117 protein-coding genes (2 of these 117 cut by a window edge) are annotated in these 115343 nt (G+C 29.7%); 22 read left to right on the top strand and 95 right to left on the bottom strand.

Going from position 1 to position 115343, the window contains the following annotated elements:
* The 18 genes from B3J31_RS16330 to B3J31_RS16245 form a co-directional block, all read right to left on the bottom strand.
* Nucleotides 1–800, bottom strand: partial view of a glycosyltransferase family 2 protein gene (locus tag B3J31_RS16330; RefSeq protein ID WP_346867985.1) — the 5' portion only. It extends 184 nt beyond the left edge of the window; only the first 800 of its 984 coding nucleotides appear in the window; it begins with the start codon at nucleotides 798–800; its stop codon lies off the left edge, out of view.
* Nucleotides 797–1747 carry a ChbG/HpnK family deacetylase gene (locus tag B3J31_RS16325; RefSeq protein WP_346867986.1) on the bottom strand — a complete coding sequence of 317 codons (951 nt, stop codon included), beginning with the start codon at nucleotides 1745–1747 and terminating at the stop codon, nucleotides 797–799. The genes B3J31_RS16330 and B3J31_RS16325 overlap by 4 nt, the downstream gene beginning before the upstream one ends.
* Nucleotides 1748–1757: 10 nt before the next feature.
* On the bottom strand, nucleotides 1758–2708 hold the full coding sequence (locus B3J31_RS16320) for a glycosyltransferase family 2 protein (RefSeq protein ID WP_346867987.1): 951 nt from the start codon (nucleotides 2706–2708) through the stop codon (nucleotides 1758–1760).
* A gap of 13 nt (nucleotides 2709–2721) precedes the next feature.
* Nucleotides 2722–3144 (bottom strand): adenylyltransferase/cytidyltransferase family protein, encoded by a 423-nt coding sequence (locus tag B3J31_RS16315; protein WP_346867988.1) that lies wholly within the window; start codon nucleotides 3142–3144, stop codon nucleotides 2722–2724.
* On the bottom strand, nucleotides 3128–4312 hold the full coding sequence (locus B3J31_RS16310; RefSeq protein WP_346867989.1) for a CDP-glycerol glycerophosphotransferase family protein: 1185 nt from the start codon (nucleotides 4310–4312) through the stop codon (nucleotides 3128–3130). Before B3J31_RS16310 ends, B3J31_RS16315 begins: the two co-directional genes overlap by 17 nt.
* Before the next feature lie 16 nt (nucleotides 4313–4328).
* Nucleotides 4329–5348, bottom strand: a complete 1020-nt coding sequence (locus tag B3J31_RS16305) for a glycosyltransferase family 2 protein (RefSeq protein ID WP_346867990.1) — start codon at nucleotides 5346–5348, stop codon at nucleotides 4329–4331.
* 14 nt (nucleotides 5349–5362) lie between these two features.
* On the bottom strand, nucleotides 5363–6553 hold the full coding sequence (locus tag B3J31_RS16300; protein ID WP_346867991.1) for a glycosyltransferase: 1191 nt from the start codon (nucleotides 6551–6553) through the stop codon (nucleotides 5363–5365).
* Entirely contained in the window at nucleotides 6525–7685 is a 1161-nt protein-coding gene (locus B3J31_RS16295) for a glycosyltransferase family 1 protein (protein WP_346867992.1), read from the bottom strand. Before B3J31_RS16295 ends, B3J31_RS16300 begins: the two co-directional genes overlap by 29 nt.
* 23 nt (nucleotides 7686–7708) lie before the next feature.
* Nucleotides 7709–8794: an EpsG family protein gene (locus tag B3J31_RS16290; protein WP_346867993.1), complete on the bottom strand. Its 1086-nt coding sequence runs from the start codon at nucleotides 8792–8794 to the stop codon at nucleotides 7709–7711.
* Nucleotides 8795–8807: 13 nt separating this feature from the next.
* A complete protein-coding gene (locus tag B3J31_RS16285; RefSeq protein ID WP_150842434.1) occupies nucleotides 8808–9704 on the bottom strand; it encodes a glycosyltransferase in 897 nt (298 codons plus the stop codon).
* A 57-nt stretch (nucleotides 9705–9761) separates the two neighbouring features.
* A complete protein-coding gene (locus tag B3J31_RS16280) occupies nucleotides 9762–10868 on the bottom strand; it encodes a glycosyltransferase (RefSeq protein ID WP_150842433.1) in 1107 nt (368 codons plus the stop codon).
* 64 nt (nucleotides 10869–10932) lie between these two features.
* Nucleotides 10933–12081 (bottom strand): glycosyltransferase, encoded by a 1149-nt coding sequence (locus tag B3J31_RS16275; protein WP_150842432.1) that lies wholly within the window; start codon nucleotides 12079–12081, stop codon nucleotides 10933–10935.
* The gene (locus tag B3J31_RS16270; RefSeq protein WP_150842431.1) at nucleotides 12047–12724 is read right to left on the bottom strand and encodes a NeuD/PglB/VioB family sugar acetyltransferase; all 678 of its coding nucleotides are present in this window, start codon (nucleotides 12722–12724) and stop codon (nucleotides 12047–12049) included. The genes B3J31_RS16275 and B3J31_RS16270 overlap by 35 nt, the downstream gene beginning before the upstream one ends.
* A gap of 87 nt (nucleotides 12725–12811) precedes the next feature.
* Nucleotides 12812–13540, bottom strand: a complete 729-nt coding sequence (locus tag B3J31_RS16265) for a polysaccharide biosynthesis tyrosine autokinase (protein ID WP_150842430.1) — start codon at nucleotides 13538–13540, stop codon at nucleotides 12812–12814.
* Entirely contained in the window at nucleotides 13540–14226 is a 687-nt protein-coding gene (locus B3J31_RS16260; protein ID WP_346867994.1) for a YveK family protein, read from the bottom strand. The genes B3J31_RS16265 and B3J31_RS16260 overlap by 1 nt, the downstream gene beginning before the upstream one ends.
* A 15-nt stretch (nucleotides 14227–14241) precedes the next feature.
* Complete coding sequence (locus B3J31_RS16255; RefSeq protein ID WP_150842428.1) at nucleotides 14242–14838, bottom strand: sugar transferase; 597 nt, start codon at nucleotides 14836–14838, stop codon at nucleotides 14242–14244.
* Nucleotides 14839–14941: 103 nt separating this feature from the next.
* The gene (locus B3J31_RS16250; protein WP_346868145.1) at nucleotides 14942–16048 is read right to left on the bottom strand and encodes a DegT/DnrJ/EryC1/StrS family aminotransferase; all 1107 of its coding nucleotides are present in this window, start codon (nucleotides 16046–16048) and stop codon (nucleotides 14942–14944) included.
* A 558-nt stretch (nucleotides 16049–16606) separates the two neighbouring features.
* Nucleotides 16607–18280, bottom strand: coding sequence for a DUF11 domain-containing protein (locus B3J31_RS16245; RefSeq protein ID WP_346867995.1), 1674 nt, complete (start codon nucleotides 18278–18280; stop codon nucleotides 16607–16609).
* Between the two features lie 458 nt (nucleotides 18281–18738).
* Here B3J31_RS16245 and rbr point away from each other — a divergent pair, with 458 nt between their 5' ends.
* Nucleotides 18739–19278, top strand: coding sequence for a rubrerythrin (rbr, locus tag B3J31_RS16240; RefSeq protein ID WP_150842426.1), 540 nt, complete (start codon nucleotides 18739–18741; stop codon nucleotides 19276–19278).
* 84 nt (nucleotides 19279–19362) lie between these two features.
* Here the strand turns inward: rbr and B3J31_RS16235 are convergent, their stop codons facing one another.
* The 19 genes from B3J31_RS16235 to ygeW form a co-directional block, all read right to left on the bottom strand.
* Nucleotides 19363–21681, bottom strand: coding sequence for an ATP-dependent DNA helicase (locus B3J31_RS16235; protein WP_346867996.1), 2319 nt, complete (start codon nucleotides 21679–21681; stop codon nucleotides 19363–19365).
* 41 nt (nucleotides 21682–21722) lie between these two features.
* Nucleotides 21723–23648 (bottom strand): ABC-F family ATP-binding cassette domain-containing protein, encoded by a 1926-nt coding sequence (locus B3J31_RS16230; RefSeq protein ID WP_346867997.1) that lies wholly within the window; start codon nucleotides 23646–23648, stop codon nucleotides 21723–21725.
* 242 nt (nucleotides 23649–23890) lie between these two features.
* The gene (locus tag B3J31_RS16225) at nucleotides 23891–24433 is read right to left on the bottom strand and encodes an ECF transporter S component (protein ID WP_150842423.1); all 543 of its coding nucleotides are present in this window, start codon (nucleotides 24431–24433) and stop codon (nucleotides 23891–23893) included.
* A 107-nt stretch (nucleotides 24434–24540) separates the two neighbouring features.
* Nucleotides 24541–25491 carry a xanthine dehydrogenase family protein molybdopterin-binding subunit gene (locus B3J31_RS16220; RefSeq protein WP_346867998.1) on the bottom strand — a complete coding sequence of 317 codons (951 nt, stop codon included), beginning with the start codon at nucleotides 25489–25491 and terminating at the stop codon, nucleotides 24541–24543.
* Between the two features lie 19 nt (nucleotides 25492–25510).
* Nucleotides 25511–26758 (bottom strand): xanthine dehydrogenase family protein molybdopterin-binding subunit, encoded by a 1248-nt coding sequence (locus tag B3J31_RS16215; RefSeq protein WP_346867999.1) that lies wholly within the window; start codon nucleotides 26756–26758, stop codon nucleotides 25511–25513.
* 13 nt (nucleotides 26759–26771) lie between these two features.
* Complete coding sequence (locus B3J31_RS16210; RefSeq protein WP_414632076.1) at nucleotides 26772–27239, bottom strand: (2Fe-2S)-binding protein; 468 nt, start codon at nucleotides 27237–27239, stop codon at nucleotides 26772–26774.
* A gap of 33 nt (nucleotides 27240–27272) precedes the next feature.
* Nucleotides 27273–28112: an FAD binding domain-containing protein gene (locus B3J31_RS16205; protein WP_150842420.1), complete on the bottom strand. Its 840-nt coding sequence runs from the start codon at nucleotides 28110–28112 to the stop codon at nucleotides 27273–27275.
* Nucleotides 28113–28254: 142 nt separating this feature from the next.
* Nucleotides 28255–28839 (bottom strand): TetR/AcrR family transcriptional regulator, encoded by a 585-nt coding sequence (locus tag B3J31_RS16200; RefSeq protein WP_346868000.1) that lies wholly within the window; start codon nucleotides 28837–28839, stop codon nucleotides 28255–28257.
* A 57-nt stretch (nucleotides 28840–28896) separates the two neighbouring features.
* Entirely contained in the window at nucleotides 28897–30177 is a 1281-nt protein-coding gene (gene guaD / locus B3J31_RS16195) for a guanine deaminase (protein WP_346868001.1), read from the bottom strand.
* A gap of 74 nt (nucleotides 30178–30251) precedes the next feature.
* Nucleotides 30252–32891 carry a selenium-dependent xanthine dehydrogenase gene (xdh, locus tag B3J31_RS16190; protein ID WP_346868002.1) on the bottom strand — a complete coding sequence of 880 codons (2640 nt, stop codon included), beginning with the start codon at nucleotides 32889–32891 and terminating at the stop codon, nucleotides 30252–30254.
* A gap of 153 nt (nucleotides 32892–33044) precedes the next feature.
* Nucleotides 33045–34523 (bottom strand): pyridoxal-phosphate dependent enzyme, encoded by a 1479-nt coding sequence (locus B3J31_RS16185; protein ID WP_346868003.1) that lies wholly within the window; start codon nucleotides 34521–34523, stop codon nucleotides 33045–33047.
* A 43-nt stretch (nucleotides 34524–34566) separates the two neighbouring features.
* Nucleotides 34567–35805: a threonine synthase gene (locus tag B3J31_RS16180; RefSeq protein ID WP_150842415.1), complete on the bottom strand. Its 1239-nt coding sequence runs from the start codon at nucleotides 35803–35805 to the stop codon at nucleotides 34567–34569.
* Nucleotides 35806–35968: 163 nt separating this feature from the next.
* Nucleotides 35969–37186: a YgeY family selenium metabolism-linked hydrolase gene (locus B3J31_RS16175; protein ID WP_346868004.1), complete on the bottom strand. Its 1218-nt coding sequence runs from the start codon at nucleotides 37184–37186 to the stop codon at nucleotides 35969–35971.
* 195 nt (nucleotides 37187–37381) lie between these two features.
* Nucleotides 37382–38203: a selenium-dependent molybdenum cofactor biosynthesis protein YqeB gene (gene yqeB, locus B3J31_RS16170; RefSeq protein WP_346868005.1), complete on the bottom strand. Its 822-nt coding sequence runs from the start codon at nucleotides 38201–38203 to the stop codon at nucleotides 37382–37384.
* Between the two features lie 16 nt (nucleotides 38204–38219).
* Nucleotides 38220–38801, bottom strand: coding sequence for a molybdenum cofactor cytidylyltransferase (mocA, locus tag B3J31_RS16165; RefSeq protein ID WP_346868006.1), 582 nt, complete (start codon nucleotides 38799–38801; stop codon nucleotides 38220–38222).
* Nucleotides 38802–38813: 12 nt separating this feature from the next.
* On the bottom strand, nucleotides 38814–39638 hold the full coding sequence (gene yqeC, locus B3J31_RS16160; protein WP_346868007.1) for a selenium cofactor biosynthesis protein YqeC: 825 nt from the start codon (nucleotides 39636–39638) through the stop codon (nucleotides 38814–38816).
* A gap of 16 nt (nucleotides 39639–39654) precedes the next feature.
* The gene (ssnA, locus tag B3J31_RS16155) at nucleotides 39655–40983 is read right to left on the bottom strand and encodes a putative aminohydrolase SsnA (RefSeq protein ID WP_346868008.1); all 1329 of its coding nucleotides are present in this window, start codon (nucleotides 40981–40983) and stop codon (nucleotides 39655–39657) included.
* A 47-nt stretch (nucleotides 40984–41030) separates the two neighbouring features.
* Nucleotides 41031–44063: a putative selenate reductase subunit YgfK gene (ygfK, locus tag B3J31_RS16150; RefSeq protein ID WP_346868009.1), complete on the bottom strand. Its 3033-nt coding sequence runs from the start codon at nucleotides 44061–44063 to the stop codon at nucleotides 41031–41033.
* 85 nt (nucleotides 44064–44148) lie between these two features.
* The gene (gene ygeW, locus B3J31_RS16145; RefSeq protein ID WP_346868010.1) at nucleotides 44149–45345 is read right to left on the bottom strand and encodes a knotted carbamoyltransferase YgeW; all 1197 of its coding nucleotides are present in this window, start codon (nucleotides 45343–45345) and stop codon (nucleotides 44149–44151) included.
* Nucleotides 45346–45746: 401 nt separating this feature from the next.
* On the opposite strand from ygeW, the gene B3J31_RS16140 reads away from it, so the two are divergent.
* Complete coding sequence (locus B3J31_RS16140) at nucleotides 45747–47120, top strand: nucleobase:cation symporter-2 family protein (protein ID WP_346874241.1); 1374 nt, start codon at nucleotides 45747–45749, stop codon at nucleotides 47118–47120.
* 122 nt (nucleotides 47121–47242) lie between these two features.
* Here the strand turns inward: B3J31_RS16140 and xdhC are convergent, their stop codons facing one another.
* The 4 genes from xdhC to B3J31_RS16120 all read right to left on the bottom strand — a co-directional run bounded on the left by xdhC (nucleotide 47243) and on the right by B3J31_RS16120 (nucleotide 52404).
* Nucleotides 47243–47716, bottom strand: coding sequence for a xanthine dehydrogenase subunit XdhC (gene xdhC / locus B3J31_RS16135; protein ID WP_346868012.1), 474 nt, complete (start codon nucleotides 47714–47716; stop codon nucleotides 47243–47245).
* Between the two features lie 14 nt (nucleotides 47717–47730).
* A complete protein-coding gene (xdhB, locus tag B3J31_RS16130) occupies nucleotides 47731–48588 on the bottom strand; it encodes a xanthine dehydrogenase subunit XdhB (protein ID WP_346868013.1) in 858 nt (285 codons plus the stop codon).
* Between the two features lie 104 nt (nucleotides 48589–48692).
* Complete coding sequence (gene xdhA, locus B3J31_RS16125) at nucleotides 48693–50984, bottom strand: xanthine dehydrogenase molybdenum-binding subunit XdhA (protein WP_150843384.1); 2292 nt, start codon at nucleotides 50982–50984, stop codon at nucleotides 48693–48695.
* A gap of 103 nt (nucleotides 50985–51087) precedes the next feature.
* Nucleotides 51088–52404 carry an amidohydrolase family protein gene (locus B3J31_RS16120; protein WP_346868014.1) on the bottom strand — a complete coding sequence of 439 codons (1317 nt, stop codon included), beginning with the start codon at nucleotides 52402–52404 and terminating at the stop codon, nucleotides 51088–51090.
* 413 nt (nucleotides 52405–52817) lie between these two features.
* On the opposite strand from B3J31_RS16120, the gene nuoE reads away from it, so the two are divergent.
* Genes nuoE through B3J31_RS16105 form a run of 3 tightly spaced genes read left to right on the top strand, consistent with a single transcriptional unit; the run spans nucleotide 52818 to nucleotide 56964 of the window.
* Nucleotides 52818–53294 carry an NADH-quinone oxidoreductase subunit NuoE gene (nuoE, locus tag B3J31_RS16115; RefSeq protein WP_414632077.1) on the top strand — a complete coding sequence of 159 codons (477 nt, stop codon included), beginning with the start codon at nucleotides 52818–52820 and terminating at the stop codon, nucleotides 53292–53294.
* Nucleotides 53295–53312: 18 nt separating this feature from the next.
* The gene (locus tag B3J31_RS16110; protein ID WP_346868015.1) at nucleotides 53313–55208 is read left to right on the top strand and encodes an NADH-quinone oxidoreductase subunit NuoF; all 1896 of its coding nucleotides are present in this window, start codon (nucleotides 53313–53315) and stop codon (nucleotides 55206–55208) included.
* A 22-nt stretch (nucleotides 55209–55230) separates the two neighbouring features.
* Nucleotides 55231–56964 carry an NADH-dependent [FeFe] hydrogenase, group A6 gene (locus B3J31_RS16105; RefSeq protein WP_346868016.1) on the top strand — a complete coding sequence of 578 codons (1734 nt, stop codon included), beginning with the start codon at nucleotides 55231–55233 and terminating at the stop codon, nucleotides 56962–56964.
* Nucleotides 56965–57110: 146 nt separating this feature from the next.
* On the opposite strand, the gene B3J31_RS16100 is transcribed toward B3J31_RS16105, so the two are convergent.
* A complete protein-coding gene (locus B3J31_RS16100) occupies nucleotides 57111–57710 on the bottom strand; it encodes a LysO family transporter (RefSeq protein ID WP_150842402.1) in 600 nt (199 codons plus the stop codon).
* Nucleotide 57711: 1 nt separating this feature from the next.
* Complete coding sequence (locus tag B3J31_RS16095) at nucleotides 57712–58149, bottom strand: LysO family transporter (protein WP_150842401.1); 438 nt, start codon at nucleotides 58147–58149, stop codon at nucleotides 57712–57714.
* Between the two features lie 187 nt (nucleotides 58150–58336).
* Between B3J31_RS16095 and B3J31_RS16090 the strand changes: the two genes are divergently transcribed.
* On the top strand, nucleotides 58337–59152 hold the full coding sequence (locus B3J31_RS16090; RefSeq protein WP_346868017.1) for a hypothetical protein: 816 nt from the start codon (nucleotides 58337–58339) through the stop codon (nucleotides 59150–59152).
* Nucleotides 59153–59229: 77 nt separating this feature from the next.
* The gene (locus B3J31_RS16085; RefSeq protein WP_150842399.1) at nucleotides 59230–60582 is read left to right on the top strand and encodes a solute carrier family 23 protein; all 1353 of its coding nucleotides are present in this window, start codon (nucleotides 59230–59232) and stop codon (nucleotides 60580–60582) included.
* 71 nt (nucleotides 60583–60653) lie between these two features.
* Here B3J31_RS16085 and B3J31_RS16080 read toward each other — a convergent pair whose 3' ends face one another.
* Nucleotides 60654–62546, bottom strand: a complete 1893-nt coding sequence (locus B3J31_RS16080) for a glutamine synthetase (RefSeq protein ID WP_346868018.1) — start codon at nucleotides 62544–62546, stop codon at nucleotides 60654–60656.
* Between the two features lie 435 nt (nucleotides 62547–62981).
* Here B3J31_RS16080 and B3J31_RS16075 point away from each other — a divergent pair, with 435 nt between their 5' ends.
* A complete protein-coding gene (locus B3J31_RS16075; protein WP_346868019.1) occupies nucleotides 62982–63596 on the top strand; it encodes a 3'-5' exonuclease in 615 nt (204 codons plus the stop codon).
* A 38-nt stretch (nucleotides 63597–63634) separates the two neighbouring features.
* On the top strand, nucleotides 63635–64021 hold the full coding sequence (locus B3J31_RS16070; RefSeq protein WP_346874240.1) for a hypothetical protein: 387 nt from the start codon (nucleotides 63635–63637) through the stop codon (nucleotides 64019–64021).
* Nucleotides 64022–64064: 43 nt separating this feature from the next.
* Here B3J31_RS16070 and B3J31_RS16065 read toward each other — a convergent pair whose 3' ends face one another.
* The 41 genes from B3J31_RS16065 to B3J31_RS15865 all read right to left on the bottom strand — a co-directional run bounded on the left by B3J31_RS16065 (nucleotide 64065) and on the right by B3J31_RS15865 (nucleotide 92352).
* Entirely contained in the window at nucleotides 64065–65744 is a 1680-nt protein-coding gene (locus B3J31_RS16065; protein ID WP_346874239.1) for a recombinase family protein, read from the bottom strand.
* Nucleotides 65745–65935: 191 nt separating this feature from the next.
* Nucleotides 65936–66136 (bottom strand): BhlA/UviB family holin-like peptide, encoded by a 201-nt coding sequence (locus B3J31_RS16060; RefSeq protein WP_346874238.1) that lies wholly within the window; start codon nucleotides 66134–66136, stop codon nucleotides 65936–65938.
* Between the two features lie 16 nt (nucleotides 66137–66152).
* Entirely contained in the window at nucleotides 66153–66431 is a 279-nt protein-coding gene (locus B3J31_RS16055) for a hypothetical protein (RefSeq protein WP_346874237.1), read from the bottom strand.
* A gap of 13 nt (nucleotides 66432–66444) precedes the next feature.
* A complete protein-coding gene (locus B3J31_RS16050) occupies nucleotides 66445–68754 on the bottom strand; it encodes a phage tail tape measure protein (RefSeq protein ID WP_346874236.1) in 2310 nt (769 codons plus the stop codon).
* 70 nt (nucleotides 68755–68824) lie between these two features.
* Nucleotides 68825–69106: a hypothetical protein gene (locus B3J31_RS16045; RefSeq protein WP_346874235.1), complete on the bottom strand. Its 282-nt coding sequence runs from the start codon at nucleotides 69104–69106 to the stop codon at nucleotides 68825–68827.
* Nucleotides 69107–69108: 2 nt separating this feature from the next.
* Complete coding sequence (locus B3J31_RS16040) at nucleotides 69109–69438, bottom strand: hypothetical protein (protein ID WP_346874234.1); 330 nt, start codon at nucleotides 69436–69438, stop codon at nucleotides 69109–69111.
* A gap of 18 nt (nucleotides 69439–69456) precedes the next feature.
* Nucleotides 69457–70002: a hypothetical protein gene (locus B3J31_RS16035; protein ID WP_346874233.1), complete on the bottom strand. Its 546-nt coding sequence runs from the start codon at nucleotides 70000–70002 to the stop codon at nucleotides 69457–69459.
* A 19-nt stretch (nucleotides 70003–70021) separates the two neighbouring features.
* Nucleotides 70022–70399 (bottom strand): hypothetical protein, encoded by a 378-nt coding sequence (locus tag B3J31_RS16030; protein WP_346874232.1) that lies wholly within the window; start codon nucleotides 70397–70399, stop codon nucleotides 70022–70024.
* Nucleotides 70399–70725: an HK97 gp10 family phage protein gene (locus tag B3J31_RS16025; protein ID WP_346874231.1), complete on the bottom strand. Its 327-nt coding sequence runs from the start codon at nucleotides 70723–70725 to the stop codon at nucleotides 70399–70401. Before B3J31_RS16025 ends, B3J31_RS16030 begins: the two co-directional genes overlap by 1 nt.
* Before the next feature lie 8 nt (nucleotides 70726–70733).
* Nucleotides 70734–71036, bottom strand: coding sequence for a hypothetical protein (locus B3J31_RS16020; RefSeq protein ID WP_346874230.1), 303 nt, complete (start codon nucleotides 71034–71036; stop codon nucleotides 70734–70736).
* On the bottom strand, nucleotides 71036–71395 hold the full coding sequence (locus B3J31_RS16015) for a phage head-tail connector protein (RefSeq protein WP_346874229.1): 360 nt from the start codon (nucleotides 71393–71395) through the stop codon (nucleotides 71036–71038). Before B3J31_RS16015 ends, B3J31_RS16020 begins: the two co-directional genes overlap by 1 nt.
* A gap of 63 nt (nucleotides 71396–71458) precedes the next feature.
* A complete protein-coding gene (locus tag B3J31_RS16010; protein WP_346874228.1) occupies nucleotides 71459–72268 on the bottom strand; it encodes a hypothetical protein in 810 nt (269 codons plus the stop codon).
* 124 nt (nucleotides 72269–72392) lie between these two features.
* Complete coding sequence (locus B3J31_RS16005) at nucleotides 72393–73037, bottom strand: DUF4355 domain-containing protein (protein ID WP_346874227.1); 645 nt, start codon at nucleotides 73035–73037, stop codon at nucleotides 72393–72395.
* Nucleotides 73038–73109: 72 nt separating this feature from the next.
* On the bottom strand, nucleotides 73110–73985 hold the full coding sequence (locus B3J31_RS16000; protein WP_346874226.1) for a minor capsid protein: 876 nt from the start codon (nucleotides 73983–73985) through the stop codon (nucleotides 73110–73112).
* On the bottom strand, nucleotides 73978–75222 hold the full coding sequence (locus B3J31_RS15995; RefSeq protein WP_346874244.1) for a phage portal protein: 1245 nt from the start codon (nucleotides 75220–75222) through the stop codon (nucleotides 73978–73980). The genes B3J31_RS16000 and B3J31_RS15995 overlap by 8 nt, the downstream gene beginning before the upstream one ends.
* A 28-nt stretch (nucleotides 75223–75250) precedes the next feature.
* Nucleotides 75251–76963 carry a hypothetical protein gene (locus B3J31_RS15990; RefSeq protein WP_346874225.1) on the bottom strand — a complete coding sequence of 571 codons (1713 nt, stop codon included), beginning with the start codon at nucleotides 76961–76963 and terminating at the stop codon, nucleotides 75251–75253.
* 148 nt (nucleotides 76964–77111) lie between these two features.
* Nucleotides 77112–77684 carry a tyrosine-type recombinase/integrase gene (locus B3J31_RS15985; protein WP_346874224.1) on the bottom strand — a complete coding sequence of 191 codons (573 nt, stop codon included), beginning with the start codon at nucleotides 77682–77684 and terminating at the stop codon, nucleotides 77112–77114.
* Nucleotides 77685–77806: 122 nt separating this feature from the next.
* Complete coding sequence (locus B3J31_RS15980) at nucleotides 77807–78253, bottom strand: hypothetical protein (RefSeq protein ID WP_346874223.1); 447 nt, start codon at nucleotides 78251–78253, stop codon at nucleotides 77807–77809.
* Between the two features lie 92 nt (nucleotides 78254–78345).
* The gene (cptIN, locus tag B3J31_RS15975; protein WP_346874222.1) at nucleotides 78346–78906 is read right to left on the bottom strand and encodes a type III toxin-antitoxin system CptIN family toxin; all 561 of its coding nucleotides are present in this window, start codon (nucleotides 78904–78906) and stop codon (nucleotides 78346–78348) included.
* Between the two features lie 338 nt (nucleotides 78907–79244).
* Nucleotides 79245–79412, bottom strand: coding sequence for a zinc-ribbon domain containing protein (locus B3J31_RS15970; protein ID WP_346874221.1), 168 nt, complete (start codon nucleotides 79410–79412; stop codon nucleotides 79245–79247).
* A gap of 3 nt (nucleotides 79413–79415) precedes the next feature.
* Nucleotides 79416–79637, bottom strand: a complete 222-nt coding sequence (locus B3J31_RS15965; RefSeq protein WP_346874220.1) for a hypothetical protein — start codon at nucleotides 79635–79637, stop codon at nucleotides 79416–79418.
* Nucleotides 79634–79798: a hypothetical protein gene (locus B3J31_RS15960; protein WP_346874219.1), complete on the bottom strand. Its 165-nt coding sequence runs from the start codon at nucleotides 79796–79798 to the stop codon at nucleotides 79634–79636. The genes B3J31_RS15965 and B3J31_RS15960 overlap by 4 nt, the downstream gene beginning before the upstream one ends.
* On the bottom strand, nucleotides 79798–79995 hold the full coding sequence (locus B3J31_RS15955; RefSeq protein ID WP_346874218.1) for a hypothetical protein: 198 nt from the start codon (nucleotides 79993–79995) through the stop codon (nucleotides 79798–79800). Before B3J31_RS15955 ends, B3J31_RS15960 begins: the two co-directional genes overlap by 1 nt.
* Complete coding sequence (locus tag B3J31_RS15950) at nucleotides 79976–80293, bottom strand: hypothetical protein (RefSeq protein WP_346874217.1); 318 nt, start codon at nucleotides 80291–80293, stop codon at nucleotides 79976–79978. The genes B3J31_RS15955 and B3J31_RS15950 overlap by 20 nt, the downstream gene beginning before the upstream one ends.
* Nucleotides 80294–80306: 13 nt before the next feature.
* A complete protein-coding gene (locus B3J31_RS15945) occupies nucleotides 80307–80534 on the bottom strand; it encodes a hypothetical protein (RefSeq protein ID WP_346874216.1) in 228 nt (75 codons plus the stop codon).
* A gap of 15 nt (nucleotides 80535–80549) precedes the next feature.
* The gene (locus B3J31_RS15940) at nucleotides 80550–80708 is read right to left on the bottom strand and encodes a hypothetical protein (protein ID WP_346874215.1); all 159 of its coding nucleotides are present in this window, start codon (nucleotides 80706–80708) and stop codon (nucleotides 80550–80552) included.
* A 28-nt stretch (nucleotides 80709–80736) separates the two neighbouring features.
* Nucleotides 80737–80979 (bottom strand): hypothetical protein, encoded by a 243-nt coding sequence (locus tag B3J31_RS15935; RefSeq protein WP_346874214.1) that lies wholly within the window; start codon nucleotides 80977–80979, stop codon nucleotides 80737–80739.
* Between the two features lie 54 nt (nucleotides 80980–81033).
* Nucleotides 81034–81651, bottom strand: a complete 618-nt coding sequence (locus B3J31_RS15930) for a GIY-YIG nuclease family protein (RefSeq protein WP_346874213.1) — start codon at nucleotides 81649–81651, stop codon at nucleotides 81034–81036.
* Between the two features lie 60 nt (nucleotides 81652–81711).
* Nucleotides 81712–82077, bottom strand: coding sequence for a hypothetical protein (locus tag B3J31_RS15925; RefSeq protein WP_346874212.1), 366 nt, complete (start codon nucleotides 82075–82077; stop codon nucleotides 81712–81714).
* Between the two features lie 17 nt (nucleotides 82078–82094).
* On the bottom strand, nucleotides 82095–82643 hold the full coding sequence (locus tag B3J31_RS15920; protein WP_346874211.1) for a hypothetical protein: 549 nt from the start codon (nucleotides 82641–82643) through the stop codon (nucleotides 82095–82097).
* A gap of 510 nt (nucleotides 82644–83153) precedes the next feature.
* Nucleotides 83154–83393 carry a hypothetical protein gene (locus B3J31_RS15915; protein WP_346874210.1) on the bottom strand — a complete coding sequence of 80 codons (240 nt, stop codon included), beginning with the start codon at nucleotides 83391–83393 and terminating at the stop codon, nucleotides 83154–83156.
* Between the two features lie 334 nt (nucleotides 83394–83727).
* A complete protein-coding gene (locus B3J31_RS15910; RefSeq protein ID WP_346874209.1) occupies nucleotides 83728–86760 on the bottom strand; it encodes a hypothetical protein in 3033 nt (1010 codons plus the stop codon).
* A 44-nt stretch (nucleotides 86761–86804) separates the two neighbouring features.
* Nucleotides 86805–86987: a hypothetical protein gene (locus B3J31_RS15905; protein WP_346874208.1), complete on the bottom strand. Its 183-nt coding sequence runs from the start codon at nucleotides 86985–86987 to the stop codon at nucleotides 86805–86807.
* Between the two features lie 456 nt (nucleotides 86988–87443).
* The gene (locus tag B3J31_RS15900; RefSeq protein ID WP_346874207.1) at nucleotides 87444–89315 is read right to left on the bottom strand and encodes a hypothetical protein; all 1872 of its coding nucleotides are present in this window, start codon (nucleotides 89313–89315) and stop codon (nucleotides 87444–87446) included.
* 19 nt (nucleotides 89316–89334) lie between these two features.
* Nucleotides 89335–89634, bottom strand: a complete 300-nt coding sequence (locus tag B3J31_RS15895; RefSeq protein WP_346874206.1) for a hypothetical protein — start codon at nucleotides 89632–89634, stop codon at nucleotides 89335–89337.
* Between the two features lie 16 nt (nucleotides 89635–89650).
* Nucleotides 89651–90505, bottom strand: a complete 855-nt coding sequence (locus B3J31_RS15890; RefSeq protein ID WP_346874205.1) for a hypothetical protein — start codon at nucleotides 90503–90505, stop codon at nucleotides 89651–89653.
* Nucleotides 90506–90667: 162 nt separating this feature from the next.
* Nucleotides 90668–91006: a hypothetical protein gene (locus tag B3J31_RS15885; protein ID WP_346874204.1), complete on the bottom strand. Its 339-nt coding sequence runs from the start codon at nucleotides 91004–91006 to the stop codon at nucleotides 90668–90670.
* A 2-nt stretch (nucleotides 91007–91008) separates the two neighbouring features.
* Nucleotides 91009–91284, bottom strand: a complete 276-nt coding sequence (locus tag B3J31_RS15880) for a hypothetical protein (protein ID WP_346874203.1) — start codon at nucleotides 91282–91284, stop codon at nucleotides 91009–91011.
* A 459-nt stretch (nucleotides 91285–91743) separates the two neighbouring features.
* A complete protein-coding gene (locus B3J31_RS15875; protein WP_346874202.1) occupies nucleotides 91744–91971 on the bottom strand; it encodes a hypothetical protein in 228 nt (75 codons plus the stop codon).
* Nucleotides 91972–92037: 66 nt separating this feature from the next.
* Entirely contained in the window at nucleotides 92038–92178 is a 141-nt protein-coding gene (locus B3J31_RS15870) for a hypothetical protein (protein WP_346874201.1), read from the bottom strand.
* An 18-nt stretch (nucleotides 92179–92196) separates the two neighbouring features.
* Nucleotides 92197–92352 (bottom strand): hypothetical protein, encoded by a 156-nt coding sequence (locus B3J31_RS15865; RefSeq protein WP_346874200.1) that lies wholly within the window; start codon nucleotides 92350–92352, stop codon nucleotides 92197–92199.
* Between the two features lie 402 nt (nucleotides 92353–92754).
* Between B3J31_RS15865 and B3J31_RS15860 the strand changes: the two genes are divergently transcribed.
* Nucleotides 92755–92904, top strand: a complete 150-nt coding sequence (locus B3J31_RS15860) for a hypothetical protein (protein ID WP_346874199.1) — start codon at nucleotides 92755–92757, stop codon at nucleotides 92902–92904.
* A 102-nt stretch (nucleotides 92905–93006) separates the two neighbouring features.
* Here B3J31_RS15860 and B3J31_RS15855 read toward each other — a convergent pair whose 3' ends face one another.
* From B3J31_RS15855 to B3J31_RS15845, 3 genes are all read right to left on the bottom strand, one after another.
* A complete protein-coding gene (locus B3J31_RS15855; RefSeq protein WP_346874198.1) occupies nucleotides 93007–94440 on the bottom strand; it encodes a hypothetical protein in 1434 nt (477 codons plus the stop codon).
* A 227-nt stretch (nucleotides 94441–94667) separates the two neighbouring features.
* Nucleotides 94668–95573, bottom strand: a complete 906-nt coding sequence (locus B3J31_RS15850) for a DUF5780 domain-containing protein (protein ID WP_346874197.1) — start codon at nucleotides 95571–95573, stop codon at nucleotides 94668–94670.
* Between the two features lie 453 nt (nucleotides 95574–96026).
* Nucleotides 96027–96464, bottom strand: a complete 438-nt coding sequence (locus B3J31_RS15845; protein ID WP_346874196.1) for a helix-turn-helix domain-containing protein — start codon at nucleotides 96462–96464, stop codon at nucleotides 96027–96029.
* Here B3J31_RS15845 and B3J31_RS15840 point away from each other — a divergent pair.
* Complete coding sequence (locus B3J31_RS15840) at nucleotides 96346–97326, top strand: amidohydrolase family protein (protein WP_346874195.1); 981 nt, start codon at nucleotides 96346–96348, stop codon at nucleotides 97324–97326. The two genes, B3J31_RS15845 and B3J31_RS15840, sit on opposite strands and share 119 nt — an antisense overlap.
* A gap of 336 nt (nucleotides 97327–97662) precedes the next feature.
* A complete protein-coding gene (locus tag B3J31_RS15835) occupies nucleotides 97663–99414 on the top strand; it encodes an ATP-dependent metallopeptidase FtsH/Yme1/Tma family protein (RefSeq protein WP_346868148.1) in 1752 nt (583 codons plus the stop codon).
* A 234-nt stretch (nucleotides 99415–99648) separates the two neighbouring features.
* Here B3J31_RS15835 and B3J31_RS15830 read toward each other — a convergent pair whose 3' ends face one another.
* Both B3J31_RS15830 and B3J31_RS15825 read right to left on the bottom strand, forming a co-directional pair.
* On the bottom strand, nucleotides 99649–100566 hold the full coding sequence (locus B3J31_RS15830; RefSeq protein ID WP_150842396.1) for a pseudouridine-5'-phosphate glycosidase: 918 nt from the start codon (nucleotides 100564–100566) through the stop codon (nucleotides 99649–99651).
* Nucleotides 100566–101654 (bottom strand): PfkB family carbohydrate kinase, encoded by a 1089-nt coding sequence (locus B3J31_RS15825; protein WP_150842395.1) that lies wholly within the window; start codon nucleotides 101652–101654, stop codon nucleotides 100566–100568. Before B3J31_RS15825 ends, B3J31_RS15830 begins: the two co-directional genes overlap by 1 nt.
* A 399-nt stretch (nucleotides 101655–102053) precedes the next feature.
* On the opposite strand from B3J31_RS15825, the gene rsxC reads away from it, so the two are divergent.
* From rsxC to B3J31_RS15775, 10 genes are all read left to right on the top strand, one after another.
* A complete protein-coding gene (gene rsxC / locus B3J31_RS15820) occupies nucleotides 102054–103373 on the top strand; it encodes an electron transport complex subunit RsxC (RefSeq protein ID WP_346868021.1) in 1320 nt (439 codons plus the stop codon).
* 11 nt (nucleotides 103374–103384) lie between these two features.
* Nucleotides 103385–104320: an RnfABCDGE type electron transport complex subunit D gene (locus B3J31_RS15815; protein WP_035133656.1), complete on the top strand. Its 936-nt coding sequence runs from the start codon at nucleotides 103385–103387 to the stop codon at nucleotides 104318–104320.
* Nucleotides 104320–104865, top strand: coding sequence for an RnfABCDGE type electron transport complex subunit G (locus tag B3J31_RS15810; RefSeq protein ID WP_150843381.1), 546 nt, complete (start codon nucleotides 104320–104322; stop codon nucleotides 104863–104865). The genes B3J31_RS15815 and B3J31_RS15810 overlap by 1 nt, the downstream gene beginning before the upstream one ends.
* 1 nt (nucleotide 104866) lies before the next feature.
* On the top strand, nucleotides 104867–105484 hold the full coding sequence (gene rsxE, locus B3J31_RS15805) for an electron transport complex subunit RsxE (protein WP_150842393.1): 618 nt from the start codon (nucleotides 104867–104869) through the stop codon (nucleotides 105482–105484).
* 15 nt (nucleotides 105485–105499) lie between these two features.
* Entirely contained in the window at nucleotides 105500–106078 is a 579-nt protein-coding gene (locus tag B3J31_RS15800) for an RnfABCDGE type electron transport complex subunit A (protein WP_150842392.1), read from the top strand.
* 14 nt (nucleotides 106079–106092) lie between these two features.
* Entirely contained in the window at nucleotides 106093–106980 is an 888-nt protein-coding gene (rnfB, locus tag B3J31_RS15795) for an RnfABCDGE type electron transport complex subunit B (protein ID WP_346868023.1), read from the top strand.
* A gap of 68 nt (nucleotides 106981–107048) precedes the next feature.
* On the top strand, nucleotides 107049–107465 hold the full coding sequence (locus B3J31_RS15790) for a SoxR reducing system RseC family protein (RefSeq protein WP_150842390.1): 417 nt from the start codon (nucleotides 107049–107051) through the stop codon (nucleotides 107463–107465).
* 116 nt (nucleotides 107466–107581) lie between these two features.
* Complete coding sequence (gene deoC, locus B3J31_RS15785; protein WP_346868024.1) at nucleotides 107582–108250, top strand: deoxyribose-phosphate aldolase; 669 nt, start codon at nucleotides 107582–107584, stop codon at nucleotides 108248–108250.
* An 846-nt stretch (nucleotides 108251–109096) separates the two neighbouring features.
* Nucleotides 109097–110587, top strand: a complete 1491-nt coding sequence (locus tag B3J31_RS15780; RefSeq protein ID WP_150842388.1) for a Na+/H+ antiporter NhaC family protein — start codon at nucleotides 109097–109099, stop codon at nucleotides 110585–110587.
* A 324-nt stretch (nucleotides 110588–110911) separates the two neighbouring features.
* The gene (locus tag B3J31_RS15775; RefSeq protein ID WP_346868025.1) at nucleotides 110912–112402 is read left to right on the top strand and encodes a Na+/H+ antiporter NhaC family protein; all 1491 of its coding nucleotides are present in this window, start codon (nucleotides 110912–110914) and stop codon (nucleotides 112400–112402) included.
* A gap of 115 nt (nucleotides 112403–112517) precedes the next feature.
* Here B3J31_RS15775 and B3J31_RS15770 read toward each other — a convergent pair whose 3' ends face one another.
* The 5 genes from B3J31_RS15770 to B3J31_RS15750 form a co-directional block, all read right to left on the bottom strand.
* Nucleotides 112518–112775 carry a DUF1292 domain-containing protein gene (locus tag B3J31_RS15770; RefSeq protein WP_150842386.1) on the bottom strand — a complete coding sequence of 86 codons (258 nt, stop codon included), beginning with the start codon at nucleotides 112773–112775 and terminating at the stop codon, nucleotides 112518–112520.
* 159 nt (nucleotides 112776–112934) lie between these two features.
* Entirely contained in the window at nucleotides 112935–113132 is a 198-nt protein-coding gene (locus B3J31_RS15765; RefSeq protein ID WP_346868026.1) for a hypothetical protein, read from the bottom strand.
* 53 nt (nucleotides 113133–113185) lie between these two features.
* Nucleotides 113186–113425 carry a DUF1292 domain-containing protein gene (locus B3J31_RS15760; RefSeq protein WP_346868027.1) on the bottom strand — a complete coding sequence of 80 codons (240 nt, stop codon included), beginning with the start codon at nucleotides 113423–113425 and terminating at the stop codon, nucleotides 113186–113188.
* Nucleotides 113426–113566: 141 nt separating this feature from the next.
* Nucleotides 113567–114913, bottom strand: coding sequence for a replication-associated recombination protein A (locus B3J31_RS15755; RefSeq protein ID WP_346868028.1), 1347 nt, complete (start codon nucleotides 114911–114913; stop codon nucleotides 113567–113569).
* 220 nt (nucleotides 114914–115133) lie between these two features.
* Nucleotides 115134–115343: the final stretch of an amino acid carrier protein gene (locus tag B3J31_RS15750; protein WP_150842382.1), read on the bottom strand. Its footprint extends 1158 nt past the window's final position; only the last 210 of its 1368 coding nucleotides appear in the window; its start codon lies beyond the right edge, outside the window — the gene reads right to left on this strand; the stop codon is at nucleotides 115134–115136.

The raw sequence follows: 115343 nt of genomic DNA, 5'->3' as shown, positions 1-115343 counted from the left end.
GACCATATTAAAACATCTCCATACTTTTTTTCAGCCATATGCGATAAATCAATTAATTTCTTACTTCTATAAAAAAGTATTTGTTGTCTTATAGCTTCTATTTGATCTAATCTACTTACATTAAACTTTGAATGTAATATACTTCCCTCTCTTTGATAATAATGATAAAAATACTGTGGTAAATATATAACTTTATTACACTTAAAAAGTAAATTGTGTATAATAAATTCATCCTCAAAGCATACTTTTTCTTTATATCTAAAACTACCAAATAAACGCTTTCTATATAACTTATTCCAAGAAAGGCTAAAAATCCAATTTATTTTATAAAGTTGTTCTAATGCTTGAACATTATTAAAACACTTTTTTTCAGAATAATACGCTTTTGCTACTTTAGGAATATAACTTTTCATTCCATAATCTTCATAATAATTACACACAACCATATCAGCATCATTTGTTACTATGGTATTATACATAATTTCAAACATTGATTCTTCAATCCAATCATCTGAATCTACAAAAGCAAGATAATTACCTTTTGCAACATCTATACCAATATTTCTTGAAGCTGAAAGGCCTTCATTTTTCTTATGAATAACCGTTATCCTATTGTCAAGCAATGCATACTCATCACAAATAATACTAGAATTATCGGTAGAACCATCATCAACTAAAATTATTTCAACATTTTTTAAAGTTTGATTTAAAACTGAGTCTATACACTTTGGTAAAAATTCTTCGACATTGTATATTGGAATAATTACACTTATAATTGGTGAGTTAACATTATCCATCATATTTTAATACTAAAGTACATCTTTAACTTCTTTAAAAGGTACTTTCCTCCATAATAAAAAATACTATAAAGTGCTTTGCACTTATTTGTTTTGTTGGAAAATTTAGAAATATCACTATAACTAATCATTTCTATATTTTTATCATTAATAAAATTTATTACCTCTACATCTTGCATTAATCTATATTCACATATTCGTTCTTTCCAAGTACAGTTAATTTTTTTTATTTCATCTGACTCAATAGAAGGATGTATATGAACTTCACTTATTCCATCAGGAAGATTTTTTAATAATTCTAAAAAAGCCTCTTTTTTAGAATTATAACTTATAAATTTATTTCTATAGGGAAATATAAATACATAATCAGGCATTGGTATTGAATATAAGTCACCTATTGCAGAAAAGAACTTTGCTGCTCTATCTGAATCACATAAATTTCTAATTTCCTGTCCAGCAAAATATCCACCATTTCTCGCCCACCTAAGTGGTAGTTTCCCATACTTATTACATACATTACATAACCTTATAAATAACCCTGGATTAACAGTTGGCTGTATCGCATATCTATGTGAATCCACATGACTAATATTTATACCATCATCCATCATTTTTTTAATTTGCAATTTTACTTCTTTTATAACCTTATCATTAGAGCACTTTGTTCTAAATTTACTTACATCTTCATATAAATATCCATTTTCATCTTCTAACATTTTTTCCTTTGATAAACTCCTATGCTTAATTAATGTATCATCATTAACAAAAGTTAAATGTACACCAACATCTTTTCTATTTTTACTCCATGAAGCTACATCATCATAATAATTAGTATTAGGCATTAAGCTTGTCGATGATATACACTTATTATCTAGTAATTCAACTATAGCTTCATTAACAGATTTATTAACTCCAAAGTCATCTGCATTGATAATTAAATATTTACTCATTTTATCTCCCTTACATTTGAATTATCCAATTTATATTAGTTGCAATTACCATATTCACTCTTACTTTACACTTAAGGGACAATTTGTGATTAATCATTATATCTTTATAATATTTCTTCAACAAAAGAATAATTTCCTTAATATACTTACTTCTATTAGCGCTCTCTATATCTCTGGAAATATATATGATATTGTCTATAGACCAATATGCAAAACATGCAATATATTCTTCCTTTAACTCAAGATACTTTTCCATCATAAACTTTAAAATCTCTTCCCAAGTCAAAAATGCTTGTAACCTCTTGGAATTATATTTATCAGTTAAGATACTATTTTCCCTTTTTACATAAACGTATCCTGGATAATTTGTATATACACTCTTTCTTGAATTACTAAATAGTTTATAAGTAGTAGCTAAATCCTCATGAATTCTGCCTTCTGGAAATTTAACACCGTTAAAGCAACTACTGTGGAAAAGCTTATTGCATGCTGAAAATCTATAAAGTACACCTCTAAATAATTCCTTCATTGCAGCTTGATTATCTAGTTCTTTTATAATTAATTCATCATCTACATCTTGTAATTCCACATTTACTTCTCTTTTAAAATTACAAATCCCGATTTGAGAATTTGTCCTTTCACATAATTCATAAAGCTTAGAATACATATCTTTATTAATATAATCATCAGAATCTACAAATCCTATATACTTCCCGCTTGATATTGATATTCCAGCATTTCTTGCAGAACTTAACCCTCCATTTTCTTTGTGAACAACTTTTATCCTACTATCCCTTTCTGCATATTCATCACATATCTTTCCACTTCCATCAGGTGAACCATCATTTACTAATATAACTTCAAAATTAGTAAAAGTTTGTGCTAAGATACTATCTATACACCTTGGAAGATATTCTTCCACCTTATATATTGGGATAATAATACTTATATCAGGTTTCATACAACTTACCTCTTTATATAACATTTAATTTTTCTCTCAATATAGTAGATGAGGTATTTTTTGTATAAGGAAAATATACAACATCAACCCCTTCTTTATTAAGCATTTTCTCAACCTCCATAAATAGTGGATTTCCCTTCCAATCATCTCCAACGAACATTGCATTAAATTTATATTGTTCCCAGGCTTCAAATTTATCTCTGTTTATCTGTGGCACAACCTGATCTACACATTGTAGAGCTTCTACCATTTCTAATCTTTCTTCAAATGGTATTACAGGTGTTTTATTCTTATACTTCAAAACAAGTTTATCTGTGCTGACCCCAACAATTAGATATTCACATTGTTCTTTTGCTCTTTTTAATATATTTAAATGACCAACATGGAGCATATCAAATACACCTGTTGTATATCCTACTTTATACTTCTTTTTCATCTGAACTCTCCTTTCCATGACAAACCTCATAAATTTTCTTGGCTACTCTTTTTGAAGATTGTCCATCTTCAAAGCTACTAATATCTCTGTCAAAGTTTGAAATATTTTCTATATATATATCTTGATTAAACTTTAATATGTTTTCCTCTAATTCCTCATTACTATTAGCAATTACAAAGGGTAAGTCATCTATATCAAAGTATAATCTTCTTTCTTTACTCTTATATTCCTCTAAATCAGGCACATATAAGAAACAAGGTCTCTTTGTGATTTCAAAATCAAAGATCAAGGAGGAATAATCAGATATAAGTACATCTGCTATAAGTAGTAATTCCTGAATGTCATCGTAAGTAGTAACATCCCTTACTCTTTTGCCTTTAATTATCTCCTTAGATTTATTTATCATGTGTGGATGAAGCTTAACTAAGAAAACCCAATCCCCTGAAAACTTTTCCTTTAAGGATTCTATTATTTTTTCAAAGTTTAAATTATAGACCTCAACACCTTCGCTATTTCTAAAGGTAGGTGCATATAATACAACCTTTATCTTTTCATCTATTCCTAGATTTTTCTTAATTTCTTTTTTTAGCTCTTTATTTTCTCCAATTAACATATCATTTCTTGGAGTTCCACCTTCCATTATTTCTCCATCATACCAAAAGGCTCTTTTAAATATATCCGTACTATATTTACATCCTGATAGAAGCAAATCCATTTTTTTAGAATCCTTCTTCGCCATATCTATGTAGTCTTTTTTTAAGGAATCTCCAACATCCCCTTCAATCTTCTTTAATCTTAAAGAGCTATGCCAGGTTTGAATGTAATACTGTTCTTTTCTCTTTTTAAAGAATTCTGTAGTTCTAAAATTTGTAACTATCACCTTTGACGTACACATCTCATAAAAATACTTTAGGGACATGGTCCTAACTTTTCTTATTCCACTAAGCTGTTCCCTTTCCTTTGGATTATTAAATGCCCAAACTACGTCAAAAACATCTGCAGGATACCTATTAACTAAAAATTCTGATATATACTTAGGATTATCACCATACTGACTTCCATAATAACTATATATAAACACCTTGTTCAACTTTATAGGAAGACAGCTAAAAAACTTCAAAGCTAAGTTATATGCATTTTCCTTTATTTTTTTTCCTACGTTCTTCATATTGAACTCCTTTATGCTAAACATTTATCCTCTTTAAATGTTGTGAATATTTATGAGTCAACCTTAAGGTTACCCTATACCAAAGCATATATCCTTTATAAATAAAATCACTTTTTCTAAATGCCTTTAATCTCTTATATAGATTCTTATCATCCTTCAGTGCCTTTTCAAATTCATCATATCTGTTTTTAATAGAATTTCTAAGCATTCTTCTATATTTATAATTCTCGTCAAACTCCTTATTCTTATTTAAAAGATCATATTGAGTTGTTATTCCATTAAATAAATTCCTATAAGATTCGTTAACAAGTTCTTTGTAGTTTTCCTTTATATACCTATGTCTTTCTTCTAACCCTCTTACCATATCTAAATTTCTCACACTATAGACAGCTACAATGCTATTACTTCTTTGAAGGTAATAGCAAAGTGGCTTATGGCATATAACATATTTGTTTACCTTTTCCATGACTAAATGTGCCCAAAATATATCTTCAAACAAAACCCCTTTTTTAAAGGGTATGTCCTTTATAATATCAGTTCTATAAAGCTTACCCCAGGCAAAATTTTTTATCCTTTCATTGATAACTAGCTCTTTCATCAATTCTTTATTATTTAACAAAACTAAGTCATCACTCTCTTTATAATATCTATCATCATATAAAAGATATCCTTTATAAGCATAATAAAATCCGACTTGAACCACCTGAGCTTTGTATTCTTCTGCAATGTCAACCAAAGTTTCAACCATTGATAAATCTATCCAATCATCACTATCTACAAATAAAGTATATTCACCGGTAATGTATTTCATTCCATAATTTCTTGCATCAGATAAACCTCCATTATCCTTATGAAGAACTATTATTCTACTATCCTCATATGTTTCTATAATCCTTCCACAATTATCTGGTGAACCGTCATCTACAAGGATTATCTCAATGTTTTTATAACTTTGATTTAAAATACTCTCTACACACCTTCTTATATATTTTTCAACCTTGTAAATAGGAACTATTATACTTACTAGCGGTTCCATATCTTCTCCCTTTCTTAAAATAGCTTATACATATTTCCTAATTCTTCCATATTATCATAGTTACTCTTTCTACAACACTCTTCTATTTCCTTTTTTAAATGTCTATTACTGTAAATATTTTCTATTCCAGCAGCTATTCCTTCTACTGATTGATCACATATTAATCCATCAAATCCATCTCTTAACTGACTTTTAGCCGTAGGATAGTTAGTAATGATTACAGCCTTTCCTAGTATTTGAGCCTCAGTAACAGTTACAGCTCGTCCTTCATACCTTGATGGCTGTACATATAAATCACAACCTTTCATATAGGGATAGGGATTGATTTTTTTTCCTAGTATTATAAAATCTTTCTCAAGATGATTCTCTTTTATTAACCTCCTTATCATACCCTCATCTCCCCCATAACCAACTACATACCACTTTATATCTGTAAACCCTTTATCATGCAATATTCTTAAAGCTCTAACTCCATTATCTATTCCCTTTGCCATTGACAATCTAGCTACTGATAAAAGCTTAAAGCCTTTTCCTTTACTTATATCATCTTCCACTTCTTCTTCAGCCATGAATCTTATAAACTCTGTAGATACAATATTCTCCATTACCACCATCTTATTTTTTAGTTTGTTATATTTCTTTAAAAAGGAATTTTTACATTCTTCCGATACAGCTACTATAGAATCAAATTTATTCCAAAGCTCTATATCCTCTATAACATCAGTATCAATACAGGAATAATCCGTATGAATCCAGGCTATCTTTTTTTTAGCCTTCACCTTATTAGCTACAAAATAATGTGGCCATAGGTAGCTTATAGCTACATCATACTCTTTATTTAAACAAGGTAAATATTTCAATGAAAATTGCCACATCCTCTGCATCTGTACATGTCCAGATTCCTCTAAACTATTTTTCTTAGCATATTTAGAAGCATCCGTTCTAGCTTTAATACGTGCTAATCCTAAACCAATTTTTTTATCTTTAAATATCTCTAATATGGATTTTCGAAAGGCGGTGTATTCTTCTATCTCATCTAAAATGTTAAATTTTCCCCTTAATAACTTCATAAAATCTCCTTTATGTCTATATAACATCAAATCTACATTATAATTGTTATAATCAAAGCTTTCTAACATATTTATAAGACTTCTCTCTACTCCCCCAACTTCCATATCAAAGGATGCTATTAGCACATTCTTCATAGTTATTCCCTTCTAATTCTATTCCATATAATTTATATAGCTTACCTTTAATATCCTCAATTCTATATCCTTGAAACTCAAATGTTCTTTTTATTAACATTTTATCAACATTGGATTGTTCTAACATTTTCATTACTGTATTACTCCAAATTTCTATACCTGCTTCAAGATTTAATCTTCTAAGTAGACCTAGATGTAAATCTGCTTCCGGCTGAATAGCCGTAGATGTTAAACATGGTACTCCTGAAGCTTGTGCCTCTAAAAGTACAAGGCCTAATCCCTCATAGGTAGATGGTAATATAAATAAATCTATTTCCTTAAGAATGTTATTCACATCATCTCTAATACCTAACAGATGTATGTTATTCTCTAAGTTTAATTTTTTAATTTTTTCTTCTATAAGACCCCTTAAGTCTCCGTCACCAATTAAAATACATTTAAATTTAGGATTTATTCTCACTAAGTTTGACATTAAATTAATTAGAAAATTATGATTTTTTGCATGAATAAACCTTCCTACATTACCAATTAAAATATCATCATTGTTAATTCCTAATTTTTTTCTTATATAGCTAGCACCTTCATTATTAATAAATCTTTCATAATCAATATAATTAGGTAATTTACAGTATCTATCATCTTTAAGTGTACTGTATCCAAATAAATACTCACCTGCTGCATCGCTACATGACAAAAAGTTTGTGGAAAAACCCTTTATTAATCCCTTCATTATGGAAGTGTATAATCTTTTTATTAGACTTTTACTACAATCCTTAGTAGTATGGGCATGAGATATTCTTACCTTTACTCCAGCCAGTTTTGCAGCCAATACTCCCACTCCACAATTAAATAAAGTATGCGCATGAACAGCACTATACTCATCTTCATTCTTTATGATTTTCATTAAATTTATTACGGATTTTATAACACCTACTTCACTTGGAGGATCTAACTTTATTATTCTTCCACCTAATTTTCTAATTTCTTCATCATAATAGCCTTCCTTATGGTAATAAGAAACAAAGTCAAATTGAATCTCCTTATAAACCTTTCTATATAAATTCATAAGCATAGTTTCGGTACCACCCACGTCCATTCCACCTACAATATGAAGCACCTTATTTCTTTTCACTTCTCATCTCTCCTCCTTACTTTTTATCTATGATTGGGAGTATAATAGAAAATAGATTTTATATCTAAAATGCTCTTATATTCCATATTAAGTCCTATTACTTGCTCTCTATAAAAGAATATTAGATAACACACTATGAATGCTAAATATATTGTTCGTCTTTGCTTACCCTCTAGACAATTCTGTATTATATATGGCAATAGTATAAAGTTGTACAATTGTAAATATAATGAAAATCTATTAAATATCCAATTTGACATACCAAAGGCTACAAATATGCAATTTAAAAGAGCCATATTAACAAATATATTACTCTGTGGCCACTTTTCTTTTAATTCATTTCTTTTTAAATATGCAAATATAATTGGAACCATGTTTACAAAGGTTCTCATTATACTTGATCCTCCTTCGTCAAAATCTGAATAATACCCATAATTAGTATTTTCTATAATCTTAAACAAGTAACCGCTTAGCACCTCATAAAAAAGAAGTCCTAATACAGCAATTCCAATTATCATGTATATTTTCTTTGACCAAGGTTTTAATCTTGCTATAAAATATATTGGAATCATAAATAGAGCTGATTGATGAATAGTTGAAATTATAAGTACACTTAATAAGTATTTTTTAAAGCTACTATCTATAATAAACTTTACGCATAGAAATAAAAGAGCTGCTGCTAAACACTGTCTCATTCCATTCATGGTAACTGTAAAATAACCTGCTGCTATATACATAAATATTTCTAGTTCTATATAACTCCTGTACTTGTTTAATACATAGACATTACATAGTTGAGTTATTAGAGCTACTACAAATACTATAGTTTGTGGATTATTGGAAAATTGAATTAAAATTAAATTTAATAGGACAAAACCATAGTCGCCATTAGCTTTAGAAAAATTAGGATTTTCTACTAAAAGACCATAGGTGTGCTTATACATACCTGTATCTCCAATACCAGACCTTAGCCCTGAAAATAATACTAAAACCGAAACTACAAGAGAAATCCAAAAGATAGCTATAATCTTGTACTTTTTATCATTAGCCATTCTAGCAAGCAATGATAATATAAAAGTTGAAGCTAAGGTAGCATAATATATTCCCATCTTTTTCTCCTTTCTATAAGTTTCTTATATCTCTAGTTCTAAAGATTATATAACTATATAAAATATATCCCAGTGGAATAGCTGCTAACATAATTCCTTTGTATGGAACCTTACTAAAAAAATTCTTATCCTTTACAATTAAACTACTAGAAACATAATGAATACATTCTTTAAATTTGTATATTAAAGATGTATTAGGTATCTTTAAGTTTTCTATCCTATAAAAGCACCATCCCTTAGGATTATTTCTGTATTGTCTAAGCATATTCTTAGTAGACCCATCTTCCATGTATTCTACAATACAAACAGGTTCATTAACCAAAGCTAGTTTGTACTTTTCATCTAGTTTATGACACTTATAAGCTAGTCCCACATATTTCTCATCTTCAAATTCAGGATATGGATATTTTTTTGTAAGCTCAGTCCTATATATAAGTTTTTTATCTCCTTTAATACCATATTTATGGTATATATCAAATAAAGTAGCTTCCCTTAATCCTTCTGGAAACTTTGTTCCTATTATCTCACCAGTTTCATATAAATCAAGAGCTGCAATTCCCGCTATATTTTCTGCCTTTCTTTCATCCCAAGCCTTTAGAATTTTTTCAACTCCATCATCTGTCATATAATCATCTGAATCTATACATATATTTAGTTCTGTATCAATATTTTCATAGGCAGTATTATGAGCACTATGCATACCACCATTTTTTTTATATATATAATCTATTAGAAAATCTGCTTCCTCTTTCCAATTTATAATCAGCTCTTTAGTATCATCTGTTGATCCATCATCTATTACCAACCATTTAAAATTTTTATTTGTCTGTCTTCTCAAACTTTCATAACACTTATATATGAGTTCTTTTCTATTATAAGTTGGCGTAAAAACTGTTAAAATTGGTTTCATTAATATCCTCCATCCTAAATCATGCTTTTTCTATATCTGCTTTTATTTTCAAATAAATCACTTACTAATACTATCATAGACTTTTTCAATTTCCTTGCAGTAATTTTTTATATTATAGTTTGCTTTTATAAATTCACGTCCATTATTTCCAAGATTAATTCTTAATTGTTTATCCTCTTTCAAATTTCTTAATTCCTCCATAAAGCTTCTATAATCTCCTGGCTTTATAAGCCTTCCTCTATAAGAGTTTATAACTTCACTTATACTTCCTACATCCATAGCTACAACAGGTACTCCAAATGCCATAGATTCCAGTATTACCATTGGAAGGCCTTCGTATAGTGAAGGTAGAAAAAACACATCTATGATAGGGAAAAAATCATATACATTTTCTTGGAATCCTGTAAATACAAAAAACTCTTCCAATTCTAATTTCTTTGCCATAGCCCTAATTTCTTCTTCTTGTGATCCACTTCCAATGATAAGAATCTTTGTATCTTTAAAGTTTTCCTTATAATTATTAAATTCTTTTATAAAAGGAATAAGTCCCTTCTCTTCATCTATTCTTCCTACAAATCCTATTACTTTTACATGCTGTGGAATATTATATTTTGTAGCTATCCACTCCCTTTTATTACTTTTAAAATTTATTATTTCTTCTACATCCATAGCATTAGATAATATAGATATTTTTTCCTTATTAAGATAGTTTGTATTTTCTTTATAAAAATCATACACAACCTTACCACAAGTAATATTGTAATCATATTGGGGCCTTAATAACTTATCAATACTACTTTTTAATCCATTACTATTTATCCATGGATAGCAACTATGAATATGAGATATTACCCTTATATCCACTCCATATATACTCTTTACTAAATAAGCATGTATTGAAGCATTATTATCATGAGCATGGACTATTTTTATATCATTATCCCTTATAATATTTTTAAGATACTTTATATTTTTTAAAATATGCTTCTTAGAAAAACTTAAGGAATAACTATTTATATTATTATCCTGGAAACTTTTTTTAAGCTTGTCCCCCCCACATAGGACTATCGACTGATAATTAGTTAAATTCTTACAAATTAGCAGTACCATTTTTTCAGCTCCACTTAGCTTATTCATTGGTAATATATGAAGACATCTTTTCATATTTTTACATCCCTTCAATATATATTTTCATTGCTACTTATTAAAATCTAGTAAAAGTTATGCTTTATATATTCACATTTTTTTCAGGCAAATAGTAGTCTTGTAAATCTAAAGTATCATATATATACTCCAACTCACTTATTACATTATTTAATTCATATTTTTCTATTTCCTTAGGTGTATTAAAGCTTCTATCTCCTTCTAAATAATATTCCTCTATAGCCCTTGCAGTAGCTTCATAATCTCCCACTTCTACTAGCTTACCTATACTTTCATTTTCTATAAGATCTCTTATTCCTCTTATATTAGTACCTATAACTTTTTTTCCATGTGCCATAAATTCCATTACACTTTTAGGCAACCCTTCTCTATAGGAGAGTAGTATCCCTATATCTGAAATTTTTATAAGCTCATTTATGTTTTCTCTATAACCTAAAAAACTTATATTTTTTTCTATTCCCCTTTTTACTAATTCCTCTTTTAATTCTTTTAACCTATTTCCTTCTCCTACACTAATTGCCTTAATCTTTGGATACTTATCCTTTATAAGTTCCAATGCCTTTATAAGCTGAAGTTGGTTTTTATTATGATTTAATTCTGCTATCATAAGTATTATAAAATCATCTTTATCAAAAGAGAGCTCCTGTATATTAAGCTCTTCTGCTTTTAGTTCAGTCCTTCTAATATCCTCTATATCTATACCTACTCCATTAACAAAGTAACACATTTTAGGTTTTAACTTATTTTTAGTTAGTTCATAGTCTTCATTATTAATATTTATTATTACATCTGTAAATTTAGCCATAAGCTTTTCCATAGGATAAAACATACACCATGCTATCTTAGGCGCACCTTTATAAAAGTGATAACCGTGAGCTGTGTATATAATTTTTATTTTAGAAAACCAAAGTTTTAATATTCTTCCGTATAATGCTGCTATAGGTGTATGAACATGGACAACATCATATTTATTTTTCTTTTGTATAAATCTTAATCTCCAAAAAGCTTTTAAATTTCTTAAACTTAAAGGTTTTCTACAAAATGGTACATTGTATACTTTAACTCCTTTAGATATTAATCTCTTGTCTATAGGCTTATCTATAAAGCATGCGCAATCAACAACATATCCTTTATCTATTAACATTTCTATATGTGGAATTAAAAATGCATTAATTGTTCTACTTACTGTTGTTATATATAATATCTTTTTCATAAACTTCCTCTTCCCTTATGACCCTTGCAGGAACTCCTACAGCAGTACTATAAGCTGGGATATCCTTTACTACTACAGAGCCAGCTCCTATTATTGCTCCCTTTCCTATTTTTAAATTTTGAATTACCGTAGAGCAGGATCCCATAAGTACTCCTTCTTCAATAATATCTCCTCCTGAAACATTTACGTTCCATAACAAGGATACATAATCTTTTATAATAGAATCATGACCAATACCACATTTAGGACTTATTATTACATGTTCTCCGATTTTAATATCTGTTGTTAAAATTGCTCCTTCATATATTATTGTTCCATCTCCTACAGTCATAAAATCATGTATGGATACCCTTGGATGAATTAAAGTTGCAAATTTAAATTTTCCCCCTAATTTTGAAACTATTTCTTTCTTTACTCTATAGTTTGATATAGCTACAACAACATATATGTCTTTACTAATGTAATTTAATAACTCAACATTTCCTATAATTCTATGTCCGTTTAAAGTTTTCCCTAAATTTCTTGGATTATCATCTAGGAATCCAATTATATTCCAAGTTGGTTTAAAATTATTAATTTGATTTATTATTAATGCAACTTCTCTTCCAACTCCTCCTGCTCCTATAATGATAACTTTTTTCATAGCAACTTCCTCTTTTTCACATTTAATAAAACAAATCCATGACAATTGATTTTTAAAGTCAAAGATTAATATGTTTAATTTGACATTTTAAGCATTAACTTTTTTTGCTTTATATTTTTCATAATTTCTTTTTCTTGATTTTTTACTAAAAAAACTCTTTTTTTCTTTAGGATAATATTTATAATAAGAATCTGTTCTCTTCATGTCGCAACTATTCAGTATACTTCCAACTACATTTGCATTTACCTTTTTTAATTCTTTATATGCTAAGTTAATATCTTTTTCTCTAGTTTTGCCGTACTTCACCACTATAATTGTTGCATCTGCTTTACCTGCAAGAATGCTGGCATCAGTAACAGCTAGTAACGGTGGAGTATCTAATATTATATAGTCATAGATACTTCCTATATTTTTTAAAAATCTTTCAAAAGTTTTCGAACCTAAAATTTCTGCAGGATTAGGAGGAATAGTACCTGATGATATTACTGATAGGTCAGAAGTAAATTCTTGTATAGATTCTTTTAAATTATCTTTATCAATTAAACAATCCGTAATTCCCTTTAAATTAGAAATCCTAAATTTTTTATGTAAAGATGGTCTTCTAAGATCACAATCTATAATTAAAACTTTATTTCCACTTTCACTTAAACAAAGTGCTAAATTACCAGCAATTGTTGATTTTCCCTCTCCTGGTACTGAACTAGTTATTACAATGGTCTTTATTGTTTTATCAACAGATGAATATTTTAAACTTGTGCGTATGGATTTATAGGATTCAGCAGATATAGAATGTGGCATTTTATTGTATATAAACATTATTCTCTTCCTCCCTTAAATCCTTTTTCATGCTTAGGTATATTTCCTAATACTGGTACTGGTAAAACTTTTTCTAATCTAGAGTTACTCTTAATAGTGTCATCAAGATAATCTATAAAAAATATTAATCCCAAAGAAAATATTACACCCACTCCGAAGTACATAAGCATTAGCTTCTTTTTATTTGGTACTATGGGATATACTTTAGTACTATCTATAATTCTCGGCTTAGCATCTGGAATTATAGTTTTTGCTTGCTCATTAAACTCTTCACATATAGCTGTTAGTACCTGTTCTGCTCCCTCCATATCACTTGTATTATATGTTACTGTAAATATAGGTGTATTCTCTGATGCAGAAAAACCTAATGAATTTTTCACTTCCCAAGACGACTTGTTAATTTTATATTTTTTCAATGTTTCATTTAAAAAATCATCTACTCTAATTATTTCATTAAAGGTATTCATAAATTCATTGTAATATTGAATTTCATTCTGAGAATAATAGTCCATTAGATTATTTCCTCTACCAACGTAAATTTTCGCCGTAGCTTGATAACTTGTAGTCATTAATGAAGCTTTATAACCACCTAAACATGATATAGCTCCAGTAATTAACATTAAAATCCAAATTTTTTTCTTTAGTAAATATACTATTTCATCAAAATTTATCAATTTTTCATCCATAAATTTCATCCTCCTTTAATTGCTTCCATTAAAGTATTCCATGGTAATATTATCATCTTGGTTTATTCCATCTTTTTTAATAACTTTATATATGGTCAAAAATAAAATTTTCAAATCTAAAAGTAGGGACCAGTTACACACGTACCATATATCTAATTTAAATTTATCTGTCCATGATATAGCATTTCTACCATTAATCTGTGCCCACCCCGTAATTCCTGGTAGAACCTGATGCCTTCTTAACTGCTCTTGTGAGTATAAACTTAAATACTCTTTTAAAAGAGGTCTTGGTCCTACTAAACTCATATCTCCTTTTATAACATTTATAAGCTCTGGTATTTCATCAAGGCTTAATGCTCTCAGTGTTTTTCCTATTGTTGTATGCCTCTTTTCATCTGGTAATACCTTCCCATTTTCATCCTTTATATCTTTCATTGTTCTAAACTTAATCATTTTAAAAATCTTATTCCTTTTTCCTACTCTCTCTTGTATAAAAAAAATAGGTTTTCCTAATTTAATCTTTATTATCAGTGCTATAATAATTAACATAGGTAATAAAATAATAAGTCCTAATATTGAAATAGCAACATCAAATATTCTTTTTATAAACATATTCTCCTCGAACTTTCTTAAATTTTATCTCTGTCTTTTTAAATATAAATTTATAATTTTAATTTTATATTAATCAAATATAAGTTACCTATAATTCCAAACTTTATTTAAATAATCCTTTTATAACATCTATTACTCTTTGTTGATCTTCAATTGTCATTTTTGTATCTGATGGAAGACAAATTCCTCTTTCAAATATATCTTCACATACACTTATACCTACATCATTATGACTAAAAAAATTAAATTCTTTATAATAAGGTTGAAGGTGAATAGGCTTCCAAATATGTCTTGCTTCTATATTTTCTTTTTCTAAGGCTTTTATTATATCTATAGGTTTAATTTTGCATCCTTTAGATAAAGTCATCACACTAAGCCAATAATTTGATGTTCCATAGTCACAAATTTCTTCCATATGAATCCATGGAATATTCCTAAAATTTCTATCATAAAATTCAAAAATACTTTTTTTCTTAGCTATTCGTTGATTCAATATTTTAAGTTGACCTCTACCAATTCCCGCTAAAATATTACTCATTCTATAGTTATATCCAAGCTCTGAATGTTGATAATATCTAGCCTTATCTCTAGCTTGAGTGGCCCAAAATCTTGCTTTTTCTATGGCATTCATATTATTTGATACAAGCATTCCACCAGCAGAAGTAGTTATTATTTTATTTCCATTAAAAGAGAATACTCCAAATTCACCCATGGTTCCAGTTTGCTTACCCTTATAAGTTGCACCTAATGATTCTGCAGCATCTTCTACAATAGGCACATTATAAGAGTTGCAAATTTCAATTATTTCATCCATATCTGCACTTTGACCATATAAATGAACTACAATTACCACTTTAGGCTTCATATTTTTTTCTTTATAATATTCAAAGGCTCTTTTTAATGCTTTGGGAGACATATTAAAACTTTCAGGTTCTGAATCAATAAATACTGGAACAGCTCTTTCATATATTATTGGGTTACAACTTGCCACAAAGGTTAATGATGAACAAAAAACTAAATCATCATTTTTTACATCTAATAGCTTCAGTGCCATATGAATTGCTGAAGTTCCACAGCTTAGTGCCAAACCTCTTTTTACTTTTACATAGTTTGCTACCTCATTCTCAAAATTCTCTACATTAGGCCCCATTGGTGCTATCCAATTAGTATCAAAAGCCTCAAGTACGTACTTAATTTCTTCCTCACCCATATGAGGCGATGAAAGATATATTTTCCTTTTGCTATTTTCATTAATTGTTTCACTAAACCTACTTTGTTCTGCTAATTGTAAACTTTCTTTACTATCATCTATTTTGTTGAACTTTATTGATTTAATAATATCCTTGTTACTTTTCATATTTTCCACTATAAACTTCGCCTCCTTTCATAGGATAATATGTAAAAAAATTCTTTCCTTCTCCTTAAAACTTACATATTAAAATTCCTTATCACAAATCAATATTACCACTTTTTTACATTTATTTCATTTATTTTTCTTCGCCTTTTTATCCTAGAAAATAACAATGACCTTTTGCATGATACTTTATTTGTATGTATATGCACTTATTTATACATACTTCTACTTTATATAACTAATTATTTTAATAGTAAAATTCTTCTTTCACCCTAAAGTTACATTAAAACTTTTATAATATTGTCTAAAAGTTTTAGTATATAGTAAAAGAGTGTGCATAGCATTGCTATGACACACTCTAATACAATTTATTTGTTAAATTACCTTCAGCTTTAGTTTTATAGTTTCTAAATTTTAGTTTGTTATATTAAATCTTAACTTAACATTGATTAAATGCCCTTTTATAATTATAGGACTTCCTATTGAACTTACAGTAACACTCGTATTCACAGTATAATCTGGGTCAGGAATTGCCACTTTATAATATCTAGTTATCTCTATTAATTTTCCATCTACACTTCTATAGTTTATTACTATTGAATATAACACATTAATTATAATGTTGTATTTTTCACTTGAAGGTGAGATTGATATAACTGTTGGAGTTACCTGTGATACTGTAGCTATCAATGGATCACAAGGTGATAGATTGATAGGAAGAAACACATCATATTGGGACGGATTATCTATTATTCTAGTACTTACGGTATTAGTATTTGTTGTCATAGGGAATCTACTTCCTACATAGTGATAGGTTACTGCAGCCATATTCTGAATACATGGTCTTTTATTGAATATAGAATTATAGTCAATTGCTCCAACTGTAGCCTCAAAGGTTACAACAACTGGTTCCAATGTTCCAATTGGAGGTACTACCATATCTGGTATTAATAATTTTCTTAGAGTATCAGCTGTTGCCCCTGGTACTGGTACTCCATTAATTTCTATTGTTAACGGATTTACAGTTAAACTAGCTGGAACTATATCAGATAAAAGTATTCCTGTAAGAGGTACATTGCCTGTATTATTTAAAATAATTGTATAAGTCAATGTGTCTCCTACTCTAGCACATTCATCTGAAACTGATTTAACTGCTGTTAAACAAGGTCTTGGAATTGTTATTACTGTAGCAACCTTATTAGTTTTTAACACACCTGCTACTTCTCCCACAAATCCATATGCTATCATAGCATGGTTACAAACTGTGAAGGTCTTATTTTTTTCTTCACAGCATATAATTGAAGAATTGGAATTAACTCTAGCATCTCTTATAATGGCATCAAAAGTTACTGTAAGAGTAGTCATAGTCTGCATATCAGTAGGTGCTGGAAGATTGGGTAGAATTAACCTACAAATATCCACTCTCCCTTGAAGTTGTTCACCACCATTTATCCTCACGCTGCCTGGAACTAACTCTAATCTTTTATCCAATTTATCAACTAGTATAAGATTAGTAATCTCTACATTTCCTCTATTAATAATAGTAATTGTATAACGAAGAGTATCTGTAATCATAGCTTGGCATAAATTTACTGATTTGGCTACTGATATGCAATGCGAACTAATCTCTACATTAATAATATTGGATACTGCTGTTCTAATTGTTGTTTGAGTTCCAATTAAATAGGTTGCAGTAGCTCGGTTTGAAGCTGCTATTCCAGTACCAGTAACCCTAGCTGAGAATCTTACAGTATTAAAAGCTCTTGGAGTAGTTACTTGTAGTGATGGAATAGATAGATTATTTAAAGTTGTTCCTTCTGGCTGTAATACTTCATTCACATATATTGAATTTGGAACTAAAGTTAAATTACTATCTAAAATATCACTAAATACAATATTATTTAATGGCTCCGAAGAATTGTTAGTAAGAATTACAGTAAAGGTTAATATTGTTCCTACTGTTGCAGATTCTGGACATACACTTTTAATCATAGTTAAAGCATTTTGATTTACTTCAAAATTTGAATTTACAACTGATGGTATATCTGTAACTTCTTCCTTTGTTTTTATATCTATATCATTATTCATAAACTCACTCCTATTATATCTACTATCCGTACTCCAAGGTTAATTGACATAAATTATTAGTTATTAATAATTACACTATATGATCCTATTTTAATAACTATAATTTCAAATTACAAAATAACCCTTTATTCTTTAGATATTGTTTTCTATCAATGACTATAAAACTTATAAATCTATAATTTTATTAAGCTATACATATAGCTTCTCTATATAGTATGAAGTTTTCATTAAGGTTGTACCATTTAACTATTATTAATTTCTTTTTTATAATTTCATAAACCTAATATACAAGTATAAATATTACGGAAATTATAAATAAATGTTAATATTTATTTATAATTATTTACAATCCATTTTTTATGTGGTACACTATATTTAAATTGTTAGATAATAATAATTATTAAATAATAACTTACTTTTAATGGTAATGTTATAGAATAAGAAAGTGGGGAATAAAGATGGGAAATCTAAAAGGAACTAAAACAGAAGCTAATTTAGCAACAGCATTCGCAGGAGAATCTCAAGCTAGAAATAAATATACTTTTTATGCTTCAAAGGCTAAAAAAGAAGGATATGAGCAAATTGCCGCTCTTTTTACTGAAACAGCAAATAATGAAAAAGAACATGCAAAAATATGGTTCAAACTTCTTCATGATGGCATAGGTGATACTATAGAAAATCTTAAAGATGCAGCTGCTGGTGAAAACTATGAGTGGACTGATATGTATGCTACTTTTGCAAAAGAAGCTAGAGAAGAAGGCTTTGATAAAATTGCAAACTTATTTGAAGGTGTAGCTAAAATTGAAAAAGAACATGAAGAAAGATATTTAGCTTTATTAAAAAACATTGAAGATGGAAAAGTATTTGAAAAAGAAGAAAAAGTGGTATGGCAGTGTGCTAACTGCGGATTCATCTATGAAGGAGAAAAAGCACCTAAGGCATGTCCTGTATGTGCACATCCTCAAAGCTACTTCCAATTATTAGCTAAAAACTATTAATATTAAAATAACAAGGGTATTGAATCTAGAGTTAATTCTGGATTTAATACCCTTATTTAATATGTTTTAATATATATTAAAGTCTTATTTTATAGGCATTAACTTTTGATATATTTCACTTCTATACCTCTTATCTAAAAGCATTATGGTACCCTTATCTTCTTCAGTTCTAATAACTCTTCCCATAGCCTGTATAACTTTATTCATCCCTGGAAATGTATACGCATAGTGAAATCCTGGTTCCCCTATTTCGTTAAAATATTCTTCTATTAATTTTCTTTCAAAGGATATTTTAGGCAATCCAACTCCCACTATAATTGCTCCCTTAAGTCTATCCCCAATTAAATCTATTCCTTCTGAAAATACCCCTCCTAGAACTACAAAACCAATAGTTCTCTCCTTGCTATTTTTATCTTCATCCATTAAAGAAAATCTTTCTAAAAATTCTCCTCTTTCTTCCTCTGTCATAACACTTTCTTGTAAGTATATATTATGTCCACTAAAATTCTTACAGTAAACTTCATATACTTTTGTCATATATTCATAGGAAGGAAAAAATACTAAAAAGTTTCCTTCATGATTATTTAGAGTTTCATTAATATATTTACAGATTGGGTAATAACTCTTATCTCTGTACTTGTATCTAGTATCAATGTCATATTTTAGAATCAAATTTCTATTTTCTGGTGGAAAGGGAGACTGAAGTTTTATGCTGTAACTTTTATCATCTCCACCTAGTAGATTTTTAAAATAATTCATTGGAGACAAAGTGGCTGAAAAAAATATATTACTTATATTACCTTTTATACACTGTTTTATTACATTGCTTGGGTTTAAACAGAATATTTTTATCCGGATATCCATATCTTCATTATTACAGTATAGTACAAAATCCTCTGAAAATAACTCTCCAATTCTAATAAAATCTAAGAAGGAAAAATATACATTTAAAAATATATCATCTATAGTTTCACCATTGTGTTCTTTCAAGTAATTTTCACCTTCTGTTGCAAAAAGCCTGAAAAGAACTAGCATTTCTCCGGGTCCTTCACCTATTATTATATTGCCCTTTTCACCTATTGTATATTCCTTTAGCAGCTTAATTATTTTATTTATTATACCTATTAGTTTTTTATTTTTATATTTAAATTCTTTTTTTAATTCTTTCAAATCTCTTTCTTTTATCTCAGCAGAATACATTTCTCTTCCACGGTCTACTAAATTATGTGCCTCATCAATAAGAAACATATATGGTGTATCATCAAAGGCCATTCTCTTTATCATAGCTTTAGGATCAAAGAAATAGTTATAATCACCTATTATAAAATCACACCAAGCAATTAAATCTAAGGAAAGTTCAAAAGGACATACCTTAAATTGCCTACTATACTCCTCAATAATCTGTTGATTAAAAACTTCATTGTTTTCTATCATAGCTAATAGGGCGTCATTAACTCGATCAAAATGTCCCTTTGCATATTCACATGCATCGCCATTACATATTCTTTCCTCAAGAAAACAAATCTTATCCTTTGCAGTAATGGTTAATGTTCTAAGCCTCATACCAGAGTCTCTTAATATGTCTAAGGTATTTTCAGCCACTCCCTTAGTAATATTCTTCGCTGTAAGATATATAAGCTTAGCTGAATTATTTATAGTGAAAGACTTTATTGCAGGAAAAATTGTTGAAATAGTCTTTCCTGTCCCTGTAGGCGCTTCGATGTAAATATCTTTTTTCTCCTTAATAGTTCTATATATATTTACAGCTAGTTCCCTTTGACCCTTCCTATAATTTTTAAAAGGAAAATCTAACTTCTCAATAGAGTTGTTTCTTATTTCTATCCAACTACTTTGAAGATGAATCCACCTTGTATATCTGCCCATCACTTCATTGAAAAATCCCTTTAGTTCTTCCCTTAAAAAAGTTTTTGAAAAAGTCTTTGTATGCAAACTTTCTCTGTGACAATATATAAGATCTATATCTATTTCACTTAGGTTTTCTTCTTCACAATAGATATGCCCATATAGTTTTCCTTGGGCCCAGTGAAGAAAGTTCTCATTTTCTTCAAGGGTAAGTAAATCCTTCATAGTAGTCTTTATCTCTATTATTTTAACTCTAGTGTTACTACCTTCCTGTGAACTAATAATAACACCGTCGGCTCTCCCTTCTAAAATAATATTTATTTCCTTATAGCATAACTCTTTTGATAAATACATCTCATTAATATAAGTCTTCTCTTCAGATTCATCACATTGCTCTTTAAGTTCCTTTTGTATGACTTTATGAAGTCTAGTACCCTCTTGAGCTGATGCAATACCCCCTATTCTATCATCAATATCCCCTTGTCTATAAATAAATTCTATTAAATTTCTAACAGATATTCTCATATTATTTTCTATCATATTCTTCTCCTAAAAGTTATATCCATGATTAAACCTAGGATTTACTTATTTTGTTTCTGGGTTTCCATCTCTTCAAAAATTTCATTTAGATATTCCCATCTTTCTAATAAAAAATTCAATTCATCTTTTAATCTATTTTGATCTTCCAATAACTGTTGTAGCTTTACAAAATCACTTCCACACTGGTTTATCTCTGTCTCTACTGAGGCAATAGCTTCCTCTTTTTTTTCAATTTCATCATCTATGGTATCAAATTCTTTCTGCTCTTTAAATGTAAATTTTAATTTAGTTGACTTTTCTTTACGATTTTTATTTTCATCATACTTCTTTTCTTTGTTAGTACTTGATGTAGCAACTTCTTCTTCAGCCTTTATATCCCTATACTCTTTATAATCACTATAATTTCCTACAAGCTCTAAAATCTTTCCTTGTCCTTCAAAGCTAAAAATTCTATTGGCAATTCTATCTAGGAAGTATCTATCGTGGGATATGGCTATTACCGTACCATTAAATCTATCCAAATAGTCTTCTAGAATTGTTAAAGTCTGAATATCTAAGTCATTGGTTGGCTCATCTAAAAACAATACATTAGGTGCTTCCATTAGTATTCTTAGAAGATATAATCTTCTCTTCTCTCCACCAGACAATTTAGATATAAAACTATGCTGCATGGTTCCATCAAATAAAAAGTTCTCTAACATTTGAGAAGCAGTAATTTTACTTCCATCATTTGTAGTTATATACTCAGCTATTTCTTTAATATACTCGATAACTCTCATAGTTCCATCTAATTCTATATTTTCTTGAGTAAAATATCCTATCTTAACAGTTTCACCCTGTATGACTTGCCCCTTATCTGGGTTTAATTTTCCACTTATAATATTTAATAAAGTAGTTTTTCCCATACCATTGTTTCCAATAACTCCTATCCGTTCTTCCTTTGTAAAGATATGACTAAAATCCTTTATAATTACTTTGTCTCCAAAGTCCTTGCTTATATTATAAAGCTCTAATATCTTCTTTCCTAACCTTGAACCAGCTGTATTTAAATCCATTCTATCTTCATCTATCTTGTAGGATGTTTCTTTTAACTCTTCAAACCTATCAATTCTTGCCTTTTGCTTAGTAGATCTAGCTTTAGCTCCTCTTTTTATCCAAGCTAACTCTTTTCTGTAAAGATTCTGTCTTTTACTTTCAAGAGCCTCCATAAGCTGCATTCTCTCTGCTTTTTTCTCTAAAAATACAGAATAATTTCCTTGATAAGAATAAAGCTCTCCCCTATCTAGTTCAAAGATCCTATTAGTAATTCTATCTAAGAAGTATCTGTCGTGGGTTATCATTATAACCCCACCTTTTCTTTTCTGTAATAGCTCCTCCATATAATCAATTATTTCATTATCCATGTGGTTAGTAGGTTCATCCAATATTAAAAGATCACAAGGAGTTATTAGAACATTACAAAGCCCTACTCTCTTTCTTTGCCCTCCAGAAAGCTTTCCCATTTTAGCATCAAAATCCGTTATACCTAACTTTGTTAGTAATGCTTTTGCCTCACTTTCTATTTGCCAACCTCCTAATGCGTCAATTTTACTAGTAAGCTTAAATAACTGTTGTTGCAGCTTTGAGTTATCACTATTGATTTTTAGTTCTTCTAATACATGTTCATACTCTCTTAGTACTTCCATTATTTCCCCAGCACCATTAAAAACATGATCAATAATCCTATGCTCTGGATTAAACTCAATATGTTGAGGTAAATAAGATATATTCAGTCCATTCATCTTTGTAATTACACCAGAATCCTCTTGTTCTATTCCTGCAATTATTTTTAATAATGTAGACTTTCCAGCTCCATTTACACCAATTATTCCAACTTTATCTTCTGATGTTATGGTTAGTTTCACATCTGTTAATAATGGTTTTTCACTATAACTCTTATATATATTTTCAAGTGTTATTAAATTCATATGTATCATCCTCTATTCTTAACTATGTTTAATTATTTAATTTGTTTTTATAATATTTTCTATTTATAAAACCTTTCCTATGGACATTATACCTAATCGAGAAAGAAATAAAAACCTCTAGATACTATTATTATCTAAAGGTTTTTATTTAATATTTAATATTTATAGGGACTTTATACTATATCGCTAATCAAATTTATTCTAAAGAATATAACTTTCATAAAAAAACTATAAGAAATGTGTTATACCGCTACATCTTCAGGCTCTTCTTTCTTTTTTTCACCTATAGTAGATAAATTAATTCCTAATCCTTTTTGTATTATTCTAATAATTGGAAGAGAAATTAAACCATCTACAACGTGATGAATTATAGTTCCTATTCCTGTTACAACAATTGATAATACTATATTACCTGTAAATATAAGTACTACTAATCCTTCAAAAATTCCATGTATTGGTGCTGTAAAAGCTACAACTTTACCATAAGACATTTTTTTCATAATCATTTTAGCTCCAATATAACCTACCACTATATGAGATGATGCTCTCATTGCCACAATTGGATCTCCTATAGCAAATAAAAAACCTATCACTGAACCAATTCCAACTACTGCAGCCTCAAAAGGTCCTAAGAACATAGCAATAAACATAGGTACGTGTGATGCCAAGGTTGCAGTGAATGGTGGTATATATACCTTAAGAAAAGGCCCAAATATTACTGGTATTATAATAGACATAGCTATTAATAATGAACTAATTACCATCTTTTTTAGATTTGTTTTCATTTTTTATCCTCCCGCTAGTGCTGTATATACATTAGTATACATCATAAAACTACAGTTGTAAACAGAAAGTATCCATTATAAAAAACAATGGATACTTTCTTATTAAATCAATTATAAACTTGACCTTTTTTTTCTTTTAACGTTAATAATAACTTATCACATGTTACAGGTATGCTATACATTCTAACTCCTACTGCATCATATATGGCATTTAATATAGCTGGAGCTGTCGGTATCATTACGGGCTCTCCTATTCCTTTAGCTCCATAAGGACCTGATTCTTCAAATTCCTCCACAAAATAAGTATCTATATGTGGTACATCTTTACTGGTTGGTATTATATAATTTGAAAAATTTCTATTTTTTATAGAACCTTTTTCTATTTCTATTTCTTCCATAAGTGCATAACCTATTCCCATAGCAACTCCACCTTGTGCCTGACCCTCTGCCGAAGTTGGATTTATTATTTTTCCTGCATCATTTACAACTATAACTTCAATTATGTCAACCTTACCAGTTTCATCATCTACTTCAATAGTAACTTTCTGTGCTCCAAAGGTATAAGGCCAATAAGGATTACCTTCACCAGTTTCCATATCAATTTGTGAAGTTTCTGCTTTAAAATAACCTTCTGTCTTTATTGGAATTCCCTTTTCTTTCATCTGCTTATAAAGGAACTTTATTTCTTCTTTATTAATATAGTTATCATTTAATCTACTTAAACCTTTATTTAAATTACTTCTAAGTTTTTTACAAGCATCATATACAGCATTTCCTGTATTGTAAGTTTGTCTACTTGCTGCTGCAGTACCACTATCTTTTACAAAACTAGTGTTATCATACATTACTTTAATTAGATTTTTATCTATTTTTAATGTTTCTGTAGCAATTTGCCACATCACACTTATACCACCAGAACCTACATCTGAAACTTCCACATATACTACAATTTCACCATCTTCCCTAAGTTCTGCCGTTGCTCTTGATTCATCAGGAAACCCATTCCCATATCCAGTACCATAAAATATAGTAGCATACCCTACACCACGGTTCTTCATATTAATTTCACACCTTCTTTTAAATTTCTACTCCATCAAGGTCTGCAATCTTTTCTATACATTTTTTAAGACCTACACTTGATTTTAACACTTGACCTGTAGCAGTTTTATCTCCTACTTTTAAAGCATTTATATATCTAAATTTTAGTGGGTGAATCCCAATCTTTTCAGCTAACATATCCATCTGACTTTCTGTAGCAATAGGACATTGTGTTGCCCCAAATCCTCTCATTGCCCCACTATATGGATTATTGGTATATACAGCCATGGCTCGTATATCTACATTGTGTATATTATATGGACCGGTAGCATGTACTGCAGCCTTTCTTAATACATTCATACCCCATGAAGCATATGCACCAGTATCTCCATAGATTCTAGCTTTTAACCCACAAAGTTTACCATCTTCTCTCGCCCCTGTTTTCAAGAAAATTTTCATAGGGTGCCTTTTACTATGGGATATAGTAGATTCTTCTCTATCATAAACTACCTTAACTGGTTTTTGAGTCAAATAAGCTGCAATTGCCGCGTGACATTGTGGATTAATATCTTCTCTACCTCCAAAGGCTCCACCAATAGTCATATTTCTAATTCTAACCTTTTCTTCCTCAATATTTAAGCATCTAGCTACCTCTTCTCTATCATAATGTGGATATTGAGTTGCAACATATACTTCTACCACTCCCTCTTCATCAACTCTGCTTACAGATGCCTCAGGCTGTAGAAAAGCATGTTCTACCATAGGAGTATTATACCAGTTCTCTACTATATATTTAGCTTCCTCAAATCCATCATCAATATTCCCTTTTTTTATCTTTAAATCATAAAGTAAATTACTTCCTTCACCTAAAATTGGAGCATCTTCTTTTAAAGCATCCTCAATATTAAAAATGCCCTTAAACTCTTCATACTCTATTTTCACATTATTTAAAGCGTCTTTTAAAGCTTCTTTATTTTTAGCAACTATTATAATTATGGGATCCCCTACTCTTTTAATTATATCTTTCACAAGAGTAGGAATATCCTTAAATACAACACCATGACTTATAGCTCCTGGTATCATAGTATAATCTATGACCATTTCCACATTTTCCATAGCTCTTATTTCTTCCATATTTATATATTTAACTTTTCCATAGGGGATTGTACTTCTTTTTACTCCAGCATATAACATACCTTCAAATTCTAAATCGTCAGGATAAATTGATTTACCTAGTACTTTATTGTATACATCTGGCCTTATAAGTCCTCTTCCAACAGACTCCATTGCAACCTCTCCTCTAATTATTTTTCAACTTGCTTTGAGCTAAAATTATACCTTGAACTATTTTGTCATAACCTGTACACCTGCAAAGATTCCCTGAAATACTTTCCCTTATTTCCTCTTCAGTTGCATCTATGTTTTTATCTAGTATAGCTTTAGCACTTAGTATCATTCCTGGAGTACAATATCCGCATTGAACTGCTCCTACCTCCATAAAAGCTTCTTGAATGGGATGTATTCCATCATTACTAATACCTTCTATAGTAATTATTTCACAACCATCTAAAGTTGCCGCTAGTAAAAGGCAAGAATTCACAGTTTTACCATCTAGAATAACAGTGCAAGCACCACACTCTCCTTCTCCACACCCTTCCTTTGTTCCTTTTAGCTTAATTTCGTCCCTTATAAAATCTATTAGTCTCATCATACTATTTATATTTCTTTTATATTTAATTCCATTTATTTTTATATTTACTTCTACCACAATATACCTCTTTTCTATAATTTAAAATTATATCTACTTCTGTAAAGCGTTATCTAAGGCTCTTTTAAATACACCTTTAATTGCCTCCCTTTTAAAAGGCATAGTTTTCCTACCCTCAATGCTTTTCTCCACAATACTTTCTAAATATTCTAAAGCTTCTTCAGAATATAGCCATTTAATATCTTTTCCCAAAGACCTTTCTTCTAACTCTTTAGCCCTAAAGGGATATCTTCCAACTGCTCCAAGACATATATTTATAGCACAAATCCTATCTTTTTTTATTTCTAAATTTACAGCAGCACTTACTCTTGAAATGGCTAAAGAATTTCTTTTACCTAACTTGTAATAGCCACTTATATTTTGTGTTTTAGGTATAATAATATGAGTTAATATTTCATTTTCTTTTAATCTCTCTTCTTTATAATTTTCAAAATATTCTTCACAACTTACCCTTCTTATTGCTTCTTCAGATTCTATAAGTAATATTCCTCCTAAACTAATTATACAAGGTATTATATCAGCTGCTGATCCTCCATTAGAAATGTTACCTCCAACAGTGGCTACATTTCTAATTTGTGGTGATCCCATAGACATACTACAATTTAAAAGTAAATTACAGTAATTATTTATAATATTATTTTCAATTAAATCACTAAAAGTCACCATAGCCCCAATATATATTTCATCCTCATCATCTACTATTCTTTTTAATTCTGAAATTTTTCCTAAGGAAACTATGGATTCGCACTTTACTTTATTTCTTTTAAAGTCTAGAACTAAGTCTGTGCCCCCAGCTAACAGTTTAAAATTAGAATGACCTTTCATATATTCTTTAACTTCTTCTATAGTTTTAGGACTGTAAATTTTCAACACTTTTACGCTATACCCCCATTCATATATATTTATTCAATTTATTCAATTTATTCATTTGATTCAATTTTATTACATATATTCTTTTAAAAAAATCTTCTATATCAAATATATAGAAGACTTATTTTACTGTAATGATATTATTTTATTTTGCTTTGTTGCATGCCGTTAATATCATCTCCTCTGCAACTTGAAAATAATCATCTAAATCAAATTTTCCTTCGTCGATTAAGTACTGTAATGAAGCCCCTAGCATTAAGGATACCATTACAAAAGGAATATTTCTCATAGTTTTATCATCAATTCCTTCTTGTTCTTCTTTAGAAAAAGTCTCTTCTATACTCTTTCTCCAGATATTAAAGGTATTTTGAAATATAGTCCTTATCTCTTCATTTACAGTTCCTTGAACCCAATAATCAATTTGGGCATATTCCATCTTTTTATTTATTAAAATATCATCTTTTTTCTGTTCAAAGAACCCTTGAATATTTTCAGTAACAGTTTTAGCTTCAGTATCTATATAGTTCTTACGACCCTTAGAAAACTCCTCTTGTATGCTATTAAGTAATGCTACCATAATATCATTCTTAGTAGAGAAGTGATAGTGTAGGTTAGCTTGGCTCATATTAGCCTCCTTAGCAATTATATGCATACGAGTACCGCTAATTTTTTCCTTAGATACTACTTCAAGTGCCGCTTTAAGTATTCTCTTATCCACATCTTTTTCCATGATTAACCTTCTTTCTCACTTAACCCTAATTTCATCTAAAAGTATATAGTTTTTAATTTACCTATATGGCTCATCTATAATTTTTCCAGCCACATACCTTTTAATGATATTTTTAGGATTTCCTGTATAAATAAATTTTTGTAATCTTTCTTGTATTGATAGTTTTTTGAAACTTTTTAATGAACTATCATCTATAACTAATGCATCAAACTCGTAACCTTTTTCAAAGCTACCAACCTTTCCAAAGAAACTTCCACTTCCCTTAGTTGCTAAATAAAACAATTCAGCTGTATTTAGTGGTGCTTCTTTTTTACCACTTTCAAGCCATTTAATGTTTGATGCTTGTGCACTGTCTACTATTACGTTGCACATAGACAAGCTATGTCCTCCGGATATGTCAGAAGCAAGTCCAATTGGTATTCCTTCATTTATAAATTTTCTAATTGGAGCTATACCACTTGCTAAATTGGAGTTTGAATTTGGACTATGAGCTACAAACACTTTATTTTGCTTAAGCATTTCTATTTCTTCATCTTCAAGTAATACGCAGTGAGCCATAATTGTTGGTTGATTACCAAGAAGCCCTGCATCTTTATAAATACTGGCATAATTTTCATACTCTGGATGCAAGGATTTTACAAATTCTATTTCATCTTTATTTTCACTTAAGTGTGACTGTACTGGTATTTTATATTTTTCAGCTAAGTCACCTAATCCTCTTAATAATTTCGTAGTACAAGTTGGGACAAATCTAGGAGTTATAATTGGTTTTACACGTTCATACTTATCCCCATATTCATTTATAAAGTTTTCCGTATCTTCAATAGATTTCACTGAATCTTCTCTTAAAAATTCTGGACAATTTCTATCCATATTTACCTTTCCTACATAAGCACCGAGTCCTGAATGGTTTAAGATATCCATTAAGAGCTTTGTTGAATCTAGATGTACTGTAGCAAATATACAACTTCTAGTAGTTCCATTTTTCCAAAGTTCTCTTACTAAACTAGTGTATACATCTTTTGCATAGGTTGTATCCCAGTACTTTTCTTCCTCTGGAAAAGTATATGTCTCTAACCATGGCATTAATTCCTTGTCTAATCCTAACCCTAAATTAGGAAATTGAGGTCCATGAAGGTGCAAATCAACAAAACCAGGAATAATTAATTTATCTCCATAATCTATTACTGATGCATTTTTAAGTTCTTCTGGTAATACTTCATATACTCCATTTATTATCTTATTCACTAGTACCACATACCCATTTTCGATTATTTCATATTCTCCAAAGTTTTTGGTAAAAATAATGTTTCCTTTTATTGCTTTAATCTGACTCATCACATTCCTCCTTAATTAAATTATCATATTCAAACTATAATTTAATCTTTCTACCTAGTGAACTCTTTTTCTTCTTATTTCTTATAAAATGTATCTTCTAGAGGTAAAGTAGTTCGGAATTTATGATCTAGCATATAGTAAGCTCCTTGAATTGCCGGCGCTGTTGGGATAGATGTTATTTCTCCTATTCCTTTTGCCCCATAGGCTAAATCACTAGTATTTTTTTCTATTATTATAGGTAATATATTAGGAACTGCTGGAGCTCTAAATAAACCTAAAGTTCCAAATTTAGCTATAGGTATGCAATTATTAAGTGGATAATCCTCTGTTAAAGCATATCCTAAACTCATAACAACTCCCCCCTCAATTTGTCCTTCCACGTTTATAGGATTAATTGCTCTTCCCACATCATGAGCAGCAACTATCTCTTTAAGTTTACCATTTTTATCAAGTATTGCAAGTTGTGTTGCATACCCATAGGCTACATGACTAACAGGATTTTCCTTTGGAGAATTTATAGGGTCTGTTCTCCCCCTGTATTCTCCATAAAACTCTCTATCATTTAATAAATTCAAAACCTTATCTGTATTATTTAAGAGCCATTTTCTAATTATACTACGTTCTATGCAACTTTCTTTTGTATGGTTTATTAAATTTTCTTCACTATATTGCTTCATCACTTCTTCCATAAACTTCATCGTAGCAATCCTAACAGCCTCTCCTGTAAACAAAGTCTGTCTTGAAGCTGTAGTTGTTCCTGAATTAGGTGAATCAAAGGTATCAGGAAAACCTATTGCAACTTTATTGGGTGATAATCCAGTAATTTCACAAATTATCTGTGTCATTATAGTACTTATGCCTTGCCCTATACAAGCTGCACTAGTTCTTACATTGATAACTCCATCTTTTATGACTAGGTTACACCTACCTATATCAGGAAGTCCAACACCTATTCCACTATTTTTCATACAGCAAGCAATTCCTACAATTTCATTGTCATAATATTTATCTTTTAAAGCTAGTAACGTTTCTTTAATTGCTGTACCTGAATCAGCTATCTGACCATTAGTTAGTATATCTCCTGGTTCTACAGCATTTCTATATCTAATTTCCCAGCTTGATATGCCAACCTTTTCAGCTAAAAGATTTAAATTACATTCCCCTGCAAATACAGATTGAGTTACTCCAAATCCTCTAAAAGCTCCTGCAGGTGGATTATTAGTATAAACTGCGGTTCCAGTAATATCAACATTATCACATCTGTATGGCCCTGCAGCATGGGTACATGCCCTTTGTAATACTGGTCCTCCTAAAGATGCATATGCTCCAGTATCGGCAACTATATTAGCTATAAAAGCTGTTAATTTTCCTTCTTCATCACATGCTGTAGTTACTTTAATCTCCATAGCATGTCTTTTAGGGTGAATCATTATGCTTTCTTTTCTACTTAAAGTAATCTTCACTGGCATTTTTATAATATATGCTAGTAAAGCTGCATGATGTTGAACACTCATATCCTCTTTCCCACCAAAGCCACCTCCAACATATTTACTAATACACCTTATTTTTTTCTTAGGCAGCCCTAATAGTTCTGATATTTCTCTTTGCTCATCATAAATTCCTTGGGAGCCAGTATAAACTAGCACTCCATCTCCATCCGGCATTGCCAAAGCACTTTCCGGTTCCAAAAAAGCATGCTCTGTGAATGGAGTTGAATAAGAATTAGTAACTACATATTTAGAGTTTTTTAATGCATCCTCAATATTACCTCTTCTAACTCTTTCACTTCTATATATATTTCCTTCAGGATGAATTCTTGGAGCATCATATCTCATAGCCACTTCAGGTTTCGTTAGTGGTACAAGCTCTTCATATTCTACTTCTATAAGCTGTAAAATTTCCTTTAAAGCCTTTTTTGATTTTGCAGCCACTAGTGCTATAGCATCTCCCACGTATCTAGTTTCTTCTCCCACTGCTATTAAAGCTGGCCAATCCTTTGAAATGTGTCCAATATATCTATTCCCAGGTATATCCTTTGCTGTTAATATGGTTATAACATTAGGATGGTTTAGAGCTTTATCTATATTAATTTTTTTAACCAGTGCTCTTGGATATTTTGTTCTTAATGCGGAACCATATGCAAGCCCATCAATCTTCATATCATCAACATATATAGCAGTTCCCAAAATTTTATCCATAGCATCAATTCTTGTTAACGATTTTCCTATAGAACCGTTTCGTTCTAAATCAAAATTTAGTTTTCCCTGCCGAAAAATTTGTGCTGATAATTCTATTGCTTCTATTATCTTTACATAGCCTGTGCATCTGCATACATTTCCTTTAATAGCAGCTTTTATCTCATCTTTAGATGGATTTAAATTTCTATTAAATAATCCCTTAGCACTAATTACCATTCCTGGAATACAAAATCCACACTGAACTGCACCAACCTTTGAAAAAGACCATGAAAATACTTGTTTTTCGAATTCTGATAAACCCTCAACAGTTTGTACTTCTTTACCATTAATTTTTTCAAGAGTATTTATGCAAGCCCTTCCTTGAACTCCATTTATTAAAACCATACAAGCTCCACAAGCACCTTCTCCACACCCGTTTTTAACTGATGTTAAATTTGCTTCTTCCCTTAAGTATTCAAGCAAGTTCATATTTTCTTCAAATGAAATTTTTTTTCCGTTTAGCACAAACTCATACATAAATTTCCTCCCAATAATTTACTAATGTATAAATTACCCATCACATTATATAGCTAAATAGGACCCCTCAAATATAGTATAAACTCAGGGTCCTAGCATATTTTAATTATAATGTATGCTTAACTACAAGGCTATAAAATTTACTTTTATTTCTTACAGGTTTTTAACTTTTTCATTAAATTTTTCTATTAATTTATCTAATTCTGGTGCCATTTTATGAAGTCTTCCCCAATAATTATCATAGTCATACCATTGAGCATTTAATTCATTTAATTCATATTGCTGTTGTTCTATCCATGTATAATATTTCAAATTATGAATTCTCTTCTTAGCCGCATAAGTTAGTTCTTCCATAGAATCTGTTCTTATACCTATAATACTTCTGTTATAATCAACTATAGCATCCTTTTCTTCATATTCATTCCCTCTATCTTTTCTCATTTCTTCAAGTCTAGACTGATACATTTCTGCTGAGTCTGTAAGAACAGTTAATACCATATCATTTTCATCAAGCTCATAGTATTTTGCAAATTTTATTGCAGATATTATATTGGCTGCTCCAGAAATACCTATCCATGTAAGCTTTTCTATAACTTCTTCTGACACTCCAATGGATCTTAAATATTGTTGACCAATCGGTTCATTGAATAGTCTAAACATAGCTAAGCTATCATTGTCATCTATTGCGATAACCATATCTGTATTTTTTACATTGTGAATCCAAGGTACATGCTTATCTCCTATACCTTCAATTCTATGATCACCAAAACCATTATTTAAAAGTGTTGGACATTGAAGGGCTTCCCCAACAGCAAGCTTAGCACCTGGATATTTATCTTTAATAAAATCCCCGCTTGCTAAAGTACCTGCTGAACCTGAAGTTAAGCAAATACCAGCCACTTTTCCATTATCACCTTTTTCATGTTCTATAATAGAAACCATGGCATTACCAGTTACTTCATAATGCCAAAGATGATTTCCAAGTTCTCCAAATTGATTAAATATAACAACATTATCTCTAGTTCTTCTGAGTTCCCAAGTCTTATCATAAATTTCTTTAACATTACTTTCACATCCTGGAGTTGCAATTACTTCTCCAGCTATACTCTTTAGCCAATTAAAACGCTCTTTGCTCATATTTTCCGGAAGAATAGCAATTGATTTACACCCTAGTAATGTTGAGTTATAAGCTCCGCCTCGGCAGTAATTTCCAGTTGATGGCCAAACAGCTTCATGAAACTTTGGATCAAATTGTCCTGTTACAAGTCTTGGTACAAGACAAGCATAGCTTGCTCCAACTTTATGAGCTCCTATAGGAAAAAATTTTCCTGACATAGCAAAAATCCTGGCTTTAATTCCTGATATTTCTTGTGGTATTTCTATATAATTGGGTAATGTGTTATATAAACCGCCTCCTTTAATTGGCTGATTATACCAAGATATTCTAAATAAGTTGATTGGATCAATATCCCAAAGGCCAGTTTCGGCAAGTTTATTTTTAATCTCTTCTGGTATCTTATTTGGATCCTTCATTTGAGCAATAGTAGGAATAATTATATTTCTCTCTTTTGCAATCTCTGCTGTTTTTAGAATTTGTGCCTCATTAACTTCTAAATCTATTAATTTATGCATTTTATATCCTCCTCAAAATCTTTATAAAGGAATTCCTTATCATTTAAGACAAACATTTTAAATATTCAATCAATTTATTCATATCCGGCTTTATTAATTCTGGTTTATTAACTGCCTGTTGAGCTGATTTTATATCCTTAAGACCACTACCAGAAACTACAATAATCACCGTTTCATCTTCTCTTATTTGGTCTAATTCAACTAATTTTTTAAGTCCAGCAAAACTAGTTACTCCTGCTGGTTCCCCAAATACTCCAGTCTGCCTTGCTAAGGTTGTTATTGCACTTAAAATTTCTTCATCACTGACATCAATAGCAATCCCATTGCTTTCCTCAAGAGCATTTAAAGCTTTATATCCATTTCTCGGAATTCCTACAGATATACTATCTGCAATAGTTACTGGTGGTATATAATTAAATGCTCTTATTCCATTTCTATAAGCTCTATTAACTGGATTAGCTCCTTCTGCTTGTACTGATACCATTGTTGGAAGCCGATCTATTAAACCTAGTTCATAAAATTCCTTAAACCCTTTCCATACACTAGATATGGAACATCCATCCCCCACAGACATAATTACTTTGTCTGGCACCTTAAAGTTTAACTGCTCGCATATTTCAAAAGCAGCAGTTTTTTTCCCTTCTGCTAAGTAAGGATTTATGGCACAACTTCTGTTATACCAACCAAAATGATTCACAGCTTCTAAACAAAATCCAAATGCTACATCATAATCACCATCTACTAAAATTACATCACTTCCAAATACTAGAAGTTGTGTTAGTTTTGCCTCTGGAATGTTTTTAGGAACAAATATATAGTTTTTTATTCCCATACAAGCTGCAAATCCTGAAAGAGAAGAAGCTGCATTTCCTGTAGATGCTGCACACATAATATCTTTTTTTAGCTCTATTGCTTTAGCCACACCAATAGCTGTAGCTCTATCCTTAAAAGATGCTGTAGGATTCCTACCTTCATCCTTTACATATACATTCTTTATATTTAATAACTTTTCTAATCTATTAGCTTTATAAAGTGGTGTTCCTCCTATTTGTAAAGGTGTTATACCTTCTCTAGATTCCAGAGGAAGAATAGGAGTATATCTCCAAATATTCTTATCTTCATTTTCCTTTAGATGTTCCTTAGTTAATTCCTTTTTAACTAAGTCCATATTATAAATTACATCTAGTGTTCCTTCTATGCCACAGTCTGGGCAGTGATACATTACTTCTTCTCCAACTTTCTTACTACATTTAGAACATACTAATCCCTTAACTTTTTCCATAATCTCACCTCAGTTTTATTGACTTAACCTCTAAAAATCCTTCTCCTTCGTCGAATGAATAAGTGCGACTAACTAAATCATAGATTTGGAGTTGTATTAAATGAAACTCCTTCTCCTTCGTCGAATGAGTAAGTGCGACTAACCAAATCATAGATTTGGAGTCTTACTTACAGTATTCTTTTACGTAGGTAATTGGAATTAAAGCATACATAGCTGCACATTTTACAAGTTCATCTTTCCAGGTTAATTCATTTGGTGCATGAGCTTGATCTTCATGGCCTGGACCAAAACCAACACAAGGTATACCATACCTTCCCATTATAGATACTGCATTAGTCGAAAATGTCCACTTATCTACTAATGGATCTTCCTTAAACAACCCTTTATAAGAATCTATTAAAGTTTTACAAGCTGGATGTGATTCTTCAAGAACCCAAGTTGGAAAATAGCACTCTGTTGGATAGATAAGTCCTGTATAGGCAGGTCTTTCATAGGTATACATTTCTACTTTAGCCTTAGTATCTTTAACTGAAGGTAATTCTCTTATTTGATCTAAAGCGTATTCCCAAGTCTCCCCATTAGTAAGTCTTCTGTCTATGGAAACAGTACAACCATCAGCTACTGCACATCTAGAAGGTGATGAAAAGAATATTTCTGAAACTGTTAAAGTTCCTTTTCCTAAGAATGGATCATCTATTAATCTTTTATTTAACTCTTTTAATTCATTAAGAATAGGACCCATTTTGAATATCGCATTATCTCCTCTTTCTGGTGCTGAACCATGACAACTAATTCCATGAGTTGTCACTTTTATTTCCATTCTCCCTCTGTGCCCTCTATAAATATTAGTTGAAGTTGGTTCAGTTATTACTACAAATTCTGGTTTTATATTGTCTTCATTTATAATATATTGCCAGCATAATCCATCACAATCTTCTTCCTGTACAGTACCTGTAACTATTAGAGTGTAATCATCTTCTAAATTTAAATCTTTGATTATCTTACCTGCATAAACCATTGAAGCCATTCCACCTTCTTGATCAGAACCACCTCTACCATAAATAACTTCATGATTTTCATAACCCTCATATGGATCATTAGTCCAATTATTTATATCTCCAATTCCAACAGTATCAATATGCGCATCCATAGCAATTACATGCTTGCCATGTCCTATATAACCTAGTATATTTCCCATCTTGTCTATTTCTACTTTGTCAAAACCTACTTTATCCATTTCCTCTTTGATTCTTAAAACTACTCTCTTTTCATCACAACTTTCACTAGGAATAGCTATCATGTCTCTTAAAAACCTTGTCATATCAGCCTTATAGTTTTTTGCTAACTTCAGTATTTCTTCTCGGCATGTAATTTCTGACATAATTAAATCCCCCTTTAAATATAAATATATTTTATTTATCAACCATTATTTCAATAATTTAAATACTTACTAACTAATTAATTAGTTAATTCAAATAAAAACCTATATAATTCAATACAATTAACCTGTATTATAATCTAATTTATTGATATTACTAAATAAATTTAGCAACACCAATAAACTAGAAACTTTTATTTACTTTGCTACAGATAAAAAGGGTATAATAGATTGAAAATATAATATTCCTTCTAGAACTGATCCACCTATAGTTCTTGACTTATCGGAAATAGTATTGCAATTACTTATCTCATCATACCTTGGATCTACATCTGCAATTTTTAACCCCTTTGTAACATAAGTGTTATCTCTAATAATGCCTCTTAGCACTCCATCAATTTTAGCTTTTACTTCTAAATCATCTATTAGTGCTATAGTTTCGTTAGCTTTAACTATATCTCCTATTTGTCTTATATTCTTAATTTTTCCTTCATAAGAACTATAAATTACTCTTTCCTTTTCATAACCACATATATATCCTGGTACTCCTGTATTGTCTAAAGCATATCCATCAAATATTAATCTTCCCAAACTATGTCCTCTCATGGTCTCTACTACTACATTTACATCTATACCTGCTTTAAATCCAGGGCCTAATGCAATGGTTATAGGTGCCATATCTATAGTGGTACCTAAATTTTTTTTCGCTAAAATTGCATCAACTACAGCAATAGGTTTAACTGTTTCAATGAACTTTCCATATCTATCAACAGCTACCGGAATATATCCCATATCCCAAGCTTCTAGTATTTCATCATAGTTTCTAACAAGAACACCCTTCATACCTTCAATTGTTGTTTCACCATCAAATACTGCCTCACTAAAAGATACATTTCTTCTAATACTAGAAGGCATCTCTATCTCAAGTACTAGGACTTTAAATCCACTTCTATGAAGTTTTTGTATAGTACCTGAGGCAATATCGCCTCCACCTCTTACAATTATTCTATTATTTATCACCAAATCGTCCCCTTACTTAATGATAATTTGATTGCAATAATTCTATATAATCCTTTTCTGTATCAATATCCCAAAGAAAATACTCTTCATCTACTTCCACAAAAAATATATTATCCTCATGGTTTTTTAAAATGGTTTTTCCGCCCAAATCTCCATTAAGTGCTAAAAGTTCATTTCGATACTTCCATGGAAATATTACAGGATTTCCTCTTCTACCTTTATAAATTGGTACAATAAACTTATCTTGATTTTTTTTAAATTCTTCGATAAGTTTATTTATAAGACTCTCATTTAAAAAAGGTTGATCCCCTGTAATAAAAGCATATCCAGAAATTTTAGATGCAGCTTTCAACCCAAGTTTTATAGATTGACTTTGACCCATATATGCCTGGGAGTTTTTAACTACTTTTAAATCTCTAGTCTGAGCTAACTCTGCTATTGTTTCGTTGCCAGTTACTACAATTTTATCTTCTAAATTACTTTTATTTACTGCATCTAAAACATATTCTATTAGATATTTACCCTTATACTTTAATAGTAATTTATACCTTCCCATCCTAGTACTACGGCCTGATGCCATAACAATCCCAGTTACCACATTGAATCCCCCTTAAAGCTTTTCTCTAGATTTTTCATATATAATCCTATATGTTTTATTTAATAAACTTCCAATAAGTATTCCGTCTAATAACTTTAATTCTTTATTTTTTATTGTTATATATTCTATTAGATTTTCTAACTTCTTAAAGTCCTCTTCTTCTACCTTATTTATAAATAAAATTCTTCTACCTTTGGAGTTTTTAAATAATCCTTCTTTTTTAAATATTAAAGCCAGCAAATCTTCTTCATTTATACTATCTCCTACACTTCTATTTATAAGTTTTAAAAACTCATCAATCCTATGAATATTTCCATCATGGATTTTTAAATTTAAGGCTTCTCCGCTTAAAACTCCTATTGTTGTACTAGTAAAATTACTTACTACTGGCTCATCTTCCTTCCAAGCTTTTAAAGTTTTTTCTTTTGCTCCATCAGATTCTATTAAAATATAATCATAATTGTTAAGTATATTAGAAATACTTTTATCATCAATTCCAATGACTTTATTTTCTCCATTAACACTAGAACCATAAACATGAATTTCACCATCTGGTTCCTTTGTTTTACTTATATTTCCACAGTATACATATACTATATTTCCGTTTAGAATATACTTATTTTCTTCATCAATATGATCTCCAAAGCTGTCCTTTAGAATTAAACAATTGTATTGACTTCTTTTAGGTAGATATATTTTAGTTGTTGTTGTTATAAGAACTCTTCCTCTTCTTTTCAACTCTTCTGCTAGGATAAACATAAGAGTGGTCTTTCCTCCAGCTCCTACTATAGATATTTTTTCTCCTTTAGTAACAGTAAGAACATTTAAAATGTCCACCCTTTTTCACTCCTTTTTAAAACCTCTTCCAAACCTCAGTTGCTAGTTCTCTACTTCTAGCCCTAATTCTTTCCTCATCTAAATTAACTAGTTTTCTATTCATCATTATAATCTTCCCATTTACAATAGTGGTTTCAACATGTCTTCCACTTATTCCAAATAGAATGTGACTATCTATATTATCTTTATATATAGGTGTTGGAGGATTATAGTCAACAATTATAACGTCAGCTAATGCACCTTCTTTTATAATTCCTATGGAATTATCTATAAATCTTTCAGTTATAACTCTATTTCCTTTGAAAAGCATTTGTGGTAATTCTACCCAAGCTACTGTTGAGTCCTTAGCTTCATGCCTTTGAATAGTACTTCCAGTTTTATAAGACTCTAAAATATCAGAGGTGTATCCATCTGTTCCCAACCCCAACAATATTTGTTTTTTAGCCATTTTTAAGATTTGTGATGTTCCCACTGCATTACCCATATTAGATTGCGGATTATTAACTACTATGGAATTCTTTTCTTTCAGCATATCCATTTCCTCATCAGTTATGTGTACACAATGAATAGCCATAGTTTTATCAGAAAGAACCCCTCTTTTATACCATCTTTCAATTACGCCTACACCATACTTTTCCATAGAATCATGTACATCTTCAACTCCCTCAGCACAGTGTACATGAAATCCTGTATTTAAACCCTCTATGGCTGTTAGGCATCTCTCTACGGTATTTTCACTAATAGTCATGGATGCATGAAGTCCAAATAATCCTTTTATCATATCATCCTTTTCTCTATTACAATACTTTATAAATTCAATATTTTCTTCAATACTTTGTTTTACTACGTTCTCCCCATCTCTATCAGAGGTTTCATAACTCAGGTTACTTCTAATACCTACTTCCTTAGCTGCATCCGCAATAGTAAATAAACTCCCTCTTAAACCATATGGACTGGAATGATGATCAAAGGAAGTTGTTACACCATTTTTAATTTGATCTATCATTGGAACTATTGCACTATAGTATACATCCTCTAGAGTTAACTTTTTATCTAATCTCCACCATAATCCCTTCAATATATCTAAAAAACATTTTGCTGGAGGACTATCATTAGCAATTCCTCTAGCAAAGGTACTGTAATAATGCATATGTGTATTTATAAAACCCGGCATTATTAATTTTCCTCTTGCATCAATGAATTTATAGTCTAGATATTTTTCTTTTAATTTTTTTGTAATTCCTACTTCTACAATTTTATCTTTTTCTATAACTATACATCCATCATCTATAATTGTGTTTAAATCATCTCTGGTTACAACTATACCATTACCTACTAGTAGCATTCACACTCCCCCTATGGATTAAATAATTTAACCTTAATTAAATACTTCTAGATTATATATTTATACCTGTTTACACAAGTTTCTATAATAGATTTCATTTCCTTGGAGATTGATTCTGAGTTATTTTCTTCAATACACCAATTATAAATTTCACCTTTTTCATCCCTAACTTTAAAAATACCTTTAATAGAATCTATTACACAGAAACCTGAATTGCTACTGTTTTCAAAATCTTCCTCACTCCAAAATATAGTAGTTTTATCTTTGTAAGGATTGCCTTTATATGGACAAAACACTCCACAATTTCCGCATTCATTACACATACCATCTAAATGTATAATTTGATGACCTACTATAGGACCTTCTTTAATAGCTATAAACACATTTGCTCTATTAGGACAAACATCTACGCATATTTCACAAATACTATTGCATTTAAGACATCTGATAGCCTCTTCCTTAGAAGGTATTGTTTCAAGTAGTACACCCTTTCTTTCATAAGATTTCTTAAGTTCATATCCACAAGTATTTTCCTCAGCCCTAAGGAAATCACAAGGAATATTTTCTTTTTTTAAAATGTCCTTAGTTATAATTTTTCCATGGGACAATGCTTCTACTATAGTACCTGGACCACTTTTAGCATCTCCAGCTACATATACGTTAGATATATTAGTTTCACATTTACTGTTTACTTTAGGAAGTCCTTTAGAATTTAAATCTATACCAAGACTTTCAAATAATTCTGAATCTATTTTTTCTCCAACAGCTGCTATAACTGTAGTCGCATTGATATTTTCATATTTTCCTAGGGGAATTGGACTTTTTCTACCTGATTTATCTTGTTCTCCTAAAATCATTCTTTCACATACAAGAATATTATCTTCTAAATCTACAGGGGATAATAACGCTTTAAATTCAATGCCTTCTTCAATAGCTAATTTAATTTCTTCTCTCCTAGCAGGCATTAAATCTTTAGTTCTCCTATATATAATAGTTACCTTTTCAACTCCATTAACTCTTTTGGCAGCACGAGATACATCCATGGCTACGTCCCCTCCACCAATAACACATACATGGGTTCCTAGTTTTATATCCTCACTGTTTTCTTTAAAATCTTCTAAGAATTCAATAGCATTTAAGACTCTATCATTACCTTTTTTAAGTGAAATACATGCTGGCTTCCAAGCTCCAGTTGCTAGGACAACATAATCAAAATTTTTCTTTAGAACATTTAAATCAGCCTGTTCAGCTACATCAAAATTTATCTTGACTCCATGGCTTTTTACCATTTTAAAATCCTGTTCTAAAGCTAAACTATCTATCCTGAAACTTGGAATTACATAATTTATAATCCCATATGGTTTATTTCTTTTTTCAAACACTTCTACACTAATACCATTTCTTCTAAGATACATCGCTGTAGATAAACCTGCGACTCCAGCTCCTATGATAGCTACCTTTTTATGACTTTTTATTGGTCTTGGCTTTACATTCTTTGTATATATGTCTTCAGCATTTTCCACGGCTATTTTTTTCATTCTTCTAATTTCTAAGGAACTATCATAATCTAGTCTAGTACATTTATTTTGACAGTTATGATTACATAAGGTCCCTGTTATAGCTGGAGCTGCATTATCTCTAACTATTACTTCAAAAGCTTCATCGTATTTTCCTTCTCCCACAAGTTCTATATACTTTGGAATCTGTTGTTCAATGGGACAGCCTTCACTACAAGGTGCAATTGCACAATCATATATAGGTAAGTCCTTATATAGTTTTCTACTTTTAACTACCCTTGCTTTCTTAAGGTGATGCTTATCATCAATTGATTCCTTTGCTAGTATTTTTAGTAATTGCATATCAATTGTTGACTTTCTATTAGAAATAAGGGGTTCTACCTTTTTAGCTATCTGGTTAATTCTTTCATAACCACCTGGTTTTAATATTGTAGTAGCAAAAGTTATTGGACATATTCCTGTTTCAAATATCTTATCTGCATTAAAGAATTCAGCTCCACCAGAATATGAAATATATAATTTTCCTTCAAATTCCTCTGAAAGGTTACTTGCTAAATTAATAGATAAAGGATATAAGGACCTACCTGACATGTACATCTCTTCTCCTGGTAGTTCTTCATTTAATATCCTTACCGGTAGAGTATTGGTAAGTTTTACTCCTATCTCCATATTTTCCATTTCAGCTACATCTTTTAATTTTTTTATCATTTTTATTCCATCATCGTATTGCAGATCATTTTTAAAATGATGTGAATTTAGTTTTATATATTCATAACCCATTTTATTAAGAGTTTTTCTTACAAACGCTTCACCAAGCAATGTAGGATTCATCTTTACAAAGGTATGAAGATGTTTTTCTTTTAATAAATAAGTAGCAATTCTTTCTATTTCTTGTGGAGGACATCCATGTAGAGTTGATAGCGTAATTGAATTACACACCCTTGATGAAATTTTATATAAATCTTCAATTGAAAATCTATAAAATTTTTCTATATTATTCTCCAACACTTGAATAGATTCCTTCCATATTTTTGTATTTTGTGAATTTTTCAAATTTTCTATGTAGGAATCTATTTTATCTGATTTTATTCCCTCAAAATCATATCCTACACTCATGTTAAAAACAAAGTCTCTTTCTACGCTTAAGTTAAGTTCCTTCATTAAAACATGCAATATAATCCAAGCTTTCACATATTCCTCATAAGCTTCTTCTACAGTTAGTTCTGTAGACCACTCTACGTTATAGCATTCATCCTCAGCATTAATACATGGCTTTAACACTGGAAGATTTTCTCCATCAATAATCTGTACTGTCTTTAACTCAATAAATCTACTACCAGTAAGATATGCTGCTATAATATTTTGAGCTAATTGTGAACTAGGACCTGCTGCTGGACCAATTGGTAGGCCTAACTTCTCTCCTAAAAAAGGAATGGTGTTATTAGGGATTCCATAGTAAAACTTATCTTTATGAATTCCAAAAATACTTTCTTTAGTTTTTAGTTCAGTAAAAATCCAGTTAATGAGTTTTTCAAAACTTATTGGGCGTATTTTGTCACTCATATTTACTCCCCCTATAATTCATAAATTACTTAAAAATATTATATACCCTTAAGTAAATACATAATTTAATTAATCTATTTACTCTTTATTTTTCTATAAATCTCGGCTTATCTTCTTCTAGCAATTTCTCAAAAACAGATATAGGATCCTTAACTTTACTTAAGAACATCATGGCAGCAATTATATATGGCTTAAATCCAGCTTCACGGTATAGTAATTCACGATAACGATTAAATACAGATTTTTCCACTTCTCCAATTTCACAACTTACACCTGTTATATCCGCTGGTAAACAATGAAGATATAATGCTTTACCATCCTTAGTAAACTCCATCATTTTTTCATTGCATTCCCAATCCTTATATCTAGCATTTTCTTTCAACAATTCTTTTTCAAGTTCATCAATACCTGCTATATCCCCCTTTGAATATAGTTCTGTACGTTTTTCCATAGCTTCAAATGGTGCCCAGCTCTTTGGATAAACTATATCTGCATTTTCAAAGGCTTCTTTCATAGAATTAGTCTTTGTAAAGCTTCCACCATTTTTCTCTACATTTGCCTTAGCAACTTCCTCTACTTCAGGAAGTACATCATATCCTTCTGGGTGTGCTAATACAACTTCCATTCCCATTCTTGTCATAAGTCCAATAACTCCTTGTGGAACCGAAAGTGGTTTTCCATAAGAAGGTGAATAAGCCCAAGTCATAGCTAATTTTTTACCTTTTAAATTTTCCACTCCACCAAAATAGTGAATCAAGTGTAATAAGTCCGCCATACATTGAGTTGGATGGTCTATATCACATTGTAAATTAATCAGAGTCGGACGTTGTTCTAATACTCCATCAGCGTAACCTTCCTGAACAGCATTAGAAACTTCTTTCATATAAGCATTACCCTTTCCTATAAACATATCATCTCTAATTCCAATTATGTCTGCCATAAAAGAAATCATATTTGCAGTTTCACGGACAGTTTCACCATGAGCAATTTGAGATTTTCCTTCATCGAGATCTTGTACCTCTAGTCCTAATAAGTTGCATGCACTAGCAAAACTAAATCTAGTTCTAGTAGAATTATCTCTAAATACCGAAATACCTAATCCACTATCAAAAATTCTCGTGGATATATTATTTTCTCTCATTGAACGAAGAATATCAGCAACAACAAATACTGATTCTAATTCTTCATTACTTTTTTCCCATGTTAAGAAAAAATCATTATTGTACATCTCCCTGAAATCTAGTTTTTTAAGTCTCTCCATAAGATTTTTAATATTTTCCACAAAATCCACCCCTTGATTTTTTATCTTCTATTCCAGAATAAATTTCTATGCTTATTTTTTTGTAGTTCACCACAAACTCACTTACTGACTAGTTAATTAAATTATAACTCTTATACCATTTATTGTAAATACAGAATCGTATAATTCTAAATTTTTATTGGTTTTGTAGATTTATTGAACTTTTTTCATTGGTATAATCTAAATAACTTAGATTTATTTATTTCAAGCTTAGATTTTTTTATTCTCTTAATATTTATTCATAAATCCATTATGATTATTCATAAACTATAGTTAAGTATATATTTTTTATTTATTTTTTATATTAACTAGTTAGTAAAATATTTATAGCACTTCATGCATTATGCATAAGATATAATTATAAATTTAGAGGGGGAATTAAATTGCAAACAACTAATGCTCCAAAGAAATCGCTTGTTAGAATTAAACTAGATGACAAACCACCTATGAAACAAACTTTAATTCTTGCATTTCAAGCAATTTTTGCATGTTTCAGTGGTATAGTAGCAGTTCCACTAGTAGTAGCTGGTGCACTGGGATTAAAAATATCTGACACATCATTTCTAGTCTCATGTGCCCTATTTGCTTCTGGTCTTACAACACTTATTCAAGCTAAAGGTATTGGACCTATAGGAAGCAAGCTTCCATTTATCATGGGTACCTCCTTTGCTTTTGTAAGTCCGGCTATTGCCATCGGTAGCACTTATAACGGCAATATGACTTTAGGTATTGCTACCATATGTACAGCTACAATGGTAGGTGCCTTACTAGAAGTAATTCTAAGCTTTTTTATTAACCATGTTAAAAAAATTTTTCCACCACTTGTTACTGGTACTGTTGTAACTATGATAGGTATCACTATCATTCCTGTTGGAATTGATTGGTTAGCTGGCGGCTCTGGAAACCCAAACTATGGAGATCCTAAATTTTTATTGCTTGGTGCTATTGTCTTAATTATTATTATAATTACCAATCAATCTAAAAATACTTTTATAAGTTCTTGCTCAATATTTATAGGTATATTATGTGGATATTTATTAGCTATTCCTCTCAACTTATTAGACACTACTCCAATATCTGCTGCATCCTGGATTTCTATTCCTAGACCTCTTAAATTCGGAATTAAATTTTCTATACCAGCTATTATTAGTTTTTTAGCTGTTTATCTAGCAACTACTGTAGAAACTGTAGGTGATACTCTAGCTATTGGAGAGGCATGTGAAATTGAAGTTTCTAACAAACAACTTTCTGGAGGTGTACTTTGTGATGGTCTTGGATCAATTCTAGCTGGATTTTTTAACTCTACTGCAAATACATCCTTTAGCCAATGTACTGGCCTTATAAATGTTACAGGAGTTGCTAGTAGGTTTGTTATAATTATAGCTGGAATAATATTATCTATAATGGGTTTGATACCAAAATTTGCTTCTTTAATATCAATTATGCCGAGTCCAGTTCTTGGAGCTGCTGGTATAGTCATGTTCGGTTCTATTGCTTGTTCTGGTATTAAAATTCTAGGCAAAGTTGATATGACTAGAAGGAACATTTTTGTAATTGGGATATCTTTTGCTTTAGGTGTAGGTGTCATTGTTAGACCTGAAGCTCTTAGCATGTTGCCAGAATCCTTACAAATAATCTTTGGTTCTGGTGTAACAACTGCAACTATATTTGCTGTAATATTAAATTTAATCTTACCTAGTGATAAGTCTCAAAAACCTGTTATTAAAGCTAAATCTGGTATGTCTTTAAACAAATAACTACTTTGTATTCCCCAAATCTATATAAGAGATATAAAAAGTTGATCAATACTCTTTATATCTCTTATTTTTCCACAAAAAAATCCTAGCCTAAATATTAACTAGGATTTTTTCTATTCAATTTATTTCTTAAGGGATTTTTTTGTAGCATTAAATATTTTTTGATATCCTGTACATCTACATAAATGTCCAGATATTTCTGTTTTTATTTCTTCATCAGTATAATCTTTACCGCTATTTACCAGTGCTGTAGTTGTAAGTACTAACCCTGGAGTACAGAATCCACACTGAATTGCACCCTCTTCTATAAATGCCTTTTGCACCTTTGATAAGTTTCCATTTTCTGATACACCCTCTATGGTTAAAATTTCTTTTTTATCAGCCCAAACAGCCATATAAATGCATGAATCTATAGGTATTCCATCCACTAGTACTGTACAAGCTCCACATTCTCCAACTGAACATCCTTGCTTTACACCTGTATATTGAAGTCTATTTCTCAATACATCTAACAAAGATTCTCGTACATCTACTTCTAAATTGTAAACTTTTCCATTTACGTTTACTGATATTTTTCTATAATTCTTATCAATCATATTAAAATCCCACCTTATTTAGTTACTTCATAAATACCTCGTACTGTTAATTCTTTTATTAAATGCTCCCTATAAGCTTTTGATGCTCTCCATGAGTCTCTCGCACTTGCCGATTTTACTGCATATTGTGCAATATTATTAATATTTTCTTCTGAATTTTCTAAACCGATGGCATACTTCTCTGCATCCCTACATCTTATAGGAGTAGGCCCAGCTACCCCTAACGCTATTCTTAAATCTTTAAATTTATTTTCCTTAACACTAGCTACAACGCATACACTTAGCATAGAAATATCCATTGCCTTTCGATTACTATACTTAATATATGTTCCCCTTACTCCCTCATAGTCTTTTTTCTCAATTAAAATGCTTATTAGAATTTCATCTTTTCTTATATTAACCTTTCCAGGACCTTCGTAGAATTCCTCTATTGGAACTATTCTCTCTCCCTGAAAACTTCTAAGTCTTAATTTAGCATTAAAAGCAAATAAACTTGGTGCACTATCTGCTGAAACAGCTCCATTACATACATTCCCTCCAATAGTGGCCATATTCCTTATCTGTGGTCCTCCCATAGATATAGCCCCTTGCCCTAAAGCAGGAATAAAATCTTTTATAATTTTATTTCTATATATATTGGTAAAGCAAGTAGTAGAGCCAATTTCTATGGTGTCATTTTCTAGAACCTTTATGAAGTCTAATTCTTTTAATTTTTTTAGACTTAAAAGTTCTATTTCTTCCATATCACCATGATGTAATTTAATTAAAACATCAGTTCCACCAGATATTATTTTAAAATTATTATTTTCATGAAGGATTTTTATTGCCTCTTCTATACTGCTAGGTTCTAGTATATTCTTAATATCAAACATTTTTATCTTTAATAGAGATTTAATACTCTACTAAAATTCACCTCCTTCTATATTTATATAGTCTATTAACTATACAATCTGCACTATTAAATTTAAGATAAATCCTATATTAAGCCCTCTTCCTTAAACTTTTCAAATACTCTTTGCGGATTCATTGGTATTCTATTAAAAGCAACACCAGTTGCATCTAAAACTGCATTTCTTATTGCCGGAGCTGGAGAAAGTGTTGTATTTTCTCCTAAAGATTTTTGCCCAAAGCTTCCTGCATCATCTGGAATTTCTACAAATGCTGAACCAATATTAGGCGTGTCTAAAATAGTTTGTAATTTATAGTCTAAAAAATTGTTATTAAGAGTTCTTCCAGTCTTCTCATCAAATATCATTTGCTCTGATAGAGCATATCCAAGTGCCATACTTACACCACCGTGAACTTGCCCTTCTGCTAGCATTGGATTAATTATAGTTCCAGAATCATGAATATTATATATTTCTACTACAGTTATTTGACCAGTTTTTATGTCTACTTCAACCTCTGCAAAGGTTGCTCCATAAGCAACTACATTAGTCCTTATATTAACAGAAGTGTCACTAGTTATAGGGGAACTGTAAATCCTATCATAAAATGATTCTAATGCTATTTGCTCAAGAGAACAGACAACTATACCCGTTGTTTTTTCAACTATATTACAATCAACTATATCCATTACCTCTGGATTGAGACCATTTTTTCTGCTAGCAAACTGAAGAACTTTACTTTTTACCTCCATAGCAGCTTTTTTAACTGCAGCACCTGTAACAAAAGTCTGTCTTGATGCATAAGCACCTGTATCAAATGGAGTAACATCAGTATCTTGATTTGAAATTACATGAATCATATCAATTGGAATTCCTAAAACTTCTGAAGTCATTTGTGCAAATATAGTATCACTACCTTGACCAATTTCTGTAGCCCCAATTTGCAACTGTACCGAACCATCTTGATTCATCACAATTCTTGCACCTGCTGCTTCTAAAGCTACAGGATAGGTGCCTGCAAAATAACTAAAACAAGCCATTCCTACTCCACGTCTTAAACTACCTGTTTGATTTTTATATAGCTTTTTCTTTTCATTCCAATTTATTAATTCCATTCCCTTTTCAAGACACTGTGATAGCCCCATTGAACGCACCACATTTTTAGAGGATGGGTCTACATGATTTTGCTTCACCAAATTTTTCAATCTGAACTCCACAGGATCTATATTTAGTTCTCTAGCAATATCATCTAAATGACTTTCTAGAGCAAATGAAATTTGTGGAACCCCATATCCTCTCATAGCTCCTGCTACCGGCATATTAGTATATATAGTTTTAGGCTCATATTTTATAGCATTAAAATCATATAATGGTCTAAATTTACTCCCACAGCTCATGGTCACTGAATGTCCATGGGATGCATATGCTCCATTATTTACCAAGTTCTTTATATCTATTGCTAGTAACTTACCCTCCTTAGTAACTCCAGTTTTAAATGTAAATCGCATAGCATGACGAACTCTTGTGTCTATGAAACATTCTTCTCTAGTTAATGCATATCTAACTGGTCTTCCATTAACCGCAAGTGTCATTGCTGCAGTTAATGGCTCTATAACGACATCTTGCTTATTTCCAAATCCACCACCTATATATGGCTTTATAACCCTTATTTTTCCCCATGGCAACCCTAGTGCATGTCCTACTATCCTTCTTACAATATGTGGTATCTGAGTGGAAGTTACTATTACAATTCTTCCATCTGACTCCATATAAGCATACGCACTATGATTTTCCAGATGACAATGTTGTACAGTACTAGTATTAAATTTACCTGTAAATACTTTATCTGCTTCCCTTAACTCCTTTTCTATGTTTCCTACTCCATTACCAAAGGAGCTTATAATATTATCTTTTCTTTCTTCATGTATTATAGGGGCACCTTCTTTTATAGCTTCTTCCTGATCCATTACAAATGGTAACACTTCATATTCTACATCTATAAGTTTTATAGCTTTTAGAGCTATTATTTCATCTATAGCTACAACTGCAGCCACTGGTTCTCCACAAAAGCGAACTTTATCAGTTATGATTAATCTATCTTCTACATCTCTATGTGCTTTATCAAAGGTCCAAGGGTGTCCAGCCGTTGCAAATTTTATTTTTGGTAAATCTTCATAAGTAATTACCGCTTCAACACCTTCTAAATTTTTTGCTTTAGAAACATCAATACTTCTTATTTTTGCATGGGCATAAGGACTTCTAAGCACCTTTCCTATTAGCATTTCCCTTTCAAAATAGTCATCAGCATACTTAGCCTTCCCTGTGACCTTTGCCACACCATCTAATCTAGATACACTACTACCTATTACCTTATAATTCATAATCCTCTTTAGCAAGATTATACTCCTACTAAAGCACCTCCCTTTATTCTTACTGATTAATTAGTCACAAAAATATATAACTATACAAACTTTTTAGTGTTTTCTATAACTTTAACTCCCTACCTACGTAATTTCCTTTTTCATTACCTACCAATTTCCCATCCTTTATAATAAATCTTCCCCTTGAAATAGTCGTAATCACTTTACCTTTTACATCTAGTCCTTCATATAAATTGTAGTCACAATTGGAATGTGAGCAATTTATTTTATGCCTATCTAAAGGGTCAAATATTACAACATCAGCATCTGATCCTGGGAGTAACGTTCCCTTTTTAGGATATAAACCATGAATCTTTGCTGGATTCTTTGTAAATTTATCAATTATTTTATCACCAAACATTGTATACAATAAATTAAAAGAATATTCTATTCCCCCTATTCCCATAGGAATTAAATCTAAAGTTTCTCTTGCTTTTTCATTAGATTTAAATGGACAATGATCAGTACCTATCACACTAACATGATCTATATTTTTTCTTAATTCATCAATTTCTTCAAAAGACCTAAGAGGTGGTGTTAATGTATATAGAAAACCATCCTTTAATAAATAATTATCTTTAGATAAATAAAAATATTGAGGGCAGCTTTCTATAAATAAATTTTTATTTATTAAACTTTTATATAAATCCATAATTCGTCTTAAAGATTCTCCTGAACTAAGGTGTACAATATACATATACCCATCCATATTCTTAGTCATTTCAGCTAAAGTTAAAACTTCTGTAGTCTCACATAATGTGGGTCTATTTTCTTCATGGGATCTTACTGGAAACTTTCCCTCTCTGATTAACTCTTCATTTTCACTATGAGATAAAATTATAACTTTCATTTTTTTTGAAATCTTCAGTAAATTACCGATAGTTCTTAAGCCGGTTTTTCTATTACTAGAACTATAAGTAGTAAAAATTTTTATGCTACAAATTCCCCTCTTTTTAATCTCTTCAATAAATAGTTCTTCATTATCCAGAAAATTTGCAATAGTACTATGAAATCCATAATCTATAAGAGAAACCTTTGCTTTTCTTTTTCTGTCTACAAAAGCTTTTTCTAACTCTTCAATATTTTTTACAGGATCTAAAAAATCTATAAATGTTGTAATTCCACCATATGCAGCTACTATAGAACCATTGTAAAAATCGTCAGTAGAAACCTCATTACCCACTCTAAGCTGAAAATGTACATGAGGATCTATAAATCCCGGTAATACATAATTTCCTTTTGCATCATAAATATCTTTTGATAAGAAAATATCCTTTGACAGGTTTTTAATAATCCCATTATCAATGTACAAATTTCCTCTAATAAATTCCCCTTCCACATATATATTTCCATTGACTATGGCTAAATCATAACAATTCACAATATCAACTCCATATATTTACTATATATTAATATTTTACCATTATATTCTTTCATTTACCACAAAATATTATTGTACTAATAGAAATTATTGGTATGAACTATTAAAATAAATTCTCTAATATAGGTCTTGATAAACATAGCTCTAAGATTCAGAAGAAGTATTCCATACCACGGAAGCTGAGAACTCGTTATCTAGGGACGTAGCAGCTCTTTGCTACCGCCTTGAAGAATATGGAGTATTAGAACTGGTAGTAATAGGATAAATATTTATTGTAATAGATTACATTATTTTTAAAATCCCACTATACAAAACTTTAAAAAAGTATTATACTGTTAGTGATTTGATGAATTATTGAAAATATTTTGTATATTTTCAATGTTAAACTTATTTAGTAAGGGGGTATTTTTTAAGTGTGTTGTAACTTAGAAAAAAATCAAATGTTTAAGGAATTAGAAGACTTTATTAATTCCTTACCTACCAAAGATGGAGCTTTAATAGAGGTTTTGCATAAAGCTCAGCATATCTTTGGATATCTGCCTAAGGAAGTTCAAACTTTCGTCGCTAATAAACTAAATTTACCTATATCTAAAGTTTATGGTGTTGTAACATTTTACTCATTTTTCACTACAGAACCTCGTGGTAAGAATGTAATAAATGTATGCATGGGTACTGCATGTTTTGTTCGAGGTGCTGGAGATGTTCTTAAAGAATTTGAAAAAGAACTAGGTATTAAATCTGGACAAACTACAGAAGACATGAAATTTACACTTGGCTCTTTAAGATGTGTTGGTGCTTGTGGTCTAGCTCCAGTCTTAACCATAAATGATAAGGTTTACGGTCACTGTACTCCAACCCAAGTAAAAAGTATATTAGCCGAATATGAGTAGAATTAGGAGGTAACAAAGTTGAATAAAATAAATTCCTTTGAAGAATTAAAGAAAATTTATCAGGAATACAAATCATCCCTTGATATTAGAAAAGCAACTGGTATCGATGGCTTTGTTTGTGAAAAAAATAACTATAAAAAAGAAATACTTATTTGCGGAGGAACTGGGTGTAAATCTGCACAAAGTGATTTAATTAAAGATAACCTTGAAAAAGAAATTAGTAAGTTAGGTTTGGAAGATGAAGTATACGTTTCCATAACTGGTTGTTTTGGTTTCTGTGAAAAAGGTCCTATAGTAAAAGTTACTCCAGATGATGTGTTTTATGTTCACGTAACTCCTGAGGATGCTGAAGAAATCATAAATGAACATATTGTTAATGGAAATGTTGTACAAAGATTACTTTACGAAGAGCCAACTATAAAAGAAAAGGTTAAGACTCAAGATGAAATGACTTTCTATAAGAAGCAAGTTAGAATAGCTCTAAGAAATTGTGGATTAATAAACCCTGAAAATATTGATGAATATATTGCTGAAAAAGGATATCTAGCTCTTGGAAAATGCCTAACAGAATACACTCCTGATGACGTAATAAATGTTATATTGAAATCTGGACTAAGAGGAAGAGGCGGCGGTGGTTTTCCCACTGGTAAGAAATGGCAATTTGCAAAAGGCTATGATGCTGATCAAAAATATATTATTTGTAATGCCGATGAAGGTGATCCAGGTGCATTCATGGATCGTTCGATTTTAGAAGGAGATCCAAATAGTGTCCTTGAAGCTATGGCTATAGCTGGTTATGCCATAGGTGCTACTAAAGGTAATATATATATTAGAGCTGAGTATCCACTAGCAATTCAAAGACTTAGGATTGCTATAAATCAAGCTAGAGAATATGGACTCCTTGGTGAAAATATACTAAATTCAGGTTTTGATTTTGATATTGAAATTAAATACGGAGCTGGTGCATTTGTATGTGGTGAAGAAACTGCTCTTATTCACTCAATAGAAGGTAACCGTGGAGAACCAACAAATAAACCACCATTCCCTGCTGAATCTGGACTTTGGAATAAACCAACTTGCGTTAATAACGTTGAAACCTTGGCAAATATTCCAGCTATTATAAATAATGGTTCAGACTGGTTTAGTTCAATCGGCACTAAATCTTCTGCTGGTACTAAAGTTTTTGCTCTTGCAGGTAAAATTAATAACGTTGGCCTTGTAGAAGTACCTATGGGAACAACTTTAAGAGAAATTCTTTATGAAGTAGGTGGCGGAATTAAGTTTGATAAAGAATTCAAAGCTGTTCAAACAGGAGGACCTTCTGGTGGATGTATTCCTAAAGAATTTTTAGATACTCCTATTGACTTTGATTCTTTAAGTGCTATTGGTTCTATGATGGGATCTGGTGGAATGATAGTAATGGATGAAGATAACTGTATGGTTGATATAGCTAAATTCTATTTAGAATTTACAAAAGAGGAATCTTGTGGTAAATGTACCCCTTGTAGGATTGGTAACACTCGATTACTTGAAATTCTTGAAAGAATATCAAAGGGCGAAGGTGATTTAAGTGATCTAGATAAGCTTCAAGAGCTTAGTAACACTATAAAAGATACTTCACTTTGTGCTTTAGGACAAACTTCTCCTAACCCTATTCTTAGTACAATGAAATATTTCTATGATGAATATAGAAGTCACGTTGTAGATAAGATTTGTCCAGCAGGAGTTTGTAAGGACCTTATGAAATTTGTTATTACTGATAGATGTATTGGCTGTACTAAATGTGCAAGACAATGTCCAGTTGGATGTATCGAGGGGAAAGTTAAAACTAAGCATGTAATTGACCATAGCAAATGTATTAAATGTGGTGCATGCAAATCTAGCTGCCCAGTTGATGCAATAGATCTAGTTTAATAATTTAAAAGAGGTGAAAGTATTGAGTTTAGTTACACTTAAAATAAATAATAAAGAAATATCAGTGGAGCAAGGAACCACAATTCTTGATGCTGCACGTAAGCTTAATATAAAAATTCCTACCCTTTGCTACCTAAATCTTCATGATAAAAAGACAACTAATAAGCCTGGTTCTTGTAGAGTTTGTGTAGTTGAAGTGGAAGGAAGAAAAAATTTAGCACCATCTTGTTGTACAGCTGTTTCTCCAGGTATGGTTGTTAATACTAGTACTCCAAGAGTAATAGCGGCAAGAAAAACTATAATTGAACTTTTATTATCAGACCATTCTATGGATTGCTTAACTTGTCAAAAAAATTTAAATTGTGAACTCCAAGAGCTTGCTAGTACTTATGGAGTAACTAATTTAAAATACACTGGTTCAAAATCTGTAGCTGTAAAAGAACTTAAAAATCCATCTATAGTAAGAGATACTTCTAAATGTATTTTATGTAGAAGATGCGAAGCTGTTTGTAGCCAAGTTCAAAAAGTTGGTGCAATTGGACCAATAAATAGAGGTTTTAATACCACTATAAGCACTGCATTCTTTGAAGAGCTAAATAATAGTACTTGTACTTTATGTGGCCAATGTATAAATGTATGTCCTACTGGGGCCTTAATGGAAAAAGATAATACTATAGATGTATTAAACGCTATAGGTGATAAAGATAAATATGTGGTAGTTCAAACTGCTCCGGCTGTTCGTGCAGCACTTGGAGAAGAATTTGGTATTAACGAAGGTGCTGTTACTGGCAAGATGGTTGAAGCACTAAGAGAACTTGGTTTTAATAAGGTTTATGATACTGATTTTGCTGCAGATTTAACTATTATGGAAGAAGCTACAGAATTTCTAGGAAGATATAAGAGTGGTGAAAATCTTCCTATGATTACTAGTTGTTGTCCTGGATGGATTAATTTCATAGAAAAACATTATGGAAACCAATTAAATCTTCCATCAACATGCAAATCTCCTCAACAAATGTGGGGAGCTATTGCAAAAACATATCTTGCTGAAAAACTAGGTATACCATCGGAAAAACTTTATGTTGTATCTGTAATGCCATGTGTTGCTAAAAAATTCGAAGCTAACAGAGAAGAATTTGTCAATGAAAATAATAATCCAGATATCGATGTAGTTATAACCACAAGAGAATTAGCTAAGATGATTAAACGCTCTGGATTAGAATTTGCTTCTCTACCTTCCTCTGATTTTGATACTATTATGGGTGAATCTACTGGTGCTGGAGTTATTTTCGGAACTAGTGGTGGTGTTATGGAGGCTGCTTTACGTACTGCTTATGAATGGATTACAAATAGCACTTTAGAAGAACTTGATTTTAAATCTGTTAGAGGTCTTGAAGGAATCAAGGAAGCTTCATTAGTTATCGATGGTAACAAAATTAATATAGCTATTGTAAATGGACTTGCAAATGCAAAGAATTTGTTAGATAATATAGAAGATACATCTAAAAAATATCACTTCATTGAAGTTATGGCATGTCCAGGAGGATGTATAAACGGTGGTGGTCAACCATATTCTAATGAGCAATATTCATTAATAGAAAAAAGAATGAATGCTCTTTATAGTGAGGATGCTAATAAGGTTATAAGAAAATCTCATGAAAATCCTGAGATAATAAAGCTTTATGATGAATTCCTTGGAAAACCTAATGGAGAAAAATCTCACCATTTACTTCATACTCACTATATAAATAGATAAACACCTTAATTTAGTTATTAGTTATTAGTCCCTAACTAATATAAATATAAACATAAAAATGATGGTATAAATAAGTTATTTATACCATCATTTTTATATACTTTTTCTATTTACAATTGTAAAAATTAAAAACACATAAAGTAAAATTATCCTAAATTATAAAAAAATGTTACAAGCACCGGAACTAAAGAACTTAATATAACTCCATTTATAAATGAAATTATAGCTATCTCTGGATTTGTTGCTTTAGCTATAAGTGGTAATGTTGTATCCATAGATGTAGCTCCTGCAGGTGCTATGGCTGTGTATCCATTTAGTCTTTTAGCTAATATTGGAATTAAAATAACTGTTATCATCTCACGGAACACATTTGTTAAAAATGCTATAGCCCCTAAAGTATCTCCACCCATCTCTTTAAGCATTACTCCTGATAAGCTATACCATCCAAATCCTGAACCTATAGCTAAGCTCTCATTAATAGCCATATTAAATAGGAATCCTACTAAAAGTCCTCCTAGTAAACTACCTACAATTCCTCCAAATGGTACTAACAACACCTTAAATCCTGCCTTTTTTAGATCTTTAAATATGGTCTTGTTGCCACCTACATCTATACCAACTAAAAAGATTAAAACAAATAATGAAATGGATGCAAGATTATCAATACTACTCATTATTTCTGGTGGAAATACAAAATAACCACAACCCATTCCAACTAATATAGATACTATTATTATGTACGTCATATTACTTGTCCTCCCCGCATGCCTCATTTAAAAGCTCACTACACTCTTCAAATACAACATTTCCATCATCTAAAATCTCTGCATCTAAAATTTCACTATGGATTTCAGTAAGCACTTTTTCATTTTCTATGGTTTCCACATTTAAGATTGATTCTTCCTTGGGTAATTGATTTTCTTTAGGCATAAACTTTTCTGATAAAATATACACAAGTACTATACTTACACCTATTGTAGCTACTGCAAATAAAAAAGACTTTAACCCTATGGTCGGAAGATTTTTTATTATGCCCTTATCGGCTCCTATAGAAGCTCCCATAGAAAATAATAAGAATATTACACCAAGTTGTTGTAATTTACCATTTATATTTTTCCCCTTTTCACCTAATTTTAGAAAGTACCCTACAATGGCACCGAGTATTAATGCAATTAAAATTTCCATATGTCCCCCTCCTCTACCACGTTATTATATCATAGATTTGGAAACAGTTACATTATATTTAGATTATTTTTATTATATTTAACTTTATACCTTTATCCATGAAATTATTTGTAATAATAATGATAAATATATTTAATCTTGAATATATATAGGATATATTAAAAATTGATAAATAAGGAGTTATAATATGAAGAACATCTTTATGCCCTACTATATTAACGGTGATACTATTAGAGATATGTATAAAATAGCTATAAATCGATATGAAAACATTGAAATAAGTGGAAAAAGAGAAGAAACTACAATTCAAGCTACTCTACCATTGTCCGAACTAACTTGTGGAAAAATTATTCAAGGTTCAGCTACAGTGACTTTATCTAAAAGTACTCAAAGAAAATCAATAGATGAAATAGAGAATTCATCTATTAATTTATTTATAAATCTAGAAACTTTATTAAATCGAAATAATGCAATCAAATCTTTAAAAACAAATGGTGACCTGAATACAATTTCTCCTGGAGATATTGTAGAGTTCCAGTGTACTATAGAAAAATCAGATAGTACTTTAGAACTTTTAAGAAATACATTAGAATTACTTGAGTTTCAACAAATAACTTCAGATATAGATAATACCTCTATGATTAGTTGGATAAAAAGAAATATAAAATCTTTAGCAGAAGATAAAGTATTAAAATATCCTACCTCCCTTCCTTTTGATTCTGATACTTTAATTATTACTTCTGTTTGCAGTAAACATGCATCTATGGACATAGAGTGTTATATTGGTAGACCTTGTACAATCGTTGGTGAAATAGCAAGTTATGGCTATCCCCAGTCAAATCATAATATTATTGATAGTAACCCTTTAGTATCTAAATTATTATGGGGTTTTATTACATCTCATAGCAACTATAAAGACTTTGCTTCTCATTTAAACTATAATAATGAATTTCCTTCTAATAAGAGAGTGTTAGAAATTGTTCCTTTTATAATTTATATGTGATAAATATATTGTTTTAGTAATATTTACAGATTGTACTAATATTAATAATTATATCTATTAATATTAGGGGGATTTATATGGACAAGTATTTTAAACTTACTGAAAACGGAACTAACGTAAAGCGTGAAATTGTTGCTGGAATTACCACTTTTCTAACAATGGCTTACATTATTGCTGTAAATCCTAACTTCCTTAGTACAGCTATGGGTGATGGTACTGCTGGAGCACTTGTAACTGCTACATGTCTAGCTGCAGGACTTACTACTATACTCATGGGACTATATGCTAATGCACCTTTTGCACTGGCATCTGGTATGGGACTTAACGCCTTCTTCGCATTTACAGTATGCGGTGCCATGGGTGTTCCATGGCAAATAGCACTTACTGCTGTTTTTGTAGAAGGTATAATTTTCATCATTCTATCTGTAACTAGAGTGCGTGAAGCTGTAGTTAATTGTATTCCACTTACAATGAAGCATGCTGTTACTGCTGGTATTGGACTTTTTATTGCTTTTATAGGTTTAACAGGTGCTGGTATTGTAGTGTCTAATGAAGCTACCCTTGTATCTCTAGGTTCTATGGTAGCTCCTGGTGCTATAATCGCAGTTATTGGCATTCTTATTATAGCTGTTTTGAACTCTAAAAACATTAAGGGAGCTATGCTTTGGTCCATTCTGATTTGTTCTATAATCGGTTGGATATATGCAGTTATAAATCCTGAAGCAGCTACTGCCGCTGGCATATATCTTCCAAATGGATTATTCAAATATGAATCTATCAAATCAATTGCATTCAAGCTTGACTTCTCCGTATTCACTAATAGTTCGGCTCTTCTTAATTTTATAACAATTTGTCTTACTTTCTTGTTTGTAGATTTTTTTGATACAGTTGGTACTTTAGTTGGTGTATGCTCTAAGGCAAATATGTTAGATAAAGATGGTAATGTACCAATGGCAAGAAAAGCTCTACTCGTAGATGCTATAGGAACCACCTTTGGTTCTTTAGTTGGAGTTTCAACCGTTACTACTTATGTAGAAAGCGCAGCTGGAGTTAGTGAAGGTGGAAGAACTGGATTAACAGCTGTTACTACAGGTATTCTATTCTTATTGGCAATGTTCCTATCTCCAATATTTATAGCTATACCTGGTTGTGCTACAGCTCCTTGCTTAATTTGGATTGGTTTTATGATGCTAGAAAGTGTTATGAAAATAGACTTTACTGATTTTACTCAAGGCTTCCCTGCATTCATTACTATAGCTGCAATGCCATTATGTTATAGTATAGGTGATGGTCTTACCCTTGGAGTTCTTTCATATACATTAATAAACTTATTAAATAATATATTTGGTAAGAAAGAAAATAAAAAACCAATCTCAATAGTAATGTATATTTTATCCATCATATTTATACTAAAACTTATATTTATGTAATATATGTTTTAGTTATCATTAATTTAAAAAGGTAATCACCGAAAATTTTTCAGTGATTACCTTTTGTATATCTATATATCCATAAGATTTCTTCTATAATTCATATATAACCTTCTTAGGATTCTCATATCTTCATCTACAATTAATTGTAACTCAGATAATTCCTTATAATTTTTATCATTAATTGCTTCTCTCATTTGAGTGAATAAGCTTTTACTTACATAATTATCTTTCATAAGCTTTTCTCTTAGCTTATTTATTTCACTCCATTTTTCAAGATCATACTCCATAAAATCATCGCCATTAGATCTTCTAATGTTTCTAATTTCATTAGAATAGTTCGGAAGAATTCTATGCTCTAACTCAGTAGTCCATCTTTCAAGTACAGCTTCCCTATATCCTTTAATTACTTTATTAGTTATTACTCCATCTTTAGTTAAAACATGTACCCTAGATTCATCTTCAAAAGCTAATAAATTTTCATATACAGTACTTGGCGCCTTACCAAAATACTCTTCTCTTTCTTCCTCAGTATAGAATTCAAATACATCTTCTTCACTTCTATAGCATCTACCTTCCTCTAGGTAAGAAGTTTTTTCTCCTGGTTTTTTAGAAAGTTCTGCTAAAAGTTCTTCTCTACTTTTATTATTTGTAACTACATAGCTTATTCCATCTACCATAGATATTATAACTGAAGATAATACTAAATAAATATTTGTATTAGGATTTGGTGATCTCAACTCAAACCTAGTAGCCATTGGATTAATTGCATCTCTCACTAGTCCTACAAGAATAGTTCTATTTCTTGAAGGCACATCTTTAGTAAATCCTAAGGAAGTTACTATACATACGGGTGCTTCAAAGCCTGGTTTTAATCTTTGTAATGCATCATAATTTGAAGAAACAAAGGGATTTATTACTTCATAATTCTTTAATACTCCCATTATTGCTCCGTATCCTACTTCACTTAAAAAGTCTTTTTCAGCATAACTGTGGAATAGATTCATCATCTTACCATTTTTAAGCTTTATAGTAACGCCTACATGTAAATGTTCTCCATTTCCTGCTACTTCTTCAATTGGTTTAGCTTGGAATGTAACTTCAAGACCATTTTTTCTAAAAGTTTCTTTTATTAAACCTCTTACCAAAAGTTCATTATCACAAGTTTGAAGGGCTGTAGAAAACTTCCAATCCACTTCTAATTGTTCCATTATGTGAGTTAGAACTCCAGATTCAGATAGTTTAGCTTTAACTCCCCCTACTTCTTTATGACCCATTTCTGGTTCTAGTCCATATTTAGCTAATAAATCTAAAGATTTTTCCAATGCTGTTCTTACAGGCCCCTTAGTTCTCTTCCAGTACTGCTCCTTTAATACTTGGGAAGTGGATAATTCTTCTATTTCAGCTAATTCATTTGGAGTATTTACCCAAAACTCTAACTCTGTAGCTGCTGTAATACTTACGTCCTCTATTTCATCATAGTTTATATCAAAGTTAGTTAAAAATTGTGGATTTTCTTCAAATAACTTCATCATAGAAGCTCTAAAGTGATCTACAGAATTTTTTAGTATGTGCCTAGAATCTACGGCAACATCTTCATGGTATAAGTGACATGGCATTCTAATAGTTCCTACTGGTTTATTTGTTTCTTCATCTATATAATCATAATTATAATCTACATACCAATTACAAGTTAAATCAACCTTCATATCTACCTTTGCATTATTAAGGGTAGCTATTCCCGGTAATATTACAGATGATCCATCAGTCTGGACAGCTGTACCATGTAAAAATGTCTCAATATCTTCTATGAAATTTTTAACAGGAATTTTTTCGTCTGTATCATTACCTAAAAAGTCAATACCAACTAGAGAAACAAATCTTATTTCCTTATGCTGCTGAAGTATTTTTAGTAACTCCTCTTTATTTTGTTTATTAGTAGGTATTACAAATAATAAACTCATATAATATAAGCCCCCTTTTATAATTGTGTTCAATATTTGCATTATAGCATAATATAAAAACATTGAATATAATTAATTTTGTTAACAATAAGTTAATATATATAGTTTTTTTTCGACTTTTTATTAATAATATATTAATTTTTTACACTTTGTTAATATATAATCCTTTACATTGCAAGTTAAACCTTTTCACTTTACGTAAAATATATAATTAACCCAATATAAAATTCACCTAGATATTTTAATATTTATAATATTTTTTCTCATTCAAATTATTCTTTCTATTAATTATACAATTTATACAAACTATAGAACTCTAAAATCACTCAATATATTGACATAACTTTAATAGAATTATACTATTAATTTATTGGCTAAAGTTGACTAAATTTAGTAAATATATAGTTTATATAAGAAATTAAGGAGAATACATTTATGAAATTATTATTTTTCGATACTGAAACTACTAGTATAAAACCTGGAAATATATGTCAATTATCATATATTACTGTTGATACTAGCACAAAACCTCAAACAACAGTAGGTAAAAATTATTTCTTCACTGTAGAAGAAATGAATGAAAGTGCTGAAGCTATACATGGCTTTTCTTTAGAAAAGCTCTACGAACTGAGTAATGGAAAATATTTCGAAGATACTTATGAGGAATTTATAGATGATTTTATCAATAGTGATATAATTATTGGACACAATGTTCAATTTGATATTAAATTTTTAAAAAGCGAACTAGAATTTTTAGATATTCCTTTTAATCCTAAGGGTTCATTTTGTACTATGTCATATTATAAAGAAATATGTAAAGCTACTAATTCTAGAGGATTATTAAAAAATCCTTCTCTTGGAGAAGTGATAAACTTTTTAAACCTTAAGGAAGATTTTCTTCAAAATAAATGTACTTCTCTATTTGGTGAGACATCTGGCTATCATGATGCAAGATTTGACACAACTTGTACTTATATGTTAGTAATTCAAGGAATAAAAACTGGATTAATTCCTCCAAAATATTTTACTAATATGTTACAATTTAAGTAATACTATGAAGTAAAACTTTTATTTTAGGAGTGATTTAAATGATAGCTATTAAAAATGTTACTATCCACACTATGGCGGAAGATGAAATTATCAAAAATGGTGTTATACTAATTGATAATGGCAAAATATGCAACCTTGGTTCAAACATAACAATTCCTGAAAACATAGAAATTATCGATGGGAAAAATGGCTTTTTAATGCCAGGTATTATTGATGCTCATTGTCATATTGGAATGTGGGAAGATGGATTAGGATTTGAAGGTAGTGATGGAAATGAAGCTACTGATCCAGTTACACCTCATCTTAGAGCTATAGATGCAATAAATCCTGTGGACAAATGTTTTCAAGAAGCATTAGATGCTGGTATTACAACTGTAGCAACTGGTCCTGGAAGTGCTAATGTAATTACTAACATGGTGCAGTAGTTTTTATTCCATTTTAACATACTTAATTTTTAATAGCTATCATTTATTTTTGATTTTCTTTGAAATCTCTTATAATTCCATTATAGTTATCACTTAAATTTTGATTTATATTCCATTTTTTAGCTGATACACGCAAAGTATTAACTTTAATTATAATTTTATCATAGATTTCTATATTATTATTTTCATCTAATTGAATAAATAAAATATCTTCTATGAATTCGCTTTTATCTAATGTCGTTAGATTTTTAGTTCCATGTTCCAACTCTTTTAATAGCTTTTTAAAATTGTTTATATTATTTAATATATCATCTTTATTTTTTATAACTATATTTAATTCACTTTTTTCTTCTTCTAATTTTTTATTTTCTTCCTCTAGCAAATTTATTCTCTTATTTACTATATCTTCTTTAGTATTTGAGGAATCTAAAAGCATATCTATTAATTTTTCTACTTTTCTTTTATTTTCTTCAAGTATATTCTCGATATCGGTAGCTTTCTTTTTTATATTAGTTATGTCTGTTTTCTTAACTTCAGCTAATTTCTTATCTAAATATTTATTAGCTACATCTATTTCATGAAGTAATATTTTTTTATATTTACCATTGCAATACTCGTCTATAACCTCTTCTAATTCGCTTTCAAAAATGTTTCTACTAGTACATCCACTCTTAGCCTTACCTAGCTTTTTACGCCTATTACACACGAATATACCCCTTTTAGTGCCATCCTTATTATAGTACATATTGTGAATATAATTACCCCCACATTCACACTTAATTTTATTAGCATATTGGCTTTTGGTGTACCCTCTATATCCTCTGCCATTCTTTCTTCTACCGTTTATCAATTCTTGTGCTTTAGCAAAATCTTCTTCGGATATTATGATATCTATTCTTTCATTTTTCATTTTTAACCATTGGTCTTCTGATAGCTCAACTTGGCTAGTTTGATTAAAAATATCATTTTTCATATATCTGTTTCTTACATTTACACCGCAGTATTTTGGATTTTGAATAATATATAAAATCATATTCTCTGTGAACTCTTTACCTTTTCTATTTCTATATCCTTCGCTCGTTAATATTTCTCTAATTTTTCTACCACCATTGCCATTTAGATAAAGTTCAAATATATATTTTACTACTTTAGATTCATTTTCATCTATTTCAAGTCTGTTTTGTTCAATATCCCCTTTATATCCATATGGAATTATGTTCATGGGAATTATGTTTTGCTCTGCACTTCTCTTTTTTCCCCATTTAATTATTTTGCTTTTGTTGCGAGATTCTTCTTCTGCTAATTGTTGAAGTATACCTACTAGCAATACATCATCTTCTGACTCTGTACTTTTATTGATATCATCAAAAACAATGTACACACCTTGATTTTTTAACTTTCTTATTACTTCTTTTATTTCACTATTCCTACTAAATCTACTTATAGACTTAGTTATTATATAATTAAATTTAGGTTCTTTATTAGTACTATAAATATTAATATTACCTCTTTTTACTTCTAGCTCTAAACCTGCATCTTTTAACATCCTTTGAAACTCAGTTCTATTTTTTATAGAAGTTCCACTTTCTCTCTCTGCATAAGTTTCTATTATCTCATAATCAGAATAATGTTCTTTAAAATATGTCATTTGTGCTTGATAACTTTGGTCTTGTTCTATGTGGTCAGTGCTAACTCTTACATATACACAAGCTTTCTTTTTCACTATTTCTCACCTTACCTCTTATTGTAATAAATATATTATACTATATAGTTTGCACCATGTATACAAATATTAATCAATCACAATTATATTATTAGTTTCACCTTTACAATTATGACAATTATATTTATGTAATCACCTAAAATAAAAAAGGCAACAAGTAAAATTAATTACTTATCACCTTTGAATATGTATTAAACTAATTTATTTTTAATTTCTTCTACATCCTTTTTTACTTCTTCTATCACTCCGAACTTGTCCGTTAAAGATGTAATAATTTCTTGATATTTTACTTCTCTAACTTTGCTATCTTTTAACATATAAAAGAATAAATAAACGAATAGAACTGCAAATATACCATAGGAAACTACCATTTTAATTATTTCACTTTCCATATAAAAACCTCCTCTCTTATCGATATTTAGGTCTTTTTAAATCAACAAACTTAGCACTAAAATTATTATTAGGTATCATTATCATAACAACGTCTCCTATAGCTAATGTAAGTCCAGCTCTATAAGGTATTGTACTTTCGTTGTCATTAATCTTAACAGTACATTTTTTATTTGTAGTATCAATACTAACAATTCTACCCTCAATATATCTGTTGAATGATAAATTACTAATCATACTTTTAATTTTTATGTTTATTGCTTTTAACATTTCATTCTGAATTTCATCTCTTAACATACTATCACCTACCTTATCTTCTTCTAGTTGATTCTTGTTCTGCTTTTTGAGATAGTCCTAACAATGCCTTTTCAATCTCGTCTGAACTTGTAGCATTAGGGAAATTAGCATTTACATGATAAGTGTTAGAAGTTGATGAAGTTTTTTTATTAAAACTAGATAATTGTTTAGCTAGTTGCTCAGCTAACTTATTAGAATTAAATGGATTATAGTCCCTAGGCATTACCATTTCGCCTTGGTGTAATAATGCTAGTCCGTTTGTTGCAAGATTATTATTACCTATTGCATAAGAGTTATAACTTCCATAGCTATAACCACTATTACCACCACTATTATTCATTTCATCTTTCCCACTTTTCCAAAATGACAATTTATCAACCAGCCAACTTACCTTCTCTTCTACCCAACTACAAATATTTTCCCAAATTGACTTCATACCATCCCACACAGAACTAAATATTTCTTTACCTGCGTTCCACATTTTAGTTCCGATAGATTTAATAGTACCAACTGGGTCTTCTTTTACTTTTTCAAACCATTTAACTAAATTACCCCATATTTCTTTACAACCATTCCATAGTTTTGAGAAAGCTTCTTTACCACCTTTATATAAATCAACTCCCCAAGAAATTATTGTATTTATAATCGTTACTAAAATAGATAGTAAGAAATCAACAATACCATCCCATAAATTAAAGAATAATTTCTTAATTGCTTCCCAACATCCTTTCCAGTCTCCATGAAAAGCTTTAGAAAATACATTAAATATATCTTTTACAAAATTTAAGGCTGTATCTACAACTATACTTATAGCTTCCCAAACTCCTTCTAAAAGAAATTTTACAGTATTCCATTTATCTCCCCAATCTTTTTCAAATATTTTTCCCCAAGATGCAAAGAAATCTTTTATTCCTGTTAAGAAGTTTACAAATATATTTTTAATTCCTTCAAAAATTGTTTGTCCTAGCTCTTTAACTTTATTCCAAGCACCTTCCCAATCACCTTGGAACAATGAAGCAAAAATAGAAAACGTTTGTGAAATAACATCTAATGCAAGTTTAAATACATCTTTAATAGTATTAAATATAGTTTCGGTAAGAGTTCTTATACCCATTAAATTAGTATCCCATGCCATTTTAATAAATTCCCAAATACTTGTTACTATTATCTTACAACTTTCCATGACTTCCCCTATAGTATCTCTAATTCCACAAAAGTTGGTTGATATTGCTAAAGCTAATCCTACAACTCCCACAACTACTAAGGCAATTGGAGCTAAAAATGCAGTTAAAGACATACCTGCTGTAGATGCTATTGCACTTATTGCACCAAAAGCACTATGTAAAGTTGTAAATATTTTAATTCCTTTGCTAACTACTAATAATACGGGACCGACTGCCGCTAATATCAATCCTATTTTTACTATCATTTCTTGGGTACCACTATCTAACTCACTTATCTTCATTACTATGTCAGTAAATTTCTGAACGATAGGTGTAATCATAGGTAATAGGTTTTGACCTATTGTTGCTCCTAATTGTTTTAAACTCTCTTTAAAAATCCTCATACTATTCGCAGTACCATCACTTGTATTTGCAAAGTCACCTTGAGCATTTTTAGTGGCGTTCATAACATAAGCATATCTTAGATTAACCTTTTCAGCTTCTGTCATTTCTTTAGTAGTTTTACCAAATCCATTTGCTAAGGCAAAGGCATCTAAATTAGTTTGAGTCATTACAATTCCTAAAGTTTTTAAGCTCTCAGTTTCTCCTGTAAATACACCATTTAAAGCTGTCATGGCTTGGTCTACTCCTATGTTTTTGAAAGAAGATAAATCTCCTGCTAAACCTGTCATGGACATAGCCATTGTACTTGCTTCTTTAGTATTTAATCCCATGGAAGTTGCCATATCTCCAAATGTACTACTTACATCTAAAGCAGTACCCTGTGCTATACCAAATTTATTTAATGTTGTCTTACTCCATTGTTCTACATCTTTAGCATTATCACCGAAGGCTACACCAACTTTATTAAGAGATTCATTAAAATCACTTGCTAAATTTGTTGCCGCAGTTCCTAGTCCAACAATGGGAACTGTTAATCCTACGGTTAATCCCTTACCTAAATTTCCAATACCGTCAGCTAATTTATTTAATCCACTGAATTTATCTTGCAACTTATTCATACTTTTAGAAAAACTATTTATTATTCCATTTGCAGATGTATCAGCTTGTTTTTCTATATTTTTAAAATCTTGTTTTACTCTATCTCCATCTACGGTTACTGAAAAACTATACTCGGCTAAATTTATTGTTCCTGCCATATTACTACCTCCTTTCTAAGAATAAAAAAAGGGTATAAAACCACAACTGTGCAGTCTTACACCCTCATTCTTAATTTTCTAATTTATTTTTTAATTTTCTAATTCTTGTCAAATCTGCATCTTTGGTATTTAATATCTTACATTGTTGTAAATATTCTCTGCCTTCTTCACTAGATTCTAATTCGAAAATCATGAATTGCTTCAAAAGACTTAGAAATACTTGATAGGGAAGTTCTATAACTTCTCTATATCCCATACCGCTATTTTTAATCAGATAAGCCACATTTTTCATAATTTCAATATTATCACCTTCTATATTCCCACCACTACCACTGTTGGGAAGTGAAGGCATTATTAGTTTGGGTCATTTGCAATTTCGTTAATATGCTCCATAACAGAATTTACAATAGCATTAATTAGTCTAATATTATCAAAGTGCATTTTTACATATTCTTTATCTACGTTCTTTTCTTTATCTAAGTTAAGAATTATAACAAGGATATCAAATAGTTTGTCTACACTTTCTCCTTCTGTTAATCCATTTAAGTCAGTTTGCATTTTTTGTATTTGCAATACAAATTCGGTACTTATTCCACCAGGTATATTATATGTTTTTCCATCTGGACAATTTTGAAATACTAAAGGCTCTTTTACTATAGTTCCTAAATCAATTATTTTACTCATTTATATCTCTCCTTTTATCTACATTTCTTCTACTATTTCTACCAAACTTCCATCATTTTTCGCTAATGCGGTAAATTCATAATTTACAGATAATGGTTTCTCACTATCAAAATTAAATTCAAACCCACCATCGGCACTAGCTTTATATATATTAATGGTTAATTTCTTACCATCTTTTTTAGTATGTACAAATCTTAGGTAGTTTACTGGTATTGCACCTTGTCCACCAATAACCATAGTTTTAGTGTTCTTAGATACATCTTCTGTTACAGTAGCAGGACATAACATTTTTAGATTATTTAAGTCCCATGTTATTACCCCTGTTTTAAAAGTAACTTCTTCCTTACTTAGAAATTTTGCAATTGTTCCTCTATTATCACTCTCTACATCTTTAAAAGATGGTTTATATGTTAAACTAGCACCACCCTCTATTGCTCCTACATTATCTAATAATGGTGCAATTTCTGTTTCTGTTGCAGTTTCTATATTAGGAACTATTCCTAAATATAATTCTCCACTACCTAAGATAATTGGGTCACTATCTTTTTTTGTTCCATATGCCATAATTAATTCCTCACTTTCTTTATTTTGTTTTAAGCATAAAAAATAACAGGGTTTCGATAACTCCTGTTTCACTATCTTTTATAGTTCCTCCACCATTTAATAATTCACAATCATAAATAATAGAATTACTATTACTTATATTTTGTTGTCTTGTCCAATCTAATCTATCAATAACTGATTTTTCTAATTTCATTAACTTCATAATATCTTTACTAAACAACCTAACTTCAATTTGATAACTCTTTACTACTCCACCATTCAAAGGTTTATAAAGTAAACAAATAAAATCATCTGCGTTAATTTCATTAGGTTTTTCTAGTAGAAATATATTACTTCCAACTAAACTATTAATTTCAGTATCTTCAATTAGATATTTTCTAATTAAACTTATATCCATTATTTACTCACCTCTTTGAGATGCTTTCTAATAATAGTATCCATGTTAGCTTTATTTCTATCGACAGCTAAACTTAAATAAGGTTTTTTTCTATCTGCCCAATAAGCATATTCCACGTTAGTTCCAACCGTTCCAGTAACATTACCATCATCATTTTCTACCTCGTGTGAGATAGAATCTCTTAAAGTTCCTGTATCAACTGGACATTCTAAAACTGCATCAGCTTCAACTATAGTACATATTTCATCTACTCCATCACGTATAGCAGATAATATATCTTCACTTAACTTATTAACATCAATATTTACTTTCTTCTTAAAACTCAAAATATCACCTACAGTCTATTAAGAAAGATATCATAATAATCTTCCCATTCGATTAAAGCACTTATAGAATAATCCTCATTCTTAAATCTTATAATCTTATCATTAGTAATAGATGTATCACTATCAGAAAACATTCTCTTGGTACATACTTCATCTATTCCATATTCCCTTTGTAATAGTTCTTTAGAAGTAGGTTGAATATCACATTTTATGGTCTTAATTAGTGTAGGTTTACTTGTTATAGGTACTCCATAATCATTTATTATGGTTTCACCTTTTTTCCATAATTCTACTTCATAATCATAAAACATTATCGCATCACCTTAATCTTTCTATAAGGTTTACATAATACCTCAATTTCACTCGGTAGTTGCGATACATATGTACCAACTGTTTTATAAGTTCTACTTCTACTACCCTGGCTTTCCTGAGTAACATTTTCTTTACCTTTACTCCTATAATTTAATAAAGCAAGGTTCAAAACTGCTACACTTAATTTATTACTTAATATTTCATCTTCATTATAATTACAATAAGAATGTATAACATCATAAGCACTATTAATATAGATATTTAAAATATTATCTTTACTAATGTCAACAATATCAAGTAGCACTTTTATATCTCTAATAATATTACTCTTAAATTCTATTAATTCTAATTCATCCATTTTATCAATCTCCTCTCTATTTAAAAGATAGGGTAGGAGATTAATCCCCTACCTTTATATTATTTATACTGTTTTAAATTCTACATAAGCCATAGCTATACCATCTGGTCTTAAATCTCCAATACCATAAACCTCTAATCCTCTTACAGCATCAGCAAAAGAAGTTTGAAGTCTTAAAGCTTCTACATCGTCAATTTCCATACCAAATCCTAAGGCAGATTTATGTAAACATAGAATTGTATTTGCAGGTAAATCTTCTGTTTGAACTACTGTCATTCCATTCACAGAAGCCCCTTGAACTATTCCATTTTCTAGTATTGTAAAATTACTTGTAAATCTAGGGTCTTTAGCTAATTCTTGTACATATTCACTAGATGCTAATACGAATCTATTTGAATTAGGTACTTTCTTTTTTGAAAGTTTAACTCCTAAATCTACTATAAGGTCATATACCTTCTTAGTATTTAAATCAATTTTTGCCGCTGTTGTACCTATTTTATTTCCTGTTGGACATACTGATATAGCTTTTGCAAATACATCAGCATCAACAACTTCTTTTAAATCTAAAGCTTTTTCTTTAACCACTGGATTTAATAATTCTCCTGCCGCTTGTACTCTGTCAACATCATCAAGAGTTATTGCAAAATATTTCTTTTTGTCATATACAACTTCTTTTGGAGCTGTTGTAATAGAATCATAATCTACGCTTCCTGTATAATCTTTTATAGTTCCACCAGAAACTTGGTTAAATATAGCCTTTCCACCTTCTACTTTTGTTGGTGGAGTTGTTATTAAATTTGCTACAGAAACTCCTCTAAAATTTGTTATAAGAGATTGTTCCCAAATTGAAGGGATAAAACTTGTAATTGCCATATATAATTACCTACCTTTTCTTTTTTATAGTAGTTCTTTTTCTTTAACGTCTAATTCAAACTTGTAAAAAGACATAATAAAAAACTAATTAATAAAGAGATATATCATTTCACTCTAAAATTAATTAGCCTTCTTGTATTACATATTTTTCATATAAATTAGGATTTTCTAATACTTCTTCCCATGCAATCTTTCCACCTAAATTATTACTGCTACTCTTAGGCGGCTTCGGACTACCTTTTAATCTTTCGTTCACTTGTCCATCTACATAAGATTTCATCATATCTTCAAACTTAGTAATATTACTATTAATAACTTCTTCATTATCGGATAAAACAAAATCTATCAAATCAGATGGTAGTTTCTTCTCAGCCAAAGTTTTAGAATATTTACTAGATAACTCTGCCCTTTGTTTTTCAAACTTCATAGTTTCTATTTGTTTTTGTAATTCTTTTAACTGTATTTGTTCCTCAGTTAAACCTTCATTACTCTTTTTCTTTAGTTCGTCTTCTACCAACTTAGGTAACTTTTCAGCCATAAATTTCTTATCGTGAGAATCTATAGCCTTAGATATTACACTATCTTTTTCACTAGTCCAATATCCTTTTATTTCTTTATTATTCTCGAGAATATTTTTATAATCTTCTATAGTTAATTTACTATAATCTATAGAAGAATTAGCTAATCCTTCTATACCTTTTAAACTATCAAGTACCTCTCCATCGTCTGGAATTTCTTTTATTAATTTTAATAATTCATTTTTTAACATTTATAAAATCTCCTTTCGCCCTTGAAGTTCTTGCCCTCAAAGTCATTAAATTTTTACATAATAAAAAGCCTATTAAGGCTCTACTTTTGCTTTATACCATTCTTTATAAGTTTTATATTCTATAGTTTCTTTAGTTTCGTTATTTATTCTAGTAGTAGGAATATAACCGTCTACAATTCCTATATATCTACTTCTAGTCATTGGATGTAATGGAATCCTAGGATAATCTCCGTTTTTATCGAATATTTGTCCATCGTATTTTCTACATCTACTACACGTTTTTCCATCTAATGTAGCAACATACATTACTTTACTAACTACATTGCTATTCTTATATATTTTATCTTGTGTTTCTGCTGTAACTCTAGCCATTTCAGTTCTTATAAGTCTTTTAGAATCATAGGCACTAGATCCAAACTCTTTAGCAACTAATCTAGCTATTTTATCAGAATTTTTACCTTGAATAATGCCAGTTTCTATAATATCTCTAATCCTATTAACAAGTAATTCTTTATTTTTCCATATGCGACTAGAAAACATTTCTTCTTTATAAGGCATAAATACAATAGATTCTATAAGCTCTTTAGTTATTAAACTAAAACTAGATGTAAATTTACAAGCTTTATCAATTGCAAAAGCAGTTCTATAATAAGATTCTTCTCCTAATTGCATTAATATGTTTGTAGTTATTTCTGTATCTAGTTCACCCAACCTACTAGCCATTTTAACAAGTTTCTTTTCCATATCTCTCATTGTAGCTAATTTTATATCATTAGAAATTGTAAGTTCCCCATTTAGTGTATATCTACCCCAAATAGTATATATCTCATTTCTAACTATATTTAATTCTCTTTTATAAGCTTGTAATAAAGGTTTCATAGATTTATCACATTGTTTTTCTAATAATTCAAACATATCAAGTATTTCTTTTTCAATAGATTTACTCATTTATAACACCTTCATCATCTGGAATGTTATCTAAATCTATCCTATCAGAATCTTTTTCAGCCTTAATTTTGTTTATCTCATTTAATGGATTATCTACAAAAGATAATTGAGATAATAAAGTTTCTGTAGATATTCTATCTCCCATTTGTGAAGATATTTGAGCTATCATAATATCATCCTGCGGAAGCGATAATGTTATTTTAGGTTCTATATCATAGTTATCATATTGTTTATTTTCTTTAATTTTAAGATAATAAAATAGTGCTACTATTCTATCTTCTATTGCATCTATCAAGGCACTAGCTTCACCTTTAACTTTATTCTCTAAACTTATTAATCTAGTTCTTAAAGCCAAAGAAGAAGAATTACTTTGTAGTTTCTCTTGAAAATCTATGTGACTTGTTACCTTTAACATATCTCTTTCTAAAGTGATTAACATATTTTGTACAAAGGAATCGTTTATATTTTTAATCAACCAACTTACTCCAACTCCTCCACCAATCGCACCATATTTCTTCATTTTCGTTAATTCTTCATTTGTTGGTACTTCTCCATCAAATATTAAGAAAGCATTTCTATTATCAGCTATCTCGTTTACTAAATCGGAGATAACTTGACTATAAGCATCTTGTAATCCCTTCATATCATTAAATATAGTTTCATTTTCTCCAATTTTACAAATTGAAACTGGTACAAAATTAAATATATGAGATTCTTCACTTAATAACATTAATGTATCTGCATTATAATATTTTACTGTATTACTTTCCCATAAATTCATGTATAATGTATCATCGAATAACTTTTTATAGAAATATAAGAAGGCTTCAACTTCACCATTTTCGTCATAATATATATAAGAATTTAAAGGTGTACATATTCTACTGCTAAATCTTACATTATTATCTATATAATATAGTTCATAAGATTCACCAAAAATTAAAGCTGCTTTCATTAATTCTTTATCATGGTTATTACTCCAATTATATAAATTTCTTTTTATATCTTCTATGGATTCTGTGTTAGAAGTCTTAGATATATAAGTTATTTTATTGCCTAGCAGATAGCTTAATTCTTCATTTATGAACTGTTTCATGAAATTAGGTTCTACTATGTTATTGGCTCTATCTGTCTTTATATATTTATTTCTCATATCAGTTACTCCGCTATAATATTGTTCCATCTTCTTATATTGTGGAAGTTTCTTATTATAAGCATCTACACATAATTGTAATATTTTTTTATCTATTTTAATCTCCTCCTCTCTATAAGCCTAGTAGACTACGGTCAAATATTTGTATTTTCTTTAAGGTTTTAATCTTATCTAACCTCTGTACACATTCAGCCAAACAATCTGGCATATCATCATGTACACTCTTAGCACCTACATATTCTTTAATTTGTTCTATTGCTTCAGTATCTTCTTCATTGAAAATAACTTGTCCTAGATTAACCTCTCCACAGATTCCATCGATCTTATCAAATTTATTTGACCTCTGCATAGTATTTTCAAATTCCATTCTTCTACTTTTTAACTCATTATCATTTTTTATGTACTCTTTAATTTTATCTACATCAAATCCCATATATAAGTTTTTCTCTATCCAAACATATGATATATCTGGATAAGCTTTTAATAGCTCTATAGTTTTCTTTATATATTCATCTCTGTCTAGTCTACCTATTATAGCTTTTCTAATATATTTTATATTTGTATCACTTTTAGATCCTATACAAAATGCACTATAGTCTGCTTTATTAGATTTACTATTTGCGGGATCAATACATAGAATTGTGGTCTTAAAGTTGTGACTTTCTATCTCTTTTGAATTTTCAGTTATTAATGTTTTAAATCTTCTTTCACCCTGGCAAGATGTATCTCCTTGCACTTCTTGCTTGAATGAAATTGGATTCTCATAATAACTTATTGCATAATCTAAACAATCCCAATATTCACTCCATAATAAAGGATATTGCATTTCTTCTTTATGTTGAAAATAATATTCTTTTGCATAATCAAGTGTATTTTCTCCATATTCTTTTTTATTAAATAAGATATTTTGAAATTCTAACCATAAGCCACTATTAAACAATTCATCTACACTATCAACTAAAACTCCCTTTTCATGCCTTACTCTCCAAGTCGGTAAGTTTTTAAGTCTGCTGTAAAAACAATCATTATTCTGTACTGTTCCAACTGCAATCATAGTACAATTACCTTTCTGAATAGCATATTTAACATCATCATTAAATCTTTTCCACTTCTTATCTCTTTGGTCTTGTGTTGCTATTTCATCATCTTTTTGGTAATCATCTAATAGTAATAATTCTATTCTGTGATTAGCATAAGATTTACCTCTTAATGTAGATGAAGCAGATATGGATTGAATCATGGTGTGATTGGTTAATTCAACTTTTTCAGCATTAACAGTACATTTTTTAGTATCATAGATTTTTCCAAAGGATTTTTCTATTCTTGTATTACCATCTAATGCTATCTTTATATTTCTAATAAATGTTTCCGCAGTATCTCCTACTGCACTAGCTATAACAGTATAAGTTTTATATTTATATACACTACACCAAATGGCTAAAGCTAATGATATAAATGTACTTTTACCAGTTCCTCTAGGAAGTAGATATTCTAGCTTATCATAGTTGTTTTTCAACACAGCTTCTTCTATCTCTTTCCATATTTCTCTATGTATCATTGCTATTTCTGCTTTATCTTCTCCTACATATATATTATGTAAGAAATACATACAGAAAAATTCTAGTGACCGTGAGCCTAATATGTATGCATATCCATTTTTACTAAATAGATTTTTATTATTATTTAATATTATCTTAGTTTTTTTCTTAGCATCTTCAGATTCATAACCTTCTTCTTCTATTAAGAATTTATATGTATAATCTGCTATTAATCTAATTCCATACTCTTCTTCTGTTTTATATTTTTTACCTTTGTATTTAATCAAGAATACCTCCTCCTTTCCTCGAGTTTAAAAATATTATAAAATTTTGTATCGTTCACCACCCAAAAATTCGACAAATCAAATTTAGAAGGTTACCCCCTAGATAAAATAAAAAAGACTTAGAAATTACTCTAAATCTTTTAACTTTCACTTATTTACTTCTAAATGTTTTTAAAGCATCTTCAAATTCATCATCAACAATATGAGTGTATATCATAGTTGTACTTAAATCAGCATGACCTAAAGCCTTCTGCACTAATCTTATATTCTTTGTAGCTCTTAATAAATCGGTAGCATAAGTATGTCTTAATGTATGTGTTGTAACGTGTTTACCTATTCCAGCTTTCTCACTGTATTTAGTAATCATATCTCTAATAGCCTTAACATCTATTTGTTTCTTAGTATTAGTAGTAAATACATACTCACATTCTCCTAATTTATTGTACTGTTGCTCTCTCCATTTTCTCATTACTTCTATAGTTTCTTCACTTAACCATAGTATTCTATCTTTATTACCTTTGCCTTGAACTACTTTTAATTGTCCTGTAGATAAATTAATATCTTTCCATTTCAAATCAACTAATTCTTGTAACCGTAATCCACTATTCAAATCTAATATTACTATGGTTTTATTTCTTACACTATTGAAATATCTTGTATTAAATATATTAATTAGTTGATTTTGCTCTTCTTCTGTTAGAAATTCTGGTATTTTTCTACCCACAGTGTATTACCACCTTTCTATACTTTTTACCCTAAAATACATATTATAGGGTATTATTCACTTATACTTTAAGAATATCATATCTCAAATATAAATTCAAGTATAAAAAGGTACTATTCACACTATGCCCCCTGTTTTTTAGGTCTCTTAATAATAATATTATCTTCTTCTATTTCTGCTAATATATCATCCATGTTTTTGACTTCTGTTTCTTTGTTGCCATCTATGTTGGATTGTTCTATCTTAGTTGTGGTGTTACCAAGGATTCTATTAATTAAGTATTGGTTAGCATCTAGCCTTACTTTGTCACTACTATTCTTATCATTTGCAATATCTATAACATTTGCTATGGCTTGACCTAACTTATTAACTAATAACTCATTTGCATTATCTATTATTCCAGATTGAAAATCTAATGAACGTTTCTTCCATTCCGCCTTAAAATCCTCGTTCTTTTTCCACTTATATATAACTCTACTTGTACACCCTGCTTTACTCGCTATCTCATCTATAGTCATAGTTCCAACGACTAAATAATCTATCACTTCCATTTGTTGTTGAGTCAACATAATAAATCACCTCCCATTCATATATTCATTATTTTTTTGCATAATAAAAGACACCCTTTTAAGGATGCCTAATTGACTTAACTATGTACATTCTATTCTTTGTTTAATTTTATAAACTCATTATTCTTGTCTGTAGAAGCAACTTGATCTAATGCTATTTGTTGTTCATTAATTGCAATCAACTTATTTTTTATTTTCAATACATCTGGGAAAATAAATGATTTCCCTTGATTTTGCAATGCCAAAACTCTTTTTGCTTTACCTATTACACTTTTTTCTAAGACATTATTAATCCTAACAGGCATGTTGGATATTGCATCACAATATTCGTTATTTATATATTCATAAGTTACTGGACACATATTTTGAATAAGAAATGCCTTTTCTATACCCAACACTTCTCCAAAATGTAAAGTGTCGCACATACCATATTTTTTAATTTTTTCATTATATATTTTCTTATATTTATCAACTTTAGATGAAATCGGAATCATCCAATATATATTATTTTTCTTATCCTTAATAGCATAATAGCATGGTCTATTATGAACCACCCCATTAATAATTTCTTTATTTTTCATTAAAAATTTATCATCAAACTTTTTGAAATAATTTTCTTTTATAAAATAAAAATTACCATTCTTTATTTCCATCATATCACCTTACAATAATTAAAGCTCTATTCAGTAAATAAATAGAGCTTTAACAAACATTTGAACTCGACCTTCTTTTAGTTGCATATCGAGTAGCAACAAACATTTGAACTCGACCTTCTTTTAGTTGCATATCGAGTAGCAACAAACATTTAATTTATCTATTAACATTATTATAACGCCATTATAACGACACGTCAATCATTTTTTTGTAAATCTCTTCAAATATAAATATGATCTGCCACACTTATTCCACATGTCAATAAAAACACTTAAAATAGTAGACAACACAAACAACCTATTAATAACATTAATAACCTCTATCTATCATCTACTATTTAATTATCTTTTCTTGTATATTTCTTTTTCCTGCAATTATAGCATCTCTTAGGGAGTTCAAATTCTTTTTCTTCATAAAACTCCTGTTCTTTTTTTGTAATAACAAAATCTTCTCCACAATTTTTACATTTTATTACTATATCATCTTCATATACTTTTTCTAACATATCTTATCTACCAACTTTCTTATTTTTTATTCTCAAATAGTTTTCATGCTTTATTTTTCTTTTCACACTTTTACTAACAAATTCTGTTTTAACTTTTATGCTCTTACCTTCACTTTTAAGTTCTAACTCTAATAATTTTAACTTTTGTTCTATGTCTAAATTCTTATAATTACGTCTTAGTTCTTTAATCTCTTTAACTATAAAGTAATAGTTACCACTTATCATCTTACCTTCTCCTTATCCAATATCTTTATTTCTGCTTCCTTGTCTAAATTAAATTCTTCATAGGCATAATTAAGAAATTTCATAAAATCTTCAGAATCATCCTTACAAGTAAACTCTATCTTTTTACCATCAATCTCTAGTAAAAATCTATACTTATCCATTAATAAACCTCCAACATTATCGCAACAACTTGTCCATATTTATCTTCAATTTCTATATTATGTACACTCTTATCTTTATAGTTATCACGTATAACATTTATTTCATGTTGTATCATCCAATAATCTTCACTTCCATTAACTTCAAACATATAATGTTTATATTTATCAGATTCATATTTACTCTTTAGATTTTTCATATATTCTACCTACCGTTGGTATTATAATGGTAATTTTAGATATACGTTCTTCTTCTAATTTAACATCATCAACCATCATTGCTATATTTTCAAGAACGCTTAGTTTATCATTATAATATTTTCTAACTATTTCTTTACTATCTCTAGTATTTATTCTTATTTTCTTACTCATATCTTCTGTTTTAATTTCTTTAACTTCAGCTAAGTTTTCCGCTACCCATTTACCTAGTTCATCTTTGCTCTCAAATTCTTTTATTTCTCTACTTCTATCTTTATACTCAATTCTTATATATTCCATTTCTTCTCTCTCCTTAATTTAAAATCTCTAAAACATTATTAAATCTATATACTTTTTTCTTATTAATACTTTTAAGTTCCTTATCAATTTTATCAATCTTATTTTTTATCTTTTCTAGCTCTCGGCTATACTGTTTTACCTTTTCTAAATCTCCATCTCTATTCGCATTTACATTTAATTTCATCACAATTCCAAATTCTATTAATTGGTCTGCATATTCTATAAATTTATCTTCTAACATCTTCTTATCTCTCCTCTAATTTCTTACTTTCTTCTTTAATTTATCTGTTATTTTATCTATATATTCCATTGCAATAAATCCTAGTTTTACTACTGTAAATATTCCAATAGCTTCTAAAAATATTAATCCAATAAGCAATATATAAGTTAATATAGTTCCTATTATTTCCATCATTCTTCTATACCTCTCTTTCTTTTTCTTTTTACTTATTCTCGTATATTTTGTTTTTAACCCATCTAGTACTCTCTAAGAGCTTGGTATAGTTACAAGTTATATCTTTAAAGCCGCTTTTAGCACTTAAGTAATCCATCATTATCTCTTTAAAGTTCTCTTGTTCCTCATCCACTAAAAATATTACTCTACCATCTTCATTTGTAACTTCTAATACTAAATTATTTAATCTAAACCATATTGCTTCATCTAAATTTTTACATTCATACATCATCTTTCACCTCTTATTATTATTTGATTTTCATTAATAAATGAGAATTAAAAAATATTATAAATCCTCATTACACATAGCTTTATACTTACACTTGTAATAGTCTAATCCTGACCATGTCTGCCATAAATCTTCTACATCCTCATCCCAGTCTTCAAAGTGCAAAACTTCTTTTTCATTTAATATAGGATTAAAGCGTTTAATTAAGTTGTATTCAACCATATATGCTGTTTCTCGGTCTGAACATAATATATATTCAATCCGATCTAAATCATAATCCTCAAACCACTCTTTTAATCTAACTCCATTAATTCCGTTGCTCATGTAATTTTGTAACCTTGCCTTTATATTGGCAGTTGAACCTATTCTTAATATAATTCCATCTTTTTTACTCACAAATCTATAAACACAAATAAAACTATTTTTATTATTATAGATGTCCCATTTTTCTTTGTTATTTTTATAATAGGTCTTGCTATACTCCATATAATAATCTCTATTTTGTTCTCTAGCCTTTTTACTTGCTTCTCTATTTTTCTTCTTATACTCTTCTGTATTCTTATGTTTTTCTCTATACAATTTTTTATTTTCTTTTTGCCTCTGCTTAAACTCCTCTGTATCTTTATTTTTAAGATACCATCGCTTTTTATATTCTCGTCTTTCCTCTGTTTCCATCTTTCATTCTGCACCTCATCTTCTTTATAATTAATTAAAGAGTTGAAAATTAATCCAACTCTAAATAACTCTAATATAGTTTATGTACTCGTATCCTTCTGTAAATACCACATAACACTGCCCTAGTAAACAACTATCTTTATCCATAACAAATTTACAGAATAAGTTCTTACCTTTATATTTTTCTAATTCTTCAATAGTATCTAACATTACATTTCTTATATCTTTGAACTCTGCATTATCTATACCTCTTTTGCAATTATTAATACATTGCTCTATAGTTTCAACTTTAAAGAAATCATCTGAAAAATCTAAAGACAACACGTTATATAAATACTCATCTAACTGCTCATAAGCGGTCATGCTTTCCCAATTCTCCATATCATCTTCATAATTTTTGTTTATGTACTCTTGCATAGTTATCATATATGTATTCCTTCTTTCTAATTCAATTCTTCTTCTATAACATCTTTTTCAAAGTCTATTAAATACCACCCGTCAAGTTCATCCCAAATTCTCATTAAACATTCTTCACCTTGATAAACATGAAATTCTTTTATATCTTCTAAGCAAAATTCTAAATCTCCATAGCATAATATTTTATCGAATATGTAAATATCCTCACACTTATTCTCCTCTAACATATCTATGATTACTTTTTCTACCACAGGAGCTTTGTAAAAATCCAATTCTTCTATTCTATTTCTTACAATATAATCTATAGAATCTATATCTATATTTTTATTAACATTCAAATATATACTATAATAATCATGATTATTAACATAGATATTAAACTTAGCACTACCATCACTGGATGCACCATATGTCACTTTTGTTTCTAGTTTTTCTTCCAATTCATTTTTAATACAAGTACATCTTTTACTTACTGTTTCTAATCTTTCTTTCATTACCATCTTAGCAATAGTCTTTCCGTCAATTTCAAAACTTAAATTCATTCTTTCCATTTTTACATCCTTCTTTCTTTTCATTTATTTTTATAATATACAATAAAAGACTCTTATGCAGAGCCTTAAATATCACTTATGAAAGGAAGGTTTTTTTAATGAGAAACTCTTCGAAAACTCAATGAATAATCTAGCACAACTACAGTTTTAATAAACTGTATAATACATACTTAATATGCACTAACAATTTATTAAATACGGTTTTCTGCACTGGAGATTACCGTAAACTCTAATACATCTACAATAATATTTCTACTACACAGGATTCACCCGTTGCGACTCTCTTTGGAAGGTAGACGTTAAGATACTTAAGCGTTTGTGCTGGAGGACGGAGGGTTGGCTACCTCTAGTAAGCATCAACTAATAAATAAGCTCTTTACAATCAATTTTGTTAAAGCTCTATCAAGTCTATTATTAAACGCACAGTTTAATTAAAAACTGTATACACACTATAAACTATATTAATTTATAATCTCTAACAATTTTTAATTTTGGGTATAATAAAAGGACTAGCAATGCTAATCCTGTTGAGACCTATCCAATATCTTCTATTCTTAAAAATTCACCACATTCTTCGCACATAATTTCAATGCACTTAACTTCAACATCAATATCATCAACATCAGACATTTCTTCTAAATCACCACTCTTATCAAAGCTAACACTAGTAACTCTAAAGCCATCTGCTTGATTTAAATATACCTGTTTACCTACTTGATACGGCTTTAATTCTGCTAACTTCCCACATTTATCACATATTATTTGCAACTTCATCTTTCAACCACCACCTTCCATATAAAAACATTTCTACAAAAGGCTCACATTTCCCTTTAATTTGTCGAAAACTATTTTCATGAAAAGTATTGACTATTTACTTTTAGGTGTGGTATGATTAAATGGGATATTATTTAAGATTTTAAAACAAATAAAAATTATAAAGAGGATAGTAACCCTATCCCCTAGTTGATATTTTTTACATTGTTCCAACAAACAATTTATACTAGTATTATCCTAATATTAAGATAGAGAAGATTTCAACTTACTATCTACTCTCTTCCCTATTATAGCATAATGACCAATGTGCTTTAAACCTAGTAACACCAACACTTTAAGCCATGTTTTTCTCTTGAGAATCTCCCCCTTTTACGAACATATCTAATAACTTTTTACCGTATGTATTGAATAATATTTCTAATGTCAAAGATTCTATTCCGCTTTTCTTTTTAACCTTATCGTTTTTCTTAATACTATTTAGGCACTCTTGCAATATTTTACTCATATCCGCCTTTTTTACCTTTGTTTTCTTTAGGTTGTCTATAGTTTCTTCTTTTACATAGTTAATATTTCTATTTTTATCTTTATAGGATAGTTCATCATTCATTTTGTAGCTGTTAATGATATCATCTAAATTTTTTAGTAAATCTACAATTACTTTAACCACTTTTTCATCTGCACTATGCTTACTCTTTTTAATTAACTGAATCACCTGTATAGTTCCTACCTTTTTCTTATTGTCAACATCATCAATTTCTTTTTCTAGCCAATCCATAGGGGTGTCCATTTCTACATATATTCTTTCTTTCCACTCTTTATATTTTTTATCAGTTTCTTTAAGCAGCTTAATTAATTCCTTATCCTTTTCATTGACTTCTTCTACACTAATACCTTTTTCTTTTGCATATTTTTCTATAGTTTCTTTATATAGTTTTCTCTTGTGATTTTTATTAACTTTATTTCTAGCTTTCTTACTTTCACTGTCTCCCACATACTTAAAGAATCTTGCTTTTAACCTTCTACTATCTAATTTTCCTATTTCTTTACATTTATCAGCAATTTCTTTTTTAATCTCTTCTATTTCTAATTCATCATCGGTTTCTTTCTTTTGTTTTCTTAACTCCTCTATTTCTTTTCTAAGTTTTCTTACTTCAATATCATCAACCATCTTCAAATCTTCCTTCATTTGTGATAATTCTTTCGGCACGTTTAAATCCTCAAACTGCTTCTTAGCTTTATCAATCTCGACATTAGAGATAGAGGTTAGCTTACTGCTTCTATTATATAAGTCAGTAATATATTCATTATCATCACTTTTATTATAAATTAAATGATTCATAAGACTATTAATTTCCTGGCTAAGGTTTACTACACTACCTATGTAATTTTGACTTATTATATGGTCTATATTAGCCATATTTGCACCATTCATAACTGCTGAATTAGTACCAGTATTTTTAATTCTATTAACAGATATAGGAGTTATAAATTCATCTGTAGTGGTTTCCTTCTTTATTCTCTTACAAGCTTCTAATATAATAGGTTCTTTAGTTAATAACACAGAATCAATATCAAAGTCCATGCCCGAATATGTGGATAAAATAGGATAATTAATACTATTTATAAATACTATGTTGTTAGTACATTTAAAATAAGTTTCTAATTCTTCTATCTTTCTATTAACTTGTATACCTACATTGCCACTATTTGTGTGTGGATTTCTGAAGCCAACCACTTCATTACCATTCTCAAATCTAGCACAGTATAATTCATTGTCATTTAGGCTTAGACTATCACCATTAAACTCTCCTACTGTAGAATATAATAATTCTAATGGATTACCACAGGCTACACAGTAATCACCTTCTATTTTAACTTTACCTTTTCTTAGTATATTTATATAACTATTTATAAAGTTCCTTCTATAATCTTTAAATACTTGAGTATGCTGAAAATCTTTATTTCTTTTAACTAATTCTACAAATGCACTGTTTACATCTATCCTTTTATCTACTTCCAATTCTTCATTTTCTTCTTCTATAGGATTTAAATAATTATCTTCAATAGGACTATTAACCTCCGCTAAGAAAAATTCTAAGTCATTTTTAAGTCTATTAATATATTCTATTTCTGGTTTAACTAATTGTTTTATTTCATCCTTTTTGAATGGAATAGTATTAATCATCTGATAAGAAGTTCTCTGATATTTTCCATTTTCTAAGTGACTTGGCTTATCTATTTTTGCAATCCCAAATTTATTATCAGCTCTATCCTTCCAATAATACAACCAAGCTTTTTCACCATATTTTGCATAAGGCTTATTTCCTTTAGCATCTTTCCACTCTATACATTGTTTGTTGCTTTTATTAATTTTTATACTACTAGGAGTTGTTATTAGTTCTATATCTTTTACTTTAATAGGATTATCAAAAATATCCTTAATCTCATAAGTTTCATAATCCAATCCTTTTCTTTTGCAATAACTCCTATAGAATAATTCTAAATCTGAATTGAAACCCGCACACTTTAAAAATCTATTTCTCAAAAGTGCAACTCCATGTTCTTTGAGCCATTCAGATTTATCAAATATCTTTTTACTGAGAAGTCCTTCACCATCCCAAATTGAGTTTGATTCCATAACTTCTCTTGTTTCTGTTTCAAGTTTTTTACCTTTTAGCCATGTTTCGGACATCTTCCAAAGAAATACACTTTCAAAATCTTCTACAACTAATATATTCTTTGGATTAATTTCTATAAGTTCTTCCATAATACTACTTAATGGTAAACTCTCATAAGCTCTTATAGATGCTATATCTATCTTACCTTTATATTGTAAATCCATTCTGCTCCAATCTAATGCCTTTTTACATATATCCTTTTTGATAAATAAATCTTGTCCTACTCTAGCTTTACCGCCACTTCTCTTCCAGTTTACTATTTCATTGTTATTAAAATTCAAAGAAGTGCTATATCTATAATCTCTATTCTTTCTTAGAGACTTAATTTTTCTGGTTTCTGTAAGTATATTTTTATCTATACTAATAGTTCTTTCTATATAACTCCAATTTCTTAATTTCTCACTACTCAAATCTCCATCTTTTCCTTTATATTTATTTTTATATTTAACATTTATAATATCTAATGTATATAGATTACCATTATCCATTTTTTTAATTTCTATATCTTCTGCTAAATCTGATATTGCTAGTTCATAGCACCAGTCTAATTTACCTTTGAGTAATTTCTTTAAAAACTCCTCTTTCACTTCATAATTTCCTTTTTCTTTATTTTCTTTGTAAAGCCAACACGCTTCTATAGAAGGTATATATAATCCTTCTTTTAAATCTTCTATTTTTATATTTTTCATTCTTTCTACACTCCTTCTGAATTATTTGAATTATTATTTTTGAATTATCTGTTATTATGTAGTTCTCTATGTAGTTCCGTTAAATCATTATGTAATTTCTCACTATCTTTAAATATGTATATCCATCTGTTGTTATCTTTTTTATTTAGTTCTTTATCTAGCAATATGTTTCCTTGAGCTATAAGTTCATAGGCTAAACTTTTTTTATGTATTTTATAAATGTTCATTTTTATCACCTCCTTTCTGTTAAAATGTTATTTTTATTGCCTTTGGATTACTCCAATCGCATTTTTAAACTATAAGCCTTACAATTTAATATTTTTATGTTTCTAATACAAATTACTCATTTTCTTAATAAGATTGAATATAAGGTCATTTTTCAACCGAAAACACTAGGTTTGTAAGGGGTATATAATAGTAAGTAAATATAATCCAAGACCGAGGAGAACCATCTTGTGGTTCGGGCTGGTCTAAGCCTACTTATTAACTCTTACTTATATAAGACACTACTTAGAGTATATATAGATTCTACTCGGCTCTCGCCTTCGCATAATCTTATATACTTAGCTAATCGTTATTTGCCCACGACCGTCGTGGTCAATGGATTTCATGTACTACTTTTTATTATTTCTATACCCCTAATCCCTAATATATTATTAGAGAAAATGGGTATAACTTTTTTATCATGCAATGTATTGTCCTCTTTTAATAGTGTGTTCTTTAAACCATTTACTTACATTTTCATTTGATTTAGCTTTATTAAGTTCTTTAACAGTTAATCCCGTCTTACTATAGATATCCTTAGTTTTAATAATAGTACCTTTTGCAAGTTCATTAAGATATTTCATTACTTTTTGTGGATTGGTCATTTCTTTACCTTCCATTGGCTTTCTACTCATAACTTTTACATCTTCAAATTCTTTAGGTAAAAATGTTTTAAAATCTGCTCCAATGTTATCAGCAACTCTTAAAACAATATCTTCATAATACTTACTTGTAATTATCCATATATTGCATTTATCTGTATTAGTAAAATGCCTACATTTAATCCTCATTACATTTTGCACTGTATCAACTACACATTTACTTACAAAAACTGTTTTCATTTTCAAATCTATAAATTGTCCTTTTTCTGTTTTAAGTAAAGTATTTATTTCTTCTAATATATCTTCATTAGCACTTTTATTAAATTTACTAGCCATATCATAAAGTATTATGTAGGATTCTAAATAAGTTACATCTGAAAATCTATTAAAGCCTATATGTACCATTTCATTAAGTGATTCATAAGAATTTTTACCCTTTATATTTCCAAAGTACTCAATGTTATTAGTTTTTAATAATTTATTTAACTTGTTATAAATCACGCCATTAGAACCTCTATTACAGGCTACCAATACATCAGTAAAATTCTTATTAATCCAATTTGCTATAACATTAGTATTAGAATATTCACCAGTTTCTTTTAATTTCTTCTGACTTGTGCTAAATGGTATCATGTTAACTCTTATGTCCTTATCTTCTTTTTTATCATCAATTGCCATATACTTAATTCTTTTATCTATTTTATAATCAATATCAAACTTGGCTGTAGCATCTAATATGTAATATTTGCATTTATCAACATCAAATTTATCCATGTTATTATAGAGTAAAATAAATTTTCTGCTATTATCTGCATCTATATTATTACTAGCTATAAATAAACATCCTTGAGTATATATATCTTTTAATCTCAATACATCATCATACACACAGCTCTTAACATATTTAGAAAGTAAATCAAAGAATTTTTTATCTTCATCCTCGCTAAATAATAAACACTTTTTACTCTTCTTTAGCCACATGGTAGTATATTTATCTGCCATAGCTTCTCTTATAACATCTAAATTGTTGTAAATAGATTTCCATGTTTTAAGTATATAAACCTTATCATCACATTTTTTAATTTCATCCAGTGATACACTTATATCTGCTAAGTATCTTTCATTTATTTCTATTGTTTTAGTTAAATAAGGCTTTTCATCCATTAAGCATAATTCCCTAGCTCCCCCATACCATTTATATAGTATATTTCTTTCTTCTTTTGTCATTTTAAAATATTTCTGAGTGGTTAATAAAATTATTGGATATTTAAACTGCTCTTTTACCTGTTCTCTAAAGTCATTTCTATTTTCAGCTTCAATAATGTCATTGTTGTATTTCATTAAATATGTAAAGTTCTTTAATTTTTTATATTCATATGTCTTTTCTAACCTTTCTAAGCTATCCGTAACAAGTATCGCTCCATACCCATTAATAGGTGTTGTAGTTTCTCCAAATATTCCATTTACCAATCTATAAAGTATTGAATTTATGGCGGTTGATTTCCCCATCCCACATCTCGCGGGGACAACTTCAATATTATTATCATTGTTTTCATATATGTGTTTTACTAATGTTTCTATGAATTCTTTTTGTTTATTATGTACTGGATTCCATTTGCTCATTTCTGCTATGTATTCGTCTATAGTTTTAAGAATTTTAATTTGTTTAATTTGTTCATTTAATTCCATCCATTTTCAATCCTTTCTCTTACATCTTAGTTTGCATATGCAATTCAATTGGATTAATAACAGTGATTTTACCTTTTATATATTTAATAACCATATCGTATGGCATATTTTTACACTCACCCATGCCGTATTTATTAAATTTATATACTATTGCAATACCGTTATCATAGTTAATACATACATCATAGGTTTTACCTTTATATGTTGTTGTTAGCATTGGTAATCCCATCCCATCTATGGTATCTTTCCATTTTATTGCCTTGTCCTCATATTTTACTTTTGCTAATAATTCTCTTTGTTTTTCTTCATTTACTTTCATTCTCTTACATCCTTTCTTAAGCTACCTTACTATTCTTATTTATTTCTCTTATCAGCTTGTTTCCTTTATAAGTATAATTAGTATAGTTATATATTTTATAATTGCTTACATCTGTCATTAGTGCTCTCTCTATGTACTGGTCTAGCTTATCCAAGTCCACCATACATCCAACGGCAAGGGTTATATCTTTGCTATTATAAGTACCTTTATCGCCATTGTTATAGCCTTTTACTTTGCCTTCTGCGGACATTAATTTTTGTAATCCATATACATTGTAATCCCAAGGGAAAGTTAATCTAAGTTTTACATTTTCTGCTTTTTTACCTTTTAAACAATTATATGTATAAGCTTGTTCTAACAAATTAAACTTTTTATATATAGAGATTACATACCTATCAAACTCTTTTTTATTAGAGCATTTAACTACGTTATTACTGTTCCATCTCCACTTAAACCAACAGTCATGACCACTACTATAGCCAAACATAAACAAGGCATTTAGAAATATAATGCTACTATCTCTATTTCCATCTTTAAAAAATATATTATAATTTTCATCTACCCATCCATGTGTAAGTTCATGTCCAATCACGCCTTTTAGTGTTCTCTTGTTATATTTGTTAATCCATTTATCTTTAGTTTCTTTATAATAGTCATTTATAACTTTTGTATCTATTTCTATAAGCCACTTATCCTCATTTTCATTTAGAGCTATACGCCCTGCTACATCTTTTTCTAAATTAGATTCTTTAATTTCTATTGGGGTGTATAGCAAAGGTTCATGATTATATTTCTTAATAACTTTTCTCATTTTCTTAATTTCTTTAGCCATTAATTCTTCTAGTAGTTTTTGTCTTTCTTCTTTACTCATTTACATCTCTCCTCTTCGATATTTTTTTGATTTTGACTTGATTATAAGTACATTATCTTTATTTAATTTTCAAAGAACTCGATTTAAGGTAAAATTTAAAAAGGGTATGCAGTATCTCTGTACTGTTTTAATACCTTTTTAAGTTATGTTCATATTTTATTTTCATGATATTTTAATTATTTTGGTTGGATGACTTAATTTATAATCATTTTCTATCTCTTTATAAACATCATCTCTATACCCTCTATACCCCTTTTCATACTCTTTTACTCTTGCATCAAATTGAACTTTATCACCTTCATTTAATTGAACTTGTTCAAACCTTTTAGTAAGATTAAACCATAGATGGTCTGTCATTATTTTATTATCACTTTTTCTTTTTACATTGATTAATAATAGAGTTGGCAATTCTCCCTTATAGCCACTTTTCCACCCTGTTCTAACGAACTCACCTACAAATGTATCTCTTACATCATTCATAGCTTTTAATTCATTTCTCATTTCTATCTATCCCTTTCATTATTAATGTAATCATTTCTATAATTTTCATCAGTAGCAAACTTATTAATAAAATTTCTATAATGTATTTTATTATAGTTACTTTTAAACTCTCTTCTAACTTGGAATCCATCCTTGTCTTCAAAAGGTATATAACCTCCCTTTTCATCCTTCTTATAAATCCAACAAGTATATGGAAATCTTGAATCTCCACCAAAATCATATTCCATTACAAATCTAAATTCATTTATTTTTGTGATATCAGTCTCAGCTCTTCCCATTTTATTCTCCTTCTGGTGTAGGTCACCACCCTTTAATATTTAAATCTATAATAGATTCAAGCTTGTACCCTCTTTTGAAAGGTACAAAATCAACCTATTAATTGCATTTATTGTTTTATATTCTATTTTTTACTAGCACGTGTACACATTGATATCACTAGATTTTAAATTCTCTACACGATATAATGAAATTCTATTGACACTCCTATAAAAATGATATATTATATAGCTATAAGTTAAATATTATATTACCTAGAGAATATATTTCCCTATTGGTGCGTGTTAATCAGTTCAAATTTTTGAATAAAACTGCTTTAATGCGTGTTTAAGTCGTTTATTTCAGTTTACCATAATTTATTAATATATGGTATTATTTTCGTTCGTCAAATTATGATTGTATGAGTAGTTATTTAACTGCTCTTTTTTAATTTGTTTAAAATTTGGATTTTAAATATAGTATTAAATTACCTCTAAAAGGTAGTTATCTGTGAATAATTCATAGCCTGTTCGACTTTCACGGATTCCGTGTAGTTGGATTTTAGTATCATTAACAATCAAGTTATCCTTAACTATACTCCAAATATTAACCTTCTCTACCTCTGTAGTTACTAAGTTTGTTAATATAACCTCTTTGCTTTCTTCTTGTGCATTTATCATAAAGCACCTAACTATTAAACTTTTACTCATTATTATATCCCCCTTGATTTCCCATTTTATTTTTGATATGACCACTAAACTTTCGTGGTGGTTAAGTTACTTACTATAATATTCTCTATATAGTTCTTCTAGCTCTGCACCACTCATGTTCATGGCAACTTCTAGTCTGTTAGCTATCTCTTCTCTCTGTTTGTTTAGTTCTTTAGTCGTTTTAATTTGTTCTAAAGTAATAATCATTTTCCCATCCCCCATGTTTTAAGGCTGCTTATTTAGTTTTACTATTAAGCTATTAAGACTATTAAAAGCATCCATGGTTAAGTCTTTTTCTTGTACTTCTTCTAAGTTGTCTCTAATATCTAATAGCTGTATTAATATATCTCTTAATTTAGTAACTATCTCTTTTTTATCCATTTCTTCACCTCCTATTATTATGTGTCTACAATACCTCTAAAACTCTCTAGTTTGGCTTATAACGAGTTTTAAGGTTGTTTAAGATAAAGATTATTACTGCTAGAGTTGGTATTGTTATTAGTCCGTATATTGTTATATAGTAGAACCATGTTGTCAGTGCTTTTAAGAGTAATGTTAAGTTATTCATCTTTTATACCTCCCTGTTTGTTTATCTTATATATTATTCAAGTGTAGCACTTATTTTTAAAGTGAACCACTTCCTATAATCTTATTGTATATCAAGTGAACCACTTTGTAAAGCATTATTTATAAATTTATTAAAATATTTTTCAAGTGTATCACATTTGAAATTTTGGATAATATAATATATAATATAGTTAAAGTGTTTTAGGAGGTGAAAACGTGGCTGTATCAGAAGATAACAAAAGAATAAATGTTAAATTTAGTAAAGAAGAATATGAATTGATATCTAAATTAGCTAAAGAAGATAATAGAAGTGCTAGTAATTATATTTACAACATTGTCAAAGAATACTTGAATAAGAAGGATTAGACTGTACTTATGTATGGTCTTTTTTATGAAATAAAAAAGAGAGCTTTTAAACTCTCTAATTTAAATTTTTCATATTAATATTATCTCAGAGTTAATCAATCTTCATTTAAATGCTTCTTCTCTCCACTTAACTTCTTTTACTCTGGAATACTCTTCGTCCATTACTTCATCATAAGCCAATTTTATTTTATTATCTTGCATATTAATTATTTCCCTTAAAGTTAAATATTTCTTATTTTTAACTAAATGCTTATACCTAGATGTTACGTAGCTATCAAAATAATGTTCATGAATTTTACTTTTATTATTATTCACAATATTTTTTACGTATTCTTCGAAATCAAGAATAAAATAAACATTGCAAATTAAAAAAAATTCCTTTTTAATCATTTTTTTATTTTCATAATGATTTTTATCAATAACCTCATAGTTTCTTTTTATCGCTGTACCATCTTTTAATCTTACTTCTAATTCTATATCTAAGTATTTATTATAGTAATTTATCTTAATTGAAGGTTTATATAACTTATTTCCAATAAAAACATAGCAGCATTGAATAAAATTAACTTTATTATAGTCATAAGTATTTACTATATGTCCAATTTTATCTTCGTTATTTTCAAAAATGTATTTATATAAACTAGGTATAATAATATATTTTTCACGTGGATGGTAGAATTTAATTTTCATTATATGTATGCCTAAATAGTTAGTATCAGTAATGAGGAAATTGTCATATTCATTAAATTTCACCTTTTCCAAATCTATATAATCCTGTAATGGATGTAAAACATTATATATTTCACAATAATTATCTTTTATACTTTTATCAGTAAAAAATCTACATTTCATATATGATAGTTTATATAAATATTTATTTGTAAACATAAATTCATCAATATGATTTTTCCCAATGTATATTTCTTTATCCTCAATATATTTTTCTTCAAATATAGGATGTTTCATAAATGGGACTATATCAAATGAGTCTCTTGTTATTTTAACCCATAACTCTCTATTCGATTTATAGTTATATATAATATCTATACAATTTATATTTCTTCTATTACTTATACTATTCAAACCAGTAATATTTTCAAATAATTTTTTTAGTATTTTGGCATATGGCGGTTCATTGCTATCTCTATCTAATTCAAGATATGTTAATTCTTCAGCATTTTTCTTATAAATCACATCATCAATAATAACACACTCAATATTTCCATTTTCCATGCACATACGTTCAACCTTTTTATTTCTTTTAGTTCCAATTAGTATTCCCTTAAAAGGTTTATCATGCCTATTATTTCGCATTATACATACTAAATTATTATAATCATCCTCTGAAATCACTTCCCTTTTAACTTCAATTATATAATAAAAATTTGTGTCTTCACCTAAGATATCTATGGATTTCATACAAACTTTAAAGAACACTTCAAAAGCTATAATACTAAATGTAAAATAGATACGTTGATTTATAAATATATAATTTACAAATTTTCTTTCATATTCAATCTCGATTTTATTTTCCATCTTTTCACCTTTTCTTTCGTTATTATTTTTATACCAAATAGATTATCATATCATCTAATGCAATGTCAATTACAATGAATTAAGTTCTATTTACTCCGTTTTCCTCGTGTTTTCTTTGTTTTTCTTCTTTAATATTTTTTATAATTTTTTTAAATCTTTTACTAGTATACCTTTGGTATTGAGTACAAAATAAAAAGGACTACCAAAGTAATCCTTTGATTATATATCTATTTATATTTTTTATCATAGTTATCTAAGTACCATTGAGATTCATATGGATTTGTCCATTTCTTTCCATCATAATCTATCACTTCTATTAAACATGCTTTTGCATATCCAACTGTGCCATTATCCAAATACGTATCTATCACTCTATCACTTCCCCATGACTCTCCAGGCATAATATTTGCATTTGTTTCTTTTACCGTCATATAAATGTCTCCACCTGCTAATATTCCACTTTTGATAGGAAGTCCATTTTTATCATATATAAACACTCCAACTCTAAATTCTTTTACAGTAGCATCAGTATTATTTTTTATCATAACTTGGATTCCATCATACAAATCAAATTGACTAGGCACTATAGATGTAGTCACCGCATACTTTTTATTTTCTTCTTTCATCTGTTTCTTTAATAATTCAGTTTTTTCATTTTCTACAGCTGTTTCTAGTGTAGTAATTTTACTTTGAGCTGTTCCATAATTATCTTTATCTAATACATACACAGCTTTATAATTCACTAGTGCATCTTCCATTTTGCCTTCCTTTTCTAGTTTTTGTCCCATTTCAAAGTTAGTTCGAGAACTATCTATTTTATTTATTTTATCTTCAGTTTCTTTAATAATTTGAGATACTCCATTAAAATCTTTAAATTTTATTATTTCTTCTATAGTAACTTGTTTCTCTATTTCTTTGCTAACAAATTTATTATATTGTTCATCAATTTTAGATTTTAATATATCATCTATCTTTACCTTATCTTCTCCTGATAAACTTTCATAAGATTTTATAGCTTTTTCAAAATTACTTTCACTAATGTATGTAGTTGTTTTATCAAGTTTAGTTGCTCCACATCCTACTAAAAACATGCATATTCCCAATAAGATAAATATAAAATACTTCTTACTCACGATAATTACCCCCCCTAATATTTATAAATTATAATATAATATTAACACATTTTGAAATATTAGTATACTAATTAATTTATTGGATATAAACTCTATAATGTTACTATATAGCTTATTAATTTTTAATTATTAATACTTTTAATTATTAGTAAAACTCCTATGTCACACCTGCCTAGAATATTATTGTCTTGGGGATGCGACATATAATTCATATAGCCTATTAAAAAAGAAAAAAATAGGTTATAATCTCTTATTATAATACCATTTATTTCATGATATTGTAATAACAAAATATAACCCTATATAATGGAAGTGATTTTTTTAATTCTAAACATAGCAAATAAACCTATTGCATATTTATTTTTAAAAATGATATAATAGATTTAACAATTATTTTATTCTATTTATTCAGTTTTGAGTCTTATCTATTTGCGGTAGAATAAGGCTCTCTTTTTATGTCCAACCCAATAATTTCTTCTCTAATTCCTCCATATTATAATCTCGTTGTTCATAACTATGGAATTTATTTTTCTTTTTATTATAAGTATTTTTAACTTTAGTAATAGTTTCTTTAACTTTAGTCACCCCACTTTCTATAATTGGCTTAAAAAGGGTATAAAGATTAACATAACCTAAATTTCTTTCTACTTTAACATATCCAACTTCTTTAAGTTTCTTAATACTTCTACCTATTGTACGTGTAGATATTCCTAACATAGCTCCTAATGTCTTATAACTTGGGAAACAAGTATCTTTACCATTGTAGCAAAATGTGCTTAAAGCCATAAATACAGCCTTATCTGTAGTACTTAATCTTTGGTCTGCTATTACCTTTGTGTATACTGTAGTAAATCCCATATCATTGTTATTAGTTTTAGTTTGTTTACTCATTTTTCATCTCTCCCCTTCAATCACCATGTATATAAGCACTACGTATAAAAGTGCTAATGTAATAGGTGGAACCTTTGCAACTATGAAAACTTATGGAAAAACTATAGATGATATGGTTATTAATGAGTGTACTGCTATGAAATCTGCCTTTGGAGAAAACCCTAAGCGAGTTTATAGTGGTAAAAAAGTTACTTCAAGTACTAGAATGGCTACTGCAGCTATCCTTCGTGAAAATTTAATAAAAGCTAAAAATTATGTAGAAAAACAAGAAGCCTTTAAAAATGGTAGTGCTAAAGCTCCAGACTTTGACATGAAGTTAGAAGCCTTAGCAAAGGTCATTAGAAAGGAAATTCCATTGAAATCTCATGCTCATAGAGCTGATGATATTCTTACTGCTATTAGAATAGCTAGAGAATTTGATTTAGACCTTTCTTTAGAGCATTGTACTGAAGGACATTTAATAACCGAAAGCCTTAAAGATGAACATATAAAATCTATAATTATAGGTCCAAGCTTATCTGATAGAAGTAAAGTAGAACTGAAAAATTTAACATTTAAAACTCCTATGATTTTAAACAAAGCTGGAATAAAAGTTTCCATTATGACTGATCACCCTGTAATTCCACTTCAATATATATCTCTATGTGCTGCCCTTGCTGCTAGAGAAGGAATGGATGAAGAAGAGGCTTTAAGATCTATTACCATAAATCCAGCTCGTGCAATAAATGCAGATCATAGAGTTGGTAGTATTGAAATAGGAAAAGATGCAGACATTATAATATATAATGGACATCCTTTTGATCTTAGAAATACTGTTAAACTTGTAATGATTGATGGTAAAGTAGTTAAAAATCAACTTTAATTTAATTAATCATTAATTTATGTAAATAAGTAAAATATAACAGAATATTATTAGGGGCATTCCTTATTTAGAATATACCTAGTTACATTGATATGTAGCTAGGTATATTTTATTATTACATATTCTACCTGTTATCTTTACAATTCTACCATAACTTACATTTACAAATTTTAGGTTAATTTGTGGACTTTAGTTTTAAATTTTGTATAATACTAATTACAGCATGAAACAATCTTTTTATAGATAAAACATTATTCTTTAATCATTTTATATTGTATATATCAAATTCTATTTTATAAAAAAGTATATACAAATTTTAAGGAGGTAAGATTATTGATAGATAACATTAAAAAGAATTTAATCATTATTCCTTTAAGTATTTTAGTATTATCAATTGTAGCTTTAATTTTATTGAATATAGGTGCAGCTACAATCCCCTATAAAGCATATTCAGATTTTTTACTGGATTTAGAAAGTAATAATATATCTAAAGTATCCATGTCTCAAACACCTAAAATTACTATTATAGATAAATTGGGAAATAAATATTCTACAGATAATCCTAATAGTAATACTCTTAAAGAAACTCTTTTAAAAGAAGGTATTACAGTTGAAAGTTCTTCTACTTTACCAACAAATCAACGTATAGCAGTTATATTCCTCAGCCTTTCTGCTGTAACTACTATATTTATGACTATAAAAAGGAATAGTTCTGGTGGAACAATGACTTCTATTACTGCAATTGATGGACAAAGTGTTTCTAAGGATAAATTTAGCTTTAATTCTGTAGCCGGCAATGATGAGGCTAAAGAAAGTTTAAAGGATATAGTAGATTTTCTTAAAAATCCAGAAAAATATGCTTCTTACGGCGCAAGAATGCCTAAAGGTGTAATTCTTTATGGAGATCCCGGAACTGGGAAAACTCTATTAGCAAAAGCTATAGCTGGTGAAGCTAATGTTCCTTTCTATGCTGTATCTGGTTCAGACTTTGTTCAGATGTATGTTGGAGTAGGTGCAAGTAGAATTAGAAATTTATTCAAGAAAGCTAAGACTCATGGTAAAGCTGTTATTTTTATTGATGAAATCGATGCTATAGGTAAAAAGCGTAGTTCTAATAAATCTGGTAATTCTGATGAAAAGGATCAAACCTTAAATGCTCTTCTAACTGAGATGTCAGGATTTAAAGAAAGTGAAGGTATTGTAGTTATAGCAGCTACTAATAGACTTGATATATTAGATGAAGCTCTTTTAAGACCTGGTAGATTCGATAGACATATAGAGGTATCTCTTCCAGATATTAATGCAAGAGAAAAAATATTAAACCTTCACTTTAAAAATAAACCAGTAAGTGATATGAACATAAGAGATATCGCACATAATACAGCCTATTTTTCTGGTGCTAAATTAGAAAATTTAGTAAATGAAGCTGCTATAATTGCATGCAAAGAAGATGCTCCATATATCACTGGTGAACATATGGATAAAGCCTTTTCAATAGTAGTTGCTGGTCATGAAAAATTAGATAAAGAAGCCCTTAAAGAAGAAGATATGAAAATTACTGCTTATCATGAAGTTGGACATGCATTAATTTCCCACTTAAAGGTTCCAGAAGAAAAAATCTCTAAAATAACTATAATCCCTACATCTAAGGGTGCAGGTGGATACACTTTAACTATAGGTGAAGATAACACCTACCATAATCTAGATTATTTAAAAAGAAAAATCATGGTTTTATTGGGTGGAAGAGCTGCGGAAGAAATTATCTTTGGCGAAGAAAAAATAACTACTGGAGCCTTCAATGATTTAAAGAAAACTACCAATATAGTTAATAATATGGTATGTGAATATGGTATGGGAAAATCTCTAGGTCTTTTAAGACTTTCAGAAATGCAAGGAATACCTACTGATTATTATACTACAGTAGTACTAGAAGAGTGTAAATCTGTACTGGATGAATTGTATGAAGAAGTTAAAAACACCTTAAATAATAATATAGATTTATTAGTTAAGCTATCTGAAGAACTACTTTTAAAAGAAACTCTATATACTGATGACATTCTTAATGTAATATATGGTAAAACAAGCTAATCTATGTACAATATTCTTTGAAACCTAGGGGTAATTCCTTAGGTTTTTATTTTAATGCTAATTATTGGTGTTGCATTAGAATACTTGTACTTTTGTATATAAAAAGGCATGAAACCATTTTAATTTTTTAGGTTTCATACCTTTTTATATTTTATATAGGTAATATTACATGTTATATACCAGATAAGTTTTACCTGAAATTAAAGCTTATCTAGTTATATATCCTTTAAAATGCTATTGTAGCTTAGATAGTTCTACTGCCAGTTTTGCTCCAACCTTAGCATTATTAAATACTAATTGAATGTTAGATTCTAAACTTGATCCACCTGTAATCTCTTTAACCTTAGACAGTAAGAATGGTGTACTCTCTTTTCCTACTATCCCTTTCTCTTCCGCTTCCTTAACAGCTGTTTCTATAGCATTATTAATTGTATCATAATCCATTTCAAATTCTTCTGGTATTGGGTTTGCAACAACCATACCACCCTCTAAACCTAAATCCCATTTAGCCTTTAATGCTTTTGCAAGTATTTCTTCACTATCCACTTTATAGTCTACTTTAAATCCAGATTTTCTTGTGTAGAATGCCGGTAATTCTTCTGTTTGGAATCCTACTACAGGTACTCCCTTAGTTTCTAGATATTCACGAGTTAACCCAATATCAAGAATAGACTTACATCCAGCACATACTACAGCTACGTCAGTCATAGCCAATTCTTCAAGGTCAGCTGATATATCCATAGTCTGTGCAGCACCTCTATGAACTCCTCCAATTCCACCTGTAGCAAATACCTTAATTCCAGCAAGTGCTGCAATAATCATTGTAGATGCAACTGTAGTAGCTCCATTTAGTTTATTAGCAACTATAAAAGGTATATCCCTTCTGCTAGTTTTTATTACGCCAGAAGTTTTTCCTAAAAATTCAACTTCTTCAGTTGTTAATCCAACTTTTAATTTTCCTTCAAGAATAGCTATAGTTGCTGGGATTGCTCCATTTTCTCTAATTATGCTTTCCACTTTTAATGCAGTTTCTACATTTTTAGGGTAAGGCATTCCATGAGATATTATAGTTGATTCTAAAGCAACTACTGGCTTTCCTTCCATTAATGCTGCTTTTACCTCTGGGTTTATATCTAAATATCTTTCTAACATTATTTAATCTCCTCCAATTTTTTATTTATATTTTCCAAAGACATATTTGGATTAATAGTATCTTTATGAGTAATTGCCAGTGAAGAACAAGCTGAAGCAACCTTCAAAGTATGTATTAAATCAAAATTATTCATACTTGAGTATACTAATCCAGCAACAAAAGCATCCCCTGCACCATTAGCATTAACAACTTTAACTTTGGGCGGAATAAATAATCCTTTACTTATCCCATCATTATAATATACTCCTTCTTCACCTAGACTTATAAATACATTTTTTACACCTAAGTTTAAAAAGTAATCACTAACTTTTTCTACCTCATCCATAGTACTAATTTTCATTCCAGATAAAATCTCAGCTTCAATTTTATTAGGTTTTATTGTATGAAACTTATGAATGATGTCCTTTACCTTAACTGCCTTAGATGATGATACTGTATCTAAGAAAAATTTTGTGTTTTTAAAGTTATTAACTACATACTCTATTACTTCCTTAGGAATATTAGTGTCTATAATACATATTTTAGAACTTTCAATTACTGATTTTTTAGTTTTAATAAATTCTATGGTCATCTTATCATAGATATCCATGGATGAAATTGCTACTTTCATATCTCCAGAATAATCAAGAACAGACATATATACAGATGTAGATTCTCCATCTAATTTAAGGCTATGTTCTAAATCTAACCCAATTTCTCTGCCTTCATCTATAATCTTACGACCATAAATATCATTACCAATAACAGAAATTAGTTTTGTAGAAACCTCTAATCTAGACAAATTTTCACCTATATTCCTACCAACTCCACCTAAAGAAAATTTTATATTTCCTGGATTAGAATCATTAAGTCTTAACTCATCATTAGAAAATCCTACTATATCTATATTAGTTCCTCCTATTATAGATACAAAATTTTCTTTACTCATTACATATCCTCTACCTGAGATGTATCCTTTTTTTATAAGGTTTCCTATATGTACTCCTACAGATGACCTAGTAATCTTAAGAATATCTGCTATTTCATTTTGAGATATTAAGGGGTTATCCTTTATAAGATTTAATATTTCTTCTTCTCTATTTGTCATCATTTTCTCCTCTTAATATTTGCTTATTTTATAAAGATTTGCTTATTTGATTTTAGCATACTATATAAATTAGTGCAATAATATTTTATCCAAAATTTTTAATGAAATAAATTTATATTTACTTTTTCTCACTATAATATTCCTTAAAATTTGTAATTTATTACGAGTATGGAATTATATTATCTAAATTTATGTAAATAATCCCTTAATATTAGACAATGTATGCATTATTTTCTATTTAATTTTTAATTTATCCACTATAGTTTTAATTATTCTTAAATCATATAAACAATTCAATATATTGCACCATAAAGATTTTCGAGTTATAATAAAGTTTGTACTATAGGAGTCATTAATACAATGTCTTTATAATTTATACTATAGGAATGGAGGAATATTATGGGACTATTAACTTTTAAACGAGGCATTCATCCGCCTCACGGAAAACATTTTTCAGAAAAAAAAGAAATTGAAACCTATCTTCCAAAGGGTGATTTAGTGTTCCCTATGAGCCAACATATAGGGGCTCCATGTGAACCTATTGTAAAAAAGGGAGATAAAGTTGTAGTTGGACAAAAAATTGGTGCAAGCACATCTTTTGTTTCATCTAATATCTATTCTAGTGTATCTGGAATAGTTAAAAATGTAACACCTATGCTTACATCAAGTGGTTCAAAGGTTATGAGCGTTATTATTGAAAACGATAATACCTATGAAGAAATAGCCTATACACCACACGAAAATTATAAGAATTTATCTAAAAATGAGCTATTAGAGATAATTCAAGAAGCTGGTATTGTAGGTCTTGGAGGTGCATGCTTTCCAACTCATGTAAAGCTAAACCCACCAAAAGAATGCAATATTGATACTATTGTTATCAATGCAGCTGAATGCGAACCTTACTTAACTTGTGACCATCAGTTAATGCTACAATATTCTAATGAGATAGCTGAAGGTTTAGAAATTCTTTCTCAAATGTTTCCTGAAGTAAAAATCTTCTTAGGTATTGAGAACAACAAAAGTGATGCTATAACAATAATGAAAGCAGTTGTAGAACCTATTAAAAATGTTGAAATAGCAGAACTTAAAACTAAGTATCCACAAGGTGCAGAAAAACAGTTAATCTATTCTGTTACTAAAAGAGAAGTTCCAACAGGAAAACTACCTGCTGATGCTGGTTGCATAGTTCAAAACGTAGCTACTATTTTTGCTATAAGAGAAGCAGTTATTTTTGGTAAACCTCTTACTGAAAGAATAGTTACTGTTACTGGAGGTGCAATAAAAACTCCAAAAAACCTAAGAGTTAAATTTGGTACAAGCTTGAGAGAACTTGTTGATTATTGTGATGGATTTAACGAAGAGCCTGTTAAAGTTCTTAGCGGTGGTCCAATGATGGGAACTGCACTATTTACTTTAGACATTCCTGCAATAAAAGGTACTTCTGGTATACTTTGCTTAACAAAATCAGAAGCTGTGCCTACTGTTGAATCAAACTGTATAAGATGTGGTAAATGTGTTAATGCATGTCCAATGTTCTTGCTTCCAAATAAACTTAATGCTCAAGTTGTAAGAGGCGATTATGAAAACTTTGAAAAGTTTGGTGGACTTAACTGCATTGAATGTGGTGCTTGTAGCTATTCTTGCCCTGCTAAGAGAAATTTAACTCAAACTTGCAAAGAGGGTAAAAAAAGAGTTATAGCTAATAAAAAGAAAAAGTAGAGGTGAACATAATGTCTGGAAATTTATATAACGTATCAGTATCGCCACATATCAAATCTAAGGAAACAGTATCAACTGTAATGAGAGATGTACTAATCGCTTTAGTACCAGCTACTGTAGCAGGTATTTATTTCTTTGGGAAAGAAGCAGCCTTAGTTATGATAACAGCTATTGTTTCTGCAATGCTAAGCGAATACTTATTTAATAAAATAACTAAAAGACCAAATTCATTAAAAGATTTAAGTGCAGTTATTACTGGATTACTACTTGCTTTTAACTTGCCTCCTACACTTCCTCTTTGGATGGTTGCTGTTGGTAGTGCATTTGCTATTATTGTTGTTAAATGTTTTTTTGGCGGTCTTGGTCAAAATATTATGAACCCAGCCCTTGCTGGAAGAGCATTCTTACTTGCTGCATATCCAAGTCAAATGACTGAATGGACTATAGATGGTGCAACTAAAGCTACTCCACTTGCTATACTTCGTAATGGTGGTGGATTACTTCCTGATACTCTAGATGCATTCCTTGGTACTAACTTAGCTGGATGTATCGGAGAAGTTTCTGCTTTCGCCCTACTTCTTGGTGGAGCTTATCTATTATATAGAAAAGTTATAACATGGCACATACCTGCTACGTATATTGGTACAGTTTTTGTAATAACTACAGTATTAGGTAGAGATGGATTTATGCAAGGAAATGGAATATATGAAATATTCATAGGTGGATTAATGCTTGGTGCTATATTCATGGCTACAGATTATACTACATCTCCTATGACTAGAAAAGGTCAAATCATATTTGGTGTTGGTTGTGGTTTATTAACATCATTAATTCGTTTATACGGTGGTTATGCAGAAGGTGTTTCTTACTCAATCTTAATAATGAACTTATTAGTTCCAATGATTGATAAATGGACGAATCCACGTGTGTTCGGAGGTGCAAAATAATGAAAGAAAATTTAAAATTAGGAGGAATTCTGCTTGCAATTACTGCAATTGCTGGTCTAATACTTGCCTTTGCTTATGATATTACTAGAGCACCAATTGAAGCTAAAGCTAAAGAGGACCAAGCTGCTGCTATGAAAGTTGTCTTAGAAGCAGAAGAATTTTCAGAATTAAAAGATGGCGTTGCCGATGAAAACGTAACAGGTATATTTCAAGCTAAAACTAGTGGGAATGATGCAGGTTATGTATTTCAAGTTAACTCATCAGGCTATGGTGGAAAAATTGAATTAATGGTTGGTATCGATGCTGAAGGTGCTGTTTCTGGTATTACAATTTTAAGTCATACTGAAACTCCTGGACTTGGTTCTAAAGCAAAGGATGATCCTTCTTTCGCAGCACAATATAAAGGTCTTTCTTCTGAAAAGGAACTTACTGTCGGTTCAGATATTCAAGCAATTACTGGTGCAACAATTACTTCTAAAGCAGTAACTACTGGTGTAAACACTGCTATAAATTACTACAATACAAACTTGAAAGGAGCAAAGTAGAATGAAAGAATTAGTTAATAGATTAAAAACAGGTATTATTACCGAAAATCCAGTTTTCATACAAGTACTAGCTATGTGTCCTACTCTTGCTGTTACAAGTAGTGTAAAGAATGCTGCTGGTATGGCTCTAGCTTCTACCTTAGTATTAATTGGATCAAACGCTGTTATATCTTTAATTAGAAAACTTGTTCCTGATAAAATCAGAATACCTGCTTATATAGTAGTTATCGCTACCTTTGTTACTTTAATACAGTTCTTATTACAAGCTTATATTCCTGACTTATATAAGTCTCTTGGAATATTCTTACCACTTATAGTAGTTAACTGTGTTATCTTAGGTAGAGCTGAAGCATATGCATCAAAAAATAAAGTGTTACCTTCAATTTTTGATGCTATTGGTATGGGACTTGGATTTGGACTTGCTATAGTTGTATTAGCAACCTTTAGAGAAGTACTTGGTAATGGAACATTCTACGGGTTACAATTCCTACCAAAATCTTATGTTCCAGCTATGGTTATGACATCTGCTCCTGGAGCTTTCATAACTCTTGGTATACTTTTAGCATGCTTGAATCAATATAAGATTTCAAAAGCTAAAAAATCTGAAACTACAAAATAAGGAAGGTGAAATTTAATGAAAGAATTATTTACTATATTTATAGGAGCCCTTTTAGTTAACAACGTAATATTAGGGCAGTTTCTAGGTATATGTTCCTTCCTTGGAGTTTCTCAAAAGACAGAAACTGCTAAAGGTATGGGTGCAGCTGTTACCTTTGTAATGTTACTAGCTACTCTTATTACCTTCGTGGTAAATAAGTTAATTTTAGTTCCTTTTGAAATGGAATATCTATCAACATTAGCTTTTATCCTTGTTATTGCAGCATTAGTACAATTTGTTGAGATTGTTATTAAGAAAATCCAACCTGGTCTTTATAGATCTCTAGGTATCTTCTTACCGCTTATCACAACTAACTGTGCAGTACTTGGTGTTGCTGTTACAAACATAGATAAACAGTATGGATTAGCTCAATCATTATCTAATACTATTGGTGCAGCTCTTGGATATGTACTAGCTATAGTAATACTTGCAGGTTTAAGAGAGAGAATGGAAGATAATACTGATATGCCCGTTGCTTTTAGAGGTTTACCAATTTCTCTAATAACAGCTGGATTAATGGCTATTGCATTCTATGGATTCAGTGGTTTAGTTTAAAGGAGGGAATTTAAATGGATTTATCAAATTTAGTGGCTCCAGTAGTCAGCCTAGGTGGTCTTGGATTAGTATTTGGAGCCCTATTAGGATATGCAAACAGTAAATTTAAAGTAGAAGTTGATGAAAGAATCCCTCTAGTAAGAGAATGTTTACCTGGTGCAAACTGTGGTGGATGTGGATTTGCTGGATGCGATGCTTATGCAGAAGCTGTAGTTATGGGTACAGCTGCAACTAACAAATGTAGCCCTGGAGGTGCTGAGGCAGTTGAAAAGATATCTTCAATTCTTGGAGTTGAAGCATCAACATCTGAACCAATGGTAGCTTTTGTAAGATGCAAAGGAACTTCTGATGTTGCAAGAGAAAAATATAACTATGTAGGAATTTTAGACTGTAACCAAGCTTCCGTAGCTCCTGGTGGTGGTTCTAAAGCTTGTGAATTTGGATGCTTAGGCCTTGGTTCTTGTGTGAAGGCTTGTGAATTCGGTGCACTATCCATAGTTAATGGTGTAGCTTCTATAGATGAAGAAAAATGTGTGGCTTGTGGTGCTTGTATATCTGCTTGTCCAAAAACATTGATTCATTTTGTGCCTAAAAAATCTAAGGTTAGAATAGATTGTAATAACAAAAATAAAGGTAAAGAAGTTATGGATGTTTGTGATGTAGGATGTATCGGCTGTGGTATCTGTATGAAAAACTGCCCTAAAGATGCTATCGAGATAGTAAATAATATTCCAGTATTTGATTACACAAAATGTGTTAGTTGTGGAATATGTGCAAATAAATGTCCAAAGAACTCTATATTAAACCTTAGAAAACCAGTATTAAAAAAAGAAGCAGTACCATCTCCTGCTAAGGCAGCTAGTGAAGCTACTTCTTCTGAAAATAAAAATGCTACAGTATAAATAAATTTAATTTTATGTTATAATATAGAAGGCTTTTTAGCCTTCTATATTTATTTGGAGGTGATTTCGTGCAAGAAGAAGGTATTATAAAGAAAATTAATGGAGATATAGCTACTGTTGCTTTTGTAAAAAAAGGTGGTTGTGGTGGTGGATGTTCATCTTGTAAATCCGGATGTCCTAAAGATACTATATTGGTAGAATTAAAAAATACAGAACATGCTACTGTTGGTGAAAGAGTTTTAGTATCAATGGATAATAAGGTTTTTAGCAATATGACATTTTGGGCCTATGCCTTCCCTACCATTATTACAGTAATTACTCTTATAATATGTCTATACATATTTAATAAGCTTAATTTAGCTAACTCTGAAGTATATTCAGTGCTACTGGCTTTAGTAGCCATGGTAATTTCTTATGTACTTAGTTCTAAACTAAATAAAAAACAAGATAAGTATTCTTTTAATATGATTAAAAAGTTAAATTAAACTTTTTAAAATGTGATGAAAGTTATATTAATAAAGATATATTTTACTATATAAAGTTAATAATATTCACATATAGATCATACAAAATCAATTATAACCAATTAGGAGGTATAAAAATGAACATAGCATCAATGATTGATCATACTATTTTAAAAGCTGAAACAACCAAGGATCAGGTTATAAAAATTTGCAAAGAAGCAAAGGAATATAAATTCAAGTCAGTATGTGTAAACTCTTGTTATACTGAGTTAGTAGCAAAGGAACTAAAAGACTCTGGAGTACTTGTGTGCACAGTGGTAGGTTTCCCTCTAGGAGCTATGGATACTAAATCTAAGGCTTTCGAAACAGCTAGAGCTATCGAACTTGGAGCAAATGAAATAGACATGGTTATCAACGTAGGAGCTTTAAAGGATAAGGATTACGACTTTGTGAGAAATGATATAAAAGAAATTGTTGATACAGCTAAAGGAAAGGCTATAGTTAAAGTTATTTTAGAAACTTGCCTATTAAATGAAGAAGAAAAAATTAAGGCTTGTGAATTATCACAAGAAGCAGGTGCAGACTTTGTAAAAACTTCAACTGGATTTAGTACAGGTGGAGCAACTCCTGAAGATATTACTCTAATGAGAAAGGTTGTTGGACCTAATATGGGAGTAAAAGCCTCTGGTGGTGTTCGTACTACTGAAGATGCCATGAAGGTTATAAATGCTGGTGCAAATAGACTTGGCGCCAGTGCATCTATAGCAATTGTAAATAATTTATGTAATTCAGAATCTGACTATTAGAATTTATTTTCATTTTACAAATTAATTAAAACACATTTTATAAATAGGTAACCTTCTGTAAATTCTAGAAGTTTATCTATTTATTTTTTAACTTTTTTGCTAAGTTCTTGTTAAGTACATTAAATTTATTAAATCTTTGTCGTATATATTGTAATTAGTCACAGTATTCTTTATGTTTACATTGGTTTCTATATAGGAATTGTTTCTTTAGTGTATCCCTTTCATAAATATGTAGCTACAGATATAATTAAATACAACTTTATGGCTTTTGTAGCTGTAGGATCAATCCTACTGTTTACCCTTACTGGATGGGACAGATTTATTCCTAAATTTAGTATACCAACATAACCTACTGTTAGATTACTAAATAAATATATAATACTGATAAGGATGTATTTCTATAAAATAAGTAAATAATTCTTAAAACATGCTATTTATATTATAAAATAATAATAGCATGTTTTTTATAATATATGTTATTTTTTTAACATACAGTTTGAAATATTCTACAATAATTAAAGTTATAAATATCAAAATGTAAATATTATTTATAATATTATTTATACACTAAATTTTTTGAAATTAATTTTAGTAAACATTTACATAGGATATATGCAAATATTTTCATCTTAAACATCATTTCTACCTATTTCTACTTTTTTATTTATCGTTTTCATTAATTAACTCATTATTTTTAATTTTTTTATAAAATGTTCTAAAATTTATGTATCTTTTCTGGAAAAACACTTGATATTTTTTTGAAAAGGTTTTAAACTAGTAATGTGAAAATAATGGTTAAAAAAATAACTATATTTTCATTTTAATTAAATTATAGGGGGATCATAAATGAAATTTTTAAAAGGATTTTTAAAGTTTGTACCAATATTCGTATTGGCCGGCCTTATTATGAATGGTATGGATGTGCTTACAGCAGCACCAATTGCAACCATCTTTGCATGTGTTGTAGCCTATATCACAGAAAAGGTTAAATTCAGTGAACTAATCGATGCTTCAATCGAAAATGTAAAGGAGCTTATTTTAGTATTCTTTATACTAATGTTTGCCTATGCAATGGCAAATGCATTTATGTCAACTGGTGTGGGTGCTTCTATAGTTAATATAGCACTATCTCTTGGAGTAAATGCAAGAAGCGTTGCTGTATGTGGCTTCTTAGTAACTGCTATACTTTCTGTTGCTACCGGTACCTCTTGGGGAACCTTTGCAGCATGTGCTCCTATCTTCTTGTGGCTAAACCACATATTGGGAGGAAGTATTCTTCTTACTACAGCTTCAATAGCTGGTGGTGCTTGTTTTGGAGATAATATAGGGCTTATCTCTGATACTACAGTTGTAAGTTCAGGTATTCAAAAGGTTGAAGTACTTGAAAGAGTAAAATCTCAAGTTGTTTGGTCTGTAGCTTGTCTTGTTGTGTCTGCAATTATTATTTTTGGTATGAGTGTCGCAATGCAACTTCCTACTGAAGTTGCTAATACTTCAATTGCAATCGATTCTATTCCATCAGAAGCATGGTCTGCCATCGAAGCAGAAAAACCAGCAGCTGTTGAACTCTTAAATCAAGTTAAAGAAGGAGTTCCTTTCTATATGGTAATTCCATTAATTCTTGTTATTGCTGCTGCAGTGCTTGGAATGCCTACTTTACTATGCTTATTCCTGGGTATATGTTCATCTTTCATATTAGGAAGCTTTGCTGGAACTGTGGAAAGTCTAAGTTCCTTCCTTGGATTAGTTGAAAATGGATTTAGCGAGGCTGGTTCCTGGGTTATAGTAATGATGATGTGGTTTGGTGCCTTTGGTGGTATTATGTCAAAAATGAATGCCTTTGAACCATTATCAAAATTCATATTAAAAATATCTAGAAATGTAAGACAATTAATGTTCTGGAATGGACTTCTTTGTATAGGAGGTAATGCTGCCCTTTCTGATGAAATGGCTCAAATAGTAACTATTGGCCCTATTACTAAAGAGTTAGTTGATAAAAATGTTGAAGGAAGTGAAGAAGATCTTTATAAGCTTCGTCTTAGAAATGCCACATTCTCAAGTGCATTAGGAGTTTTCGGATCTCAATTAATACCTTGGCATGTATACATGGGGTTCTATGTAGGAATACTTTCTTCAGTATATCCATTACATACTTTCTTAACTACTGATATAATAAAATACAATATAATGGCCTTTGTAACTGTTGGTTCACTACTACTTCTCACCCTTACAGGATGGGATAGATTCATTCCTAATTTTGGTTTACCTAGGGAACCTAAAGTTAAACTTAAGAATCAAACTTCTGAGGCCAATTCTGATAAAGAAATTTGTGCATAATAAATAAAAAAATCTCACAATAGTTAATAATTATTGTGAGATTTTTTATATATTATAGTTATACAAATTAAAATTCATTCCATAAAATTCATATTAATTTACTAATAATAACCATAAAACCCTTTACACATAATAACAATTATCCTTTTATAATACATATATTAGCAAATACTCCTAAACTTCTACATTAAATTATTTAATTTATGTGTTTTTTCTGAAAAATACTTGATATTTTTGAGAAAACGTTTTAAACTAATTTTATAGAAAAACTAGTTAAATAAATAACTAGTTTTTCTAGTAATTTTTTTATAGGGGGATATAAAAATGAAATTTTTTAAAGCAATCTTTAAGTTTGTACCAATATTTGTATTGGCAGGACTTATGATGATGAAGGTAGACGTGCTGACAGCTGCTCCAATAGCAACTATATTTGCATGTGTTGTAGCCTACATCACAGAAAAAGTTAAATTCAATGATCTTATCGATGCAGCAATCGATAATGTAAAGGAACTTATTTTAGTATTTTTTATACTGATGTTTGCCTATGCAATGGCAAATTCTTTCATGTCAACAGGAGTTGGTGCTTCTATAGTTAATATGGCCCTATCTCTTGGATTAAATGCAAGAACCGTTGCTGTATGTGGATTCTTAGTAACTGCTATTCTATCAGTTGCTACTGGAACTTCTTGGGGAACATTTGCTGCATGTGCTCCTATTTTCTTATGGCTTAACCATATAGTTGGAGGAAATATTCTTCTTACTACAGCTTCAATAGCTGGTGGTGCTTGTTTCGGTGACAATATTGGTCTTATTTCTGATACAACAGTTGTAAGTTCTGGTATTCAAAAGGTTGAGGTTATTGATAGAATCAGAACTCAAGGAGTTTGGTCAGTAACATGTCTTATTATAACTGCAATCATTATATTTGTTGTTAGTTTAGCTATGAAACTACCTACAGATGTAGCTAATGCAAAATTAGCTATCGATGCTATTCCAGCAGAAGCATGGTCTGCTATCGAAGCTGAAAAACCAGCTGCTGTTGAACTTTTAAATCAAGTTAAACATGGAGTTCCTTTCTATATGGTAATTCCTCTTATACTTGTTATAGCTGCAGCTATCATGGGTGTACCTACTCTACTATGTTTATTCTTAGGAATCGCTTCTTCATTTATTTTTGGTTCTTTTGCAGGAACTGTAGAAAGCTTATCTTCTTTCTTAGGTTTAGTTGAAAGTGGATTTGGTGAGGCTGGTTCTTGGGTTATAGTAATGATGATGTGGGTTGGTGCCTTTGGTGGTGTAATGGCTAAAATGGATGCTTTTGCTCCGATATCAGCTCTTGTTATGAAAATATCTGGAAGTGTAAGACAATTAATGTTCTGGAATGGTGTTTTATGTATAGGTGGAAATGCCGCTCTAGCTGATGAAATGGCTCAAATAGTAACTATTGGACCTATCATTAAAGAATTAGTTGATAAAAATGTTGAAGGAAGTCCAGAAGATATGTATAAACTATATCTTAGAAATGCAACCTTCGGTGATGCTCTTGGAGTATTTGGATCTCAATTAATTCCTTGGCACGTATATATAGGATTCTATGTAGGAATTGCATCTTCAGTATATCCATTGCACAAATTTGCAGCATTGGATATAATTAGATTTAACTTTATGGCATTCGTAGCTGTAATTTCAATCCTATTACTTACTCTAACTGGATGGGATAGATTTATTCCTAAGTTCGGTTTACCAAGTGAACCAACTGTTAGACTTAAAAAAGGAAATAAAAATTTAAATGCTGATAGAAATACAGCAATATAAATAAATTAAAAAGATAACCTTATAAATCAAGGTTATCTTTTTTCATTTAATTATAAATTATAAATTATAAATTATAAATTATATATGTTTATAATCACAGATAGTTTATCTCTTATTACTTTTTCATCTCTTCTTCAAATATTTTATCATATTCTGCAACAACTTTATCAAATTCAGCTTCATCTTCAACCATTTCATATGAAGCTGTGGCACCTTCTCCAATCACCTTATATACATAAGCTTCATCTTCTTCGTCAAGTGGTGCTAAAATAACATAGTGCTCTCCATCTATAGTTAAATCTTCAACTATTTCTAATTCTACCTTTTCCATTGTTTCTGAGTCAGTAAGTGTTATTATATTCATATCTTCCATTTTCATGTCCTCCTAAATTCTTTCAAATAAATCTTATTTCATTATATAGCATATAAACCTATAAAACAATGCCATATTAAAAATATAAAACTTAATTATATTACTATCTAGTTTATACTATTTATTAGTAGACATGTATATATTATTTTTACACAAATTTTAAATATAAAATCTAGTATCTGGGTCTATTAGATTATCTTTTATTTCTACACCAAATAATCCATTTATTAAGGTAGCACTTTTAATATGGTGAGCATCCTGCACATCTCTATTTAAAATTTGTACTTGATCTATAGTACTCTTTTGTGATGGTTTAATTTGATTATTCATTTTATTTTTCTTTTTCGATTTACTCATGTTAATTCACCTTCCTTTCTTATATAATAAAAATTATTTAAGACAAAGGATGGTTAATCATTTTTTGTATTATAAGCAGATAAAACTTGATTGAACTCTTTACCTGCTCCTATAGAAGCATACTCAATCATACCATTTTCTCTACTTATAACCTTATATGCACAAGCTTCATCTGAATCCTTGGGACCTGCAATTACATACTCATTTTTTCCTACATTAACCACATCAATAAATTCTAATTCTACTATTCTTCCATCTTCCCCTGAAACTTTTATACATTTATTATTGCTCATCTTATAACCTCCAACTATTTTTAAATCTTTAGCAAAATATATAAATTTTAAGTTATACATTTTCAACTTTAAATTATTTTAAAAATATATTGCTTATTTATAAGATGTGCATAATACAAAAAATTATTTATGTTTTTAATTTTATTTTTTTAAGGTATCTAATCTATCCTTTATGCGTTTTTCATATCCCATTGATGTTGGAGTATAATATTCTTTATTAAGTAACTCTTTAGGCATATATTGTTGTCTAACATAATGATTTTCATATTCATGAGGATATTTGTACTTAGTTCCTTCATTTAATACCTGAGAACCGCCATAGTTACTGTCTCGAAGATGTAAAGGAACTCTACCTATCTCTTCCTTTTCAATGTCTTCAAGAGCTAAATTAATAGCATTATAAGCTGCATTACTTTTAGGTGCCCCTGCTAAATATATAACTGCCTGAGCTAAAGGTATTCTCGCTTCTGGCATTCCTATAAACTTTACTGCATTTAGAGCAGCATTAGCTATTAAAAGCGCATATGGATCTGCATTACCTATATCTTCTGATGCTGATATTACAAGTCTTCTAGCTATGAATTCAGGATCTTCGCCACCAGATAGCATTCGAGCAAGATAATGAACTGAAGCATCGGGATCACTTCCTCTAATGCTCTTTATAAAGGCAGATATTATATCATAATGATAATCTCCACTTTTATCATAAGTAACTTGTTTTTTTTGCATACATTCTTCTACTACATCTTGAGTTATATGTATTATACCATCTTCCCTTTTGTTAGTTGTCAATACAGCTAATTCTAAAGCATTTAATGCTCTTCTCCCATCACCACCAGCATTATTACATATAAACTCTTCTGCTTCTTTATATAACTTTATATTAATACTTCCATAGCCAAACTTTTTATCTTTAAGTGCTCTATTTAATAATGACACTATATTTTCCTTTGATAAAAGCTCTAATTTAAAAATCATCGATCTAGATAAAAGTGCTTTATTAACTTCGAAAAAAGGGTTTTCTGTAGTAGCACCAACTAAGGTTACTATTCCCTTTTCTACATGGGGTAATAAACTATCTTGTTGGGTTTTATTAAACCTATGTATTTCGTCTATGAAAAGTATAGTTTTCTTTCCACTCATAGAAATTTCTCTCGTTGCTTCATCTATTACAATCTTTATATCTTTAATGCCAGAAGTTACAGCATTTAGCTCTACATAGTTACACTTAGTAGTTTTAGCAATAATTTTTGCCAGACTGGTTTTTCCAACTCCAGGAGGTCCATAAAATATTAAAGATGTAATTCTATCTCCTTTAATGCTTCTGTATAATAGTTTATCCTTAGCTAATATATGATCTTGCCCTACAAATTCATCTAAATTGCTAGGTTTAAGTCTTTGAGCTAACGGTTCATTACTATTTAAATCTGTATTTTTTTCTTTTGTTTCTTCTAAATCAAATAATGAGATATTATATTCTCTTTCCATTTACATCATCCTTCAATAAATACTTATTATGTCATTTAAAGCTAAATTTCATTTTATAATATATTAAATATAACATAAAGCCTTCCAGAATAAAATCTTTAACTCTGGAAGGCTATTATCTCTGTTAAAAGTCATTAAGGTAATAATCTGCATATTTGATATAGTAATCTAATATTATAATTAATTAAGAAAATTAATAAACATTATACTAAATTATTAATTATAGTAAGTTTTTACTTTTCTTTTCATTGTAATCATCTAAACACTTTTTAACCCCTGCAGATAACGCTAAAAGGGCAAGTAAGTTAGGGAATACCATTAATCCATTAAAAGTATCTGCAAGTTCCCAAACTAAATCAACTTTCATACCAGCTCCTAAAAATATAAATATCATAACTAATATTCTATAAGGAGTTATTCCTTTATCACC

This window comes from Clostridium sp. UBA5988 (assembly GCF_002435615.1).
Classification (GTDB): Bacteria; Bacillota; Clostridia; order Clostridiales; family Clostridiaceae; genus Clostridium_J; species Clostridium_J sulfidigenes.
The sequence above is the reverse complement of the archived record's forward strand: the minus strand, read 5'-3'. Positions and strand labels throughout refer to the sequence as shown.

Excerpts from the sequence above, each read along its gene's own strand:
- ygfK (WP_346868009.1), bottom strand. The coding sequence starts at position 44,063 with ATGAGTGACAAAATACGCCCAATAAGTTTTGAAAAACTCATTAACTGG.
- ssnA (WP_346868008.1), bottom strand. The coding sequence starts at position 40,983 with ATGCTACTAGTAGGTAATGGTATAGTTGTAACCAGAGATGATTTAAAC.
- B3J31_RS16290 (WP_346867993.1), bottom strand. The coding sequence starts at position 8,794 with ATGGGAATATATTATGCTACCTTAGCTTCAACTTTTATATTATCATTG.
- B3J31_RS16220 (WP_346867998.1), bottom strand. The coding sequence starts at position 25,491 with ATGAAGAACCGTGGTGTAGGGTATGCTACTATATTTTATGGTACTGGA.
- B3J31_RS15880 (WP_346874203.1), bottom strand. The coding sequence starts at position 91,284 with ATGGGAAGAGCTGAGACTGATATCACAAAAATAAATGAATTTAGATTT.
- B3J31_RS15950 (WP_346874217.1), bottom strand. The coding sequence starts at position 80,293 with ATGGAATATATAAGAATTGAGTATAAAGATAGAAGTAGAGAAATAAAA.
- B3J31_RS15980 (WP_346874223.1), bottom strand. The coding sequence starts at position 78,253 with ATGTTGACTCAACAACAAATGGAAGTGATAGATTATTTAGTCGTTGGA.
- B3J31_RS15865 (WP_346874200.1), bottom strand. The coding sequence starts at position 92,352 with ATGGATAAAAAAGAGATAGTTACTAAATTAAGAGATATATTAATACAG.
- B3J31_RS16235 (WP_346867996.1), bottom strand. The coding sequence starts at position 21,681 with ATGATAGAAAATAATATGAGAATATCTGTTAGAAATTTAATAGAATTT.
- B3J31_RS16310 (WP_346867989.1), bottom strand. The coding sequence starts at position 4,312 with ATGAAGAACGTAGGAAAAAAAATAAAGGAAAATGCATATAACTTAGCT.
- B3J31_RS16200 (WP_346868000.1), bottom strand. The coding sequence starts at position 28,839 with ATGGAAAAAGATGTGGATAAGAGAATACTTAAAGCGGCACTTGAAGTA.
- B3J31_RS15955 (WP_346874218.1), bottom strand. The coding sequence starts at position 79,995 with ATGAAAAATCTAAAGAGTAAATATGAATCTGATAAATATAAACATTAT.
- B3J31_RS16300 (WP_346867991.1), bottom strand. The coding sequence starts at position 6,553 with ATGAAGAATGTGCTAATAGCATCCTTTGATATGGAAGTTGGGGGAGTA.
- B3J31_RS16285 (WP_150842434.1), bottom strand. The coding sequence starts at position 9,704 with ATGAAACCAATTTTAACAGTTTTTACGCCAACTTATAATAGAAAAGAA.
- B3J31_RS16060 (WP_346874238.1), bottom strand. The coding sequence starts at position 66,136 with ATGGAAAGTGAAATAATTAAAATGGTAGTTTCCTATGGTATATTTGCA.
- B3J31_RS16215 (WP_346867999.1), bottom strand. The coding sequence starts at position 26,758 with ATGGAGTCTGTTGGAAGAGGACTTATAAGGCCAGATGTATACAATAAA.
- B3J31_RS16070 (WP_346874240.1), top strand. The coding sequence starts at position 63,635 with ATGATAGCTATTAAAAATGTTACTATCCACACTATGGCGGAAGATGAA.
- B3J31_RS16045 (WP_346874235.1), bottom strand. The coding sequence starts at position 69,106 with ATGCCTTCACTTCCCAACAGTGGTAGTGGTGGGAATATAGAAGGTGAT.
- deoC (WP_346868024.1), top strand. The coding sequence starts at position 107,582 with ATGAACATAGCATCAATGATTGATCATACTATTTTAAAAGCTGAAACA.
- B3J31_RS16255 (WP_150842428.1), bottom strand. The coding sequence starts at position 14,838 with ATGTTTATAAAAAGAATATTTGATGTTGCTATTTCAATATTAGGACTT.
- B3J31_RS16315 (WP_346867988.1), bottom strand. The coding sequence starts at position 3,144 with ATGAAAAAGAAGTATAAAGTAGGATATACAACAGGTGTATTTGATATG.
- B3J31_RS16260 (WP_346867994.1), bottom strand. The coding sequence starts at position 14,226 with ATGGATGAAAAATTGATAAATTTTGATGAAATAGTATATTTACTAAAG.
- xdh (WP_346868002.1), bottom strand. The coding sequence starts at position 32,891 with ATGTATGAGTTTGTGCTAAACGGAAAAAAAATTTCATTTGAAGAAAAT.
- B3J31_RS15940 (WP_346874215.1), bottom strand. The coding sequence starts at position 80,708 with ATGATGGAAATAATAGGAACTATATTAACTTATATATTGCTTATTGGA.
- B3J31_RS15900 (WP_346874207.1), bottom strand. The coding sequence starts at position 89,315 with ATGGAATTAAATGAACAAATTAAACAAATTAAAATTCTTAAAACTATA.
- B3J31_RS15910 (WP_346874209.1), bottom strand. The coding sequence starts at position 86,760 with ATGAAAAATATAAAAATAGAAGATTTAAAAGAAGGATTATATATACCT.
- B3J31_RS15775 (WP_346868025.1), top strand. The coding sequence starts at position 110,912 with ATGAAATTTTTTAAAGCAATCTTTAAGTTTGTACCAATATTTGTATTG.
- xdhA (WP_150843384.1), bottom strand. The coding sequence starts at position 50,984 with ATGAATTATAAGGTAATAGGTAGTAGTGTATCTAGATTAGATGGTGTG.
- B3J31_RS16035 (WP_346874233.1), bottom strand. The coding sequence starts at position 70,002 with ATGGCATATGGAACAAAAAAAGATAGTGACCCAATTATCTTAGGTAGT.
- B3J31_RS16245 (WP_346867995.1), bottom strand. The coding sequence starts at position 18,280 with ATGAATAATGATATAGATATAAAAACAAAGGAAGAAGTTACAGATATA.
- B3J31_RS15855 (WP_346874198.1), bottom strand. The coding sequence starts at position 94,440 with ATGGAAAATAAAATCGAGATTGAATATGAAAGAAAATTTGTAAATTAT.
- B3J31_RS16095 (WP_150842401.1), bottom strand. The coding sequence starts at position 58,149 with ATGGAAATTTTAATTGCATTAATACTCGGTGCCATTGTAGGGTACTTT.
- B3J31_RS15780 (WP_150842388.1), top strand. The coding sequence starts at position 109,097 with ATGAAATTTTTAAAAGGATTTTTAAAGTTTGTACCAATATTCGTATTG.
- B3J31_RS16075 (WP_346868019.1), top strand. The coding sequence starts at position 62,982 with ATGAAATTATTATTTTTCGATACTGAAACTACTAGTATAAAACCTGGA.
- B3J31_RS15960 (WP_346874219.1), bottom strand. The coding sequence starts at position 79,798 with ATGGATAAGTATAGATTTTTACTAGAGATTGATGGTAAAAAGATAGAG.
- B3J31_RS16265 (WP_150842430.1), bottom strand. The coding sequence starts at position 13,540 with ATGTTTATATACAATAAAATGCCACATTCTATATCTGCTGAATCCTAT.
- B3J31_RS15905 (WP_346874208.1), bottom strand. The coding sequence starts at position 86,987 with ATGAACATTTATAAAATACATAAAAAAAGTTTAGCCTATGAACTTATA.
- B3J31_RS15965 (WP_346874220.1), bottom strand. The coding sequence starts at position 79,637 with ATGATAAGTGGTAACTATTACTTTATAGTTAAAGAGATTAAAGAACTA.
- rsxE (WP_150842393.1), top strand. The coding sequence starts at position 104,867 with ATGAAAGAATTAGTTAATAGATTAAAAACAGGTATTATTACCGAAAAT.
- B3J31_RS15970 (WP_346874221.1), bottom strand. The coding sequence starts at position 79,412 with ATGTTAGAAAAAGTATATGAAGATGATATAGTAATAAAATGTAAAAAT.
- B3J31_RS16270 (WP_150842431.1), bottom strand. The coding sequence starts at position 12,724 with ATGAAAAAAGTTATCATTATAGGAGCAGGAGGAGTTGGAAGAGAAGTT.
- B3J31_RS16040 (WP_346874234.1), bottom strand. The coding sequence starts at position 69,438 with ATGAGTAAAATAATTGATTTAGGAACTATAGTAAAAGAGCCTTTAGTA.
- B3J31_RS16250 (WP_346868145.1), bottom strand. The coding sequence starts at position 16,048 with ATGGGTGAGGAAGAAATTAAGTACGTACTTGAGGCTTTTGATACTAAT.
- B3J31_RS15875 (WP_346874202.1), bottom strand. The coding sequence starts at position 91,971 with ATGAGTAAAAGTTTAATAGTTAGGTGCTTTATGATAAATGCACAAGAA.
- rbr (WP_150842426.1), top strand. The coding sequence starts at position 18,739 with ATGGGAAATCTAAAAGGAACTAAAACAGAAGCTAATTTAGCAACAGCA.
- B3J31_RS15920 (WP_346874211.1), bottom strand. The coding sequence starts at position 82,643 with ATGAAAAGAAAGAAGGATGTAAAAATGGAAAGAATGAATTTAAGTTTT.
- B3J31_RS15800 (WP_150842392.1), top strand. The coding sequence starts at position 105,500 with ATGAAAGAATTATTTACTATATTTATAGGAGCCCTTTTAGTTAACAAC.
- B3J31_RS16010 (WP_346874228.1), bottom strand. The coding sequence starts at position 72,268 with ATGGCAATTACAAGTTTTATCCCTTCAATTTGGGAACAATCTCTTATA.
- B3J31_RS15915 (WP_346874210.1), bottom strand. The coding sequence starts at position 83,393 with ATGAAGTTGCAAATAATATGTGATAAATGTGGGAAGTTAGCAGAATTA.
- rnfB (WP_346868023.1), top strand. The coding sequence starts at position 106,093 with ATGGATTTATCAAATTTAGTGGCTCCAGTAGTCAGCCTAGGTGGTCTT.
- cptIN (WP_346874222.1), bottom strand. The coding sequence starts at position 78,906 with ATGGAAATAAAGAATGGTAATTTTTATTTTATAAAAGAAAATTATTTC.
- B3J31_RS16275 (WP_150842432.1), bottom strand. The coding sequence starts at position 12,081 with ATGAAAAAGATATTATATATAACAACAGTAAGTAGAACAATTAATGCA.
- B3J31_RS15870 (WP_346874201.1), bottom strand. The coding sequence starts at position 92,178 with ATGATTATTACTTTAGAACAAATTAAAACGACTAAAGAACTAAACAAA.
- B3J31_RS16225 (WP_150842423.1), bottom strand. The coding sequence starts at position 24,433 with ATGAAAACAAATCTAAAAAAGATGGTAATTAGTTCATTATTAATAGCT.
- B3J31_RS16305 (WP_346867990.1), bottom strand. The coding sequence starts at position 5,348 with ATGGAACCGCTAGTAAGTATAATAGTTCCTATTTACAAGGTTGAAAAA.
- guaD (WP_346868001.1), bottom strand. The coding sequence starts at position 30,177 with ATGAGTCAGATTAAAGCAATAAAAGGAAACATTATTTTTACCAAAAAC.
- B3J31_RS16320 (WP_346867987.1), bottom strand. The coding sequence starts at position 2,708 with ATGAAACCTGATATAAGTATTATTATCCCAATATATAAGGTGGAAGAA.
- B3J31_RS16050 (WP_346874236.1), bottom strand. The coding sequence starts at position 68,754 with ATGGCAGGAACAATAAATTTAGCCGAGTATAGTTTTTCAGTAACCGTA.
- rsxC (WP_346868021.1), top strand. The coding sequence starts at position 102,054 with ATGGGACTATTAACTTTTAAACGAGGCATTCATCCGCCTCACGGAAAA.
- B3J31_RS15895 (WP_346874206.1), bottom strand. The coding sequence starts at position 89,634 with ATGAAAGTAAATGAAGAAAAACAAAGAGAATTATTAGCAAAAGTAAAA.
- B3J31_RS15830 (WP_150842396.1), bottom strand. The coding sequence starts at position 100,566 with ATGTTAGAAAGATATTTAGATATAAACCCAGAGGTAAAAGCAGCATTA.
- B3J31_RS16100 (WP_150842402.1), bottom strand. The coding sequence starts at position 57,710 with ATGACGTACATAATAATAGTATCTATATTAGTTGGAATGGGTTGTGGT.
- B3J31_RS16180 (WP_150842415.1), bottom strand. The coding sequence starts at position 35,805 with ATGGAAAAAGTTAAGGGATTAGTATGTTCTAAATGTAGTAAGAAAGTT.
- B3J31_RS15770 (WP_150842386.1), bottom strand. The coding sequence starts at position 112,775 with ATGGAAGATATGAATATAATAACACTTACTGACTCAGAAACAATGGAA.
- B3J31_RS16005 (WP_346874227.1), bottom strand. The coding sequence starts at position 73,037 with ATGTTAAAAAATGAATTATTAAAATTAATAAAAGAAATTCCAGACGAT.
- B3J31_RS16325 (WP_346867986.1), bottom strand. The coding sequence starts at position 1,747 with ATGAGTAAATATTTAATTATCAATGCAGATGACTTTGGAGTTAATAAA.
- B3J31_RS16090 (WP_346868017.1), top strand. The coding sequence starts at position 58,337 with ATGAAGAACATCTTTATGCCCTACTATATTAACGGTGATACTATTAGA.
- B3J31_RS16185 (WP_346868003.1), bottom strand. The coding sequence starts at position 34,523 with ATGCATAAATTAATAGATTTAGAAGTTAATGAGGCACAAATTCTAAAA.
- B3J31_RS16055 (WP_346874237.1), bottom strand. The coding sequence starts at position 66,431 with ATGTTAAGAGATGAAATTCAGAATGAAATGTTAAAAGCAATAAACATA.
- B3J31_RS16230 (WP_346867997.1), bottom strand. The coding sequence starts at position 23,648 with ATGAATTTAATAACACTTGAAAATATATATAAGAGTTATAGTGAAAAA.
- B3J31_RS15810 (WP_150843381.1), top strand. The coding sequence starts at position 104,320 with ATGAAAGAAAATTTAAAATTAGGAGGAATTCTGCTTGCAATTACTGCA.
- B3J31_RS15765 (WP_346868026.1), bottom strand. The coding sequence starts at position 113,132 with ATGAGTAAATCGAAAAAGAAAAATAAAATGAATAATCAAATTAAACCA.
- B3J31_RS15845 (WP_346874196.1), bottom strand. The coding sequence starts at position 96,464 with ATGAGTAAACAAACTAAAACTAATAACAATGATATGGGATTTACTACA.
- B3J31_RS15755 (WP_346868028.1), bottom strand. The coding sequence starts at position 114,913 with ATGGAAAGAGAATATAATATCTCATTATTTGATTTAGAAGAAACAAAA.
- B3J31_RS16280 (WP_150842433.1), bottom strand. The coding sequence starts at position 10,868 with ATGAAAAGATGTCTTCATATATTACCAATGAATAAGCTAAGTGGAGCT.
- B3J31_RS15815 (WP_035133656.1), top strand. The coding sequence starts at position 103,385 with ATGTCTGGAAATTTATATAACGTATCAGTATCGCCACATATCAAATCT.
- xdhB (WP_346868013.1), bottom strand. The coding sequence starts at position 48,588 with ATGTTTGATATTAAGAATATACTAGAACCTAGCAGTATAGAAGAGGCA.
- B3J31_RS15885 (WP_346874204.1), bottom strand. The coding sequence starts at position 91,006 with ATGAGAAATGAATTAAAAGCTATGAATGATGTAAGAGATACATTTGTA.
- B3J31_RS15825 (WP_150842395.1), bottom strand. The coding sequence starts at position 101,654 with ATGACAAATAGAGAAGAAGAAATATTAAATCTTATAAAGGATAACCCC.
- B3J31_RS16015 (WP_346874229.1), bottom strand. The coding sequence starts at position 71,395 with ATGGATGAATTAGAATTAATAGAATTTAAGAGTAATATTATTAGAGAT.
- B3J31_RS16080 (WP_346868018.1), bottom strand. The coding sequence starts at position 62,546 with ATGAGTTTATTATTTGTAATACCTACTAATAAACAAAATAAAGAGGAG.
- xdhC (WP_346868012.1), bottom strand. The coding sequence starts at position 47,716 with ATGATTGATAAGAATTATAGAAAAATATCAGTAAACGTAAATGGAAAA.
- B3J31_RS15935 (WP_346874214.1), bottom strand. The coding sequence starts at position 80,979 with ATGATGTATGAATGTAAAAATTTAGATGAAGCAATATGGTTTAGATTA.
- B3J31_RS15945 (WP_346874216.1), bottom strand. The coding sequence starts at position 80,534 with ATGTTAGAAGATAAATTTATAGAATATGCAGACCAATTAATAGAATTT.
- B3J31_RS16000 (WP_346874226.1), bottom strand. The coding sequence starts at position 73,985 with ATGAGTAAATCTATTGAAAAAGAAATACTTGATATGTTTGAATTATTA.
- B3J31_RS16030 (WP_346874232.1), bottom strand. The coding sequence starts at position 70,399 with ATGGATATAAGTTTAATTAGAAAATATCTAATTGAAGATACTGAAATT.
- B3J31_RS15925 (WP_346874212.1), bottom strand. The coding sequence starts at position 82,077 with ATGATAACTATGCAAGAGTACATAAACAAAAATTATGAAGATGATATG.
- B3J31_RS15890 (WP_346874205.1), bottom strand. The coding sequence starts at position 90,505 with ATGAGTAAAGAAGAAAGACAAAAACTACTAGAAGAATTAATGGCTAAA.
- B3J31_RS15930 (WP_346874213.1), bottom strand. The coding sequence starts at position 81,651 with ATGGAAACAGAGGAAAGACGAGAATATAAAAAGCGATGGTATCTTAAA.
- B3J31_RS15760 (WP_346868027.1), bottom strand. The coding sequence starts at position 113,425 with ATGAGCAATAATAAATGTATAAAAGTTTCAGGGGAAGATGGAAGAATA.
- B3J31_RS16085 (WP_150842399.1), top strand. The coding sequence starts at position 59,230 with ATGGACAAGTATTTTAAACTTACTGAAAACGGAACTAACGTAAAGCGT.
- B3J31_RS16020 (WP_346874230.1), bottom strand. The coding sequence starts at position 71,036 with ATGTTTTATGATTATGAAGTAGAATTATGGAAAAAAGGTGAAACCATA.
- B3J31_RS16175 (WP_346868004.1), bottom strand. The coding sequence starts at position 37,186 with ATGTCAGAAATTACATGCCGAGAAGAAATACTGAAGTTAGCAAAAAAC.